Raw genomic sequence first — 115,343 nt, forward strand, 5'->3', positions numbered from 1 at the left:
ATTTATATTATTGCAAAAAAGAATTGGGGAAGTGTGTCTACCTATAAGAAGATGACGCAAAGAAAAACATTAATATTTTTCTTTGCTATTTTAATGATAGGATTTTATGATGGGTTTTTTGGACCAGGGACAGGGTCGTTTTTAATTTTTGCATTTTTATTAATTGGCTTGGATTTTATTCAAGCGGCAGCATCTGGAAAACTTTTGAACTTTGTTAGTAATATTGTATCTTTAATTACTTTTTTATTCTTAGACATAATTCATTTTGAATACGGTATTATCATGGGATTATCAATGATCTTAGGTGCTTATTTTGGATCGAAGTTTGCGGTTCAAAAAGGTGTTGGATATGTAAGGACTTTATTTTTATTAGTTACTATATTATTGATCGGGAAAAATGTTTTGGAATATACTCATATTTTGTAGATTCATACGCATGTATGAATCTCTTTTTTTTATTATATTTTAAAAATTTATTAATTTTTAAAATATAAGTCTAGGAATATTTGAATAAATCTAAATTATCGTGTAGAATAATGTTGTAAAATGTAAACGTTTTTCTAAGGGGAGGCTAAAAAAAATGGTAGTAGCATACAAACATGAGCCATTTACAGATTTTTCAGTGGAGGCTAACAAATTAGCGTTTGAAGAAGGTTTAAAGAAAGTAGAATCTTATCTTGGACAAGACTATCCATTAATTATTGGGGGAGAAAAAATCACTACAGAAGACAAAATTGTTTCTGTAAACCCTGCAAATAAAGAGGAACTTGTTGGTCGTGTTTCAAAAGCAAGCCGTGAGTTAGCTGAAAAAGCAATGCAAGTAGCGGATGAAACATTCCAAACTTGGAGAAAATCAAAGCCAGAAATGCGTGCAGACATTTTATTCCGTGCTGCAGCAATCGTTCGTCGCAGAAAACATGAATTCTCTGCTATTCTTGTAAAAGAAGCAGGTAAGCCATGGAATGAGGCAGATGCTGATACAGCAGAAGCAATCGACTTTATGGAATATTATGGTCGTCAAATGTTAAAATTAAAAGACGGTATTCCAGTAGAAAGCCGTCCAATTGAATATAATCGTTTCTCTTACATTCCATTAGGAGTAGGTGTTATCATTTCTCCTTGGAACTTCCCATTCGCAATTATGGCAGGTATGACAACAGCTGCTTTAGTTTCTGGTAACACAGTATTACTAAAACCAGCTAGTACAACTCCTGTAGTAGCAGCGAAATTTATGGAAGTATTAGAAGAAGCTGGCTTACCAGCTGGCGTAGTAAACTTCGTTCCAGGTAACGGTTCTGAAGTTGGTGACTACTTAGTAGATCATCCTCGTACACGTTTCGTAAGCTTCACGGGATCTCGTGATGTAGGTATCCGCATCTATGAGCGTGCAGCGAAAGTAAACCCAGGACAAATTTGGTTAAAACGCGTTATCGCTGAAATGGGCGGTAAAGACACAATCGTTGTTGATAAAGAAGCAGATCTTGAATTAGCAGCTAAGTCTATCGTTGCATCAGCATTCGGATTCTCAGGACAAAAATGTTCTGCATGTTCTCGTGCAGTAATCCATGAAGATGTATACGATTACGTATTAAATCGTGCTGTTGAATTAACAAAAGAATTAACAGTTGCTAACCCAGCAGTATTAGGTACAAACATGGGTCCTGTTAATGACCAAGCTGCATTTGATAAAGTAATGAGCTATGTTGCAATTGGTAAAGAAGAAGGTAGAATCTTAGCAGGTGGCGAAGGAGACGATTCTAAAGGCTGGTTCATCCAACCAACAATCGTTGCTGACGTTGCAGAAGATGCTCGCTTAATGAAAGAAGAAATCTTCGGACCAGTAGTAGCATTCTGTAAAGCGAAAGACTTCGATCATGCACTTGCAATTGCAAACAATACGGAATACGGTTTAACAGGTGCTGTTATTACTAACAACCGTGACCATATTGAAAAAGCACGCGAAGACTTCCACGTTGGTAACTTATACTTCAACCGTGGATGTACTGGTGCAATCGTAGGTTACCAGCCATTCGGTGGGTTTAACATGTCTGGTACAGACTCTAAAGCTGGTGGACCTGATTATTTAGCGCTTCACATGCAAGCAAAAACTACTTCTGAAACTTTATAAGAAATAGTAGAGGAGCTCTTCACAGAATGTGAAGAGCTCCTTTTAAAATTAAAATCCTATATATTACCATCGTTCGAAGGGAATGAGCTAAAACCTATTAATAGCGGGATAAACATGTGAACAGAAATAAAATGATGAGAAAAGTTGACTTATTAGTCATATTTTTTAGTATTCATTTTGAGAATTTCCTGTATAATACAATTTGAAAGAAAATCTATGGTTCGACAAGGAACACTCCTTTCGGTTTTGCTCACTGAAAGGAGTGTTTTTTTATGTAGCTAAAAATTCTTTTGTGCTTATTACATTTGCATATACACCATTTAAACTAGCTAAAATTGTATTATGAATATAAACAGCTGGTATAGTAGCGTTCTTAAAAGAAAGGTCTTTTGTAGCACAAGCATCATGTATAACGGTACATTGAAAGCCAAAATCGAATGCAGCCCTTACTGTAGCATCAATACACATATGAGTCATCATCCCGCATACAACGACATGTTCAATGTCTAAACGCTGTAATTGCTCTAGAAGATTAGTTTCTCGGAAGCTATTTGGATAATGTTTGACTATAACTGTTTCTTCTCTAAGTGGACGTACGCTTTCGTGAATATGTACACCTTCTGTATTAGGTAGGAAAAAAGTAGCGTCATCTTTTATAGCTACGTGTTGGATATGAAAAATAGGTTCGCTGTTTGTTCTAAAGTATTGTAATAACTGATTAGCATATTCGCTTGCTTCTACTGGATTACGCAATTCCATCTTTCCATTTGGAAAATAATCGTTTTGAATATCGACGAGTAAAAGAGCTGTTTTCATATATTTATCTGCCTCCGAGTTTCATATTCAAATAAATTTATTCAATTCGTGGAGAGGATTCTCCTGTTTAAAAATATGAGGAAGAAGAATTTTAAATAACCTTGAAAGTTACTATTTTCTCATGAATTTTCATCTGAAAATTTTAATAAAGGAATAATTAATATTTTTCTAAAAAATGTATTGACTCTTATTATTCTGAGTTCTATAATGAGAATTAATTAAATGACAATTAAATCGATACATTCTTATCCAGAGAGGTGGAGGGACTGGCCCTACGATACCTCAGCAACGGGTTTTTTAATACCGTGCTAACTCCAGCAAGCCATATAAAGGCTTGGAAGATGAGAAGATGTGAATGAGTACATATAAGTGCTCTCCTTCTTATCTTTATGGTTGATAAGAAGGAGAGCACTTTTTATTTTACCTCGAAAGCTCTACTTCAAGTTTTTACAGCATATAGGAGGGGAAAAAATGATTTCTTTTAACAACGTAAGTAAAGTGTATGAATCAGCTGGGCAATCTGTTCATGCGGTGGAGGATGTAACATTATCAGTTGAGAAAGGCGAAATTTTTGGCATTATCGGTTTTAGTGGCGCTGGAAAGAGTACGTTATTACGCTTAGTAAATATGTTAGAGAGACCGACGGCAGGAACGATTTCAATAGATGATAAAGACATTACATCATTATCGACGAAAGAATTACGTAAACTGAGACAAAGAATTGGAATGATTTTTCAAAGTTTTAATTTATTTAATTCAAGAACAGTATTTGGAAATATTGCTTATCCATTAAAGTTAGCGAAAGTACCAAAGAATGAGATAAAAGAAAGAGTAAATGAACTGCTGAAGTTTGTAGGGTTAGAAGATAAAGCAAACTATTATCCAGAGCAGCTATCAGGTGGGCAAAAGCAGCGTGTGGGCATTGCTAGAGCTCTTGCGACATCGCCAGATATTCTTATATGTGATGAGGCAACATCAGCTTTAGATCCAGAAACGACGACAGAAATTCTAAACTTATTAAAGAAAGTAAATCGAGAATACAATTTAACAATTCTTCTTATTACACATGAAATGCATGTTGTGAAAGAAATTTGTCACCGTGTAGCTGTAATGGAGAAGGGGAAAGTTATTGAAGAAGGAAAACTGTTTGATGTTTTCACGCAACCAAAAACAAAGACGACTCAAAACTTTGTACGTTCTGTCATTAATGATCATTTACCGGAAAGTGTTCTAGCGAAAATTCAAAATGGTGGTCAAATTTATCGTCTAACATTTACTGGTGAGGAGACAGGACAGCCGGTACTATCATATATCGCAAAAAACTATAACGTCGATGTAAATGTACTGTACGGAAATATTATTGAACTTCAAAATGTGCTATTTGGAAATCTTCTTGTAGAGTTGCAAGGTGAGCAGAGGGAAATTCAAAAAGCATTACAACATCTAAGACTGCAAGTGCAGCTGAAGGAGGTAGAAGCTCATGCGAGTTGATTGGAGTATATTTTGGCCGCGCATACTAGATGCGACGGGGGATACCCTCTTAATGGTAATTGTAACCCTTATATTTGCCACAATTCTGGGTATACCTCTAGGTTTACTTTTATATATAACGAGAAAAGGAAACTTTTTAGAAAATAAATGGGTCTTTTCTATTCTTAACATCATAATTAATACAATTCGCCCGGTACCATTCATTATCTTTTTAGTAGCCTTAAGTCCACTAACAAGAAGTGTTATCGGAACGACGATTGGAACAGCAGCGGCAATTTTCCCGATGACGTTAGTCGCATCAATTGGTATTGCTAGAATGGTTGAAACAAACCTTGTTTCCGTTCCGAAAGGAGTAATTGAAGCAGCGCAAGCAATGGGCGCCTCGCCAATTAGAATTGTTTTTGAAATCCTTGTACCAGAAGCGTTAGCACCATTAATCTTAGGTGTCACATTTATGACAGTTGGTTTAATTGAATTTTCTGCAGTTGCTGGGCTTGTCGGTGGTGGCGGTCTTGGTGACTTGGCAATGACATATGGTTATCAACGTTTTGATACATCAGTTATGTTCGTAACGGTCGTGTTACTTATCATTCTCGTACAGATAGCTCAAAATTTAGGAAACTACTTTGCGAAAGTCTTGTTACGCAGATCATAAAAAGGAAGAGAGGAAAAGAAAATGAAGAAAATTTTAGCATTTGCATTATCAGCGATTGTAGGAGTCTCAGCATTAAGCGGCTGCTCAAGTGGAGACACGGGTGCAGGAGCGAAAGAAAAAGTAGTTCGCGTCGGTGTAACTGGAACGGATGGAGACGCTTGGGAAATTTTGAAGAAAAAAGCTGAAAAAGAAGGGATTAAGATTAAACTGGTGGAGTTCTCTGATTACACAACGCCAAATAAAGCGTTAGCTGATGGAGATATTGAATTAAACTCATTCCAGCATATTGCTTTCTTAGAGCAATTTAAAAAAGAGCATAAGTTAGATATTACAGCTGTTGGTACAACGCAAATTGCGCCAATGGGTTTATACTCTGAAAAATATAAGAAAGCAAATGAAATCCCAGATGGTTCAGAAATTGCAATTCCAAACGATCCAACGAACCAAGCACGTGCATTAAAACTTCTTGATGCAGCTGGATTATTAAAGCTTAAAAAAGACTTTGGTCTATTTGGAGATCCAAGTGGTATTGCTGAAAATCCGAAGAAATTAAAAATTACACCGGTTATCGCACAGCAAACACCTCGTGTGTTAAAAGATGTTGCAGCATCAGTTATTAATAACGGTGTTGCTGGTCAAGCTGGATTAGATCCAGCGAAGGATCCTATTTTCTTAGAAGATCCAAACAATGAAAATGCGAAGCCATATATTAATATTTTTGCAGCTCGTACGAAAGATAAAGATGATCCAACATTAAAAAAAGTAATTGAACTATATCATTCAAAAGAAGTAACAGATGCAATTAAGAAAGAAACAAATGATGGTTCCATTTCAGTAAATCTTTCACTTGATGAGCTTGAAAAAATCGTAAAATAATCATTGGGTTTAATGGACTAACAGAAGGAACCCCTCCGCTGTTAGTTCGTTCAACATATAAACTTAACAAACAAACCCTAATTCTGTACCTTCCAATTTTGTATAACGTAGAATCCAATGTTTGTTAAGTAGAGTAATGGACCAGGAGTTTTCCTGGTCTTTTTTTATGAATGAAAATAGCTAGCGAACAGTAAGGTGATCCAAATTATAATGGGATAAGAAAATAAGCTGAAAAGGAGTGTAATTACGAATTGCTTTGGATGAATTAAGTGTTTTTTTGATAAAAAAAAGAAAATAGAAAAGAGAGTAATGAAAAATGCTGATATTACGCCGGGGTTATAAGAGCGATAAATGAAAAACAAAATAATATGTTGAACAGAGTTGAAGAAGATGGCCCCTTGTATAAAAATAATCCAGCATATAGAAGACAAGAAGTTAAGTTGATATAGAAGACGATAAGTAATACAAAGATTGTTAATACGGAAATGGCGATGAAAAATTGTTGGCTAGTTATAAGACGGATTGAAAATTGATTAGCAAGGTATTGTGGCATTTGGAAAGCTTCTTCAAGGTTATGAATGAAAAATAATAAGGGAATGATCCAGAATATAGTAGTGGAATGTTTTTTCATCAATTTACATCACTCCAATAAAGTATAGAAAGCCTAAAAAAGGCCCTCTATACAGAGATGGTTATTCAATTATGATATTTTTTAAATTAACTTCATGATGCTCTCGTTCTTTCAGATAAGCAGCTAGTTCCTCTTGTAAAATATTTAATATTTGCTTAGCTGATTGTTGGATTGGATTAGGTAGCTCTTCTAATATATGCATCCCGACTTTTACTTTTGTACGAATTACCCTTCGTAGTAATTCCTCATGCATGTACTACACCTCCAAACCGAATATTTAGTATATCTTCTTCAAATTTTGCTCCTTGAATAGAAAGGTGTGTTAATGTTTTTGGTAACGTGATGTTCCGTTTAACAGAACCCGCTCGAATAATAAGTTCATCACCTTTTTGATTTAAGGAAAGTTCACTTTTGTTTGAGAAGGGAATGGACAGAACGAAAATATACTCATCGCCATCCTTTTTTACATATTGAGTGCGCCCGTTAAATTTCACTTCTGTAGGGGAATGATCAGTTTTAAATAAAGAATCTCCTACACGTTCTAACATAGACAAACCAACAACTTCTTGTTCAAACATTGGAGCTTCGTAAATAGGAAGGGGTTGAAAACTATCTTGAATTAATGTTGTATATTTCTTCTGTGTATCTTTCCATGCCTGAAAATAAGGATCGGTGACAGTGTTAGGGATGACGCGGTTAATCATAATAGCATCTACGTTATAATCGTATAAATTCAAATAAGTAAAGCTACGCTGGGCTTCTTTAATGACCATTTTTTCAGGATTTACAACGATGCGGATACTTGTTACTTCTCGATTTGATAAAATATCTCTCATTTCTCCGAGCTGTTCAAGTGTACTTGTTAATTCGTCCATAATATCGTCGGTTGGAAGAGGGACACCAAGGAGTGGTTGAGCTACAGGACGAACGACTTTTAAAACTTTTCTTTTAATAGGAAATAATTTTTCCATCCACCAGCCGAGCATGTCTGGAAAGCTTAGCATTGCTAATGTTTCTCCTGTTGGAGCACAATCAATGATAATAACATCATATGTGTTTTGTTTATAATAATCGAGTACGCGAAGTAGGCTAATTAAATCTTCCATACCAGGAAACATCGTTAACTCTTCTGTTGTAATATCATCAGCTGCTTTGGAAGTGAAGAGTAGTGTAATATATTTCTGTAATTTTCCCCAGCCTTTTTCCATTTCATAAATCGTATTAATTTCTTGTTCCCACAAATTTTCACGAATTTCTAGTGGTTCAGAAGATAGCCTTATACCAAATGAATCTCCTAAACTATGAGCAGGATCTGTGCTCATTACTAATGTTTTTAATCCTTGTTTCGCACTTTGAATTGCTGTTGCTGCTGAAATGCTAGTTTTTCCTACGCCGCCTTTACCTGTATACAAGATAATTCTCATCATTCATATCCCCTTTGTTTCGAATGTCGAATATTACGAGTGTCGAAGTAAATAGTTGAATAAAAACCCAGACAGGGTTTTATTCAATCGGAATGTTTTTCATTTTAGGTGTAGAAACTTTTTCTTCTGTTTTCTGCTGTGACGTAGCGATGTGATTCATGATTTTTTGGAAGATTTGTAGTAAGAATGCTTTTTCTTCTTCTGATAATGCTTCTGTTACTAAGCTAAAGTAATGGGCCGCATTTTGTTTTACTTCTTGAACGAGCATTACGCCGTTTTCTGTTAACCGAATTAATACAATACGTCGGTCATTTTCATCACGGTAGCGTTCAATAAATCCCTTTTTTACAAGGCGATTTACAACGCCCGTTGTTGTACTCATCGGTATATCAAGAAGATCAGCAATTTTCGTCATTGTAATATCTGTATTTCGTTCCATCCAAAGTAAACAAAATACTTCTGTTTTAGAAAGTGTTAAATCTAGGCTTACCCATTCTTCAGGATAGAAAAGTTTCTTGGCGTTATCTAGCAGTAAGTCTAAAAAATGTTCATATTGCAACAATTAATTCCACTCCCGTATATTTCGAGGTTCGTAATATTTATTTTTATTTTATGTAGAATAGAAATAATTGTCAATGATTTTAATTGTTTTTTCAGATTAGGCAGAAAACTTTCTTTAAAATAGTATTCTTTTATGATAGATTTATAAATATAAAACTAGAATTTACATAAAAATCCATCATGGTAAATATACTTATCTATAATGGGTATACAGCTAACGAGGGGGAGAACGATGAGAAGACGTAATACGCAAGCGTTCACGTTTTTAGCATGGACTTCATTTGTTTGTGCGCTTTCAGGTATGCTAATTGGGATTTATACGTTAGATGAAACGCTTAGTGTAAAAGGATACTATTTAATTGGAACATTATTTTTAACGATGTCTTGTTTTGTATTACAAAAAACAATTCGTGATAATGAAGAAGATAACGAGAGATTTCCGAAAAATAAACCGTTAGATAAAGAGTAAATTGTAAAGAAAGGCATTTGCCTTTCTTTTTTTATGTAAAAATGGCGTAAGTACTCTGTGTTGACTTGCTTGAAGTACTGAAAATTTGGTATCATCAATAGTATTGTAGATTGAACGATATATTATGGAGGTGGCCTAGCCGTGTCAAGAATTTCCGTTGAGAATGTAAAGCACGTAGCACATTTAGCACGTCTTGCAATTACTGATCAAGAAGCAGAAAAATTTCAAAAACAACTAGATGCAATTGTTACATTTGCAGAACAGTTAAATGAATTAGATACAACAGATGTAAAACCAACAACTCATGTATTAACTATGAAAAATGTTATGCGTGAAGATGTACCAGAAAAAGGTTTACCAGTTGAAGAAGTATTAAAAAATGCACCGGATCACAAAGATAATCAAATCCGTGTTCCAGCAGTATTAGAATAGAGGAGGGGAATTTCGATGTCATTATTTGATCATTCAGTATCAGAGTTACATAAGAAGTTAAACAGCAAAGAAATTTCCGTTACGGATTTAGTAGAAGAATCTTACAAACGTATTGCGGATGTTGAAGATAACGTAAAAGCTTTTCTTACATTAGATGAAGAAAATGCACGCGCAAAAGCGAAAGAATTAGATGCAAAAATTGGTGCTGAAGATAATGGTTTATTATTCGGTATGCCAATTGGTGTAAAAGATAACATTGTAACTAACGGTCTTCGTACAACTTGTGCGAGCAAAATGTTAGCAAACTTCGATCCAATTTATGATGCGACAGTTGTGCAAAAGCTAAAAGCTGCTGACACAATTACAATCGGTAAATTAAACATGGACGAGTTCGCAATGGGTTCTTCAAATGAAAACTCAGGATTCTACGCTACGAAAAACCCATGGAACTTAGATTACGTTCCGGGCGGATCTAGTGGTGGTTCTGCAGCAGCTGTAGCAGCAGGAGAAGTACTATTCTCTCTAGGTTCTGATACGGGTGGTTCTATCCGTCAGCCAGCTGCATATTGCGGTGTTGTAGGTTTAAAACCAACTTATGGACGCGTATCTCGTTACGGATTAGTAGCATTCGCATCTTCACTTGACCAAATCGGACCGATTACACGTACAGTAGAAGACAATGCATACTTATTACAAGCTATTTCAGGTATTGACCGCATGGATGCAACTTCTGCAAACGTTGAAGTTGGAAACTATTTAGCTGGTTTAACAGGCGATGTTAAAGGTTTACGCATTGCTGTACCGAAAGAATACTTAGGCGAAGGTGTTGGCGAAGAAGCTCGTGAGTCAGTACTAGCTGCTTTAAAAGTATTAGAAGGTATGGGCGCAACTTGGGAGGAAGTATCGCTTCCACACTCTAAATACGCTCTAGCAACGTATTACTTACTATCTTCTTCTGAAGCATCTGCGAACCTTTCACGCTTTGATGGCGTGCGTTACGGTGTTCGTTCTGATAATGTAAATAACTTATTAGATCTTTACAAAAACACACGTAGTGAAGGTTTCGGTGATGAAGTTAAACGTCGTATTATGCTTGGTACATTTGCGCTTAGCTCTGGTTACTATGATGCATATTACAAGAAAGCACAACAAGTACGTACATTAATTAAAAACGACTTTGAAAATGTATTTGCTAACTATGATGTTATTATTGGACCAACAACGCCAACTCCGGCATTTAAAGTGGGCGAAAAAGTTGATGATCCAATGACAATGTATGCAAATGACATTTTAACAATCCCAGTAAACTTAGCGGGTGTTCCAGCGATTTCTGTTCCATGTGGATTCGGTGCTAACAACATGCCACTTGGTCTACAAATCATTGGTAAACACTTCGATGAAGCGACAATTTACCGCGTTGCACATGCGTTTGAGCAAGCAACAGACTATCATACAAAAAAAGCAAGTCTGTAAGGAGGCGAGCATAGATGAATTTAGAAACAATTATTGGTTTAGAGGTTCACGTTGAGTTAAAAACAAATTCGAAAATTTTCTCTGCGAGTCCAACAGAATTCGGAGCGGAGCCAAATACACAAACAAGTGTAATTGACTTAGGATACCCAGGGGTACTTCCTACTTTAAATAAAGAAGCAGTTAACTTTGCAATGAAAGCTGCAATGGCATTAAACTGTGAAATCGCAACGGAAACGAAGTTTGACCGTAAAAACTATTTCTATCCAGATAACCCGAAAGCTTACCAAATCTCTCAATTTGATAAGCCAATTGGTGAAAATGGTTGGATTGAAATCGAAGTAGACGGTAAAAAGAAACGTATCGGTATTACACGTCTTCATTTAGAAGAAGATGCTGGTAAATCAACGCATACAGCTGATGGTTCATTAGTAGACTACAACCGTCAAGGTATGCCTTTAATCGAGATCGTATCTGAGCCAGATATGCGTACGCCAGAAGAAGCATATGCATACTTAGAGAAGTTAAAATCAATCATTCAATACACTGGTGTATCTGATTGTAAGATGGAAGAAGGTTCATTACGTTGTGATGCGAACATTTCTCTTCGTCCAGTTGGACAAGAGAAGTTCGGTACAAAAGCGGAACTGAAAAACTTAAACTCATTCACTTACGTACAAAAAGGTCTTGAGCATGAGCAAGTGCGCCAAGAAAAAGAACTGTTATCTGGTGGCATCATCCAACAAGAAACACGTCGTTATGATGAAGCAACAAAGAAAACAATCTTAATGCGTGTGAAAGAAGGATCTGACGATTACCGTTACTTCCCGGAGCCAGACTTAGTTGAACTTTACATCGATGATGAGTGGAAAGAAGCAGTTCGAGCTTCTATTCCAGAACTTCCAGATGCACGTAAAGCTCGCTACGTTGCAGAACTAGGCTTACCAGCTTATGATGCACACGTGTTAACATTAACGAAAGAAATGTCTGATTTCTTTGAAGCAACTGTTGCAGACGGTGCTGATGCGAAATTAACATCGAACTGGTTAATGGGTGAAGTACTTGCATACTTAAACAAACAACAAAAAGAATTAAAAGATGTTGCATTAACGCCTGCTGGTTTATCTAAAATGGTTCAATTAATTGAAAAAGGTACAATTTCTTCTAAAATCGCGAAGAAAGTATTTAACGAATTAATTGAAAAAGGTGGAGACCCAGAAGAAATCGTTAAAGCGAAAGGTCTTGTTCAAATTTCTGATGAGGGTACACTTCGTAAAGTTGTAACAGAAATTCTTGATAATAATGAGCAATCTATCGAAGACTTTAAAAACGGTAAAGACCGTGCAATTGGCTTCTTAGTTGGTCAAATTATGAAAGCTACAAAAGGACAAGCAAATCCACCACTTGTTAACAAAATCTTACTTGAAGAGATTAATAAGCGATAATAGTAGTGACTTTTAAAGATTAAGCAGAAAAACACCCGTACATGGGTGTTTTTCTAGGTTAATCAAACGTTTGTTTAAATGAGACAAAATCGTTTAAACAAACGTTTGATTAACTGTCAAAAGTGGAAAAATGTTTGTATAGCAACTATGGTATGATAGTTGCAAAAAGGTGGGAATAATGATAAATCTAAACATAGAGGTTTTTTTCATCTCATGAAATAATAGATAGTTATTATTCGTTATATGTAAATTTTTATGGAAGAATGGATAGAAATAAAGTGAAACTTTAATCAGTAGGAGGTTCATCCACCATTGATTATTAGCCCTCACCAATCGGGCATTTACTGCCCGCAAATAGCGGGATAAATTTTGGAGTCAAATAAAAAAACCATTGAAATGAATATTTACTTTTGATGGACTACACGAATCGGGTTCTTACTGCCTGTTTGAGCGGGATAAAAGAAGGATAGCAAGATGAGAGGAGGTAGGCATGGGAATACTGAATAGAAGTTCAGTATGTTCTTTTTCGATACATAAAGAAATTTCCTGTGCTAATAAATGATGAAGCGAGCAAGAATTATTTATAATCCTACTTCTGGGCGTGAGCTATTTAAGAAGAGCTTACCAGAAGTATTACAAAAATTAGAACAAGCTGGCTATGAGACATCTTGTCATGCGACAACGGGGCCTGGAGACGCTACTGTGGCGGCGAGGCAAGCTGCGGATCGTAAGTTTGATGTTGTTATTGCGGCTGGTGGCGACGGTACATTAAATGAAGTAGTAAACGGTTTAGTTGGGCATGAATTCCGTCCGAAATTTGGAATTATTCCAGTTGGAACGACAAATGACTTTGCACGTGCAATTGGTGTACCTCGTTCTATTGAAGAGGCAGCAGATATTATTTGCGAAGGAAAAACAGTGCCATTAGACCTCGGTAGAGCGAACGATACATATTTTATTAACATCGCTGGTGGCGGTCGTATTACAGAATTAACATACGAAGTACCGAGTAAGTTAAAGACAGTATTAGGACAACTTGCTTATTACCTAAAAGGTATCGAGATGTTACCATCATTGCATCCGACATATGTTGAAATTGAGTATGATGGAAAGTTACTACAAGAAGAAATTACGATGTTTTTAATTACGAATACTCGTTCAGTAGGTGGATTTGAAAAGGTAGCACCGTATGCATCTATTAACGATGGGTTATTTGACCTATTAGTACTGAAAAAAGGTTCTATCGCTGATTTAATTAAAGCAGCAACACAAGCACAACGTGGTGAGCATATTAATAATCCAAAAGTGTTATATACACAAGCGAACCGAATTAAAGTACATTCACCAGATAAACTAATGATTAATTTAGATGGTGAGTATGGTGGAGATGCACCGATGGAATTCGAAAATATATATCATTGTTTAGAACTATTTGTTCCTGAACATCAAGAGGATGCCCTGTAAAGGCATCCTTTTTACTTTGTTAAAATGAATTGTAAATTGGGAGTTAGTTTGATTTTTATGGTATTTTTACAATTCTTTTATTTTACATCCATACTTTATTGATACACTGGAAGAGATAAGAAATGAGAGGTAGGGTGCTATGGAGAAGGTAAAGGCGATATTATTTGATAAAGATGGGACATTAATGGATTTTCATTCAATATGGATAAAAGTAGCTGAAGAACTTGTAGCTGAATGTATAAGTTTATATCATTTACCAAGTACAATGCGGCAGACCTTATTAGAAGAGATCGGTGTAGAGGGAGCATTTGTTAATCCGAGGAGTGCAATAGCTGCTGGAACAAGCCTTGATGTAGCGAAGGGGCTTTGTAATTATATTGAGTCTGCTAGAGAAGAAGAGATGCATCATTGGGTAAGTGAGAAGTTATTTTCCCTTATGTATGAGCATCGTTCGCATATGAAAATGACAGCAGATTTACCGAAAGTGTTACAGGCATTAAAAGATAAAGGATTTATATTAGGGGTTGTCACGGCGGATGATTTCGCACCAACAGAATTATTTTTAAGACAATATAAGTTGGAGAACTTTTTTGATTATATTATAGCCTCGGATACATTCCCTGCGCAAAAACCAGATAAAAAGATTATAGAAGTGTTTTGTGAGAAATTTAATTTAGCATCATGTGAGGTTGCGGTTGTTGGAGATACGCCAACTGATTTACATTTAGCCAAAAATGGCGATTGCTATGCAATTGGGGTGCTATCTGGTACGGGAGACCGTCCAACATTAGAACCACTTGCTGATTTAGTGTTAGATTCTGTTGGAGAGTTTATTTCTCAATCGGGTGAGTTTTTCTGGGAGAAAGAAAAGTCTAATGTGTAAGGAAAATAAGTCTATAAAGACTCTTAATGAGTCTTTATAGACTTATTTTTTATGCCTGGATACAAAGAATATAGGATAAATGCTAGAAAAGAAAGTTGGCATACATTTTGCAATAAAAAGAGAAAACAATGTAAAGAAAAGGATGGGGTACGCAATGAACACAAAAAAATTTGCTAAAGTAAATGAACAAATTCCAGGACCGAAAGCGGCATCTTTATTAGAACGCCGTCAAAATATAGTACCAAAAGGAGTAAGTAACGGCATCCCAACGTTTGTACAATCTGCAAATGGTGCTCTTGTAACAGATGTTGATGGTAATCAGTACATTGATTTTGCAGGAGCAATCGGGACAATTAACGTAGGGCATTGTCATCCAGCGGTTAAAGAAGCGCTCCATAAACAAGTCGATCAATACATTCATACTGGATTTAATGTCATGATGTATGAGCCATATATTGAATTAGCGGAAAAGCTTGCGGCATTGGCACCAGGAAGTTTCGATAAGCAAGTCCTCTTTTTAAATAGTGGTGCAGAAGCAGTTGAGAACGCGGTGAAGATCGCTCGTAAATATACGAAGAGACCTGGTATTATCGCATTTTCTAAAGGTTTCCACGGGCGTACATTAATGACAATGACGATGACAAGTAAAGTGAAGCCATATAAATTTGGGTTTGGTCCCTTTGCTCCAGAAGTATATAAAGCACCATTTCCATACGAATACCGTCGCCCAGAGGGATTAACGGAAGAGCAGTATGATGATTTTATTATTGAAGAGTTTAAGAACTTCTTCATATCGGAAGTAGCACCAGAAACAATTGCAGCTGTTGTAATGGAACCTGTTCAAGGGGAAGGTGGATTTATCGTCCCAAGTAAGAAATTTGTTCAAGAAGTACGCCGCATTTGTTCAGAGAACGGCATCTTATTTGTAGCGGATGAAATACAAACAGGCTTTAGTCGTACAGGAAAATATTTTGCAATTGATCACTATGATGTCGTTCCAGATTTAATTACAGTGTCTAAATCATTAGGTGCTGGTGTACCGATAAGTGGTGTCATTGGACGTAAAGAAATTATGAATGAGTCTGCACCAGGTGAACTTGGTGGAACGTATGCAGGAAGTCCATTAGGATGTGCGGCTGCATTAGCTGTTCTCGATGTAATAGAAAATGAGAAATTAAATGATAGAGCGATAGAATTAGGAAAAGTCGTAATGAACCGATTCGAAGAGATGAAAAATAAATATCATTGCATCGGTGATGTGCGTGGGTTAGGAGCAATGTGTGCATTTGAGGTCGTTCAAGATCGTAAGACGAAAGCACCTGACAAAGCGTTAACAGCTAATCTATGTACAGAAGCAAATAAGCGTGGGTTACTGTTATTATCAGCAGGAACATATGGAAATGTTATCCGTGTGTTAATGCCTTTAGTTATTACAGATGAGCAACTTGAAGAAGGATTAACAATAATTGAAGAATCGTTGCAAGCTTGTTATGAACAAACAAACATCGCTCGCGTTTAAAAACTGAAGTATAAATAGCAAACATTCTAGCTGACTCTATATTAAATGCAGAAAATTCACTTTATAATAAAGGTAGTGAAGTGGATCGATGGATTTGAAGTTAGGGGTGGCTAGGATGGTTGCAGAAAAGGAACGAGTGTTAATGGATTTAAAAGATGTATTTGAATATGCGTTTGACGAAATTTTTGTTACAGATGAGCAAGGGATCGTTGTGCGTGTAAATAGTACATGTGAAAGGCACTACCAACTAGCTGCCGAAGAGTTAGTTGGTAAGCATGTAAAAGAACTACAAAAGGATGGAATCTTTTATCCATCAGCGACATTAGAAGTGATTGAAAAAAAGAGGCCAATTGAACTCGTTCAAACTACAAAATCAGGAGAGTATTTACACGTTCGTACAAGGCCTGTTTTTGATGATGAGGGAAATTTAAGAAGAGTGATTAGTTATTCTCGGGACCTTACTGAACTCTATCAATTACGTCAAAAGGTAGAGGAAATGGATAATCAGCTAAAAACATATAAAAAAGAATTAAGAGAAACATATGAGCATGAAGGACTTATTTTTAAAAGTCTAGCTATGCAAAAAATAGTCGATACAATCAAAAAAGTATCTGTAGTGGATAGTACTGTTCTCGTTTTAGGCGAGACTGGAGTTGGGAAAAGTCGATTAGTACGCCATTTACATGAAGTGAGTCACCGTAAGAATGAAAGTTTCTATGAAATTAATTGTGCGGCATTGCCAACTAATTTAATTGAATCAGAGCTTTTTGGATATTCAGGTGGATCTTTTACAGGTGCGAATCGTGAAGGGAAAAAGGGACTATTAGAATCCGCGCATAAAGGAACTCTTTTTTTAGATGAAATCGGTGAAATGCCGATTGAAATTCAAGCGAAGCTTTTGCAAGTATTGCAAGAAAAAACATTTCGTCCTATAGGCGGAAGAGAATTAAAAAAAGTGGATGTCCGAATTGTGGCGGCAACAAATAGAGATTTAAGTATGATGGTGAAACAAGGAACATTTCGGAAAGATTTATACTATCGTTTGAATGTCATTCCAATTGCAATTCCCCCGCTTAGGGAAAGAACAGAAGATATTTTGCCGCTTATTTATCATTACTTGCAGCAATTTAATAAAAAGTACGGACGTGATGTGAAACTAGCGCCGAGTACGTTACAAATGTTTGTTGGATATCCGTGGGAAGGAAACAATAGAGAAATAGAGAATGTAATTGAGAGAATTGTTATTACTGTCGATGATGTTGTAACGGTAGAGGATTTGCCACTCTCTATGCAAGAGGCTGCAGTTGAACAATCGGGGCAAAGCCTTTATAAAATGCTGGAAGAGGTAGAGAGAAATATTATTCTTAAAGCGTATAAAACGTATGGATCAAGTTATAAAGTAGCTGAGTTTTTGCAAATTAGTCAATCTGCTGCTACTAGGAAAATTAAGAAGTTCATAGAGGAGGAAGAAAACATTGGATAAAAAGGCGACTTTCGTAAGTATAGATAAAAAGGCGATGTATATAAATGGTGAGTGGATTACACTACAAGAACAAATTGAAGTAAATAATCCTGCGACGAAGGAAATATTTGCAACTGTACCAAAAGGCGGAGTAACAGAGGCAAAGCAAGCTGTTGATGCTGCACATGAAGCTTTTAAAACGTGGTCTAAGTTAACGGCAGCAGATCGTGCCACGAAGTTAAAAAAGTGGTTCATGCTTATTGATAAAAATAAAGAAGAGATCGCAGCGATTATGACGAAGGAACAAGGAAAGCCGTTTGCAGAAGCGCTTGGTGAAGTAAATTATGCAAATAGTTTTGTTGAATGGTATGCAGAAGAGGGGAAACGTGTATATGGTGAAATGATTCCTGCTTCTCATCCGAATAAGCGCATTTTAGTTATGAAGCAACCAGTTGGCGTTATGGCAGCTATTACACCTTGGAACTTCCCGGCAGCGATGATTACGAGAAAGGTAGCCCCAGCGCTTGCAGCAGGCTGTACAGCCGTTGTGAAACCGGCGAGTCAAACGCCATTAACTGCATTGAAATTAGCTGAATTAGCTCATGAAGCAGATATTCCAAAGGGCGTAATCAATATCGTAACAGGTAGTGCAAAAGCAATTGCCGATACGTGGATGGAAGATAGTCGTGTTCGAAAAGTGTCCTTTACAGGGTCAACGGAAATCGGGAAAGAGTTAATGGCTAGTGCTGCGCAAACGATGAAAAAAGTTTCACTTGAGTTAGGTGGTCACGCTCCGTTTATCGTAATGAATGATGCAGATTTAGATAAAGCGGTAGAAGCGGTGATTGGTTCGAAATTCCGTAACGCAGGACAAACGTGTATATGTACAAACCGAGTATTCGTTCAAGAAGAAGTATACGAAGTATTTGTAGAGAAGTTCCAAAAGGCAGTAGGGCAGTTGAAAGTAGGAGACGGTTTCGGTGACGGAACGACTGTCGGACCACTTATTGATGAGAATGCAGTTTCAAAAGTACAAGAACATATTGAAGATGCTATTCAAAAAGGTGGAACAGTTTTATATGGTGGTCAAAAGGTCGCAGAGTTAGAGGGACATTTCATTCAACCGACTGTAATTGGATTGGCAAATGATACGATGCTTTGTATGAATGAAGAAACATTTGGGCCAGTGGCACCAGTTGCGAAATTTAAAACAGTTGATGAAGTAATCGAACGTGCAAATAATACACCATACGGTTTAGCTGCGTATATTTTCACGAAAGACATTAGCCAAGCATTCCAAATTAGTGAAGCGTTAGAGTACGGTATTATCGGTCTAAACGACGGTCTTCCATCAGTTGCACAAGCACCATTTGGTGGATTTAAAGAAAGTGGTATCGGTCGTGAAGGAGGCCATTTCGGCATCGAGGAATATTTAGAAATTAAATATATTTCATTGGGACTATAAGTAGTATACTAGAATCTCTATAAGGTAACAGAGAAGGAGATTTTAGTATGGTATATTGGCTATTATTACTTGTTACAATTATTTTTGAAGTAGCTGGAACAATTGCGATGAAACTATCAAATGGTTTAACAAAGCTCGTTCCGAGTGTACTAATTTTCGTATTCTATGGTATTTGTTTTAGCGTATTTGCTATCGTCGTTAAAAAGATTCATTTAAACATTGCTTATGCTATTTGGTCTGGCGTTGGAACATTACTTATTACAATCATTAGTGTTTACTTTTTTAAAGAGCATATTAGTTTATTTCAAGCATTTTGTATTCTTTTTATTGTTTTGGGTGTCATTGGGCTTAAGGTTTCATCGGCATCATGAAAGCTATCTTTTGTAGAAGATAGCTTTTTTCTATTTGTGCAGTTAGCAATTAATACGACAAAATATGACAAGAAAGCGTAAAGGATTTTGTTATGATACATATGAAATATTGTCTTATGTGGGGGAAATAGTATGTTAAAAAAGGTGAGTCGAATTTTTTTGATTTCTGGCATAGCTTTTAGTTTAAGTGCTTGCACTGAGACTAAAGATAGTAATGAAAGTAAACAAGAAGATGTTCAAGATAAAGTGTATAAAATAGGGGAGACGGTAGACGTAGATGGTTTGCAAGTAACTATCGATTCAGTTAAATTAGGATATCCAAATTATGATGAGGATAAAAAGAAAGAGGAGATTTTGGGGATTATTTTCAAAGTGGAAAATAATAGTGAAAAGGAAATGCCTTTTGCATTTTATGAATTTGAGATTACCGATAAGAAAGGTACAAGATTTAAAGAATATAATAACCCTGATAGCTTTATTAGTAAAAAGTTAGCACCAGAAGAAAAAATTCAAGATATCATGCTATTTGACGTAGCGAAAGAAAATACGTATATCGCTACGTATAGACCAGAGTTTACGCATGAAAATAGAACAATAAAATTTGAATTGAAACCAAATAAATAAAGAAACACATTGGATTATCCAATGTGTTTCTTTATGGTAATAAATTTAAAACGCCCAGTTACCTTTACGGAAGATAGGCTCATGTCTGCCATCAGCAGTAATACCGTCAATATCAAGCTCAGCTGATCCAATCATGAAGTCGTTGTGTGTAATACTAGCGTTTGCGCCGTTTTCAGCAAGTTCTTCTTTAGACATTGTTTTTCCGCCAACTAAGTTAAATGCGTAAGCATTTCCAATCGCAAGGTGGCAAGATGCATTTTCGTCAAATAGTGTATTGTAGAATAAAACATTTGTGTTTGAAATTGGTGAGTCATGAGGTACTAAAGCTACTTCCCCTAAGAAGTGAGAACCTTCATCTGTTTCTACTAAATGTTTTAAAGCTTCTTCACCAGCTTCAGCTTTATAGTCTACGATACGTCCGTTTTCAAATGTTAACGTGAAATTATCGATAATATTACCTGCAAATACTAACGGTTTTGTACTAGAAACTTGGCCGTTTACACCTGTTTTAAGTGGCATTGTAAATACTTCTTCAGTTGGAATATTAGCCATAAATGGTACGTTCTTTTCATTTAAGCTACCAGCACCAGCCCATACATGTTTTTCTGGAAGTTCGATTGTTAAATCTGTTCCAGGACCTGTATAGTGAAGAGCTTTATAATGCTTTTCGTTTAAGTAATCCACTTTTGTATGTAATGTTTCATCATGTTCTTTCCATGCTTCTACAGGATTTTCTAAATCAGCACGAGTAGCTTTGAAAATAGCATCCCATAACTTGGCTTCTTGTTCTTCTGGCGCTACGTCAGGGAATACTTTCGCAGCCCATTCTTTCGTAGGAACAGAAATGACACACCAGCTTACTTTATCTGCTTGTACGTAATCACGGTATACTTTCATTGCTTCTCCAGCTACTTTATGAGCTGTTGCGATACGCGATGGTTCTACACCTTTTAATAAATCAGGGTTTTCTGCATAGATAGACATAAATGCAGCGCCTTCTTTTGCTAATTCTTCACGAGCATGTGCTTTCCAAGATGGAAATTCAGCGAAAGCTTCTTCAGGAGCTAGATCGAATTTTAAGCGTGTTAACGTCTCATCATTCCAATCTACATATACGTGTTTTGCACCAGATTTATATGCTTTTTCTGTAACGAGGCGTACAAATTGTACAGCTTCAAGAGGTGCACTAATTGATAAAGTTTGTCCAGGTTGAATATTAACACCAACATTAACTGCAAGAGCAGCATATTTCTCTAACGTTTGTTCAAATGACATATGTATAATCTCCTTTAATTTGAAAGATTTCTTACTATATATAATACAAGAAAATTCTAAAAATATATATAAATATAAAGTAAAAAGAGAGCTCAAAATGTATTGAGCCCTTATATTTACTTAATTGAAGAAGCAAACTGCTCTACAGTCGTTGTATGGTGTATACGAACGCGCTTCATCTTTAACAATTCATCAGGTTCACCCTTCGTAATGAATTGCCCAGGCTTTGTCGTCGTCGCAAATTGATAATACTTCTTCGTTTCTGCAACAACCTTATCATCTACATGACCGAATGGATAAGCAATCGCGATAACAGGCTTACCTGTTATTTTTTCTAGCTTTTCTTTTGAACCTTTTAACTCTTCCTCATAGTTTGTAATTTTCGGTAAGTCTGCATGTGTTGCAGTATGAGATTGCACCGAGAAAATGCCGGAATCAACCATTTCTTTTATTTCAGAAGTAGACAATGCTCCTTCTACATCAACGTTATCAACAATCATATATTCTGTTGCTGCCGGTTTAAAAGTATCATCTTTTAGCTTTTGTAAAATGCGAAATGCATTCATATTATTTTTCATACCGTCATCAAATGTAACGAAAATCGGTTTATTTACTTTATTTATATCGCCCCAGCGTTCAAACGTTAAAAGCGTATAACCATTGTCCTTTAAATGTTTCATTTGTGCTTCAAAGTTAGCTGGTGATACGAATAAGTCTTTAATGCCTTGACCATGATAATCATCAATTGCGTGATACATAAGAACAGGAACCTTTTGTTCGAAAGTAATAGTAGATTTCGTAAGCGGGATTGTTTTCCCATCTTCTTTCATTCCTGTTGCTTCAATTTGGAACTCACCGCGTTTTCCTTCAAATTCCTTTATATCAAAAGGAAGTGTGAATTGTTTCTCTTTTTCTTTAGAAGAAAAAGATTTAGCACTTTCCTTGCCATCAGCTGTGCGCCAAATTTTATATTGTACTTCATTTAAAGAATCTTTTATGTCTGTAATATGAATACTTGTGTTTGTAGATTCGTGTGTAACTGAATTATATGAGATTTTACCTTGTTCTTGCACAGTCTCTCCTTGTTTCTTAATCCCTTGAGCCGTTTTCTCTTTTTTAGGTTCTGGACTTACATTGTTAGTATTACAGCCTGCTAGAATGGCAGACGTACATAAAGCAATTGCTGCGTATTTTCTCATAAAAATCACCTTCTATTGTGTAGTATGTTGCATATTGACATTAAAATCCCCACCGCTATAAGAGTGGTGGGGATATACCCTTGTTCATCATATCATTTGAAGAAAATGAGGGGAATATGATTTTTAGGAGGCTATTAAGGTAATAGTTTAGTGACTTTGAATAGATGTATTTTTTTGTTTCTTATTAGAATTAATAATAATATAACCGACTACAAAGATAAGAGGAATAATGAAGACATAGATAGGCATTCCCCATACATAATAGCTTTTCAGCGTTAAGACTAGTAAATGTAAGAAATCGAAAATTGCGTGAGCTTTCATAATATCCTCCAATGGTTTTTACAAATTATAACATTTAATACTTGTTATTTGTATAATTTGGAAAGTTATTTAAGCTAATTTTAAAGTAAGAAGAATACATATTAATATGCAATTTTGCATAAGGATATTTATTTTATTAAAATATAAAGATTTTATACTATAATGAAAACCGCTATAAAACTAAGTAAGAATAATGTATGGAGTGGAGAATAGAAATGAAATATAAAAAAATAATATATATCTTTTTCATATCGCTATTTATAGTTGGTTGTCAAAGTGAAGTGAGTAAAGCGAATAGCGTGGAAGAGTATATTCCATCGCATCTTATGAATGCGGAAGTGACGGCGGATATTATGACACTTGAATTTCCTTATGAGATAAAAGAGAAATTAGAGAAAATCGGAAATAAAATGAGCGATAGTATTACAAATAATTTAGATTGGTATTTGAAGTATGCCGAAGAAGAAATTATACCGAAAAAAACGTTTCCTTATCATCAAAACTTAGGTATTACAAAAGAAGAATATGATTTTATGATAGATAAAATAGATAATGCAGAATATATAAATACCAAAGATGGAAAACTCTTTTTTAAAAAGAAAGATCATGAAATTCAAATTCTCTCTGATGAAAATTTGAATCTAATTAAAAATATTCGAATTGATACAGAGAAGAATACAATTAAAACTCCTTTGGGAGAATGCGAATATGAAGGTGAAATCAAGGCGTCTGATGAACAAAAAGCTACTGGTCCATGGAGTGGAAAGATGTGGACTTTAAAAAGCAATGGATTGCTTTATCATTTTTCATTAGGAAAGTTAAAAAACATAAACAAATCTATCATTTACATTTCAATAAAAGGTATATATAAAGATAGGATTATCAATACAGAAGAAGCAGTTGAATTTCACTCGGTTTCATAAATAATCAAAAAAATCACCTTACTCGTTAAAGTAAGGTGATTTTTTATTAAATAAACAATCCAGCGATTGTCGCAGATAAAATAGAAGCAAGTGTTGATGCAAATAGCATTTTCCAACCAAATTTAGAAACAACGCTTCCTTGTTTTTCAGAAAGGGCACGGATTGTACCAACGATTGCACCAATTTGGCTAATACTTGCGAAGCTAATTAAGAATACTGTAACGATTCCAACTGTACGTGGAGCTAATGTTGTAGCTGTGTCTTTTAAATCAAGGATTGCTACAAACTCATTTAAAACAATCTTCGTACCCATAATACCACCAGCTGGGATAATATCTTGAGTTGGAATACCCATTAAGAATGCGAATGGAGAAAGTACGTAACCGAAGATTTGTTGTAAAGTAATGGCATGTCCCATTGCGCCTGAAGCTGCACTAATTACGTAGTTTACAACTTCCATCACACCGATAAAGGCGATCATTAATGCGGCAACGATACCAGCTACTTTTAAACCATCAAGCGCACCGTTAATCATTGCACCGATAAAGCTGTCCCCGAATAGCGTTCTATCAAATTTTTGAATCACTTCATCTTCTTTCTTCGTATCAACTGGTGTTAATAACGAACAAACGATTAAGCTTGAGAATAAATTTAGCGGAAGAGCTGCTAGTACGTATTTTGCATCTAACATCATTACGTATGATGCTGTAACAGAAGCAGAAACGGAGCTCATCGCAGAACAACAAATGATAAACATACGGTTTTTATTGAAATGCTGTAAATCGTTTTTAATAACGATTAACGCTTCACTTGAACCGAAGAATACAGAGTTTACTGCGTGGAATGACTCAACGCGTGGCAAACCAGTAATTTTTGAAATTGCACCGCCGACAACACGAACGATGAATGGTAAAACACCTAAATAACTAAAGATTGAAAGTAGTGCTGAGAAAAATACGATAATTAATAATACGTTTAAGAAAAAGACAAAATCTCTGTGAATTCCATTAAAGAGAAAATCGACACCTGTCGTACCAAGTTTAATTAGTTTGTTGAAAACTTTACTAATGAAAATAATGATTTGTTGACCAACCTTTGTAGCAAACATAAACCAACCGATTAAAATTTGGAAACCAATCATAATTGCAATTGCACGGAAGTTGATTTTACTTTTGTTGTTTGACAAAGCAAAACATAAACCTAACACGGCAAGAATACCGATAATGCTCATTACATATTGCATGTAGTTGCCCCTTTCAGAAGTTCGTATAAAGTTTGTACATAAAACGCTCGTTATATTACTAAAAATAAAAGAACGAGGTTTTATGTCATACGTAAGATGTCTGACCTTTTAGAAAAATAAAAATAAAAAAAGACCCATATGGATTCACTTTCATCTATGAGAGAAAGCTAATCAATATGAGTCCTTTTTTGCGCATAGGCTAATATTCATTAGTTTTCCCCATAGTCCAGCAATTTAAGGTTGCCGGGTAGAAACTCTCGATCCATATTATCAAGTATATATGAGGTAACATCGTCCGTATTAAATTAGTAGTAGCGTAACATTAACAGAGAAGTATCGTCAATAGCTTTTTTTCTTCCAATAGAAAAAGACCATATAAGTATGATAAAATGTAACGCAGTGTTATGAAAAAGAGAGGTCGGAAAATGAGTACTAAAATGACGCCACCAGTTGAGAAAAACGAGTTTATAGATGTAGTATTTGAAGATTTAACACATGATGGTGCCGGTGTTGCGAAAGTAAAGGGCTATCCTATTTTCGTTAAAAACGGATTACCAGGTGAAGAAGCGCAAATTAAAATTATTAAAGTGAAGAAAAACTTCGCATTTGGTCGTTTAATGAAGCTTTATACAGAAAGTCCATATCGTAAAGATGCTGAATGTCCAGTATATAATCAGTGCGGCGGTTGTCAGCTTCAGCACTTAACTTATGAAGGACAATTACAAGCGAAAGAAAAACAAGTACGTGACGTTATGCAACGTATCGGAGGACTAGGTGATGTTCCTGTTCATCCTGTACTTGGCATGGAAAATCCGTGGGTATATCGCAATAAAGCACAAGTACCAATCGGAGAACGTGAAGGCGGACTTGTAGCTGGTTTCTATCGCCAAGGAACGCATGATATCATTAATATGGAATCATGCTTAATTCAGGCAGAAGAAAACGATACATTAATTCAAGAAGTAAAACGTATTTGTGAAAAGCACGGTATCACTGCGTACAACGAAGAGCGTAACAAAGGAACACTTCGTCACGTAATGGCTCGTTACGGACAAGTAACAGGGGAAATTATGCTTGTCTTCATTACACGTACAGCAGAATTGCCGAACAAAAACGCAATCATTGAAGAAATTGCAGCGAAATTCCCAGAAGTAAAATCCATTGTTCAAAACGTAAATACGAAGCGTACGAATGTAATCTTCGGAGATAAAACGACAGTACTGTACGGATCAGAATATATTTATGACTTTATCGGTGACATTAAATTTGCGATTTCAGCACGTTCATTCTATCAAGTAAACCCAGAACAAACGAAAGTGCTATACGATAAAACGTTAGAATACGCAAAATTAAACGGTAACGAAACAGTAATTGATGCCTATTGCGGAATCGGATCAATCTCGTTATTCCTAGCGCAAAAAGCGAAAAAAGTGTACGGCGTTGAAATCGTCCCAGAAGCAATTGAAGACGCAAACCGAAATGCAGCACTAAACAACATGACAAACGCTGAATTTGGCGTAGGAGAGGCAGAAGTAGTCATTCCAAAATGGTACAAAGAAGGCGTAATTGCTGACACAATGGTCGTAGACCCACCGCGTAAAGGCTGTGACGAAGCATTACTAAATACAATCATCGACATGAAGCCAAAACGCGTCGTATACGTATCGTGTAACCCAGCAACATTAGCACGTGACTTAAAAGTACTAGAAGAAGGTGGATATAAAACACAGGAAGTACAACCTGTTGATATGTTCCCGCATACGACTCATGTGGAGTGTGTGGCTTGGCTTAAGTTGGTATAATAGGAAAGCAGTTGATATAGGGGAAATCTATACCACCTGCTTTTTGGTTTACAAAAATACCATTCATAAGCGATTTTAGTTAAAATAAATATTGCTGATTTTCACAAATTATAAATTAAGATTTTGAAATTGTATTCATAGTGAGAGGATTTGAATTTGAAATGATAGATAATTTTTGGCGTGAATTACCACGACCATTTTTTGTACTTGCACCAATGGAAGATGTGACAGACGTTGTTTTCCGTCACGTAGTAAGTGAAGCAGGTCGTCCGGACGTATTCTTCACAGAGTTTACAAACTCGGATAGCTATTGCCATCCAGAAGGTATGAAAAGTGTACGTGGCCGTTTAATTTTTACAGAAGATGAACAACCGATGGTAGCACATATTTGGGGAGACAATCCTGAATACTTCCGTCAAATGAGTATCGGTATGGCAGAGCTAGGATTTAAAGGTATCGATATTAACATGGGTTGCCCAGTTCCGAACGTTGCATCAAGAGGAAAAGGTAGTGGCCTTATTCTACGTCCAGACGTTGCAGCAGAACTTATCCAAGCAGCAAAAGCGGGCGGACTACCTGTCAGCGTAAAAACACGACTTGGCTTTAAAGAGTTAAGCGAGTGGGAAGATTGGTTAACGCACATTTTCAAACAAGATATTGCAAACCTTTCTATTCATTTACGCACAAGAGAAGAAATGAGCCAAGTAGATGCGCACTGGGAACTAATTCCGGAAATCAAAAAATTACGTGACCGCATTGCACCCAATACGTTAATAACAATCAATGGAGACATCCTTGATCGTAAAATGGGACTGGAACTTGCTGAAAAATACGGCATTGATGGCGTAATGATCGGACGAGGCATCTTCAAAAATCCATTTGCGTTTGAAAAAGAGCCAAGAGAGCATAGCAGTAAAGAACATCTAGATCTTTTAAGACTACAACTTGATCTTCAAGATCAATATGCAGAAGTACTGCCACGCTCAATCACAGGACTTCACCGCTTCTTCAAAATTTATGTAAAAGGCTTCCCTGGAGCTGCTGAATTGAGAAATCAATTGATGAGCACGAAGTCGACGGATGAGGTGCGTGCTTTGTTGGATAAGTTTGAGGATAGTGTTGGTGAGGCTCAGGATAGTGAGACGGTTTAACTTTTAAGCACTTAAATCATTTCATATGTAGTGCATGACATGAGTGAGTTGAAAATAAGTGCAGAGCTGGAAAAGAACAGTGTATTTGAGAAATCAAAACACTGTTTTTTTCTTTTAGTTAATGTTAAGAGAGAAATCTTTTTATAGGCATATAAAAAACATGTAAGAGCTCTGTAGATACAATGATAGAGAAAAGTTCGGGTAAGACTATAAAACATATCTTTAAAATGTTAAAGTATTAATTTAGCGGACAATAACTAAAAGGTTAGATTAAACATGATAATTTAAAGCAGGTTATAGCATAAACTTTAACCGCTGAATAAATAATCAACATTTCAGGAGGAAACCCAATGGCAATGAGCAACAACGATATATTAAAAAGAGTACGATACGCTTTAGATATAAAAGATATAGATATGGTAGAAATCTTTAAACTTGGCGGGATGGAAGTAACGAAAGAAGACGTAGTTGATATGCTTACAAAAATAAAGAGAGCTCCTCAGCACGAAGCTGAAAATGATGAGGTAGCTGAAGATGAGTACGTAAAAACATGCGATATGATGATGTTAGAGGCATTTTTAAATGGATTTATTACTTTAAAAAGAGGAAAGCAAGATCCGAAACCAGGACAACCAGCACCTGTACAGAGCAAGGAGAGTGCCAATAACCTTCTTCTAAAGAAAATGAAAATCGCACTATCTTTAACGAGTGAGGATGTACTTGATATATTAGATAGCGTAGGCGTTACGGTAACAAAAGGAGAGTTAGGCGCTCTATTAAGAAAAAAAGGTCATAAAAATTACAAAGAGTGCGGCGATAGATACGCAAGGAATTTCATTAAGGGATTAGGTGTAAAGTATAGAGGATAATGAGGTCGTTAAAGCAGTAAATGATATAATAGGTAGAGTAGGACGTTCGTATCCTACTCTTTTTTATTTGTAAAAATACTATGCTAGGTGATGAAATGGTACATACATATTTAGGTGAGACAATTAATTTTCATATAACTTATAAGAAGAAAAAGTCCGTGCGTCTTTTTGTGGATTCGTATGGAAATGTGGAAGTGCAGGCTCCGAAAGGGACACCTGTTGAATACTTAGTCCAGTTGCTAGAGGAAAAGTGGGATTGGATTCAGACAACACGTAAGGAAATGGCGGAGCGAGCGCGTGGACCACAGGAAAAAGATTACGATCAAGGAGAAGGCTTTTTGTATTTAGGGAATACGTATCCGATACAGATTTCCCAAGATGTAAGCATTGAGCAAGACAATGCGATTTTTGAAGGGGATAAGTTACATATTTATGTAAAAGAGCTAAAGGATGAGAAAATACAGCAAGCTTTAAAACGATTTTATTATAAGCAGTGTAAAACTTTAGTAGAGAAGAGCATTAAAGTGCATCAAAGTAACTTTAAGACAAAACCACGTTCTATTCGTATTACAGATAGTAGTCGTACTTGGGGTACTTGCGATTCGAATTTACAACTAACATTCAATTGGAAGCTAGCAATGGCACCACAGCGAGTAATTGACTATGTAGTTGTTCATGAAATGTGTCATATGGTTCATTTAAATCATGATCGATCGTTTTGGCGTCTTGTCGGGAAGATAATGCCTGATTATAAGGAAATGGAGAACTGGTTAGCTTTATCTAGTTGGAAGATGACGGTTTAATGTTGCGCTTTGTATAGGTTGCAATTATTGTCAATCTTTGTCGGTAAGTCGATATATTTCGAAAATCGCTGATATATTTGGAGTTGCGCCGATATATTTCGAAAACCGCTGATATATTTGGAGTTGCAATCGATATGTTCAATGAAGAGAAAGTAAAAGGAGAGGTCACAGCAGACATCTCCTCTTTTCGAGTATATAGATTATCGTCCAAACTTCACAACAAAATCCCCATCCACTTTCGCCATCTCATACCCACGATACCCCTCCAAAAGCAAAGCCTGCTGTCCACTAGCATCACTCATTAGAATACTTTGAACATCCGTCAAATCGCTTTCTTTATCTCCGCGCAATTTCTTCACAAAAACATACCGCAGACTACCACCATACTTTTCCTTCAGCGCAGCAATCTCCATTCCTTGCGCAAATTTATCCTTCAAGCTCGGAATGTTAAAAGGAGCAACGGTGCAGCATACGTAATCATATTTGCTGTCTTCTTTTTGCAATTCTTCCATAATGACTTTCGCTAATATTTTTTGCATCCCATTTCCTCGGCAGTTCGGATGAACGTTTGAGATTTCTTGATAGATGACGCGGTGCAGTTCACTTTCTGATAGACCAATATCAAGCCCTAAATGTTCATCGTCGATAGGAGGGACGAGTAGAGCGCGAAATGCGATGAGTTTGTTTTCGATAAAAGCACCGATCATCATGCCGTTTCCTTCTAGAATGTATTGAAATTCTTCTTGTGAGAGTGGTTGTAAACGACTTTTATCTTCTAGTGCTTCAATTACGATGTTTTGTAGTGATAAAATTTGTTCGATGTGCTCTAGTGATAGTAATGTAACGTGAAATGATTCGTTATTTTGTTTTAATGTTCCTTTGTATAGAACCGTCATATGATAGTCCTCCTTTAGCGTACAACGTCTTGAAAGACGGTTAGTTCTTGTAGCGTATCTTCGTTTATTTCAATGCCGAGTCCGGGCTTTTCGTTTAAGCGAATGAATGGTACATCGTAATGTAAGTTTCCAATGTCTTTCGTGAATTTTAATGGTCCTGTTAGCTCTACGCTCGTAATGATTTTCTTTGAGAAAGCGACATGGAATCCTGCGGAAGAGGCAACAGATGATTCGACCATTGATCCCACTTGGCATTCAATGCCGGCCATTTCAGCTTGATGAGCGAGCTTTACAGCTGGATGTATGCCACCGCATTTCATTAGTTTTATATTCACTTTATCAGCAGCTTCTAATTTAATAATTTGGCGCATTTCACGAGAACTTTTTAGTCCTTCATCAATCATAAGCGGGAGGTCTGTCTTAGAACGAATATGAGCCATGGCATCAATATCGTCCGCGATAACAGGTTGTTCAATCCAGTCAATGTTTAAATGTCCTAATGAACGCAGTGCTGTTAATGTGTTTGCGCTATTTTTCCAGCCTTGGTTTACATCAACGCGAATAGCGATGTCATTTCCTACACGTTCTCGTACAGCTTCAATACGTTTCATATCTTCTTTTACATTCGTACCAACTTTCATTTTGAAAGATTGGTAACCTTTTTGAATCATAGAAGCAGCTTCTTCAGCCATATCTTCAGGATCGGCAATACTTAAAACGTGAGTGACAGGGAATTCTTCATGATAGCGCCCGCCAATTAATTGATATACAGGTTGATTTAGTTTTTTGCCCATTATATCAAAACAAGCAATATCAATTGCAGCTTTCGCTGTTGGAACACCGTAAATTGTATTGTCCATCATGTCGTGTATTTTTTCGATATTCATTGGATTTTTCCCGATTAGAGCAGGGGTTAGCGTATGTTTTAAAGTATGGAAAGTACTTTCCCATGATTCACCTGTGACGTGATCATCAGCAACGCCTTCACCGTAACCGATAATACCTTCATCTGTTTCCATTTTGACGATAATAGAGGGCATATCAGAATAAGAGCCATAACTAATAACAAACGGATTGCGAAGCGGTAAACGAATTGCGTAAAGATGAATAGCTGTAATTTTCATTGAATAGAAACCCCTTCCTGTTTACAATAGTTTTGTACATTTGATATAGTTGACGTTAAATAGTCGTTAATTAATGATAAGGAGTTAGAGAAAATGATGATAAAAATTGCAGTTGTCGGTTCAAAGGAGTTTATGGAGAACCTTTTTCCTATTGCTCAAAAATTAGAAGGAATAGAAATTGATCCATATATTTACCTTCATCCGACGGAATCTTCTGAACTATTAAAGTGTCTAAAGCCTTGTGATGTCATCTTTTTCTCAGGTGCTTTACCTTATTATATGGCAAAAGAAATAAGAGAACAATTACGAATTCCAAGTACATACTTACAGCAAGACGAGACAACTGTCGCATCTTCAATTCTTTCTATCATGTATCATCAAAGTATTCAACCACATAACATTTCCATCGATTTAGTAGACCGCTCGTTTATTACAAATGTGTTCCATGATATTGGTATAAAAGAAAGCCCGCAAGTGTTGGATTATGAAAATATGCTGTGGAGTAAAGATGAGATAAATAGAGTTATCGATTTTCATGTAGCTAAATATCAATCTGGAGAAGCTCATTTAGCTTTAACTAGTATTCACGCTGTTTACGACGAGCTTCAAAAAATAGGTGTTCCTTCAGAGCGCATGATTGATCCAACACAATCCATTATACATGGTCTAAAAGATGCAAAAATAAAAGCTGAGTTAGCAAAAAGCTATTCAGCTACTGTTGGTGCTTGTATTATTTCTTCCTTAGAATTACGAGCGAGTTTGCTTGAAAAACTAGATGTCATTTCAAAAGAACTACGTGGTTCATTTAAACAAGTGGATGAAATGACATGCATTTTGTATACAACTCGTGGTGATATCGAATCAATTATTAAAACAAATGCGATAGATAACTTGTTTGCGAGCGTAGAAGGAACGATAGCTATTGGATTTGGTTATGGGAAAACCGTGAAAGAGGCGGAGCAAAATGCAAAAATTGCTCAAAGTTTTGCAAAGAATAATCCAATAGATCGTTGTTTTTATATACTAACAAGTGATAAAGATTTGTTTGGTCCGTTCCCGAAAGAACAGAGAGTACAAAGTTTGAAAAATGATAATCCGGAACTAATGAAAATAGCGAAGGAAACGAAGCTTAGTCCGGCCAACTTGTCAAAAATCATTCAATTTAGTCAATCGCATCCGTCATTGAAGTTTACAGCAGCTGACCTTTCTGAGTACTTACAAGTGACTCGAAGATCGACAGAAAGGTTGTTAAAGAAATTAGTTGATTACGGGTATGCTCATATTTGTGGCGAGGAAATGCCCTATCAACAAGGGCGACCTCGCGCACTATATGAACTGAATTTACCGCTATTTTTAAGCTTCTAGTTGAGCTTTTTGTTTCTTTAGTAATTCTGCTTTTTCAATGTCTGATAGTTTTACAATTGTGAAGCCTGTTATGCCATAAATGATTGAGATAATAGGTACGATGAAATTCAAAATAGCATAAGGGGCATATTCAAATGCACCTACGCCAAGTGTAGCGAGAATAAATACACCGCACGTATTCCAAGGAACGAAGACAGAAGTTAATGTTCCGCCATCTTCTAATGCTCTGGATAAGTTTTTTGAATGTAGTCCTTTTTCTGTGTATGCATTTGCGTACATTCTTGAAGGGACAACAATTGAAATATATTGTTCAGAGCAAGTAAGGTTTGTTGCAAAACAAGATGCGATAGTAGAAGCGATAAGCCCTTTTGCTGATTTCGCTAACTTTAAAATTTGATTTACAATTGAGCGAAGAATACCTGTATGTTCTAATACTCCTCCGAAAGTCATAGCGACAATTGTCATAGAGACTGTATTCATCATCGAATCTAAGCCACCGCGGTTAAATAGTTCGTCTACTAGCTTGTTTCCAGTGTCTATAACAAATCCAGCTTGGAGTGCACCGACAGATGCTGAGACAGAACCACCTTGAATAAAGACTTGTGATAAAAATCCTAAAATAATACCGACGAGAATCGCTGGTATAGCAGGAACTTTTTTTGCGACCAATACCATAACGACTACGGGTATAATGAGTAGGAAAGGTGAGATAACAAAGTTTTGTTGCAATACTTGTAACGTTTGATCGATGCTCTTCGCATCAATATTGTTAGCGCCGAAGCTTCTTCCTAAGAGCGCGTAAACGATAAGAGTAATAATTAAACCTGGAACTGTAGTAAATAACATATGACGAATGTGTGCGAATAAATCTGTATTTGTTAATCCTGCGGCTAGGTTAGTTGTATCTGAAAGCGGTGACATTTTATCGCCAAAATAAGAGCCTGAAATAATGGCACCAGCAACCATTGGAGCTGGGATTCCCATACTTAGGCCAATTCCCATTCCAGCAACACCAATTGTCCCCATTGTAGACCAAGAGCTACCAATTGCTAATGCAACGATAGAACAAATGACGGTAATGGAAACTAAAAATAGTGATGGAGTTAAAAGTTTTAAACCGTAATAAATCATCGTTGCGACGATTCCACCGCCAATCCAAGCACCAATTGTTAAGCCAACAAGAATAATAATGACGATAGCAGGTAATGCAAGACGAATCCCTTTATACATTGCTTCTTCAAGATCATTCCATTTGTAACCATAACGCCAAGCGACAATAGAAGCAACGGTTGTACCAATAATAAGTGGAACGTGAGGGGTTTGTTTTAATACAACAATTGTAACCATCATAACTGCAACGGTAATGATAATAGGGATAATCGCTATTCCAAAAGGTATTTCTTTTTTCATAAAGTTCCTCCTTGTTACGTATGTTTGTTTGTATTTTTAGAATTGTCGTAAAATAGACGTTTATTAGGTTATGATAACTAAAAGTTTATGTAAGCGTCAACATAAAAAACAGAAAATAAGGAATGTTCTAGTTTTTTTGTTTAGTTTGTAATATAAGTGCAGAGTAAGGTTTTTAAGTATTTAAAAATAAACAATTGACTTTTTTCTTAAAATTCAATATGTTCATAAAAACATCTGTTTTTCATAAGTATAATTAACCCGAATCGTTTGTAATGTGGGAAGGAGACTGGAACGTTGAAAACATTAGAACTACAAGAGCGCTTAACGGAGATTTTTCAGCATTTACACGAAAACCCTGAAGTAAGTTGGAAAGAATATGAAACGACAGCGTATATTACTGACTTTTTAAAAGAAGAAGGAATTTCATATAGAACATTTGATGATTGTCCAGGTGTAATTGCTGAGATTGGAGGCGGGAATCCAGTTATTGCGATTCGTGCTGATATGGATGCACTTTGGCAAGAAGTAAATGGAGAATTTAAAGCGAACCATTCATGTGGCCATGATGCTCATATGACCATTGTAATGGGACTTATTTTACAATTGAAAAATATGAGATGGAAAAGTGGTATGGTTAGATTTATTTTTCAGCCGGCAGAAGAGAAGGGGAATGGTGCTTTGAAGATGGTGGAGAAAGGTGCTGTAGATGATGCTGATTTCTTATTTGGCGTCCATCTAAGACCAATTGAAGAACTATCTTTGAAACAAGCAGCCCCATCTATTCGCCATGGAGCAGCAGGATTTTTAGAGGGTATGATTCATGGGGAGGATGCACACGGGGCAAGACCACACCAAGGTGTGAATGCAATTGATGTCATTTCCATGATTAATATCGGTTTGAAAAATATTTGGCTGCCACCGCAAAGTTCCTATTCAGTAAAAATGACGAGATGCCAAGCAGGTGGTAATAATTTAAATATCATTCCAGGAAATGGTCATTTCAGTTTAGATGTAAGAGCTGAGAGTAATATACTATTAGAAGAATTAAAGAAAAAGATTGAGCATGTAATAGAATCAGCTGCATCGATGGGGTCGAAAACTTCATACGAATGGATGGATCTTGCACCAGGAGCAGAGGTTTCCGAAGAAGCAGAGCGCTTTATGCGTAAAGGTATTCTCGAAGTGTATGGGGAAGAGAGATGCACAGGGCCTCTCTATACGACAGGAAGCGATGATTTCCATTACTATACAGTGAAAAGACCACATTTAAAAGCTGTCATGCTTGGACTAGGAGCAGACCTACAACCTGGATTACACCATCCGTATATGAGATTTGATCATAGTTGTATTATGGATGGGGTAGAAATATTGAAACAAACTGTATTGAAAGTGTTAGAAGACAGGGGCTAAAGAGCTCCTGTTTTTTTGTCGTGAATTGTCGGTAAATCGATATATTGAGAAAATCGTTAATATATTTGAAGTTATGATAGATATATTGAGAAAATCGTTAATATAATTTCACGTACCTATTAATTTGATAAAAAATGAGCCTCCAGTACATGGTGTATAATAATAAGTACCATTTTTTAATAGGAGAAAACGAATGAACGAACAATATTACGATGCAGTTTTACATATAAAAACAGTCGGTGAGCAAAAAGGGTTTAACAAATCTATGCATTATCACCGTTATGAACCGACGCCGTATAGCGGATTAGATGAGTTACTGAATCAATATGAAATAAAAAGTAGTGACCGAATTGTAGACTTTGGGTGCGGAAAAGGGCGATTAAACTTTTATATGCATCATAAATGTGGGGCTTCAGCAGTTGGAATTGAAATGAATGAAGAGTTTTATAAAGAAGCGATGGATAATCGAGATCGTTATGCTCGAAAAGCACGAAACAGTAAGGGGAAAATTCAATTCCAATGTTGTTTAGCGCAGGAATATGAGATTGATCCACATGATAATAGGTTTTATTTCTTTAATCCGTTTTCTGTGCAAGTGTTTATGAATGTAGTAAATAACATTTTGCTTTCAGTAGAAAACACGGGGAGAGAAGTGGATATTATTTTATATTATCCTTCTGAGGACTATATTTTCTTCTTAGAAAATCAGACTGCGTTTGAGCTGAAGAAAGAAGTAAGGTTGCCTGGGGCTTATGAGAAGAATGGGAATGAGAGGTTTTTAGTTTATACATTAGGGTAATAAAAAAACAGGTGCCAAGGCACCTGTTTTTTTATTAGTTACGGATTAAGTAATCAAATGCACCTAAAGCTGCGTTTGCACCTGAACCCATAGAGATGATGATTTGTTTGTACGGATTATTTGTACAGTCACCTGCAGCAAACACTCCTGGTACGTTTGTAGCGCCGTGCTTGTCTGTTACGATTTCACCGCGAACGCGTTCAACTGTTTCGCCTAACCAGTCTGTGTTTGGCACAAGACCGATTTGTACGAATACACCTTGTAATTCAACGTGATGAACTTCTTCAGTTTCACGATCGATGTAAGAAATACCGTTTACTTTATCAGTACCAGTGATTTCTTTCGTTTGAACGTTTTTCAGAACAGTTACGTTTGGTAAGCTGTTAAGACGCTCTTGTAATACAGCATCAGCTTTTAATTCTGGCATGAATTCAAGAACAGTTACGTGCTTAACAATACCTGCTAAGTCGATAGCTGCTTCAATACCAGAGTTACCTCCGCCGATAACTGCTACGTCTTTTCCAGTGAATAATGGACCGTCACAGTGTGGGCAATATGCTACACCTTTATTTTTGAACTCAGCTTCACCTGGTACGCCAACATTACGCCAGCGAGCACCTGTAGAAACGATTACGCTCTTACTTTTCAGAATAGCGCCGTTTTCAAGTTCCACTTCAATAAGTTCTTTTTTCTCTAAACGTTTCGCACGTTGTAGATTCATTACATCGATGTCGTATTCTTTTACGTGCTCTTCAAGGCTTGCTACTAGCTTAGGACCTTCAGTCTTTTTTACGCTGATGAAGTTCTCAATGCCCATAGTATCCATTACTTGACCACCGAAGCGCTCAGCAACGATACCAGTGCGGATGCCTTTACGTGCTGCGTAAATTGCTGCACTTGCACCAGCAGGGCCGCCACCAACAACAAGAACATCGTATGGATCTTTATCAGAAAGCTCTGATGCATCTGGACCGTTACCCATTTTAGCTAAAATTTCTTCAAGTGTCATACGACCGCTTCCGAAAGATTCGCCGTTTAGGTAAACAGTTGGTACTGCCATGATGTCTTTGCTTTCTACTTCCTCTTTGAATGCAGCGCCATCAATCATAGTATGTGTAATACCAGGGTTAAGAACGCTCATTACGTTAAGAGCTTGTACAACATCAGGACAGTTATGACAACTTAGGCTGATATAAGATTCAAAATGATATTCGCCTTGAATGTTTTTAATTTGATCGATTAATTTTTGTTCAACTTTTGGAGCGCGTCCACTTACTTGTAGTAAAGCTAACACTAATGATGTAAATTCGTGTCCTAATGGAATACCAGCGAATACGACACCAGTGTCTTCACCAGGGCGGTTTACGCTAAAGCTTGGTGTTCTCTCTAATTCAACTTTTTCTACTGTAATCTTAGATGACATAGTAGCTAATTCGTCTACTAGAGCTAACATATCTTTAGATACGTTATCGTCTCCTGCGCTTACCTTAAGTAAAATATCGTTCTCCATTAATTGAAGGTATTGGGATAGTTGTGTTTTTATATCTGCATCTAGTATCATTTTGATCGAACTCCTTAGATTTTGCCTACAAGGTCAAGGCTTGGTTTAAGTGTTGCAGAACCCTCTTGCCATTTAGCTGGGCAAACTTCACCTGGGTTGTTACGTACGTATTGAGCAGCTTTAATTTTGTTAACAAGAATGCTTGCGTCACGGCCGATACCGTCAGCATTGATTTCCATAGATTGGATAACGCCGTCTGGATCGATGATGAATGTACCACGAGCAGCAAGACCTTCTTCTTCCATTAAAACGTTGAAGTTTGTAGTGATTGTGCGAGTTGGGTCACCAATCATGATGTACTCGATTTTGCCGATAGTTTCTGAGCTATCATGCCATGCTTTGTGAGTGAAGTGAGTGTCTGTAGATACAGAGTATACTTCAACGCCTAAGTCTTTTAGAGTTGCGTATTGGTTTTGTAAGTCTTCAAGTTCAGTTGGGCAAACGAATGTGAAGTCAGCTGGGTAGAAACAAACTACACTCCATTTTCCTTTTAAACTTTCGTCAGTAACTTGGATAAATTCTCCATTATGGTAAGCATTAGCTTTAAACGGTTTTACTTCTGTGCCGATTAATAACATATTAAAATTCCTCCTAAATGTTGGTTTTGAGCATCAAAAAATAGTGTGCTCATAAAATATATTTTTTAATTAACTATAATAATTCTAATTCGATATTAATTATCATATAGAAGTGGTTATTTTGTCAAGAGAATAAACCAACTTTATACCGATTTAATTAATATTTATTCTCAATTAAGGCTAACAGGGAATGGAAAGGTAACTTTAAGTTTATAAATTTTCAATGATTGTTTGAAAGAGTAGTGTGTATGTTAGAGATATGGTGTAAGTGTAAATTCTTAGGAAGGAAATATTTCTTAGAAGTTATGTATTTGAAAAGGAACTGCTTATTTCTATTTTACAAAGAATTGTGCGATAAATAAAATAAAATGAATCGAAATCTTTTTGAACAATTTTTGTCATCTCAAATATATAATTAGGAAGTATATTACGCTGATAGTTAGAAATATTGACTCAAAGTGCTAACGAGATATAATAAAACCTAGATATACCTTTCAAAAAGAAGAATACATATTTATAGGATGAAAAAATTCAACCTATTATTTTTTATAGCTTTTAGAAAACGCTTACAATTGGTGTGGAGGGGAAACCATGTCTAAGTTCACAAAGTATTTTTTAATGGAAGCTAAAGATGTGATTGCATATGTGAAAGAGAAATTATCTAAGTTTGAACATGCAAAGGGGCTAAAGTGTAAAGAAATAGGTGATGGCAATTTAAATTATGTGTTCCGCGTTTGGGATGAAAAAGAGAACATCTCTGTCATCGTAAAGCAAGCTGGGGATACAGCTCGCATTTCAGATGAGTTTAAGTTGTCGACGAATCGTATTCGCATAGAATCAGATGTTTTGCAGTTAGAGGATGAGTTAGCACCTGGACTTGTTCCTAAGGTGTATTTATTTGATAGTGTGATGAACTGTTGCGTAATGGAAGATTTATCGGATCACACAATATTACGTACAGCACTTATAAATCATCAAATATTTCCGCAGCTTGCTGACGACTTAACTACTTTTATGGTAAATACACTTTTATTAACATCTGATGTTGTAATGAATCATAAAGAGAAGAAGGAACTTGTGAAGAATTATATAAATCCTGAATTATGTGAGATTACAGAGGACCTCGTATATTCAGAACCATTTACAAATCATAATAAGCGTAATGAGTTATTTCCTTTAAATGAGGGATGGATTAGGGAGCATATTTATAGTGATAAAGAGCTTCGTATGGAAGTAGCGAAACGTAAATTTTCTTTTATGACGAATGCACAGGCATTGCTTCATGGTGATTTACATACTGGTTCTGTTTTTGTAAGAGATGATTCTACAAAGGTTATTGATCCTGAGTTTGCTTTTTATGGACCTATGGGATATGACGTTGGGAATGTAATGGCGAATTTAATGTTTGCTTGGGTGAATGCAGATGCAACGATGCCACCTGGAGCTGAGAAAGATACGTATATGGATTGGTTACAAACTACGATGGTAGAGGTAATTGATTTATTTAAGAAGAAGTTTTTAGATGGTTGGGATATTCATGTGACCGAGATTATGGCGAAGGAAGAAGGCTTTAACGAAGTATATTTACAATCTGTATTAGAGGATACAGCTGCAGTGACAGGTCTTGAATTAATCCGCCGTATTGTTGGATTAGCGAAAGTAAAAGATATTACTTGTATTGAGAATGAGGAAGCACGTGCTAGAGCGGAGCGAATTTGTCTTAAAGTAGCGAAGAGTTTTATTTTACGAGCGAATCAATATAGAACAGGTACAAGTTTTGTAGAAACGTTAAAAGAACAGTCAATGCACTACGCGGAGTAAGGGGAGAATATGATGGAAGAGCAATTAATACCAATTCAGTGGAAAGATGATGCTTTAGTTTTGTTAGATCAAACGTTATTACCGAATGAAATTGCCTATGAATCATTTAAAACAGCTGAAAGTGTGTGGGATGCCATTCAAGTAATGAAAGTACGAGGTGCACCAGCGATTGGTGTTTCAGCAGCTTATGGAGTGTATTTAGGGGTAAAGGAATTTGCTGAAAGTACGGAAGAAGGATTTATGGATGAAGTAAGAAAGGTATGTACATACTTGGCGACATCAAGACCGACTGCAGTAAATTTATTTTGGGCACTTGAAAGAATGGAAAGTGTAGCGGCAGATAATATTCATTTATCAATCTCACAGTTGAAAGATAGATTACTAGAAGAGGCAAAAGAAATTCATAGAGAAGATGAAGAAATTAACCGTCAAATTGGAGAACATGCATTAACATTATTCCATGATGGAATGGGAGTATTAACACATTGTAATGCTGGTGCGTTAGCGACGACTAAGTATGGTACTGCGACGGCTCCAATGTACTTAGCAAAAGAAAAAGGATGGGACTTAAAAATCTTTTCGGATGAAACACGTCCAAGATTACAAGGGTCAACGTTAACGGCATTAGAACTACAGCGAGCGGGAATTGATGTTACTGTCATTACGGATAATATGGCAGCTATGGTCATGTCACAAGGGAAGATTGACGCTGTAATTGTTGGATGCGACCGTGTGGCAGCGAACGGTGATATAGCAAATAAAATTGGAACATTAGGCGTATCTATTTTAGCGAAATACTACAACATTCCGTTTTATGTAGCAGCGCCAACGCCGACAATCGACTTGAAAACACCGACAGGAAAAGAAATTCCCATCGAGGAAAGAGATGCTTCTGAAGTGATTAATCGCTTCGGACAATATTCTGCTCCGAAAGAAAGTAAAGTATATAATCCAGCATTTGATGTTACTCCACATGAAAATGTAACAGCGGTTATTACAGAAAAAGGGATTGTAAAGGCACCGTTTACGGAGAATTTAAAAAAGCTATTTCAATAAATAGATAAATATAAAAGTCAGTCATCATAAGCTTCATACTTAGGGGGATGTATATGTTATTACAAAAAGAAAGAGAAGAAATTGTAGCGTATGGAAAGAAAATGATTTCTAGTGGTTTAACAAAGGGAACGGGCGGTAATATTAGTATCTTTAATCGTGAACAAGGTCTTGTTGCGATTAGCCCAAGTGGTTTAGAGTATTATGAAACAAAGCCTGAAGATGTAGTTATATTAAACTTAGATGGTGAAGTAGTAGAAGGAGAGAGAAAACCATCAAGTGAATTAGATATGCACCTTATTTACTATAGGAAGCGTGAAGATATAAATGCGCTTGTGCATACACACTCTCCTTACGCGAAGACGATTGCGTCATTAGGATGGGAGCTTCCGGCTGTGTCGTATTTAATTGCTTTCGCAGGACCGAATGTGCGCTGTGCACCGTATGAAACATTTGGTACGAAGCAATTAGCAGAGGCTGCTTTTGAAGGCATGATTGATCGCCGTGCTGTTTTACTTGCGAACCACGGTTTAATTGCAGGTGCAAATAATATAAAAATGGCATTTACCGTTGCGGAAGAAATTGAGTTTTGTGCACAAATTTATTATCAAACGAAAAGCGTCGGAGAACCGAAGTTATTGCCAGAAGATGAAATGGAGAATTTGGCGAAGAAGTTTGAAGGGTATGGGCAGCAGTAGAATGAAACAAAGACACCCTCAAGAAAAGATCTTGAGGGTGTCTTTTAAGCTTTTTTAAGCAACAAATACATAAAGTAAGGAGCCCCAATTAAAGCAACGACAATACCTGCTGGGATGCCATTAGGATCAACGATATTTCTTCCAATTGTATCTGCTAATAATAATAGCCATCCGCCGATTAAAAGGGCGATAGGCATGAAGATTTGATGTCTTGGACCTACTAAAGATTTCGCGATATGAGGAGCCATTAATCCGATAAAGCTAATTCCTCCTGTTACGGAAACAGCTGCAGCTGCAAGTGCAACGGCTGCAACTAATAAGTATCTGCGTTCTTTTTCAATTTCAATTCCAACGCCGATTGCGACTGGTTCGTTTAATGCTAAAATGTTTAATCGATTTGCTTTATAGAAAATAAATGGAATGAATACGATTAACCATGGGAGCATTGCTAAAACGAATATCCAGTCATCTCCCCAAATATTTCCGGCAATCCATTTTGAAATAAAGTCTACTTTCATACGATCCGCGGATGAAATAAGGACAATCATCGTTCCAGATAGTGCAAATGCAAAACCGATACCGGTTAATGTTAATCGGATTGGTTGAAGTCCAGTTGATTTACTATATGAAAATACGTAAATTAGAACAGCTGTCAGAAATGCTCCGATAAATCCAACTACAGGTAGTAAGTAGAGAAATGAACCTACATCTATTGGAAAGTATAAAAAGAAAATAGCAACAGCAACACCGGCCCCAGAGTTAATACCAAGAATACCAGGTTCAGCTAAATCATTTCGAGTAATTCCTTGAAGAATAGCTCCTGATAAAGCGAGAGCCATACCAGCTAATAATGTAATGACAATTCTAGGTAGCCTTAAAGAGTATAAAACAAACTCCTCTTTAAAAGTCCCTTGCCCCATTAATGTTGGGAGTAGTCGATCATAAGATAAAGATGCTGAACCAAGTCCCATTCCAACTACAATGGTTGTGATGATTACTATAAGTAAAGTGAGTATAATGAGACGCTGTTTTCTTAAAATAGATTGCATCATGAGAATGTTTTTCCTCCTTTACGTACAATGAATAGGAAGAATGGTAACCCTACAATCGCGACAATTGCTGCAACTGGTGTTTCGTATGGAGCGTTAATAGTACGTCCGATTGTATCTGCAAGTAGCATAAAGGAAGCTCCAGCAATTGCTGACATCGGTATAACAAATCGGTAATCTGGACCGACAATTGGGCGTACCATGTGAGGTACCATTAAGCCGATAAATGCCATATTTCCAACAAGCGCTACAGATGCACCTGCAAGTAAGATAATAATGATAAATAAAATAGTTTTAATAACAATAATTTTTTGACCTAGTCCAATAGCCACTTCCTCACTGAAACTAAGAACTGTCAATTTTTTTGCTAGTAAGATAGCGATAAAGATACTAATTGAAATGACTGGAATAATAATTTTTAATTGGTTCCAAGTTGTTCCAATTACGCCACCAGCAGTCCAAAGTGATACATCTTGTGAAATTTTAAAGTAAATGCCGATTCCTTCTGAAATTGCGAGTAGAAATGCTGAAACTGCAGCACCCGCTAATACAATTCGAAGAGGAGAAAGGCCGCCTTTTTTCACCATACCAATTCCAAATACCATAATTGCGCCAATTGCAGCACCGATAAAGCAAGCTAATGTTAAGTAAAGATAGCTGATGGAAGGGTTGAAAGCAAGTGTCAGTGCAAGTGCAGCATTTGCTCCACCAGATAGCCCTAGTAATCCAGGATCTGCAAGTGGATTTCGTGTTAATCCTTGCATAATTGCTCCAGAAACGGCTAATCCAGCTCCTACAAAAATAGCAGCAACTTCACGTGGTAAACGTATTTCTCGAATAATAGATATTTTGTCTCCTTTAGCGGAGGAAGTGAGTGCTGACCATACATCTTTTATCGAAGTATCTGCAGCACCTAATACCATTGCAACCATAAAAATAAGAAAGAATGCAATTAAGCTTAAAATTAGTTTGTATGTAAAAGCTATAGAACGTGGATTGTCATGATCTTTTGTCATTCGTTTCACATCTTTTCTGTTCATAGAATAAAGGAAGAGGAATTCTTAAATTAAGAATTCCTCATGTTTGTATTATTTACCAAGAAAGCTCTTCTTGAAGAAGTCTAGTTGGAAATCTAATGTAAGTGGATCATTAAAATAGAATTCCATCATGTTTGCTTCATATACGCGATTATTTTTTACTGCTGGGATGTTTTTATATGATTCTGTCTCTTGGAATGAGTTATCAGTATCTTTATTTTTACTTACGATTAAGTAATCACCAGCAAATTCAGGTAATACCTCAGTAGATAATGCGTAGTAACCTTCTTTTAATGCTTTTTCTTTTACTTTTTCAGGCATTTTTAATTTCATTTCTTGGTACAGAATTTCTGTTCCGCGGCCCCAGTTCTCGCCGTATACATAAAGCTGTTTGTTGAAGTTTTCTACAACAGAAACTGTAGCATCTTCACCGATTTTTGCTTTAATTTCTTTACCAGCTTCTTGTGCACGTTTCTTGAAGTCATCAACCCAAGTTTTTGCTTCTTTTTCTTTGTTTAATAATTTACCGATTTCTAAATGCTGTGTTAAGTAATCAACTTTTCCGTAAGTGTATGTTACAGTAGGCGCGATTTTCTTTAACTTATCGACATTTTTAATATTTGATAAACCGATGATTAAATCTGGATTTAGTTCAGCGATTTTTTCAACATTTTCATCTGATACTTCAGCAACATCTTTAAGTTTGCTATCAAAACGTGGGTTTTGTTTAGACCATGAATCTACCCCAACAAGATTTACTCCTAATGACATTACGTTACCAGCGAATGATGATAATACAACAACGCGTTTTGGATTTGCAGGAACCTCTACTTTTTTACCATCTTCAGATTGGTATGTAATTGTTTCTGATTTGCTACCTTTTGCATCGTCCTTTTTGTCTGTAGAGCTATTGCTACAAGCACTCATAACAAGAACGAAAAGAACTGTTAGTGAAATAAATAACTTTTTCATCGTCTTTCTCCTTTAACATAGATGATATGTGTATACAATAATTTGTTTAACTGTAATCTTTTTGAAATAGTAGTGGTAATGCAAAATAATTTATTAAAAATCTTGAATATGAGATTTTATAATATAGTAATAACTATATTAATGAAAGAAGATGTAATCTCAAATTTGCTAATTATTAACAAAATGATAATGATTATCACTATTGATTCTTTAAATAATATAATTTTATATAGGTGTATTGTCAATAGTAATTTTGATTGTAAATTTTGCGGAAACAGGTTATATTTTATTGAGAATGATAATCAATGATTAATAGCTGAGGAGTGAGCACGAATGAATCGAGAAGAATTGTTTGATGTAACCGTGATAGGCGGAGGACCTGCAGGGCTTTATTCAGCTTTTTATAGTGGACTCAGAGAAATGAAAACGAAAATAATAGAATTTCAACCACATTTAGGTGGAAAAATACATGTGTATCCGGAAAAGATGATTTGGGATGTAGGAGGACTATTACCAGTTACAGGTGATAAGTTAATTGAACAACTTGTACAGCAAGGGTTAACATTTAAGCCAGAAGTTGTATTAGATACAAAAGTAGAATCGATTATTCGTAATCAAGATGGTACTTTTACATTAAAAACAAGTACTGGCGAAGAACACTTTTCAAAAACAGTTATCGTCGCAACAGGAAGTGGTATATTGAAACCGCAAAAGTTATCTATTGAAGGTGCTGAGCGATTTGAAGTATCGAATTTAAATTATACAGTTAAATCTTTAAAGCGTTTCAAAGGTAAAACAGTTATTATTTCCGGTGGAGGCAATTCTGCTGTTGATTGGGCAAATGAATTGGAACCAATTGCGAAAAAAGTGTATGTAACGTATAGAAAAGAAGAATTATCTGGTCATGAAGCACAAGTAAAACAACTTATGAACAGCTCGGCGGAGTGTTTCTTTAATACATCGATTACAAAATTAATTGCTGGTGATAATCATGAAGCAATCGAATATGTAGAATTAACAAATCATGAAACAGGTGAGGTTTCTCATTTACCTATTGATGAAGTTATTATTAATCATGGATATGAACGCGACATTACATTATTAGAAAATAGTGAGTTAGACGTTGCAATTATAGATAATTATTATATTGCAGGTAATGCAAATAGTGAGTCTTCAGTAGATGGATTATATGCTGCTGGAGATATTTTAAAGCACGAAGGGAAACTACACTTAATTGCAGGTGCATTCCAAGATGCGGGAAATGCTGTGAATAAAGCAAAACAATTTATCCAACCAGATGCAAGTGAGTATGGAATGGTTTCTTCTCATAATGAAGTATTTAAGAAGAGAAATCGCGAACTGATTAAGCAGATGATGAAATAATAAGGAACAAGTATACCCCCACGTATTTCTCTATTCAAATGGATGAGAGATGTACGTGGGGGTTTTCCTGTTTACTATATTTTCTATCATTATAATGACACCGGTTTCATCAGTTCATATGATATGAACATTTTATTGGTAAAGCATCCTAGAAAACAATTTAGCTATGTTTTGCTTACGCAGAACATGGCTAAATTACGCTGTCCCTTTAGCGCGTTCATTAGGAAATGGCATATTTAGTATAGAAGCAATATACTGTTTTCCATGCATTCGAGCTAATGATTCTAATATTTGGCGAACACGTTTTGTAAGATGACCTTGTTTTTTGATGGCTTCACAATATGCGTCATAGAAGGCATATTTAGCCCAAAGGAAATCATCTTGTTGGAATAAGAAGTGATTTTTGTACCATTCACCAATTGTATGATAACAATTGTTTTCATGTATTGCTGTGCTTTGAGAAAGAAAACGATCAGATAAAGATACATTCAAATGAGAAATTGTGTTTTCTGTTTCAACTTGTAGTGTTTTTTCTAACATTGTAATGATGTGACGAGTAGCCATATGTTAACTCTCCTTTGTGTAAATGGGTAATACCATTCTATATTTAAAAAATTCTTACTATATAATACTATACAATATATGGAATGCATCTACCTGCTTTTTGAACTGCATTTACAAAATCTTTTTTATTTGTTTACAAAAATAAAGTAAGATACAGTATAGATGAAAAAATAATAAAGGAATGAACGCATTGTATATAACAGTAGAAGAGACTGCGGAGTATTTGAATTTATCAAAATCGTATATTGAAGAGTTAATTCAGCAAAAGAAAATTCGTGCGCTATTCGATGGAGAGCAATATTTAGTAAATAAAGAACAATTTAATACACATTTAGAACAAATGGAGAAATATAAGCAATTAGTGGAAGAAATATTGAACGAACCAATTCCAGAAGATATGGATGTTAAAGACGAAGATTAAACTATGGAAAATCCCTTATGAAGATATGCAGAAATGTATATTCATAAGGGATTTTTTGTTTGAAGATATCAAAAACATAAGGAGTTCTTAGCCTTTCTTCAAATTTTGATAGGTAGTAGTCTACCATGTTAAAAGCATATTTTTTTCTAGCTAGGACAAACATAGAGAACGTAACCTGTACAGATACATATACTATCAGTGCAAAAGCTTATAAATTAATGGAAGGGGTTTTCTCGTGAGTTTATTTCATTGTGATTTTCTGAAAGACTTAATTGGATCTTTTGTGAGAGTAAACAGGGGTGGTCCAGAATCTCAAAAAGGGACAATAGTCGCTGTATGTTCGGATTACTTTGTATTAAAGAATGAAAAAGGAGAGCTCTATTACTATCAGATTCGTCATCTGAAAAGTATTACAAAAAATGCGAAAGATTGTAAAGCAGATGATTGCAGATGGTTGGAATGTGAATGTGAAGATGACTTTGAAAAGTTACTTCAAAGCTTCAAATATTGCTGGGTGAAAATTAATCGTGGTGGCCCAGAGAAAGTTGAAGGTATTTTACAAGATGTTTCTTGTGAATTTGTGACACTAATTGTAAAAGAAGAAGTTATATTAGTTGCAGTATCTCATATTAAGAGTGTAACAGTACCTTGTAGAGAGAGCGAAGAAAGCGAAAGTGAAAGCGAAAGTGAAAGTAATAATTCAGGTCGAGCTCGCGCACAAAGACAGTCAAGAAGAGGAAGATAATAAGAAAGGAGGATATAAATTTGGAAAGTATATTATGCTGTGAACAAATTAAAGGCTTAGTCGGTGAGACTGTAAAAGTAAATCTTCGTGGACCAGAGAGTCGAGTGGGGGTACTTGTATCGTTAGGAAGAGATTACCTTACATTACAACTTCCTCTTGGTGAATTAGTATATTACCAATTGAAACATGTGAAAAGTCTAGTTAAGAAAGTGAAAGAAAGTAAATGTGGCGATGGCTATGTTTCATGTTTCTGCTCTGATGATGATACTTTTGTCGATGTATTACGTGACTTGAAGTATAAGTGGGTAAAGATTAATCGTGGCGGCCCAGAGTGTGTAGAAGGCTTGTTAAGTGAAGTGCATGAAGAATGTATTACGCTAGTAAACGGTGATGAAGTTATTTATATCATTAATTATCATATTAAGAGTGTGAGTCAAGTAGTGAAATGTAAAAAGAATGAAGATGAATAATGTTTAATAAATAAGAGGGGCATTATGAGGGAAAGAGAAGAACAATTTCTTATTTCGATAGTATGAAAAGGAATTACTTACTATTAAGACAGAACATTGCCCTGATTATTTTTTTGAAACGGAAGATAGGAAAGCTGAAATTCATAGGAAGGAGGATATAGATGAATGAGTTAAACAAAAGTATTGGGGAAAATATATATGTTAAATTAATCGGTGAAAAAAGGTTTAAAGGTATATTAATAGACGTAGGAAATGACATTATTGTTCTTTACAATGGACAAGACTATGTATATATATCTTTATATCATGTACAATACTATAAATTTTTAAGACCACACGACGAAGACATACTAAAACCAGATGTTGATTCTGTAATTAAGAGGGAATCCCCTTCAATTTCTTTGAGAAAAGTATTAAGTACTTCTAAAGGGATTTTTACAGAAGTTTATGTAGCAGGAAATGCTCCAATACATGGTTATGTTACAAGTGTGATGAACGACTATATTGTTTTTTATAGTCCGGTTTATAAAACGGTATATATATCTTTAAAGCATTTAAAATGGTTAATTCCGTATAAAGAAAACCAAGTACCGTATGCCCTCAATAAAAATGAACTCCCCGTAAATCCGTTAAATATTACATTAGCTAGAACATTTGAAGAACAGCTTATTAAAATGACTGGGAAAATTATGGTGTTTGATTTAGGTGAGGAGTCCAATAAAATTGGAAAAATGGCGAAAATTGATGAAGGTCATATTGAAATATCAAAAGCACGTGATGCAAAAATGTATGTGAATATTCAACATGTAAAATCCGTCCATTGTCCGTAGATTAGTTGGAAGGGCTGACTTTTTCTTTTATATGCAGAAGAAAAGGTCGAGCCTATTTGTTTTAGTTTAATTTGAAGATGAGGGGAAAAATGAATTGAATATAAACATAGTATAGTGTGATTTTTTAAAAGGTAACTTTGCACTAACTTATAAAAATTGTGTACGAGCTATCTTTTTATGTATTCAATTTATTTTTTGAGGAGGAGTTGCTCAACTAATTTATTAAAGGGGTTTTGTTCGTGGAGCAGTTTCCGAATTCGGTATCAATTACATTGCTTGGTAGTGCTGGTGGAGCAGCAAAAGCAGTTTTAGCAATTTTAAATCAAGCGATAGCAAATGAAAAAGATCCAATTTATGAAGTATTAAAGAATGCCAAATTTCATTTAGTGGATATAAAACAAAAAGATAGGACTTATTATGATGAGTTGTTTTCGAATTTGAAAGGTCAATTATATTTATATGAGATAAACCTTCAAAATGTAGTGGAATTTAAACAACATTTAAAAGAAAAAAGTACGAGTGTTGTGATTGATGTTTCAGGGGCAGATACAATTAGAGTATTAAGCTGCTGTAATGAATTAGGAATTTGTTATATTAATTCAGCCTTGGAAAATGAAGCAGTAGATCAGGACGACAGCTTAATCGGCTTTCAGCTTACGGAAAGATATACAAGGTTTGAGAAGGAGAAAGAGAAATTTACAAATACAAAAGCGATTATAGGTTCAGGTATGAATCCAGGTGTTGTTCAATGGATGGTTGTTGAGCTTATGAAGGAACGACCAAATGAAAGGCCAAGAGCATGTTATATTGTAGAACATGACACGTCGTTTTTGCATGATACAGCACTTATAAAGCCACATACACTTTATGCTTCATGGGCAGTAGAGCGATTTTTAGATGAAGCAATCTGGAGTTATCCGATGTATATGAGTCATCATCGTCCTCTTTACTTTTATGAAGATGTATATGCTTCAGAGTATAAAGTGAAGTTAGGAGAAAAAGAATTCTATGGTTGTTTAATGCCACATGAGGAAGTATTAATTTTAGGGAAAAACTTCAATATGGAAGTTGGTTTTCTTTACCGAATTAATGAGTATACAACAAATATAATTAGACAGAACTTAGATCAAGTAGAAGATTTATGGAACTGGAATCGTAAAGTGTTTAATCCAGCGGAAGAAGAGGTTGCTGGAGAGGACTTGGTTGGTGTGTTACTCGTTTATGAAAATAGTGAGACATATATGTATAATGTGATGAATAGTAGCCAAGTTTTTCGTAAATATAAAACGAATGCAACGTATTTTCAGGTAGGGTGCGGAATTTATGCGGGCTTGTCTAGTTTACTTTTAGATCAATTTGAACAAGGTGCTTATTACGTCGAGGAGTTGTTATTAAATACAGAAAGTAAGTACGGTGAGTATTTAAATTTATATATGAAGGATTTTGTAATAGGGCATAATAATTTTACTGATGGATTGTTACATGATAGGGTAAGGTGGATGTAAGTTGTTACTAAAAGGAAGGAGAGATCTCCTTCCTTTTAGTATTATAAGGTTAAATATTGCCCTGAAAGCAATTTCATACTTATACTTTAAGGAGATAAAAATGAAAGTTTTTTGTATCGATCAAGGGGAGTTTTTATATGAACAAATACAAGAGCTTGATTTATGAAGAAAGAAGAGCCTTAAAGGTATTTATATTATTATTTTATATTATATTCTTTTTATATGACGCTATATATTATTTTGTATATCCTGCTATGAATATTAGTGGAACAGCGGTAGGGTGGCCAGAAGGTGGTCTTGGGATAGGTGTGCCTATATTTGTAATAGCATTATTTCCTATTTCTATATATCTTCAAAAAAGAGGGTATGTATATTCTGTAAAATATTTATTTTTATTTGGATACATGTTTATCAATCTTGTTAATAATTTAATGATTTATTTGCGAACGGATAGACCTTTTGAACATGGTAGTATGGTAGAAATGCTGTTAATTTTATTTGCCCCAGTTTTCGTGAATAGAAAATACTTTTATTTAGTTTCCTTTAGTGTAATTGGAAAGTACGTATTTTTCACATTGCTATTACAAGATTTAAAAGTGATAATTCCACTTGTTTTATGTGTATTTTATTTCATTATTTCACATTCTTTATTAAAACGATTTCAATCTTATGTAAGAACAGTGGTTGAAATGATGAACAATATGAAAGAGACGGAAAATTTAGCTGTGATTGGGACTATGTCTACAACAATTGCCCATGAAATTCGAAATCCACTAACAGCGTTAAAAGGGTTTACGCAAATGCAAAAAGAAAGAAATCCAACTGATACGATGAGCTACGACATTATGCTACAAGAAATTGAAAGGGTTAATGGATTTGTTAGTGAATTGATGTTGTTAGGGAAACCAAAGCCAACAAATTATGAAAGGTGTAATATACGAGACACCCTTCTATATGTTGTGCATCTAATGGAAAGTTATGCAACGCAATATAGAGTTAAATGTAATTTACAAGTAGATGGAAATCTACCGGCTATAAACGGTGATGATAAGCAATTAAAACAAGTGTTATTAAATATCATTAAAAATGGAATAGAATCAATGCCAGAGGGTGGAGAAATTCATATCCGTGCATATCAAAAAACGCAAGGACATTTGTGTATTTCTGTTGAAGACCAAGGATGTGGTATAGAGAATGAGAAGTTAGAAAAAATCGGCAAGGCGTTTTACACAACAAAGGAGAATGGTACAGGACTTGGATTAATGATTACATATAAAATTATTAAGGAACATCAAGGGAGTATCACGATCCAAAGTAGTCTAGGAGTAGGAACGAAAGTAGAAATTTTTCTGCCGACCGTTTAATGTATTTGAGAAAAGATTTTTCAGAAAAGTGTTCTTGTTGTGTAAATATAAACATTTTATAAAATGTTTCAAGAAGGGTTTTTTTTATAAAATACTTCGTTTATAATGGAGGAAAATATCGACATGAGATTGATTGCTCATGTAACGGTTCAGTAGTGTTATGAAAAGATAAGAAGGGGTGCACGCGCATCCTTTTTTCTATGCAGATATTATGAAAGAGGTGGTATGATGGAATTAACATTAAATTCGACTGTATGTTTACACACGATTCAATTTCGAAAAGAGCAAAAGAATTATACTGTAAAAGACACAATTACAGGAGAAAAGTATGAAATGCCGCCACTTTGGATTGATGCATTGGCAATGATGCGTGACGGTTTTTTATTGGGGGAAATTGAGGAGAAATTAAAAGAAGAGTATCCATCCGAAGAAGTGAATATGTTAGCATTCACGAAGCAACTGTTAGAACTAGAACTTGTTGAAATGGTAGATGGGGAAGAAATAGCTTGTACAAAGAAGAAAGAGAAGGATTATTTAGCTTGGTTACGTCCTCATGTTGAGCAATTCTTTCTTAATTTAAATAAAAAAAATAGAAGCAAAGGTCAATGATGATCTTTGCTTTTTTGTATAGTTTGTTTAAAAAATTACAGCAAATGCTCTTGCAAAAGCACCGTCGCTATCTTTAATTTTTAAAGGTGCTGCTGAGAAGAAGAAACGTTTCGTGTGAATGGCATCTAAGTTTGTTAAGTTTTCGATTAAATAAATATTATTCCCAAGTAGTATGTGATGAATTGGTGATGTTGCTGTCGTTACCTCATCAGGAGAAATAAAATCTAAACCGACAGATTTTACTTTTAATTGTACTAGTTCCTCGGCTAATTCTTCAGAAAGATAAAAAGCTTCTTTCTCATACGCCTCCGTGTTCCATTTAGTAGATAGATTGGAATGGAAAATAACAATATCTCCTTCTTTTATATCAGCATCGTGCAGTACTTCTTTAGGTAGTTTTCGTTCTTGTACATGAGTTACATCAATAAGAACAGCTTCACCTACAAATTGATCCAGCGGTAATTGATCGATGGTCGTTGCGCCTGAAATAAAATGCGCAGGAGCATCACAATGCGTGCCAACATGAACGACAGAATGAAAATCTGTAACTTGATAGCCTGATTCTTCAACACTTGTAACAGCTTCTAGTTGTATTTTAGGTGTTCCAGGAAATTGAGACATATTATTTTCAAATGTTTGCGATAAATCAATTACTTTCATTTTACATACCTCCAATATATGTTTTTCAAATAATAAAAAGCTCATCCTTCAGTATCAAGAAAGATGAGCTTTACATGCTAATTGAGTTTTATCTTCCAAAATGCAATGCATTTTGCAGGAATTAGCACCTATTCAGTTCGTATAAACTGAGGTTGCTGGGCTTCAAAGGGCCAGTCCCTCTGCCTCTCTTGATAAAGAAGTATTCAGTTTCGGAATCTTAATTTTCTGATAGTTAAATTGTAATTCATTTCCTTTTTATGTGCAATACAAAATAGGTATTCACCCAAATAAAGCCGCTCGCATATTGTAGCTTATGTAAATAGAATGCTGCGAAGGAGTGAGTGCAGTGACAGGAAATGTATTAAATTATTATGCTGGTGGTAATACAGCTAGGGGATTTCACAATTTATACGAAGAGAATTTAAAAGGATTAGACAGATTATTTATCTTAAAGGGTGGTCCAGGAACGGGAAAATCTTCTTTAATAAAGGCAATAGGTCGTGAATGGGTTGGAAAAGGATATGATATTGAATTTTTACATTGTTCTTCTGACAATAAATCGGTTGATGGTGTAATTATCCCACAATTAAAAGTAGGAATTGTTGATGGGACATCACCGCATGTTATTGAGCCAAAAATGCCAGGAGTTGTTGAAGAGTATATAAATTTAGGAATTGCTTGGGACTCAGATAAACTAAGAAAGCAGAAGTTAGAAATTGAAAGATTTGTTTCAGAAGCAAGCAAAGCTTTTCAGTCTGCTTACGCACGTTTTAAAGAGGCATTGGTTATACATGATGAGTGGGAGAAGATATATATTGATAATATAAATTTTAATAAAGCAAATGAACTAACCGATCAGCTAATCCAGAAATTATTTGCAGATAAAAGCGGGAGACAATCGCTTGTCAAACATCGTTTTTTAGGAGCTGCAACACCGAAAGGAGCAGTTGACTTTGTTCCTAATTTAACAGAAGGGTTACCACATCGTTATTTTATAAAAGGCCGCCCAGGCTCTGGAAAATCAACGATGCTCAAAAAGTTAGCTAAGGCAGCTGAAGAAAAAGGATTTGAAGTTGAAGTATATCATTGCGGATTTGACCCGCATAGTCTTGATATGGTTATCGTAAGAGAATTAGGCTTTGCAATTTTTGATAGCACCGCACCGCATGAATATTTTCCAAGTCGTGAGGGTGATGAAATTATTGATATGTATGCCCTTATTGTTACGCCAGGGACTGATGAGAAATATGCGAAGGAAATTCGTGATGTTTCCATTCAGTATAAAGCAAAAATGAATGAGGCAATGTCTTTCTTAGCGAAAGCAAAATCGGTTCGTGATAAATTAGAACGAATTTATATTGCTGCTATGGATTTTTCAATAGTAGATGCATATAAAGAGGAGATTCAAAAAGAGTTTGAACGAATTGCTGCTACTGTAATCGAAAAGCAACAATAGAAGTTTTATTAGGCTGTCAGTAATTTCTGACAGTTTTTTTAGTATGTAGTAAAATTAATAGTGTATTGTCGAATTTCCAAGGAAATAATCAAAAAATGGAGATGTTATGAAATGAGAGAGAAAATCGAGTTGGAGTTAGAAAGAATTGAAAAAGAGAATGATGTAAAAATTTTATTTGCGGTGGAATCAGGGAGTCGTGCTTGGGGATTTCCATCGAAAGATAGCGATTATGATGTTAGGTTTGTTTATATACATCCGGTAGAATGGTATTTATCAATTCATGACAAACGTGATGTAATTGAATATCCAATTAGTGATGATTTAGATATAAGTGGTTGGGATATTAAAAAGGCGTTGCAACTATTCGCGAAGTCGAACCCAGCTTTACTTGAGTGGATTCGATCACCAATTTTTTATTCGAAAAACTCTAATTTTCCAGAACTACTTCAACAGATGAGTGAGAAGAATTTTGATCCAAAAGCAACGATATATCATTATTTACATATGGCGTCGAAAAATTATCGTGAATTTTTGCAAGGTGAGAATGTAAAGCTGAAAAAGTACTTTTATGTATTACGTCCTATTTTAGCTTGTAAGTGGCTAGAAGAGAAAGCAACTTTACCACCTGTAGAATTTGATCGATTGATTACAGAATTACCATTAGAACGTAGTGTGTTAGATGAGATTGAAAAGTTGTTAATAAAGAAAAAAGCAGGTACTGAATTAGATGTTGGATTGAAAATTAAGGTGCTAAATCAATTTTTAGAAGAACAAATTCATTACTATGGGCAATATGTAAAAGGAATTGAAAAGGGATCAGGGATCGATATTGAAATTTTAAATACACTATTTCGAGACATGCTGTTTGGAGCATATGAAAAAGAGCACAAGTAAGTTTGTGCTCTTTTTATTTTGTAGGAATGAAGAAAACAGATATAGCTGCGATAAGACCTGCAAAGGAGAATAAGTAAAAATTCCATGCTAAGTCATATTGCATTGTCATAATAATACCGATGAGAATAGGGCCAGCAATTGCACCAACTCGGCCAAGTCCCAGTCCCCAGCCTAAGGAGGTAGCTCGGATATGTGATGGGAAGTATTGTGTTACATATGCATTTAATATTTGAGTAATACCGACCGATCCAATACCAGCAAGGCCAATTAAAAGATAAATGATTGTAACAGATGGCTTAATTGTTAATAGTCCGATACATATGGCTGCCATAAGATAAGAGATGCTAATAACAATTTTTGCGCCTATACGATCAGCAATTGCTCCAGCGAATAACGCACCAACAGCTGCGGTAATATTTAGCATAAGTAGAAAAGACAGACTAGATCCAAGAGGATATCCCGCCTGGCGCATCATCTGTGGTAACCAAGTATTTAAACCGTATATTAAAAACATTCCCATTATATAAGTGATCCAAAAAAGTAGTGTTGCTTTTATGTATTCTTTTGAGAATAAAGTAAAAAATCCATTTTTCTTTCGTATAGTAGATGGAGCTTGATGAGTTTTATTTTTTACATGAAATTCAATTTGAAAACGATTAAGAATTTGGTTCACTTCTTCTTGGCGATTACGTGATAATAAAAATTGAATGGACTCAGGTAAATAGCGAATAATGAAAGGAATGAGGAGTAGTGGAATCATTCCGATACCAAACATAATTCTCCATCCGAAATCTTCTAACATAAACATAGACAAAATAGCACCTAATACGATACCTAAAGGATAGCCAGTAAACATAAGAGCATAAATAAAAGATTGCCTTTTTTTTGGTGAATATTCAACAGTAAGTGCTGAAGCCGTTGGGATAACACCGCCTAATCCGATTCCTCCTATAAATCGAGATAATCCAAATAACTCAGGAGAAGAAGCGATAGCCGCTAAACCCATTGTGATAGAAAAAAGTGCTAAACAGCATATAAGCGTCCATTTACGCCCAATTAGATCTGTAATCGTTCCAACTAGAATAGCCCCAATAAACATCCCAAATAAAGCATAGCTTGCAATTGTACCAGCGTGCGCTGGTGATAGCGCCCAGCTTTTGTCTTCTAGGAGCTTTGGTAGAACGGCACCGTAAATACCTAAATCATATCCATCAGCTAAAATGGCTAGCCAACAAATAAAAACAACAAGTTTTGTAATAGAGCTTGAAAAGATAGTTTCTGTAGATTCTAGATGAGGTGGAGCTGAAGGTTGCATAATATTCACCCCTTTTAATTTGTAGATGAATATATTATTTTATTTAATGTTAATATTTCCCTCCCTGTGTCGAAATTTATCTGAAAAGATTTTATAACAAATAAAGAAGTTCAACCGTAATTCTGTTGAACTTCTTTATTTGTTTACTCATTATCAACTCGTTTTAACGGTTGATCTGCTGGGCCTTCAAGAACGTCTCCCTCAATTGAAAAACGAGAACCATGGCAAGGGCAATCCCAAGTACAATCACCATTATTCCATTCAACTTCACAGCCGAGATGTGTACAAGTTGTATCGACGATATGTAATTTTCCTTCTTTGTCCTTATAAGCACCTGCTCGTTTACCGTTAACATGTACGACAGATCCTTCACCAACTTCGAGATCTTCTGGCTTACGTAATGCGGTTTCAATCTTACCTTCAATTAAATGTTTCGCAACATCAATGTTTTGGGAGAGGAACGTTTTTATATCTGGATTTGCATGGAAGCGTGATGGTGCATACAGTTCTTTATAGGGACTGTGGACTTTTAGGATGGAGTCCTTCAGTAGGTGAGCGGCAGCAGTTCCAGTTGTCATGCCCCATTTGCGATATCCAGTTGCAACAAAGATATTTGGATTTCTTTCGTTAATATGTCCGATATAAGGAAGCTTATCTAGAGTGATTAAATCTTGTGCTGACCATCTATAAGGAACTTCGTCTATTCCAAAAGTTGCTTCAGCAAAAGAATAAAGTGCTTCGTAATGAAGCATCGTATTTATTCCTTGTCCTGTTTTATGACTCTCTCCGCCAATCAAAATTAATTTTTCTCCATTGTTTGTTATATAGCGTAAGGAGCGCTTTGGATCATCAATACTTAAATACATGCCACCTGGATAATCCGTTTTTGCTTTTATTGCAAGAGCGTAGGAGCGTTCTGCGTACATTCGCGTAAAGAAAAAGCTATTTGCATCATAAAAAGGAAAATGTGAACAAGAGACGACATATTCACAAGTGATATGATGGCCCTCTTTTGTAATTATTTGTGGATGATCTCCCTTTTCCACATCCATAGCTGTTGTTTGTTCGTAGAGCTTTCCGCCCATCTCCACAAACTTTTCTAAAAGTGTTTTTAAATAAAGAAGGGGATGGAATTGTGCTTGATTTTTCATTATAAGCGCAGATTGTACTGGAATAGGAATCGATAGAGATTGAACATAGTCACAAGGTATATTTAATTTTTGATAAGCTTCATATTCTTTCGATAAATTTCTTAATCCGTTATCGGTAGTTGTATATAAATATGAATCTTCATTTGAGAAATTACAGTCGATTTTATATGTTTGAACAGTTTCATTTATGAATTGTAGAGCCTGATTATTTGATTCATAGTAAAGCCCGGCCTTTTCTACACCGAAATGGTTTATTAATTCATCATAAATAAGATCATGTTGTGCTGTTACTTTCGCTGTTGTATGCCCAGTCGTTCCGTTTAAAATACGACCAGAATCAATTAAAACAACATCGATGCCTTCTTTTGCAAGTAAATAGGCAGTAGTAATACCTGTAATACCAGCACCGATAATAGCAACTTTTGTCTTTATATTTTCGGATAAACGAGGGAAAGTAGGAAGCTGAGTAGATTCAATCCAATAAGATAGCGGCAGTTGTGGAAATGTATCACTTGTCATTGCGGAAACCTCCTGATTTTAGAACAATTTTCCTTTTAATATTTCCATATTATATGAAATTTATGTGTGTTGTTTTAGAAGTAGTCTATTTTTATTAAAAGAGGTTATAAATTATTTTAATATAATTAATTAGGTGGGGCATTATGAAGTAGTGGGATTTATATAAAACTAAATTCAAGTGATTCTGTTTGTTGATTACATAGGGAGTTATTGAATGAGATAGAGTCTATGGCTTTTAAGAAAATGTCTATATATAGTGGGTAAATCCTTATGGAATCTATACATTTTCTTTAGTGAAATAAAGTATGATTATAAAAATATAACCACCTTTTATTACTAGGTCATAAAAGGTGTTGACAATATAGAAATTCTATTGTTATGATTCATCATGTGGAAAGGTTGATAGAGAGTAAAAAGAGAAATGTTTTTCATTGATAATAAAAGCGAAAAATAAGTGACGATAGAGTGAGTATATTTTCCTTATAATAGATGCTTTTTGGATCATCTAGTAAAATCAATCTGGAAGCAAGAATTGATATATGTAAGTTGCGCAAGGCGCGGCATAAGAAAGGAGCAAAAGGATGAAGGAGCTTCATACGTTTGGGTGGTATGCAGCACGTGTATCACCACATTTGCCGAAAAAAGCATTTAAACCAGTGCCTACTCGTTTATTTGGTGGACTGGCTTATTTGCTTGTGGCATTGGCGGGGTTAATATCGATTGGTGTATTTGAATTGAATGTGTGGGCGAATCTAGGAATTGCGATTGTTCTTGGATTATGTTTTGCTTCACTTGGATTTTTAGGGCATGAAATTTTACATGGAACTGTTGTAAGAAAGGCATGGCTTCGTGACTTCTTAGGCGCGATTGCATTTATGCCATTATCAACAGGGCCAAAGCTTTGGAGAAAGTGGCATAATGCAACGCATCATGTTCATACACAGCATGAAGAGAATGATCCGGATGCATGGCCGACACTTGAGAAACTTAAGAAGAGTAAGTTTTTGAGTTGGGTATATCGTATGCCTTTACATGTACGTTCATTCTTTAGTTTTCTGTCACTAACAATTCAATTTACATTGCATTCGACTCGAATGTTCTTTCATTTTATAAAAGAGTTCAAGTCATCCAATCAAAAATCTGTATGGCTTCAACTTCTTTTGCCTTGGACAGTTTGGATTAGTTTATTGTTTATTATGGGACCTGGAAAATGGTTATTTGCATATGTCATTCCGTTGTTAATTGCTAACTTTATTGTAATGGCATATATCGCAACAAATCACCGCTTAAATCCAATTGTTCCAGTAAATGATCCGTTAGCAAACTGTTTGTCAGTAACAGTGCCGCGCTGGGTAGACGTTTTACATTTCAATTTCTCATATCATACAGAACATCATCTGTTTCCTGCTATGAGTTCTAAATACTATCCGTTAGTAAAAGAGAAGATTAAAGAAATGTGGCCGGAACGCTATCATGAGATGCCGATGACAAAAGCTTTGGCAGCGCTATGGAATACACCACGTGTGTATTATCAAGGAAGTGAATTAGTGGATCCGCATAGAGAGCATTTCTATGGTTCTTTAGGAAATGGACTAGATCCTCATAATATTTCATATCGTGAGGAACATATAGAGGAAGAAAAGAGTATTAAAAAAGTAAATCAGTAAAAATTAATATATTTTTGCAATGAAAAAGCAAGCCATCTCAGGCTTGCTTTTTCTTATAAAGAAACTTCCTTTTTGTTCTTTTTATGGAATTGGACGGAGTTAGTTTCTTTTCGTTGTAGTCGTTTTTCTAAGAGATTAACAAAATAAGTAAATAGAAGAACAAGTACGAGATAGTATACACCAACGATTATGTAAGTATCTAATTGTTGGAAGTTACCTGCTGCAATTGATAAACCTGATCCCCATAACTCGGACAGTCCTACGTAAGCGACAAGTGAAGAGTCTTTTAATCCGATAATAAATTGGTTTCCTAGAGGAGGAAGAGACAGACGAAATGCTTGTGGTAATATAATCCGGCGCATAGCTAAAGGGTAAGGCATACCTAAGGAGCGAGCGGCTTCCAATTGTCCCCGGTCGACGGATTGAATGGATCCTCGGAAAATTTCCGTAATATATGCACCGTTATGAATTGCTAAAGCGATTGCTCCTGCCCAAAAAGGGGAGAAAACAATGACAGATGTAATGCCAAAATAGAGAATTGCGATTTGAACGATTAAAGGTGTACCACGAATAATAGCAATATAGATATGAGCAATGCTATTTAAAACTTTGTTATTCGAGATCCGAAAGAAAGCAAATAATAATCCAATTAATGAACCGAGTACTAGGGAGGTTAATGTTAATTGTAATGTGACAATAGTAGCTTTTAAGAGTGTGGGATAGGTAGAGATAAAAATTTCAAACATGCGTTTCACCTCATATTGTATAGATTTTAGTAGAGAATGAAATGCCCCACATAAAATGAACATTTAATCAGTGGGGCACTGTTTATGAATCTTTTGAATGGCTAACTTACTTCGTTTTTTCCTCTTCACCGAGAATATTACGCCCGAACCATTTTTTACTGATCTTTTCATACGTACCATCTTTAATGATTTCATCTAACGCTTTATTTACTTTCTCAACCATTTCTTTATCATCTTTGCGAATAGCAATTCCCATTTCATCAAGATTTAATGGTTTTCCGGCTTCTTTTATATTTGATTTTCCTTCTTTTATCATACGTAGACCAACCATTTGATCCGTAATTACTGCGTCAACACGCCCAGGCTCTAAATCCATAAGAGCAGTAATATCGCTGTCATATTCAGTGATTTGATCTGTATATTTTGCAACAAGATTTTTAAAGGTACTAGCTTTTACAACACCAATTTTCTTACCTTTTAAATCTTCTGGAGAAGAGATAGCGTTATTCTTTTTAGCTACAAAAATTTGGGCGCCAGAGCGATAGTACGGATTTGAGAAACTAACAGCTTTTAAGCGCTCCTCTGTAATTGCCATACTACCCAGTATTACATCATATTTCTTCGCTTGAAGACCTTGAATCAGCGTTTCCCATGGGTTTGTAACTGGCGTAGCCTTCATGTTCATCTTTTTAGCAAGAGCTTCACCGATTTCTACATCAAAACCGACAAGTTTGCCGTCATTTTCTTTATAGTTAAAAGGTTTGTATAATCCACTCATCGCATAGCGAAATTCTTTTTCACCATTTGTTGAAGTAGTAGAGCTTTCTTTGCTACAAGCTCCTAGTATGAAAGATGTACATAGTGTAATGCTAGCAACAATGGTTAATAGTTTTCTTTTCATAAAACCCCTCCTATATATTGATCATACGGATGGTTTTTTAGTATGTTATTGAAATATTTTATTTGGATGATTAGTTGTGCACCGTATGAATGTATTCTTTTTCGTTCGAAACAAAAGTTACATTATAAAACGTTGCGTAAAAATTGTTTTGCCCGTTCATGTGATGGAGCTGAAAAGAATTGTGCTGGCGGAGCATCTTCTACAATCTTTCCATCATCCATAAAGATGACGCGATCAGCTACATCTCTTGCGAAATTCATTTCATGAGTAACAATAACCATTGTCATCCCTTCTTCAGCAAGTTCTTTCATAACTTGCAATACTTCTCCAACAAGTTCAGGGTCTAAAGCTGAGGTAGGCTCATCAAATAGCATAATCTTAGGGCTCATTGCAAGAGCTCGTGCAATGGCAATGCGCTGTTTTTGACCACCTGAAAGAAGATGAGGAGTTACATCTGCTTTATCTTGAAGGCCGACTTTTTGGAGAAGTTGAGTTCCAATATCCTTTGCATTTGCTTTCTCTAATTTTTTTACGTGAATAGGTGCTTCTATGATGTTTTCTAGTGAGGTCATATGAGGAAAGAGGTTAAAGTGCTGAAAAACCATACCGACATTTTCACGGACTTTATTTAAATTTGAATGCTTTGGATCAATTCGCTCACCTTGTAAGTGAATTTCGCCTTCATCGTACATTTCTAAAAAGTTAAGACAGCGAAGTAATGTACTTTTACCAGAACCACTGGCACCAATTAAAACAACAACTTCTTTTTCTTTTACTTCTAAATCAATTCCTTTTAACACATCAAGTGAACCGAATGATTTTACTAGATTTCGAACTTGAATCATACAAAACCCCCAGTTAAAAATATATTTTACAAATGTTGCCCCTTATTTCTGTTATTAGTCACAAATTGTCAGAATCCTTTATTTTTTTCGTGCAATTTGATATTCAAAGAAATAATTTTTTTAAAATCTCTATATCCTTCTATAATGAAAATATGGATAATAATATATAGGTAGTATTTATATTGCTTATAAAAAGGGGGAAAGGGAAGATGGAAAAAGAAAGGAAAACATTTTCTTTTGGATTACGTACACAACTTATGCTATTCACTACAGTTTTAGCTTTCATTACATATTCAACAAGTATCTTTTTTATTTACGTGATATACGATTATTTTCAAAGTTATATAAGTCAAACTGTATATAATATTATCGTTATGTTATTAGGGGTAGTATGGTCTGGAATTTTAGCATATGGAGCAGCCGTATTTTTAATTAAACCGCTTCGCAAGTTAGAGGAAGCGGCAAGAAAAGCAGCTGAGGGTGATATTCGTGAAGATGTTCCATTACCGAAGACAGATGATGAAATTAAATCTTTAAGTGTTGCATTTAATATGATGTTAGGAAACTTAAGGGGCATGGTAAAAAATATTGATACAACATTTTCGTATACAAATAATCAAGTACAGCAGATTAGAAAACAAACAGGCGAAGCAACGAGACAAGCGCAAGGTGTATCAGAGACACTTGCAGAAATTTCTTCAGGCGCTGAGCAATCAGCGGCATCAATTCAAGCAATTGTTTCTGCTGTTGATACAACGACTTCTATTGCAAGTGAAGTAGAAGAAAAAGCGAAGCAGTCTGATACATTGTCTTCAGAAATGGTTGAAGCTTTAGGGCATAGTACTCGTGTCTTTACGTCTTTAATTCAAGGTATTCAAACATTGGCAAAAGAAAATGAAGATTCAATGCAAAATGTACAGAAGTTAGAAGAACGAATGAAACAAGTAGAACATATTGTGTCTGTTGTGAGTGCGATTGCTAGCCAAACGAATTTATTAGCACTAAATGCTTCTATTGAGGCAGCTCGCGCAGGAGAGCATGGAAGAGGCTTTGCGGTTGTTGCGGAAGAAGTACGTAAACTTGCTGATGAAAGTGATCATTCTGCAAGAAACATATCGCAGTTATTACGGAATATGCAAGATGAAGTACAACAAGTTGCAATGAAAATGACAGAACAAGTGAAAATAGCTAAAGAAGAGGCGAAACGTGGGGAAGCTACGGAATTAATTTTAAAAGAAATGTCATCAAGTGTTATGGAAGTAGCCGATGCAACTCAGCAAATTAGTAGTTATATGAATGAACAAGTAAGCCACATTCATCAAACAGGAGCACAAACAAAAGCTGTAGCAGCAATTGCTGAAGAAACATCAGCTGGTTCGCAAGAAGTGGCGCGTGTGACGCTACAACAGTCTAAAAATATGATAGTAATCGATCAATTATTAAAGGATTTAGAGAAGCAAGCAACTGATTTGAAACAAACAATTGAACGATTTTCAATGTAAAAGGAAGAACAGAATGCTGTTCTTCTCTTTTTTATTTAGCTTGATTTAATATTTACAGTTAAACTATGAACGTTTCCGCAACATTCTTTTCTGCCCCTTTCGGATGAAAATTATAGCGAGCTATAATATTAAAAGGGGTGTCTTTTATGAAAAAAGAAAAAAGACAACGGTTAATTAAACAATTTGTAAACGAGTATGAAATAGATAAGCAAGAAAGATTAGTAGAATTGTTAGCAAAAAAAGATGTATTAGTAACACAAGCTACGATTTCTCGCGATATTCGTGAGTTAAACTTAACGAAGGTACCTTCTCAAGAAGGATTAATGATATATAAAGTTTTCTCAGAAGAGCATTTACAAACTGATATAAAGTTAAAGAAAAAATTACGAGAAGTTGTTGTAAAAATTGATTGTGTAGATCAATTAATGGTTATTAAAACATTACCTGGTAATGCACATGTTATTGGTGTTTTATTTGATGAGTTAGATTGGAAAGAAAAAATAGGATGTATATGCGGAAATGATACATGCCTTATAATTTCACAGTCGAAATCAGATAGGGAGATTATAGAAGAAAGATTAAATTTAATTATTTAGATGCAAAAATCCTGTTTTTAATAAAATTAAAAACAGGATTTTTGTTTAAATACGGAAGTTAAATATTCAACATATATGCGTAATATATGTATTTTTTATTGAGAAAGCGAGATAGTTTGTTATAAAAATACATATTCGTATGATTTTAAAAAAATAACTTGTTTAATATTTCACAATGATAATGTGGATACTTTCACAAAGATGAAAGTGCAGAGCATTTATTATGTACTTGTAAGACATCAAACATATTTAAAAGGAGGTACAACAAATGAAACATCCGATACATGTTACTTCAGAAATTGGGGAATTACAAACGGTTTTATTAAAACGACCGGGTAAAGAAGTGGAAAACTTGACGCCAGATTATTTGCAGCAATTATTATTTGACGATATTCCATACTTACCAATTATTCAAAAAGAGCATGATTATTTTGCACAAACGTTACGCAATCGGGGTGTTGAAGTTCTTTATTTAGAAAAACTAGCCGCTGAGGCGTTAGTAGATAAAAAACTTCGAGAAGAATTTGTTGATCGTATTTTAAAAGAAGGACAGGCCGACGTAAATGTTGCACATCAAACTTTAAAAGAATATTTACTTTCCTTTTCAAATGAAGAATTAATTCAAAAAATTATGGGCGGTGTACGGAAAAACGAAATTGAAACAAGTAAGAAGACACATTTATATGAATTAATGGAAGATCACTATCCGTTTTACTTAGATCCAATGCCTAATTTATATTTTACTCGTGATCCAGCAGCTAGCGTGGGCGATGGCTTAACGATAAATAAGATGAGAGAACCAGCGCGTAGACGTGAATCATTATTCATGGAGTACATCATTAAATATCATCCAAGATTTGCAAAACATAATGTACCAATCTGGTTAGATCGTGATTATAAATTTCCAATTGAAGGTGGCGACGAGCTAATTTTAAATGAAGAAACAATTGCGATTGGAGTATCTGCTCGTACTTCAGCTAAAGCAATTGAACGTTTAGCTAAAAATCTCTTTAGCCGACAAAATAAAATTAAGAAAGTGTTAGCAATAGAAATTCCAAAATGTCGAGCATTTATGCATTTAGATACAGTATTTACAATGGTTGATTATGACAAGTTTACAATTCATCCAGCCATTCAAGGGCCAAAAGGGAATATGAATATTTATATTTTAGAAAAAGGATCAGATGAGGAAACTCTTAAAATTACACATCGTACTTCTTTAATGGAAGCATTAAAAGAGGTATTAGGCTTAAGTGAATTAGTTCTTATTCCATGTGGAGGAGGAGATGTAATTGCTTCTGCTCGTGAACAATGGAATGATGGCTCGAACACATTAGCAATCGCGCCAGGTGTAGTTGTTACATATGATCGCAACTATGTATCTAATACGTTATTACGGGAACACGGTATAGAAGTGATTGAGGTTCTAAGTTCGGAATTATCTCGTGGTCGTGGGGGTCCACGTTGCATGAGTATGCCAATTGTTCGTAAAGATATTTAGTATAAATAACGGAGAAAGTAGGGATGAATTATGTTAATGACTAGACCAAATTTAAAAGGAAGAAGCTTTCTAGCAGAAAAAGATTTTACACAAGAAGAATTATTATATTTTCTAGATTTGGCAGCAGAATTAAAAGAGAAAAAGAAAAATGGTATTCCGCATCATTATTTAGAAGGTAAAAATGTAGCGCTCTTATTTGAAAAAACTTCTACTCGTACACGTTGTGCATTTACAGTAGCATGTACAGATTTAGGAGCAAATCCTGAATATTTAGGGAAAGGTGATATTCAACTTGGGAAAAAAGAATCTGTAGAGGATACAGCAAAAGTGTTAGGGCGTATGTTTGACGGAATTGAGTTTCGTGGATTTAATCATGAAACCGTAGAATCTTTAGCACAAAATTCTGGTGTGCCAGTTTGGAATGGATTAACAGATATGTGGCATCCAACACAAACACTAGCAGATTTATTAACAATTAGAGAACATATAGGGAAATTGAAAAATGTGAAGCTCGTTTACGTTGGCGATGGACGAAATAATGTTGCTAATAGCTTACTAGTTGGTGGAGCAATCGTTGGAATGGATGTACGTATTTGTACACCGGAATCTTTATGGCCTGCACAAGAAGTAATTGATTTAGCAAAAAAATATAATGAACAGGTAATGATAACAAGTAATGTGGAAGAAGCTGTTGCGAATGCAGATGTAATTTATACAGATGTATGGGTGTCTATGGGGGAAGAAGAAAAATTTGCTGAACGTGTCGAGTTATTGAAACCTTATCAAGTAAATATGAAAATGATTAAAGCAACAGGGAATGAAAACGTGATTTTCTTACATTGTTTACCTGCATTTCATGATGTTGAAACGATGTATGGCGAAGAAGTTTATGAGAAATATGGGTTGAAAGAAATGGAGGTAACTGACGAAGTATTCCGCAGTAAACATTCAAAAGTATTTGATCAAGCTGAAAATAGAATGCATACAATTAAAGCGGTTATGGCAGCTACTTTAGGAAATATGGAGTAAAGAAGAAAGGGAGTCTTCCTTTCTTCTTTCTCCTCCTTTAGACACGATCATTCACTATTGCTTTTGTATTGTTATTGCAATTTAAGAGAGGTGAGTGGAATGGGTGAAGATAAGAAATTAGGGTTGTTTACACTAACGGCTCTTGTAGTTGGGTCTATGATTGGCGGTGGAGCCTTTAATTTAGCGAGTGATATGGCAAAAGGTGCTGGTGCTGGAGCCATTATTATTGGCTGGGTTATAACAGGAATTGGGATGATTGCACTTGGATTATCTTTTCAAAATCTAACTGTAAAACGGCCAGATTTAGATGGTGGTATTTTTAGCTATGCAAAAGCAGGGTTTGGTAATTTTATGGGGTTTAATAGTGCGTGGGGATACTGGCTATCTGCTTGGCTTGGAAATGTAGCTTACGGTACATTATTGTTTTCTTCATTAGGATATTTCTTCCCGATCTTTGAAGGCGGTCAAAATGTAGAATCCATTATTGGTGCAAGCGTATTATTATGGTGTGTTCACATGTTAATTTTACGTGGAGTTCAATCAGCAGCCCTTGTGAATTTAGTAACTACAATCGCAAAATTAGTACCTGTATTTGTATTTATTGTCATAGGAATCTTCGCGTTTCATATTGATACGTTCTTAGATGGATTTTGGGGGCAAGCTGGTTCTTTTTCATGGGGAGCAGTTGGCAGCCAAGTTAAAAGTACAATGCTTGTAACTTTATGGGTATTTATTGGGGTAGAAGGGGCTGTTGTTTTATCCAGTCGAGCAAAAAATAGAAGTGATGTAGGGAAAGCAACCGTTATTGGCTTAATTGGTACACTCATCATTTACATTTTAATCACATTATTGTCTCTTGGACTTATGCAGCAAGCAGATATTGCAGGTTTGAAAAATCCGGCTATGGCTTATTTATTTGAAAGTGTTGTTGGAAAATGGGGTGCTATCTTTATTAATTTAGGTTTGGTCATCTCTGTATTAGGTGCTTGGTTAGGTTGGACTTTGCTCGCTTCTGAAATTCCATATTTAGCGGCTAAAGATGGAGTATTTCCAAAATGGTTTGCAAAAGAAAATAAAAATAAGGCTCCAGTAAATTCATTATGGATAACAAATGGTTTAATACAAATGTTCTTGTTAACATTCGTCGTTTCTGATCAGGCGTATAACTTTGCATTCTCTTTAGCATCTTCAGCTATTTTAATCCCATATGCTTTTTCAGCGTTTTATCAACTGAAGCATAGCTTAAAGTCTGAAGAAGCAGATCGAAATAAAAATATAATAATTGGCTTGATAGCCAGTATTTATGGCGTGTGGCTAGTTTATGCAGCTGGTTTAGAGTATTTATTATTAACAATGACTTTATATGCGCCAGGTATTTTTATTTTTTACAATGTTCAAAAGCAAAAGAGTTCGAAGCAAATATTTACTCGAGTGGAATTAGCATCATCCGTAGCAATTGGTGCTTTAGCATTCTTTGCGATTTATGGATTAATTACAGGCAGTATTACTTTATAAAGCGCTGTGAAAGCGAAATCAACTGGAGGGCTGGAATATGGCACGAAGAAAAATTGTAGTTGCACTAGGGGGAAATGCGATACAGTCTGGAGAAGCTACTGCGGGAGCGCAGCAAGAAGCGTTGGAAAAAACGGCAGAACAACTTGTGAAAATAATGGAAAATGATGTAGATATAGTAATTGCGCATGGAAATGGCCCACAAGTGGGGAATATTTTATTACAGCAAAAAGCTGCAGAAACGGAAAAGACACCTGCAATGCCATTAGATACTTGTGGGGCAATGAGTCAAGGGATGATTGGATATTGGATGGAAAATGCGATTGAAAAGGCATTGAAAAAACGGAATATAAAAAAAGACGTAGCAACGGTTATAACACGTGTTGTTGTGGATAAAAAAGATGAGGCATTTAAAAATCCAACTAAACCAATTGGTCCTTTTTATACAGAAGAAGAGGCCAGAAGATTAATGGATGAAACAAAAGCAGTGTTTAAAGAAGATGCTGGTAGAGGGTGGAGACGCGTTGTTCCATCACCGAAGCCTGTAAGTATTCATGAACATAAAGTGATTAATTCTTTGGTCGAAGATGGAAATATAGTGATAGCTGTTGGCGGAGGTGGAATTCCAGTAATTGATTCCGAAGAAGGGCTAAAAGGAACTGAAGCAGTTATCGATAAAGATTTCGCTGCGCAGAAATTAGCAGAATTAGTAGATGCCGATACGCTCGTTATTTTAACTGCAGTTGATCATGTGTATGTAAATTATAATCAACCGAATCAAAAAAAATTAGAGCATGTCACAGTGAATCAATTAGAAGAATATATTGAAGAACAACAATTCGCTGCGGGAAGCATGCTTCCAAAAATTGAAGCTGCTATTAATTTTGTTAATACAAATCCAAAAAGAAAAACAATTATTACGTCTTTAGAAAAAGTATATGAAGCACTAGAAGAAAAAGCTGGTACTATTATTTCAAAACAGAATGTATGCATATATGTTTAAATTCTTATGTACGCTACTTAGTAGTAAAAAAGAATGGAGTTAGTAACTTCATTCTTTTTATTTATTAATATTTTTTGTACTCATTGTTCATAAAGTTTTCATGATGAAATCTGAATATGTAAGTTAATTATGATAAAATTCAAATTGAATACGCTTTCTTGATTTTTCGCTCCAACATACAGCAAGAGAGAGGGAATTTTATGAATAGACGGAACGTAGTTAAGGACTTAAAGCAGTTCGAATTATTTGCTCATTTAACAGAAAAAAAATTGAAAGGCTTAACAGAGTTTGTTTATTGGCGAACTTATAAAAAAGGTCAATTTTTATTTTTAGAAGGAGATTCAAGGGAAAGAATCTACTTCATGTTAGATGGTTTTGTAAAGTTAGAGCGGGTTAATCAAAATGGGAACTTATTATACGATGACTATGTAAAGCGATATTCTATTTTTCCTTATGGTGGCATGTTTACAGACAGAGGATATAACTATACAGCAGAAGCAATGACGGATGTGGAGGTATATTATATTCCAACGGTAATCTTTGAAGATATGGTAAAATCCAGCAGAACGCAATTGATGTACGTTGTTCAGCAATTATCATCTATATTAAAATTGAACGAAAATCGAGTGCAAAATATTACAATTCCTAATGCACAAGATCGTGTTATCCAAACGTTAAATTATTTAATGCAGGATTTAGGAGAACAGAGTGGGGAAAAGATTGTAATTTCATGTCCACTTACAACAATTGAAATATCCAAAATATCTGGAACATCTCGAGAGACAGTTAGCAGCGTATTAAAACAATTAAAAAATGATAGCATTGTTACAATTTTAGATAAAAAAATTACAATACATGATCCAACATATTTTGAAGAAATTTCAATGTGAAAATTGTATATTGATTTTTTAATTCATGGTGTATATTAATAAGATTCTTTATATATTTATAAGGAACTTTTTTACGTTATCCTCTATAAAAAGATTGTATAGTATGGTAATAATAGCTAAAATCGATAATAAAATACAAAGTGAAGGGGAGAAAGAATGATTCGTATTGAGTATGATCGATTAGTAGCTATTTGTTACAGTATAGGGGTTTTGTTATTATTAAAAATTCCAAATGATAATGAATTAATTGGGGAAAAACTATTCAATGTCTATAAGGTTCCGATACATACGTATGTTTATATGGATTATAAAGTCTCAAATATATTGATTGTTTCTTTCATACTACATGTAATTGCATTTATATTATTTTTAAAATGGCTAGGAAAAAAGGAGTCTAGTACATTTAGAAAAACGAATAAGATAAAAGTAGTAGGCATTAGTATTTTGATTGTAATGATGCCGTTTATTTTAAATACAATCCTCCAGACATTGAATAAAACATGGTACTACGCAGGAAAAACAGGGGTAGAAGCAATAGAATATAAAAAAGAAGATAGCCAGTGTAGAATGGAGAAAAATGGAGAGAATATCCAACCGAAGTGCATTGTTACTTTAAAAAATTATCGTAATCATTCACAAGCATTAAAAGTTGTTTTATACGATAATGCAAACGAGAATTCAAAAAGCTATCCAGTACCGAAACCAGTCTATTTACAAAAACATGAGACAAAGCAATTCGAATTTCAAGTTCCTGTTTCTTATAATAGAGGTATTGAAAAAGATAAAGTACCAAATATTAAATTACATTCATTGCATGAAAATGATACGAAATACAATTAATCTGTAAGTAAAAGTTTATGAGTAGGAGCAAGAATTTGAAAAGATATAGAAAATCAACTTGAATCATCCAACATACTGCGAGGTAACGGTATATTGGATGATTTTTTTATGTTATCCCCTTTTTTCACGTATGAAAAGGAGGAATACTTTGTTGGAAATGAAAAACATCACAAGGATCATACATGGTTTTTACTTTACGTAATCTGTGAAAGTTAGAGCCATAATAACTAGTTTGCCAATTTTTAATGTCGATATCGGGCCAGTTCACATAGTCACCTAGTGTATAAGGATCTAAGCTTTCTCGTAAACCTTTAACCCAGCGTATATTTCGATTTTCTTCATCATCGCATTTCCAAGAGGTAATGTATTCTTGAGCAATAATTGCTTTACGATGAAAATAAGCCGTTTTATTCGGCGAAATATTTTCAACAGCACCTATGAGCGATTGATGCCAAATACTAGCATCTTTATTCGGTGCATGAGAAAGAAAGTATTGCATGATTTGAATGCCTTTAAGGGGAATAGGTTTATAGACATAGGAACCAGAGCGCTTGAAATTTTCAGGGATGTTACCGCCATTAAAAAATTCAACAGCCTTTATATAAGGAACTTCTTCTATAAAGAGAGAGGGGCTACCAGTTTCAAGAAGAGGTGAAGAATGAGATTTACCTTTGTGAGAAATAAATAAAGCATAAGAATAAAGAATCTACATAGAGTTCAATGAAAACAGTTGCAAACTGTTCATATTTTGTTATGATAGTGTTACGAAAACGTTTGCATAAAATTCCGATGGGATGCAAAAGGAGAGAATGACTATGAATAAGACATGGTGGAAAGAAGCGGTTGCTTATCAAATTTATCCACGAAGCTTTATGGATTCAAATGGTGATGGTATTGGAGATTTACAAGGTATTATTGCAAAACTGGATTATTTAAAAGATTTAGGTATAGATGTAATTTGGATTTGTCCAATGTATAAATCGCCTAATGATGATAATGGTTATGATATTAGTGATTATCAAGATATTATGGATGAGTTTGGTACAATGGCAGACTTTGATGCTTTACTAGATGAAGTTCATAAGCGTGATATGAAGCTAATTATTGATTTAGTTATTAATCATACGAGTGATGAACATCCATGGTTTATTGAATCACGTTCATCTAAAGATAATCCGAAGCGTGATTGGTATATTTGGCATGATGGTAAAGATGGTGCGGAGCCAAACAACTGGGAAAGTATTTTTAATGGTTCGGCATGGGAATATGATGAAGAAACAGAACAATATTATTTACATCTATTCTCACGTAAACAACCAGATTTGAACTGGGAGAATAAAGAAGTTCGCGAAGTACTATATGATACGGTTAATTGGTGGCTTGATAAAGGTATTGATGGTTTCCGCGTTGATGCGATCAGTCATATTAAAAAAGAAGAAGGCCTCAAGGATATGCCAAATCCAAAAGAGTTAAAATATGTGCCATCTTTTGATAAACATATGAATGTGAAAGGTATTCAACCTTTATTAGAAGAGCTAAAAGAAAATACATTCTCTAAGTACGATATTATGACTGTTGGTGAAGCAAATGGTGTTAAGATTGAAGATGCTGAGCTATGGGTTGGAGAAGAGCAAGGTAAGTTCAATATGGTATTCCAATTTGAACATTTAAGTTTATGGGATGCAGAGAAGAAGAAAGACCTTGATGTTGTAGGATTGAAAAAAGTATTAACGAAATGGCAAAAAGGATTAGAAAATAAAGGATGGAACGCTTTATATATTGAGAATCACGATAAACCACGTATCGTTTCAACATGGGGAGATGATAAACAATATTGGCGTGAAAGTGCAACAGCTCTAGGGGCGATGTATTTCTTTATGCACGGTACACCGTTTATTTATCAAGGCCAAGAAATTGGTATGACAAATGTTCAGTTACCAAATATTGAAGATTACGATGATGTAGCAATTAAAAATTTATATCGCGAGAAAATTGCAGAGGGCGTACCACATCAAGATATGATGGAGATTATATGGGCTTCTTGCCGCGATAATTCACGTACACCTATGCAGTGGAATGATGAGATGAATGCTGGTTTCACAACAAGTACACCTTGGTTTAGCATGAATCCAAATTACAAAGAAATTAATGTTGAAAAGCAAAAAAATGAAGAAAAGTCTATTTTCAATTTCTATAAGAAAATGATTGCCCTGAAAAAAGAGCACGATGTACTGAACTATGGTACGTACGATTTACTTTTAGAAGACGATCCACAAATTTATGCATATACACGTACGTTACAGGATGAAAAAGTCATTGTAATTAGTAATATCTCAAAAGAGGAAGCTGTGTATAATGAGGGTTCATTTGCACTAGAACGCAAACGTTTGCTTTTAAATAACTATGAAGTTGCGGAACATGAAGAAGTAACAACAATTGCTTTAAAACCTTATGAAACAAGGGTTTATCGCATTTCATAATAAAAAAGGATGCTCTTTGAGCATCTTTTTTTATGAAAAAAAATAAATTTCTATTGCAAAGTGAAAACGCTTTTATTAAAATAGATTTATGAAAACGGTTGCGTAAAAAAGAAAAATGATATGAGGAATCGTTTTCATAAAAGGGACAGAAATTATAATTTAAATCATTATGTTGTTATAAATAAAGGGGAGGAAGAACAGATGAAAATTACGTCTTTTGATTTTTGGCAAAAGTTCGGGAAAGCTTTATTAGTTGTTGTAGCCGTAATGCCAGCAGCTGGTTTAATGATTTCCATCGGTAAGTTAATTGGTATGTCTGCTGGGGATGTTAACGCAGTTCATACAATCGCTCGCGTAATGGAAGACATCGGTTGGGCAATCATTACAAATCTACACATCTTATTCGCAGTAGCAATTGGGGGATCTTGGGCGAAAGATCGCGCGGGTGGTGCATTTGCAGCGCTATTAGCATTCGTCTTAACAAACCGAATTACAGGAGCTATATTTGGCGTAAACGCTGAAATGTTAGCGGATTCAAAAGCGAAAGTTTCTTCAGTAATAGCGGGAGATTTAATTGTAAAAGATTACTTTACTTCTGTACTTGGTGCACCTGCATTAAACATGGGAGTGTTCGTAGGGATCATCACAGGTTTCTTAGGAGCTACTTTATATAACAAATATTATAACTATAATAAACTGCCACAGGCATTAGCATTCTTTAATGGAAAACGATTTGTACCATTCGTTGTAATTCTTTGGTCTACAGTTACTGCGATTGTATTATCACTTCTATGGCCATTCATCCAAAGTGGGTTAAATGAATTTGGTCGCTGGATTGCAGCTTCAAAAGATAGCGCACCAGTTGTTGCACCGTTTGTATATGGAACGTTAGAGCGTTTATTATTACCATTTGGTTTACACCATATGTTAACGATTCCGATGAACTATACAGAGCTAGGCGGAACATATACGATGTTAACTGGTTCAAAAGTTGGACAAGTTGTAGCAGGACAAGATCCATTATGGCTTGCATGGATTACAGATTTAAATAATTTACTAGCAAATGGAGATACGAAGGCATATAACGATTTATTAAATAACGTTGTACCAGCTCGTTTCAAAGCTGGACAAGTTATCGGCTCAACAGCAGCGTTAATGGGGATTGCATTTGCGATGTTCCGTAACGTGGATAAAGAAAAGCGTGCAAAATATAAACCAATGTTTTTATCAGCAGCATTAGCAGTATTCTTAACAGGTGTAACAGAACCAATTGAATTCATGTTCATGTTTATTGCTCCAGTATTATATGTTGTATATGCTATTACAACAGGACTTGCATTCGCGCTAGCTGATTTAATTAACTTACGTGTTCATGCATTTGGATTTATTGAGTTAATTACTCGTACACCAATGATGGTTAACGCAGGTTTAACAAGAGACTTAATCAACTTTGTTATTGTTTCATTAGTGTTCTTCGGTCTTAACTTTACACTATTTAATTTCTTAATTAAAAAATTCAATTTACCAACACCAGGGCGTGCAGGTAACTATATTGATAATGAAGATGAGGCATCAGAAGGAACAGGAAATGTACAAGACGGTTCACTAGCAACAAAAGTTATCGATTTATTAGGTGGAAAAGAAAATATTGCTGACGTAGATGCTTGTATGACGCGCTTACGTGTAACAGTAAAAGATTTAGATGTTGTTGCACCAGAAGCACAGTGGAAACAAAATGGTGCTCTAGGGCTTATTGTAAAAGATAAAGGTGTACAAGCGGTATATGGTCCGAAAGCTGACGTATTAAAGTCAGACATTCAAGATATGTTAGGTGCGTAATAATATGAAATTGCTAACTTTAAACTGTCATTCTTGGCAAGAAGAGAATCAAATAGAAAAGATACAATACCTTGCTAAAGTAATTCAAGAAGAAGAGTACGATGTCATCGCATTGCAAGAAGTAAGTCAGTCCATACAAGCTGAAAATGTATGCGGTAACAAGAAAGAAGATAATTTTGGACTTTTACTATTAGAAGAGTTAAAAGCGCTACATGTAAAAGATTACAATATTACTTGGGATTTCTCTCATATTGGTTATGACGTGTATGAAGAAGGATTAGCGATTATAACGAAGCATAATATTATAAAAGAAGATACGTTCTTCATTTCAGAAAACGAGGATACAACGTATTGGAAAACACGTAAAATTGTAAGTACAACAATTGCTTATAATGGTAAGGATATAACGTTTTACTCTTGCCATCTCGGTTGGTGGAATGATGAAGAAGAGTCATTCAAAGGTCAAGTTGATCGTTTGATGGAGCGTGTAGATAGCAATAAGCTCGCCTTCTTAATGGGGGATTTTAATAACAATGCTCGGTTGGAAGGCGAAGGTTATGAGTATATGATGCAAAAAGGGTTGTATGACACATATGAATTAGCAATAGAGAAGGATGAAGGAACGACTGTCCAAGGTGAGATTGCTGGTTGGGATGAAAATAAACATAATTTGCGAATCGATCTAATATTGTGTAACCAAAGTAAAAAAGTTCATTCTTCAAAAGTTATTTTTAATGGTACAAACAGAAATGTAATTTCAGATCATTTCGGTGTAGAGGTTCAATTGGATATATAATAGAAGAAATCCTCACAGAGAATAAAAGCTGTGAGGATTTTTTTTAGGAATACAAGTATTTCCAAGAGAAAATACTTGTATTTTTTATGACATTTCATATATATTTGTTATTATTGAATGTAAAACCGATTTGGTCATTTTGTATTCATGCTTTGACTCACTTCGTTATATAATGAAGTAAGTGAAAGTTAATGGGAAAAAATAGTACGTTTTTGGTTAATACACGATGTAGAAAGTGATATAATTGCAAAATGCATGTATCATTTTCTAAAGAAGGAAAAATATATAATTAGGTGATAACTTCTATGAAACAAATTTGGCGTATTTATAAGACAGATTTACGGAATGTAGCCAAACATTGGGCTGCAATTGTTATTGTTTTAGGATTAATGATTTTACCATCGTTATATGCATGGTTTAACATTAAAGCTTCTTGGGATCCATATGGAAATACAAAAGAGGTTCCCATTGCAGTTTCTAACCAAGATGCAGGTTCTAATTTAAGAGGGAAAGATATTAATATCGGGAAAGAGATTGTAGACTCCCTTAAGAAAAACAAAAATCTTGGCTGGAAATTTGTAGATGAAAAACAAGCAATTTACGGAGTTGAGCGTGGGGATTATTATGCAAGTATTACGATTCCAAAAGACTTCTCTGAAAAAATCGCAACTGTTCTGGATGAAAATCCGAAAAAACCAGAACTGGATTACTATGTAAATGAGAAAGTAAACGCGATTGCACCGAAGATTACAGCAAAAGGTGCATCAGGTATTACAGAAGAAATTAGTAAAAACTTTGTTAAAACAGCAAACGGTGAGATTTTTAAAATTTTCAATGACCTTGGAATCGATTTAGAAACAAACTTACCAAGTATCGAGAAAGTAAAAGATCTTGTCTTTAAGCTAGAAGCGCAGTTCCCAGAAATGAATACACTTATGGATAAGGCGTTAGATGATGCAACTCAAGCAGAAGATGTTGTGAAAGTAGCGCAGAAAGATTTACCTGTTGTAGAGAGTGTAATAAATGATGGGCAGGAAGCATTGGCGAATTTAGATAAGTTCTTTGCAAGACAAGATCAAACATTAAAAAACGCTCCAGGAACGATAAGAAATGATTTAGTAGCAGCAAAAGGCGTTATGGATAGTGCAGCTGTATTTACTAACTTTTTAATGAATCCAGGTGTGGATTTAAATATTCCTGATTTCTCTGGAATGAATGGATTACCTGAATTCCCTGCAAGACCGGACCTTTCTAAGTTGAATAATGACGGATATAAAAGTATAGCGCAAAATATTAATCAAACAGTAAATAATGTTTTAAGCTCATCACGTGCAGGAACAGCTTATGGGAAAAGTGTTTTAAATGGATTGCAAAATGGTCAGTTTGATCCAGAACAAGCAAAGAAAGATTTAAATGCAGTATCAAATCAATTGCAAGCTCGTACAGAAGGTATTTCGTATCTTATTAATGTATTTACTGAACTTCAAAACTCAGCGACGACTGATTTTGGAAAAAGCTTTTTCCAAGGGCGAGTGGATCGCCTAACTAAGCTGAAAAGTGGTATGGAAAATGCAAACAACGGTATTAAAGATATTGTAAATGTTATCGGTACAGGACAAGAAGTAAAGAAAGATGTAACAGATGTAGCAAATCAAAAATTAGATGCAGCAAATGCATTAATTGATCAAGCTGAAAAAGATTATAATGAAACGTTTGTAGCAGATTATAAAAAAGCAGTTAGCACAGTAGATCAAGCGAAAGCTAATGCGAATGAAATATACGATAATGCAAAAGCTGATTATGATAAAGCGAAAAATGGTCTAGAAAGTACTAAATCTAGTGTCCAAAAAGCACTAGAGGATGTACAAAACAAAGGTATTAATGGTTTAGAAGGTTCGAAGGAAGCCTTGAAAAGCTTAAATGGTCAATTCCAATCTGGAATCGGTTTAATTGATGATATGATTCCAGTTCTAGAGAGTACAAATAAGGTTTTAGCGGATGTAAATAGTGATAAAAACCTTAATAATGGAATCGCAAAATTAAACAAAGCGAAAAGCAGCTTACAAAAAGGTGTAGAGGCAACGAATAAGGGAATTACACTTCTTAACAATGGCCAGAAACCTACAAAAGATGTAATTGAAAGTATTAACAACGCTGCGAAGGGCGGATCAGCTCAATTAACAGATGTATTATCGACGTATGATTCAGAAATTGTACCTAATTTCAATACAGCAATTGCTCGTACAAAAGAGATGTCGAAAAATACAACTCAAATTTTAAATGATGCAGACAAAAAGCTTCCAGATGTTAAAAAATTACTAGAAGATTCATCAAAAGGCTTAGTAGACGGTAGAAAGAAATTAGTAGACATTAAAGCTGAAATGCCGGAGACTGAGAAAAAGATTAAAGAATTAGCAGATAAAATTCGTGATTTTGAATCTGAAGAGGATTTAAAAGACATTATACGCTTATTGAAAAATGATGTTGAAAAGCAAAGTGATTACTTTGCGAATCCAGTAAATTTAAAAGAAAATAAATTATTTGCGATGCCGAACTACGGTTCAGCGATGTCACCATTCTATACAGTGCTTGCATTATGGGTAGGCGCATTATTAATGGTTTCATTATTAACGGTAGAAGTACACGAAGAGGGCGCGAATTATAAGAGCCATGAAATTTACTTCGGACGTTTATTAACATTCTTAACGATAGGTCTTTCACAAGCGTTTATCGTATCGATGGGAGATATATTCTTACTCGGTACGTACGTAGTCGATAAGTTCTGGTTTGTGTTATTTAGTTTATTTATTGGTGGAGTCTTCGTTTGTATCGTATACTCACTCGTTTCTATTTTCGGAAACGTTGGGAAATCGATGGCGATCATTTTACTTGTACTACAAGTAGCAGGGTCGGGCGGAACATTCCCAATTCAAATGACACCGAAATTCTTCCAAGCAATTTATCCGTTCTTACCGTTCACATACGCAATTAGTGCAATTCGTGAAACGGTAGGCGGAATGCTTTGGGATATCGTAATAAGAGATTTACTTGTGTTAAGTGTTTTCGTAGTAGTTATGATTGTTGCTGCGTTATTACTGAAAACACCAATTAACAAATCAAGTGAAAAATTTGTTGAGAATGCAAAAGGAAGTAAAATCATTCACTAAAATAAAAGGTTCCTACCGATAGAGGTAGGAACCTTTTTGTTTAATCAAATTTTAATTTTTTTAATGCTTCCGCGAATGGGTTATTTAATGGTTCTTCTTCTTTTTTCTGTTGTTTCATATATTTTTGAACGTCGCGTTTATCGGCTTTGTTTCCAGATTCTTTTTTACGTCGCTCTTGGAATGTTGATAATTTCTCGCGATAGCCACATTTACATGCGAAAATTTGGCCTGCACCCTCACCACGTAATTCTAGTTTCTTTTTACATTGCGGACAGCGAGCATTTGTTGTACGAGATACATTTTTACGATGACCACATTCACGGTCTTGGCATACGAGCATTTTTCCCTTTTTTCCATTTACTTCTAGCATTGGTTTACCGCAATCTGGACAAGACTTCGTTGAAATGTTGTCATGTTTATATTTCTTATCACTCGATTTAATTTCAGAAACAATTTCTTTCGTATAGTTCTTCATTTCCGAAATGAATACTTCTTTCTTTAATTTTCCTTTTGCAATTGCTTCAAGTTTTTGTTCCCACTCACCAGTTAGTGTAGGTGATTTTAATTCTTCTGGTACTAAATCAAGTAATTGACGACCTTTTGATGTAATGTGAATATCTTTACCACGTTTTTCAATTAAGAAAGAATTGAAAAGTTTGTCGATAATATCTGCACGTGTCGCTACAGTACCTAATCCACCAGTTGATTTTAACGTATCAGCAAGTTGTTTATTTTGCGTATCCATATATTTTGTAGGATTCTCCATTGCTGAAAGTAAAGTTGCTTCATTAAAGCGTGCAGGTGCTTTCGTTTGACCTGATGTTTGCATAAGTAACTTTACAGTTAATGTATCGCCCTTTTCAATGTGAGGTAGAATCTGCTCTTTTACGTCATCAGTTACATCATCGTCTTCAAATCGATTTTCGTATACTTCCTTCCAACCAGCATGTAAAATCGTTTTTCCGCGTGCAATGAATGTTTCATTGCCGACCTTTGTGCGTAACGTTAGTTGTTCGTATTCGAATGCTGGGAATAAAACAGCTAAGAAACGTTTTACAACTAAATCATAAATTTTGCGTTCTTTATCTGTGAATGCTGCGAAGTTAACGTATCCTTCTGTTGGAATAATCGCATGATGATCGCTTACTTTACTATCATCAACAAATGATTTGTTAGGTTTGATAGGCTTTTGTAATACTTTATGTGCGAAGGGACGGTATTCTCCAACACCACATGCTTTTAGACGTTCTGGAAGTGTTCCGACGATATCAGATGAAATGTAGCGTGAATCTGTACGAGGGTACGTTAGTACTTTATGCTGTTCATACAATTTTTGCATAATATTTAATGTTTCTTTAGCAGAGTAACCGAACTTTTTATTTGCATCACGTTGCAATTCAGTTAAATCGTAAAGACCAGGAGAGAATGACTTCTTCTGTTTCTTATCAATTTCCACAACAGTAGCATTTTGTTTATCTAAACTTTTTACAATACCATCGATTTTTTCTTTATTAAAACTACGGCTATTGCCATTTGCATCTTGCCAAGTAAGTTTGAGCTTCTCCATTGTTTGAGCTTCGATGCCGTAGTAAGTTTGAGCTTTGAAGTTCTTTATTTCATCTTCACGACTAGCAATCATAGCAACAGTAGGGGTTTGTACACGACCACAATTTAACTGAGCATTAAAGCGAGTCGTTAAAGCACGAGTTGCATTAAGACCGATATACCAGTCAGCTTCTGAACGTGCAACTGCTGAAGCGTATAAATTGTCATAGGCTTTACCTGGTTTTAAATTTGCAAAACCATCTTTAATTGCTTTATCAGTAACGGATGAAATCCATAGACGTTTGATTGGCTTGTTAATTCGAACCTTATCAATAATCCAACGAGCAACCAATTCTCCTTCACGTCCAGCGTCTGTTGCTACAATAATTTCATTTACATCTTTTCTAAGTAGCTGACTTTTTACAGCATTAAATTGTTTACCAGTTTGTTTAATAACCGTTAATTTCAAACGCTCAGGTAGCATCGGTAAATCTTCTAAATTCCACTTTTTATATTTCACATCATAACTTTCTGGATCTGCTAATGTAACGAGATGACCTAAAGCCCAAGTTACAATATATTTACTACCTTCAAGGTAGCCATTTCCTTTTTTATCGCACTTAAGTACACGAGCAATATCTCGTGCAACGGAAGGTTTTTCAGCGATTACAACGCTTTTTGACATATTAAAAACATCCTTTCAAATTTCCATAAGTTAAATATAGCATACATCTTCTTGAGATTCAGTTTCGCTCCATATTTGATCGGTTTTTAGTGGGATGAACAAAACACTCACTGATTAAAGTTTCACTTGATTATGTTTATTGTTATATAGGTTGCTTCTATATTAAATAGAAAAGTAAAGAACTTGTTATTTTAGTAGAATAAGAGTAGACTTTGAAGTAGATGAATAATAAGCACATGGGAGTTTGTGGATGCAAACTGAGAGTATGACTAGTCCGTCATTGACCATTTGAACCTGTTGGATAATGCCAGCGTAGGGAGAGTGTAAAAGCACATGTTCAGGCACTTTGCGTACGCGCAAAGTGTCTTTTTGTGTATCTCCCATCATTATAGTTAGGAGATGAAAAGGATGAATATGAAAGAAATTAGTAAAGTAGTGGATTTGGTGAGAGAATCTAATCCGCTCGTTCATAATATTACAAATGTTGTTGTAACAAATTTTACTGCTAACGGTTTGTTGGCACTTGGAGCATCGCCTGTAATGGCGTATGCAAAAGAAGAAGTAGCAGAAATGGCTAGCATTGCTGGAGCGTTAGTATTAAATATGGGGACACTTCGTCCTGAAGAAGTAGAAGCGATGTTACTCGCGGGTAAATCAGCAAATGCGAACAATGTGCCAGTACTATTTGACCCAGTTGGTGCAGGAGCAACTTCGTATCGAACAGAAGTTGCGAGACATATTCCAGCCGAAATAGATTTAGCAATTATCCGCGGAAATGCGGCTGAAATAGCAAATGTTATTAATGAGAAATGGGAAATTAAAGGGGTAGACGCTGGTACTGGAAATGGCAATGTTGTAAGTATTGCAAGGCAGGCAGCAGATGAACTAAATACAGTTGCGGTCATTACTGGAAAAGAAGATGTTGTTACAGATGGAGAGAGAACTATTGTTATTCGAAATGGTCACCCTATTTTAACGAAAGTTACGGGAACAGGTTGTTTACTAACTTCTGTAATAGGAGCATTTGTAGCAGTGGAAAAAGATTATGTAAAAGCAGCAGTAGCCGCATTAACGTTTTATGGTGTAGCTTCGGAACTGGCAGCTGCTAAGGCGGTAGAAAAAGGGCCTGGTAGTTTCCAAATTGAATTTTTAAATCAATTAGCGAATACAACTTCAGGTGATATTGAGAAGTATGGGAAGATTGTGGAGTTAGAGTAAGAGGGAGTGAAAGAAATGGCACGCATTGAAATAGATAAAATGTCTAAGCTATTGCAAGTGTATTTTATTATGGGAAGTAATAACTGCACGAGGGATCCTTTAGCTGTATTGAAAGAAGCGTTAGATGGTGGAGTGACACTTTTTCAGTTTCGTGAGAAGGGGGAAGGTTCTTTAATCGGAGAAGATAGAGTGCGCTTTGCAAAAGAATTGCAGACGCTTTGTAAGGAATATAGTGTTCCTTTCATTGTAAATGATGATGTAGAATTAGCCATTGAATTAGATGCAGATGGTGTTCATGTTGGACAAGATGATGAAGGAATTACATCTGTTCGTGAAAAAATGGGAGATAAAATTATCGGCGTATCTGCTCATACAATTGAAGAAGCACGTTTTGCAATCGAAAATGGAGCGGATTATTTAGGTGTTGGTCCTATTTTCCCAACGAGTACGAAAAAAGATACGAAAGCGGTTCAAGGAACGAAAGGATTAGCTTATTTTAGAGAACAAGGAATTACAGTGCCAATCGTTGGTATTGGTGGGATTACAATTGAAAATACAGCGGCAGTTATAGAGGCGGGTGCGGACGGTGTTTCAGTTATTTCAGCAATTAGTTTAGCGGAATCTGCGTATGAAAGTACGAAAAAATTAGTTGAAGAAGTAAAGAGAAGTTTGTAGGGAAGGAAGTGTAGTATTTTAAGTGCTACATGAAGAAATAGACTGCCCAAAATTTAAACAAATATTTGATTAAAAAAGCACAAACCTTTTTAAATAAAGGTTTGTGCTTTTTCTTTAAAACATAATTGAAATTAAGAGCATTCCAATTCCGATAGAAGTAAATGTTGCAATTAGGCCCGGAATCATAAAACTATGATTTAATACGTATTTACCGATACCTGTTGTACCAGTACGGTCAAAGTTAATGGCAGCAACGATTGTTCCATAGTTTGGAATGAAGAAATATCCATTTACTGCAGGGAACATCGCAATCAGTAGCGCTGGTGGAATACCAAGAGATAGTCCAAGTGGCATTAAGGCACGAACTGTTGCTGCTTGGCTGTACAGTAAAATAGATAGAATGAATAGTGCGATAGCAAATAGCCAAGGTGCACTTGTTACTAAATGCTGAATCGATCCTTGAATCATATTTAAGTTTCCATTAAAGAAAGTATCTCCCATCCAAGCGATACCGAAAATAGCAACAACTGCTGTTGCTCCTGCTTTAAAGACGTTACCAGATACAATGCTTTCTACATTTGGTTTACAGAAAATAATAATAAGAGCCGCGATAGTTAACATAACCATCTCAATTGTGTTCGGCATGGAAAGACGGGCTAACTTCCCATCAACTATCCATCCTGGACGAAGTGCTTCAAATGAACCAAGAAGTACAACAAGGAAGGTTCCTACAAGGAAAAGGATAACTGATAATTTTGCGCCCTTTACACCTACAAATTCTTTTTTCTCTTCAAGCTTAGGAATTAATCCTTCTTTTAATCGTTTTAAGTATTCAGGGTCTTCATTTAATTCTTTTCCCATCTTACTAGCAACAAATGCAGCTATCATACAAGCGATGAAAGTAGAAGGGATACTTACTTTTAAAATATCTAATAAGGTGATTTTATAGTCAGCTAACATTGCTAAAAGTGCAACTGTTGCAGCTGATATAGGACTAGCTGTAATTGCTTGTTGGGAAGCAATTACGGCAATGGACATTGGTCGTTCTGGTCTAATTCCGGATTCGCGAGAGACTTCAGCGATAACAGGAAGTACAGAATAAGCAACGTGACCAGTTCCTGCACAAAGTGTAAATAAATAAGTAACAATTGGAGCAAAGAATGTAATGCGTTTTGGATTTTTTCGTAATGCCTTTTCAGCTAGATGAACAAGGTAGTCCATTCCTCCAGCGGCTTGCAAAGCACCAGCAGCTGTAATTACTGCCAAAATCATAAGCATTACATCGATAGGAGGCGCCGTTGGTTGTAAGTGGAAGACAAAAACGAGTATTGCCATACCAACTCCACCCATTACTCCTAAACCAACTCCGCCTAGGCGTGCACCAATAAAAATACAGAGTAACAAGGTAAGAAATTGTAGCCAAAACATGATAAACTACCTCCGAAATTCATTAGTTAAGATATATTCGAATAGTTTAATTTGATTGAAAATTAAATAAATACCCGAAAAAATCCTTGTTATTAATACATTTTTTATTATATAACACAAAAAAAGTAACATTCACGTACTTTTTGAAATTATTTTGAAAAAACAATGCGTTAAAAATTTGTATTTATATCTCTAAATAAGTAGACATTTTGATTTATATGTTGTAATCTTTGAAAGAGAATAAATTAATTCTCATAGAACTCCCATATCGTTCAACTCGTTCAGCGAGAAAGGCAAACTGATGGAAACATGAGGACGCAAAACTACAGGAGCTAAGGTCGAAAGGCTATGCTAGCCAGTTACCGGACGGATAGGGTTGGTCTTGGCCAATGCTTTTACATTGGCTTTTTTTTATTCTCGAACATATTGAGAAACATTTTCAAACAAAATATTCATATATTTTGTTTTTTTGTTTATGTTGATTAAGGAAGGTGGATATTAATGAAAAAATATTGGCATAAGTTATCGTTCCTTCAAAAGAACGTCTTATTAACCGTATTAGTTATTTTGACACTTGTTGGAAGTATGGGTGCATTAAGTTTCAACATGTTTCAAAATAGTATGATGTCTTTATTTGAAAGGCAGTCTATTGAAACAGGAGAAATAGTATTGAAAAAACTGGATGTAGAATTAGTTAGAGACATGGCGAAAGATCCTACAGCCGAAAAAGTGAAAAAAGAAAAGTTAACAGAGAAATTAGATGAAGTATCAAAAGAATTGAAAAGCGTTGGACAAACGTATGTTACAGGAGCAAAGCCGAATGAAAAGCGAGAATTACAACTCGTTGGTTTGACTACAGAGTTAACAAATGCGTTTCCTATAAAGCCGGGAGATTATTATGAACAACCCGCTCATTGGATGAAGGCATACGATAAAGTGATTGATACGAAAAAGGCTCAAATGACAGAAGTATATGAAGATGAAATAGGTTCGTGGGTGACAATATTAGAACCAATTACAGATGGAGAAAACAATATTGTTGCAATTATTGCGGCTGACTTAGATGCTTCCATTGTTCCTATTACAAAAGAGAAGTTTATGATACAGGGCTTACTCTTCATCATTATTTCATTAGCAATTGCGACTATTACTCAATTCTTTATCGTGCGTCACTCGCTAGCTCCATTAAAAGATTTACGAGAAGGGTTACGTAAAATTGGTGAAGGTGACTTAAGTATTAAATTAAAAGAAAGACCAGATGATATTGGAATTATTAATGTTTATTTCAATAACACGATTGAAAAATTTAAAGGGATTATAGATAAAGTAAGGCAAACTGCTGAGCAAGTTTCTTCTTCTTCACAAGAATTGTCGGCGAGTACAGAGGAAAACAGCATGGCAGTTCAAGAGATTGCAAGTTCTATTGAAGGTTTAAGAGTAGGGGCACAGTCTCAAAAAACTTCAGTACAACAATGTTTAGGAATTGTACATGGAATGGAAGATAAGGTAGAAGAAATAACTGGGGCTGCAAAACAAGTTGCGGTTGCTTCTGAAGGTATGGAACAACATTCAATTGAAGGTAATGAAGTGATTGGACAAATTATTAATCAAATGAGTTTAATCCAAAATGCAGTACAAGATTTATCTTCCATCATTTATTCGTTAGAAACAAGGTCAAAAGAAATTAGTGATATCGTAACTGTAATTACAGGTATTTCAAATCAAACAAATTTATTAGCTTTAAATGCTTCTATTGAGGCTTCACGTGCTGGAGCAGCTGGAAGAGGGTTTGCAGTTGTTGCTGATGAAGTACGAAAATTAGCAGAACAAACGGAAGCGTCTGCAAAAGATATAGCGAAATTAATTGGTGAAACACAAGCTGAGACAGAAGATGCTGTAGTTTCCATGCAAAAAGGTTCAAAAGAAGTAGAAACTGGAATTTCGCTTGTTCAAAGTAGTGGAGATTTCTTTGAAAAAATCTCAAAATCAGCGCAATCTGTTACAGATCAAGTAAAAGCTGTTTCCGGTAATTCGAGTGACATTTTACAAAATAGTCAGAATATTGTTCAAGTCGTAAATGAATTATCACATATTGCAAATACTTATGCCAACAGCAGTAGTAATGTTGAAGAAAGCATGAAAGAGCAAGAAATATCAGTACAAGATATTGCAGAATTAGCGACTTCTTTAAGTTGGCTTTCTCAGGAATTACAAGAGCTTATTGGTGAGTTTAAAAGCGAATAAGGAGAAAGTTCAATTCTAATCAAGGGGGTATCTCCGCTACTGATTATGAATTGAACGAATCTGCCCTTTAATAAGGGATGAAAAAGGTGTGAATTTTCACACCTTTATTATATTTAAGAGAGGAATTTACATAAATATGAAATTAGCAATTTCTTATAATGAGATGGTAAAAGAATTTTTAGGAAAAGTAGAAGGAAGTATTAAAATACCTAAAGATGTGCAAGGAACAGAACTTAGGATAAAAAGGAAAACGGAACTGTTTTCAAATTTGACTCACATTGTAGATTTAATAGGAGCGACTGCAACGTGGTTATATCATATTTCTAAAGAAAAACATATTGTCGTGCTTTATCATGTAAGAGGAAATTTATTTCCAATTACTATTGAAGTTTCTAATTTTCTCTCCTATGAAAGTTTAAATTTACAAATTGAAGAGCAACTGGAGCAAATTAAAGAAATGAATGAGGAAGAAATAGAAGAGTTTCAAAACGGTAATACATTATATGAAATGTCACCTATTATTATTGGTGAAACATATTATGAGCTAAAAGACACGAATACATTACAATTTGTATTTAGTAAAAATATGCAAAGTGTAGAAATAATATTTAATAGTGTTAATTGGAAAGAGACAACGATTACTCGTTATGCACAACAAATACAAGGTGTTTTAGTTGATATATCACAAAATACTAATAAGTATATAAAACATTTTAGTATTATTACAGAGGCCGAGATGGCACTTTATAGTCAAGTGAATGATACGACAGCAGTATATCCTGAGAAAAGTATCGTCGATATGTTCTATAATACTGTTACTCAATTTCCAAATCGTATAGCTTTATCTTCAAGGGAAGGTACTTTAACTTATGAGGAGCTAAATAAAAAAAGTAATCAAATAGCTCATATGTTAATTAAAAACGGCGTCCAATTAGGAGACTATGTTGGAATATTTATGAAACGTAGCATAGACACAGTAGTAAGTATGGTAGCTATATTAAAAGCTGGTGCAGCGTATGTTCCGATTGATCCAGATTATCCGGAAAGTAGAATACAGTACATTATTCAAGATAGCCAAGCGAAAGTTATATTGATGAAAGAGACGCCTATAACATGTGATGGGGTTCAAACAGTTTCAATGTATGATAGTGAAACTTATGAAGATATAGATGTAAAGTTGTCTATTCATTGTGACGATGTAGCTTATATGATTTATACATCTGGTTCAACAGGGAATCCAAAGGGAACGATGTTAGCACATAGAGGCGTTGTTAATCTGTATACTTGGATGAAAAAGCAATATGAATTGACAGAAGAGGATGTATTTGCCCAATTTCCTTCCTTTAGTTTCGATGCCTCTGTATGGGAGTCATTTGCTTCTTTATTCTGCGGAGGAAACTTGTATGTATTACTAGAGGAAGAGCGATTGTCTGTAGAAGCATTTGCAAATGCAATCTATAAAGTGAAAGCAACTTCAATCTTGGCATTAGCAACAATTTTTGTTCGACAAGTAGCAACTTATTTAGCAGAAGAAGATATATATAAGCTAGCTTCCCTAAAAAGAATTGCGATTGGCGGTGAAATGTTGCCTGTAGAGGTTATTAAATTGTGGAGAGAAAGAATAGGTACAAATGTTGAAATTTATAATGTATACGGACCGACAGAATGTACTGTAGTGACGACAACCTATAAAATACCTAGTCAGTTAAATGAGGATGTTGCGAGTATTCCCATTGGTAAACCATGTGCTAATTATCAAGTTATGATTTTGGATGAGAATATGAATCTTTGTCCAATTGGTGTACCTGGTGAATTATATATAGATTCAGTGGGATTAGCAAAAGGGTATTTTAATAAGCCTAATAAAACAATTGAAGCTTTTATTCCGAACCCTTTTAATCCTATAGTTAATATATATAAAACAGGTGATATCGTTAAGTTGCTAGAGGATGGAAATATAGAGTTTTTACATCGGAAAGATGATCAAGTAAAAATTAGAGGACATCGTATTGAACTAGGAGAAATCCAAAGTAAAATTTCTCAAAATCATAATATAAAAGAAAATGCTGTTTTTGCTAAGAAGAGTAAGGAAGGTAGCCAATATTTAATCGCGTTCTATACAACTTTAAATAAAAAAGAAATACCAGAATTAGTTTATCAGTTACAAGAGCAATTACCAGATTATATGGTGCCATCTAAACTAATTTATATTAATGAATTACCACTTACACCTAATAAAAAGATTGATGTTAAGAAGTTAGCTCAGTTAGAAGAAAAGTATGAACCGGTTCGGCTACAAGAATATGTTGCACCTTCTAATAAAGCAGAAAAACAAATAGCGAACGCCTGGGCGGAAGTATTAGGAATTTCAAAAGTTGGAGTGCATGATGATTTCTTTACAATTGGTGGACATTCATTAAAAGTATTACGAGTCTTAACATTGTTAAAAGAAGATTTCTCACATTTAACAATTCAAGATTTCTTTAAAGAAAGAACGATATATGGATTAGCTCGAATTGAGCGAGAAGTAAAAGTAGAGAAAGAAGAAGTATTTCGTGAATATAAAGTGATTCACGAGCCAGATACTATCACGTATGCAAACGTTTTGGAAGAAACCCAGATTTCAAATGTCTTTTTAACAGGAGCTACTGGTTATTTAGGATCACACATATTATATGAATTGTTGAGAGATACATCTGCTACTATTTATTGTTTAGTAAGACCAACCAAAGATGTGCAGCAAAGAATTATAGATACATTAACAGGCTACTTTAATGATATATGTGAAGAATGGTTACAGCGTATACAGGCCGTAGCTGGTGATCTGGGAGAAGAGTATCTTGGGATGAGCGAAGAAGAATTTATGTTCATCAGTTCTAAGATGGATACGATAATTCATTGCGGTGCAGATGTAAGACATTTTGGAGATGTAAAACAATTTGAAAATATAAATGTCCAAGGAACTAGCCGTATGCTAGCATTAGCGGAGAAAGGTGCTACATTCCATTTTATTTCTACAATTGGTATCCCGTTAGAATTAGCGGTAGATCAATGGGATACATACATGAAAACTGGTGATTTTAATTACAGTGTAGACTTAGAGAATGTATATTCAAATAGTAAACTACAAGCGGAAAACATTGTTCGTGAAGCAATGAAAAATGGTTTGCGCGGAAATATTTATCGTGCAGGTAATTTAGCATGTCATTCAGAAACAGGTTCGTTCCAACAAAATATTGAAGGAAACGCATTTTATCGTCTTATTAAAACAATGCTATTAATTGGGAAAGCACCAAATGTGAAGTGGAAAGTTGATTTCACACCAATTGATTTTGCTAGTAAATCAATTGTATCGTATTTACAAGATGCGCAAATTGTAGGAGAGACGTTACATATTTGTCATCCACATCAAATTGAGTTTGAACAATTTATACAGCTAATTGGAGAGTGTGGATACAATCTTGAAATGGTTCCACTTTCAGAATATGTAAATACCGGACTTGCATTAGCGAAGGGAAATGAAGTAATAGCAGAGTTAATTGCTTCTCAAGTTGCAGGAGATGGAGCACAGCAATCTGAAATTGTAATGGGTACGCGTAGAACGAATGAATGGATTAAGAAAAAAGAATTGATAGTACCAGCAATTAATAAAGAATTTATACAGCAGTTATTAGCTCATGGTGAAAAAGTTGGTTATTTTCCAAAAATAATGAAATGATTATGCATGCTTTTGTTTGTTCAATAAAATAAATCATGCTACAATGAAAACGAATTAAGGACCGGGGAGCCAATTGGCTGAGAGGATGTAAGTAAACATCGACCCTCAACCTGATCTGGATAATGCCAGCGTAGGGAGTTACTTAAAGTGATGTAGCATATGTTATTCTGTAATAACTTGCATACAAGGCTTTCCTACGCAGTAGGAAAGCCTTTTCTTATTTTTGAAATTTAATTTTATAAGGGGGATTTTATTATGTCACAACAAGTTACAATGTCATTTTCAGTAGTACCACAAGCGAAAACGAAAGATGTATATTCTGTTGTCGATAAAGCAATTGAAGTTGTACAACAATCGGGAGTTCGTTATGAAGTAGGGGCAATGGAAACAACTTTGGAAGGAGAATTAGATGTACTTCTTGATGTCGTTAAACGTGCGCAACAAGCTTGCGTCGAAGCTGGAGCAGAAGAAGTGATTACTTCTATTAAAATCCATTATCGTCCAAGCACTGGTGTAACGATAGATGAAAAGGTTTGGAAGTACCGTGATGAATATGCAAAACCAGAAGCAATCTAAACTTATTACAACTATTTGGCTTATCCTTCTCATTGCGATATGGGAAGGATCTGTTTCATTATTTAAAATCGAACCGTGGATTTTACCAAAGCCTTCTGCCATTGTTCAAGAATTAATTGGGATGAAAGATTTACTATTACCAAATACGATGCAAACACTGCAGGAAGTTATAATTGGACTATTCTTTGCAATTTTATTGGGGACGAGCATCGCAATTATTATGGATGTTATACCGTTATTTCGTATTTTAATAAATCCATTGCTCGTTATTTCGCAAACAATTCCAATTGTTGTGCTTGCACCGCTATTTATTATTTGGTTTGGATATGGGATGTTGCCGAAAGTAATGGTCGTAATACTCGTTTGTTTCTTCCCAATTGCGCTTAGTATTTTAGAAGGTTTTCAAACAGTAGATAAAAATATGCTGAAACTGTTACAAACAATGAAGGCGACGAAATGGCAAGTTTACCAGAAGGTAAAATTTCCAGCAGTGCTCCCATACTTTTTCTCAGGTTTAAAAATTGCAGTTACATATAGCGTAATGGGGGCAATTATCGGAGAATGGCTCGGTGCAAGTGAAGGATTAGGCGTTATGCTTACGAGGGCTACAAAATCCTTTTTGACTGCCCGAGTATTTGGTGTTGCAGCAATCATCGTTATGGTGACATTATGCCTGTATTTTATCGTAGAGTTTATGGCAAGAATAACAGCACCATGGATATATAGAAAGGACGGCAGAAAATGAAAAAAGGTTTGAAAGTTATGTTAGCTGCCTTAGTAGCGGTAGGTGTGGCTGGATGTAATCCGGCGAAGAAAGAAGAAAGTGCAAGTAAAGATCAAAAAGTAAAAGTAGTATTAGATTGGTTTCCAAATACGAATCATACTGGCTTGTATGTAGCGAAAACGAAAGATTATTACAAAAAGCAAGGATTAGATGTAGAAATTATTCAACCAGGTGACAATGTAACAGCAGAGCAAATGATAGCATCAGGAAAAGCAGACTTCGCAATAAGTGCACAAGAAAATGTAACGTTAGCTCGTGTAGAAGGAATTCCTGTTGTATCTGTAGGAGCGATTATTCAGCATAACACTTCAGCGTTTGCATCGCTTAAGAAAGACAATATGACGTCACCGAAAGATTTTGAAGGTAAACGTTACGGCGGCTGGGGAGGACCAGCAGAAGAAGCGACATTAAAGACGATTATGGATAAACATCAAGCTGATTTTAATAAAGTTGAAAAAATCATCTTAGGACAAACAGATTTCTTTAAATCAATTGGCCGTGATGCAGATTTCGAATGGATTTATTACGGTTGGGATGGTATTGAAGCGAAGCGTCAAGGAAAAGAGTTAAATACGATTATGGTGAAGGACTTAGATCCAGCGCTTGATTTCTATAGTCCTGTTATTATTACGAGTGAAAAACATACGAAGCAAGATAAAGACTTTGTGAAAAAGTTTATGAGTGCAACGACAGAAGGTTATAATTTTGCAATTAAGGAACCGAAAGAGGCTGCTGATATTTTAATTAAAGCTGTTCCAGATGTGAATAAAGATTTAGTTCAAGAAAGCCAAAAATGGTTAAGTACGAAGTATCAAGATGATGCTAAAGCATGGGGAGTACAGAAGGAAGAAATTTGGACGAATTACATGAATTTCTTATATGACAACAAAGTTATTAAAAAGAAAATCGATGTAAAAGATGCTTTTACAAATGAATTCCTTCCAAGTGAAAAATGAGCGGATTACAAATAAAAAATATAGTGAAATCTTTCGACGGAAAGAATGTATTAGAGAATATTAGTGCCTCTATACAAGAGGGAGAGTTTGTTTCCTTTGTAGGACCGAGTGGTTGCGGGAAAAGCACATTATTAAACATGATTGCAAATGTTGAAAAACCAACAAGCGGGAACGTAACGTATAACGATAAGCAAGTACAAGAGCAAGATGTTGTTAGTTATATGCCACAACAAGATTTATTACTACCGTGGCGATCAGCTTTGCAAAATATCGTTCTTCCGTTAGAAATTGAAGGAAAGCCGAAAAAACAAAGGCTGACAGAAGGAATGGAAGCATTAAAGCAGTTCGAACTAGATGAATATGCAAACCATTATCCAGATGAATTGTCTGGTGGTATGCGTCAAAGAATTAGTTTTCTGCGCACATATTTATGTGAAAAGCCAATTATGCTGCTTGATGAGCCTTTTGGTAAATTAGATGCATTTACAAAAATGGAAGTACATAGCTGGCTTTTAAACTCTTGGCATCAAGAGAAGCAAACAATCGTTATGGTTACACATGACTTAGATGAGGCAATCTTGCTTTCAGATCGCGTATTTATTTTATCTCAAAGACCAGCGTCAATAGTTGGCGAGGTACAAGTGAAATTACCTAGGCCGAGAACGATGGATATGTTAACATCACTCGAATTAAAAAAGGATAAAGAAGAGATTTTAAGTGTGTTAGCTCCTTATATGAAAAAATAGAAAAAGCTGATGTTTTAATTTTAGACGAACGGACTAATCATTTGGATGTAGAAACTAAGATGGCTTTACAGGAAGCGTTACAACAATACAAAGGAACGGTTTTAATTGTCTCACATGAACCTTCTTTCTATGAATCGTAGATAACAAAATTATGAAATATAGAAGAATGGAATACTCAACAATATGAATAAAGAAAAGGCATTAGCTTTTATGAGCTAATGCCTTTTCTTTGTGATTAACATGATTTTCGAGAACTCTTACATGAGAATTGTATGAAGAAGCACTCTTATGGTGCGCTTATAAGCGTGCTTTTTCTTTTGTTATATTTATAATACGAAAGCCTTTCCCTAACAGGTGACTATCTTTCTTTATATATATAGATAGTTCAAAATGGAATAAAAATAATTCCTTTATGTAAAGGATAATATGGATATTATAGGAAGACAATAGAAATTAAAGGGAATTCATGTAAAATTCAAATGAACTTCATATAAACTTCATATTAGAAATTAAATATAATTATAATAGGTTATTGTGATATTTTTGATTTTTCATAAAATTAAAAGTTTGAATTTAGGAGGTATTGCTCAAACCTAAATTCAAACTTTATTGAAGTAATTAATGGATATTACGTCTAGTTTTCGCTAATGACGGCATTTAAAAGTTCGGCAGGATTACCTGTTCCTGCACCGCCAATTGTAATAGATCCACCAGGAGGAATTTCACCATTCCATCCTGCGTTCGTAATTACATAATGATTATTTGTTTTACTACTAATTTTAGAATCCCAAACTTGTGTTAAATTGCCGCTATAATCAAATTCTAATTTCCAATTTTTAATAGGAGTCGTTCCATTATTTTTGATTATAATCGAGAAGTTATAACCGCTGCCCCAATTCGAAGTGACTGAAAATGTAGCAGTACCATTTCCATCAGGAGGTGTCGTATTAGCTTCATCCGTTTTGACAGTAAGAGCGGTAGGTTGTGATTTATTTCCAGCAGCATCTTTGGCAATTACCGAAAATTTGTATTCCGTATTAGGTTTTAAGTTTTTAATTGTAATGCTATTTGTTGTTGTACTCCATTTCTCTTCTCCAGCAGTAATTTCATATTCCGTAACTCCTACGTTATCAGTAGATACAGTCCAGTTTAATTGAACTGAGTTTGAATTTTTATTCGTAACTACAATGTTTTTAACATTCGTTGGTGGCTCAGTATCTTTTTGACTAATAGGTCCACCAAGTAATTCTTTTACTAGCGTATCAAGTAATTTTGGACCACTGCAACTATATTTTGGACTTGTACGGCAATCTCCGCTTAGTTCCCAAAACATTGCTCCATTTAAACCGTTCGTCTTTATATAGTCTGTTTTGTATTTCATAGATTCATTGTCATCGTAGCTAATAAATGTGCCTGTAGTTGCATTATATAAGTAAGGTACTTTAGCTGTGTCATTCCAGTAGCGTACAAAACCATTTTTATTAACGTAATTGGCTGCTAAATCACCGTAATCATACACACCTGTGTCACCGGTAGAGTAATCATCCCAAGTACCTTTAGAAGCAAGTTTCCCATCACTACCTGGTTTGCAAGGTTGATATTGTCCGTTATTTTCTTTGCCACAACTTTTCCAGCCACGTCCGTAAAAGGGTACGCCTAATACTAGTTTATCGACTGGAACACCTTCATTTGTATAAACATTTATAGCACCATCTACGTAAAAATTCGTATTTGCTGCTGGGTCATTTGGATCCTTATATAGAGCTGCATTATGATTAGAAGTAGCTTCCCATCCGCCGTGGAAATCATATGTCATAATATTAATCCAATCGAGTATTTGAGAAATTTTCTTTAGTTCTGTATGATCAGCGTAGCGTTGACTTGCACCTGAAGCGATTGTTAGTAAATATTGTTTGCCATCTTCAGCACCTGCTTTATTCAAAGCATTTCGGACGTCTTGAAGAAGGAGAGTGAAATTTTGTTTATCTTCAGGACGATAACTACCACCAGGAATCGTTTCAACGCCCGGATATTCCCAGTCTAAATCTACGCCATCAAACCCATATGCGCGAAGAAAAGCTACTGTAGATTCAGCAAATACTTTTCTTGTTTTTTCATCAGCGGCCATATCAGAAAAGCGGTTAGACCAAGTCCAGCCACCAACGGAAATAATTGTTTTTAAGTGAGGATATTTAGCTTTTAATCGTTTTAGTTCCCCGAAATTTCCGCAACGGGCATATTTATCGCAATCTTCCCAAGTTGTCCCTGAGCCAGGATACGATTTGGTAACATCAGCCCATGGTTCACCGAGTACGAGAGTACCATTAGGAACCTCTTTATTTTGCAATGGTACACCAGATTCTTTACAGTTCCACGTTTGTTTATTTGGATTATCAGGATGAGTAGAAGGGTTTCCATGTTTTCCGTTCCAACAAATATCCGCGAAAGCATAGTTAAGGTGAGTAAGTTTTGATGCATCAATGTCAGCAACTTGATAATTACGTCCGTAAACGCCCCACGAAGGAAAGTATCCAACAATTTTTTGACTTTGCTTTGGTGAATCTGCTAATGCGAGATTTGGATTAATAAAATTTGTGAGAAAAAGAGGTAAGAAAAGTAGTAGAGATAGTAATAACAGTGTGAATTTTTGAGACCTCATAGCCATTTCTCCTTTCAAAATAAAAGATATATTTAAAGGCATACGCCAATAAATCAAAATGAATCTAGACGTATAAAACGTCTAGATAAAATGATCAGACATCACGAAGTCTATACAAGGGAGCTGGGGGTGATTAAATCGTAACAAATGTAAGATTTAGTGTAAACGCTTTATTAAATTGAAAAAGACTTTCTCAATACAAAAAGGCTTGAATACAAACTGTATATGAAAACGAAAGATCGGTATGGGAGGAAAAAGCTCATTATAAATAAATTTGAGAAAAAATTGTATGGAGCCAATTATTAAAGGCATAGAAAGATAAGGAAATATCATGTAAAATAATAGTAAAAATATGTAAAGGAGGGAATAGTGTGGATGTGTTTTTGAACATTGCTGAAGAAAAAATTCGACAAGCAATAAGGAATGGTGATCTTGATTATCTTCCGGGAAAAGGAAAACCACTACAATTAGAAGATCTTTCAATGGTACCTCCAGAACTTAGAATGAGTTATAAAATTTTAAAAAATGCGGGAATGATTCCACCAGAAATGGAACTACAAAAAGATATATTAAAAATAGAGGATCTAATTGCTTGCTGTTATGATGAAGAAGAGAGAAAGAGATTAGGAGAAGAGTTAACAGCAAAAACGCTTCGTTTTCAGCAGGTAATGGAAAAGAGAAAGATTAAAGATAGTTCAGCTTTTCGTATGTATCAAGACAAAGTATTTCGTAAATTACGCTAAGAGGGATAAGATGACTACATTTAAAACGATAGAAGAATTAGCGACCTATATCGAAGAACAACAATTGGTACTTCTGTTTATTAAAACGGAAAATTGTGGTGTTTGTGATGTTATGCTAAGAAAAGTAAATTGCGTATTAGAGAATTATGATTACGTAGAGAAAATAGAGATATTACTACAAGACATGCAGGAGATTGCGGGGCGATATGGAGTATTTACAGGGCCAACAATTTTATTATTTCATAATGGAAAAGAAATTCTTCGTGAATCACGCTTCATTTCACTTGAAAATCTAGAGAGAACCATTCAATTATTCGAGGAATAAGGGAGGCTTTTAAATGGAATTTATTATTGTCATACTATTATTTGTTGTAGTTGGAACAATCGTAACAGCAGTTCGATCGAACAAAAAGAAGGTAAATCTTACAAAACAAAATAACATTCATAATTCATCTAACAGCTCATCACCATTATTTTTCTTTGCTGGATCTGATAATGATAGCTCGCATGATGGCGGCTCACATGATTGTGGAGGATCTTTTGGGGGAGATAGCGGAGGAAGCTGCGGTGGCGGTGGTGATTGATAAAAATGCGCCTTATATAGGCGTATTTCTTTTTAAACAAACGTTTGATTAGTCGGCTTACATATGCATAAACACAGTTAAACAAACGTTTGTTTAATATTTTTAACATACTAAGGGGAATGGAAATGAAAAGGGAACCGAAAGTGAAAAATAAGGGGAAAGTAGTGTTATTTTTATTAGCTGCGGGAGGCGTATTTCTTGTTAAATTAGCATTTAAATTTGGAACCATACATATGATTCGAAATTGGTTTGAAAGTACGTTTTCTTAAATAAGGAATATAGCCTCTTGCGATAGAGGTTTTTGATTTGTTATTATTAGACTGAACGGTCGGTTTAAAGAGGTGTGAATATGAGAAGAAGCGCAGAAGAGATAAAGAAAGAAATTGCATATAAAGCAGAAAGTCTATTTTCACAGAAGGGCTACGCAGCTACATCTATGGAAGAGATTTGTGAAATTACAGAGCGAAGTAAAGGAAGTATTTATTATCACTTTAAAAGTAAAGAAGAATTATTTTTATTTGTAGTGAAACAGCATACGTATGATTGGATTGAAAAATGGAATGAAAAAGAGAAGTTGTATAGCACTAGTACTGAAAAACTATATGGTCTCGCCGAATATCATGTAGAGGACATACAGCAACCAATTTCAAATGCAATAGAGGAATTCTCTATGAGCCAAGTTGTAAGTAAAGAGATTCTGGATGAACTGTTAGCTTTAACTAGAGAATCATATGTTATGTTTGAGAAATTAATTGAAGTAGGTATAGAGTCTGGAGAGTTCCGTGAAGATAATACTCGTGATCTTATGTATATTGTAAATGGATTATTATCAGGACTTGGAGTGCTTTACTACGAATTAGATTATAAAGAGCTGAAACGTATTTATAAAAAGGCAATAGATGTATTGTTAAAAGGAATGGCAGCTGAATAATAGGTCAGTTGCTTTTCTTACAAAAAAAATTAGACCGAACGGTCGGTTTGTGAAAGGGGAATGAAAATGAACGCTTTATTTAAAAACCGAGCATTTATGCTCGTTATGGCGTCTGATATTTTACAACAATTTGCAATTTGGATCAGAAATATGGCTCTTTTGTATTTTATAATGGAGCGAACGAATAATGATCCAGTTTCTGTTTCGTTGTTATCAGTTATGGAATATGCACCTATTTTTATTTTCTCGTTTATCGGTGGTGCGCTAGCTGATCGCTGGAATCCGAAAAGAACAATGGTCGCTGGAGATGTATTAAGTGTACTGTCTATTATAGGAATTGTCTTGTTGTTAAAGCTGGATTATTGGCAGGCTATATTTTTTGCAACACTCATTTCCGCGATTGTAGGTCAGTTTTCTCAGCCCTCATCTTCGCGTATATTTAAGCGCTATGTAAAAGAAGGAGAGGTAGCAAATGCGATTGCATTTAACCAAACATTACAGTCATTATTTCTGATTTTTGGACCAGTGGTAGGATCGCTTGTGTATACACAACTTGGTTTATTTACATCACTATATAGCTTAATCATTTTATTTTTGTTATCTGCTATCGCCCTTTCATTCTTACCAAAATGGGTTGAAAAAGAGCAGGTGGCGAGAGACTCATTAAAAAATGATATAAAAGAAGGTTGGAAGTATGTTCTTCATACGAAAAATTTACGTATGATTACGATCACTTTTACAATTATGGGTTTAGCTGTTGGATTAACGAATCCATTAGAAGTATTCCTTGTAATTGAACGTTTAGGTATGGAAAAAGAAGCTGTTCAATATTTAGCGGCAGCTGACGGAATAGGTATGTTACTCGGTGGTATTGTTGCTGCAGTTTTCGCTTCAAAAGTGAATCCGAAAAAGATGTTTGTATTCGGTATGGGTATATTAGCCATTTCATTTTTAGTAGAAGGGCTATCTACATCATTTTGGATTACTAGTTTCATGAGATTTGGAACAGGTATTTGTTTAGCTTGTGTTAATATTGTTGTCGGTACGCTTATGATTCAACTTGTACCAGAAAATATGGTTGGAAGAGTAAATGGAACGATTTTACCACTGTTTATGGGGGCAATGCTAATTGGAACTTCATTAGCTGGAGGATTAAAGGAACTAACTTCACTAGTTACTGTGTTTTGTATAGCGATGGCACTTATTTTATTAGCGATAGGGCCAGTTGTACGTATGCAAATAAAGAAAGAAGATATCGCTAACAAAGAGGCACTAACAAATTCATTAGCTTCAAAATAACTATTGTAAGGGAGCAATATTGCTCCTTTTTTCTTTGAGGAACTTTTGACAACTATATGAGCCAATTATATACTGATGTTGTAAAAACGATTTTACAGGTTAGGAGCAATGGTGTGAAAAATCAAATCTATGAATTACGCACTGAAAATAATATTTCACAAGGCGCATTAGCTGATAAATGTAAGGTTTCTAGACAAACGATAAATGCAATTGAGAATAATAAATATGATCCAAGCTTAGCGTTAGCGTTCCGTTTAGCTGAAGTATTAGGAACAACTGTTGATAAATTATTTTTGTACAAGCAGTAGAGTCGTTCATTATAAGGCGCACCTTTAAAAATAAAAAAGATCCTCTTCTTATGAGAAGAGGATCTTTTCTTATAGCGTTTTAGTCTTTGGACTAGGTGGTGTAACGGATGTATTATTTTCTGGAACTCTAGTTAGTAAGAATCCTCCGATAATAAATAGAACAATAATACTAAGAACACCAGCGTTTGTTTTTCCTGTTAATTGCGTTGTAACACCGACTAATACCGGACCCATAATTGCGGCAAACTTCCCAAATATATTATAAAATCCGAAGAATTCATTAGCAGATTCTTTTGGTACTAGTTTTGCAAAGTATGAACGACTTAGTGCTTGAATACCACCTTGAGATGTAGCAACTAACATTGCTAAAATCCAAAAATCAAGTGTCGTTTTTAAAAAATAAGCATATGTGCAAATAATGATATAAATAATGATACCGACATATAGCATTTTTTTGCCAGTAAATGTTTCAGATAATTTTCCGTATAGTAAAGCAAATGGACAAGCGACAATTTGTGTTACAAATAATATGATTAATAGATTCGTTGCACTAATACCGAGATCGGTTCCGTAAGCGGTAGACATAGTAATAATTGTATCGACTCCGTCAATATAGAAAAAGTAAGCGATTAGAAACATAAATACAGTTTTATATTCTTTAATATTTTTAAAAGTATCAGCAAGACGTTTGAAGCTCATTCTAATAGGTCTTGGATGACGCTCAATATAGTGTGTTTGCTCTACGTTTTTTAGCATTGGAATTGTAAATAACCCCCACCAAAGAGCTGTTATTGCAAAGGAAATTTGACTAGCAATGCCGACCGATAAGGGAATAGTTCCTTTTTGAGAAAGAATAATAAGAGCGATACAACCGATAAAAGGAATTGTACTCCCGATATAACCTAATGCAAATCCTCTTGTAGAAATTCGGTCCATTCTATCTTCAGAAGTGACGTCTACTAAAAATGCATCATAGAAAATGTTTGCTCCAGCAAAGCCGATTAAGGCGAGCATATAGCACCCTAGCAATAAGTACCACTGAGAGGTTGGAACGACTGCTAACATACTTGTAAATACGATACCGAGTCCAAAGAAGAATGTGAAAAAACGTTTTTTAAATCCTTTATAATCAGCAACTGTGCCAAGAATAGGAGCAAGTATAGAAATTAAAAGTGTTGCGAATGAGTTTGCATATCCCCAATATGCTGTTGAAGTTGCCCCAGATAGTCCAGCTTCTTTTGCAGCTGCTTTAAAGTAAATTGGAAATAATGCAGTTGTAATGACGAGCGAGTATACAGAGTTCGCCCAATCGTATAATATCCAGCTTTTTTCTTGTCTGGACATTTTTTTCATATAATGTTCCCCCTTAAATTTGTTTTACTAACAGTGTACAAAAATAAAAATTATAAAAAGAGAAACAGTGATGAATTTTACATAACTTTTACATATATACACAGTTCTTTACAATTGGAGTAAATCCTCTACAATTGCTCCGTCTGTTTTACCTAAGTGTAAACCGAGTAGTCTAGAGATAGTTGGACCTTCATCAATAAGTCTCATATACGGGACGGTAAAGCCACTTTTTATTCCTTTCCCAGCAGCGATAAAAATTGTTTCATAGTTAGGTTTTGTTGGAGAGTATCCATGCGTACCAAATGTATATTTTTTACTAGGCGTAACATCTTTTTCAGTAATTTCTTTTATGAAATCTCCTGTATAGTTTTCAGTGAAATAATACCCTTCTCGTGCTTCTAACATGAATAAACAATTACCGTCTGCACCGCAGTCTTTGGCAGCTTCATCATGAAGTATAAATTCAATTCCGTTTTGTTTATTTTGAAGTAGGTCTTCAAGGAGTAGTTGTACCTCGCGAATTGTATCCGTATCATTTTTGTCCTTTACATATACATAGGCAGAGCCGTCGCAACTTTGGCAATAGGCTTTCCAGTCTACTAATTTTCCTTTTTTATTAAGAGATATAAGTCCTCTTTGATGGAATAGCACATTTAATTGGATGGATTTGTTTTCACTTAAAGCGCTATGATCACCAAGGGCAATAATTGTACTTTCTTCGTATAGGTCACTTTCTTTTAGTGCTTGAATAATTTTCCCTAGACGTTCGTCATGTCTCTGGATAGCAGCTATTGTTTCGTTAGATTCAAAGCCGTGATAGTGTCTTTGGGTGTCTAGATCGGTGAAATGTACAAACATGACATTAGGCTTTTTCGTCTGGATTGTATGGACAGCAGAGGCGAGGACGAAATCATCCAGCTCTGGTTGTGATAAACCATTTCTTATATGGCCGAAACGACGATTTAAATCTAATTGGTATAGTGGGCTACCGCTAAATAAGGAAACTAACACTTGATTTTGCCAAGGTCTATTGGGGAAAATTTCTGGTAAATTGTAATCGATGTTCGCTCTTCCAGTAACAGGCCATAGAAGGGCGGCTGTCGTTAAATTTGCTTTGCGCGCTTCATCATACAATGTTGTTCCTTTTATTGATTTTCGGTACCAATGCCAATCAGGTGATTCACGCCCTGGTTGAAGTAACGTATTGCTAACAACACCGTGCTTGTTAGGGTAATTACCAGTTACAATTGTTGAGTGGCTTGGATATGTTACAGAAGGATAAATTGGTTCTACTTTTTCGACAACCGTGCCCTTTTTTATTAGAGATTGGAAATGAGGTAGTTTTTGTAGTATAGGAAAATCTAAAGCTGATAAACAGTCGAATGATAAAATAATGACGTGGTTTGTTAATGCTTTATCCATAAAGTTCCCTCCTGATTATATAAAACCTATTCTTATATATTACTATTAATACCTAGTAATAAAAATATATTTTTAGGTGAAAATTCATTATTTATTTTCAGAAAAATTAAACATATAATTAAGTATAAGGGAATCTATGGAAGGAGGAAACACTATGGATTGGTTAGATGGATTTGGTATCTTTTACATCATTGGTGGAATTACGATTATCCTTGTATTTGCTATTTCATATTTACTAAAGAAACGGTTTCCAGACAAACAGTTCGATATTATATTTGCACTTAGTTTAATACTTCTTTGCTTAGCGTCCTTTCCCGTTACAATGATGGTTATTGGTGGGTGGGAAGGAATGGGATATGGATTTATTGGTTTCTTTGTCCTACTTGGTACACTTATCGGTATGATTGCACATCAACTTGTGAAAATTACGCGGAAAAGCTACGTATAAAACTGTAAAAAACGAAAAGAATATATAATAATAAGAAAATTAGCTATTGTTTTAAAAAAGAATTTGTATTATGATAATCAACAAATTTATTTCGTTATAACGATGAAAAAGGACTAGTACATGTTCAACCTTTTTAGCAGAGAGAGAATCCGCCAGGCTGAAAGATTCTTAAAAAGGCAATATGGAACCTGCCTTTGAGTTCTGCATATGCAGCGGGAATTTCCCGTTATCAAAAAGAGAGCATGCGCAATTTTTGTGCATGAATCAGGGTGGTAACGCCGGCAAAGCTCGGTCCCTATTTAGGGACGCGGGCTTTTTTGTATTTTCTAGAAGGAGGAAGACTGACTATGGCAAAAGAACAAGTGCAAGCCATTACGAAGATGGAAGAGGACTTTGCGCAGTGGTATACCGATATTGTAAAAAAAGCCGAACTTGTTGATTATTCAAGTGTAAAAGGGTGCATGATTTTACGTCCGTATGGTTATGCCTTATGGGAGAATATGCAGAAGGTGATGGATGAGAAGTTAAAAGAAACTGGCCATGAAAATGTATATATGCCAATGTTTATCCCAGAGAGTTTATTGCAAAAAGAGAAGGATCATGTTGAAGGATTTGCTCCTGAAGTAGCATGGGTTACGCATGGTGGAGATGAAAAGTTAGCGGAAAGACTTTGTGTACGTCCTACATCTGAAACTTTATTCTGTGAGCACTTTTCAAAAATTGTGCAATCCTATAATGATTTGCCAAAGTTATATAATCAGTGGTGTTCAGTAGTTCGTTGGGAGAAGACAACTAGGCCGTTCCTTCGTACGACTGAATTTTTATGGCAAGAGGGTCATACAATCCATGAAACGGCAGAAGAATCGCAGGCTGAAACATTAAATATTTTAAACTTATATGCTTCTTTCTGTGAGGATTATTTAGCAATACCAGTTATTAAAGGACAAAAAACAGAAAAAGAGAAGTTTGCTGGAGCAAAGGCAACTTATACAATTGAAAGTTTAATGCATGATGGAAAAGCACTTCAAACAGGAACCTCTCATAACTTTGGGACGAATTTCTCAGAAGCATTTGATATTAAGTTTTTAGATCGTAACGGTAAGTGGCAATATGTGCACCAAACATCTTGGGGTGTATCAACAAGAATGATAGGCGGGCTAATAATGGTTCATAGTGATAATAATGGACTTGTAATGCCACCAAAAGTCGCTCCAGTGCAAGTTGTTATTGTACCAATTGCTCAGCATAAAGAAGGAGTTTTAGCAAAAGCAATAGAGTTACAAGCACATATTCAAAAGGTTGCACGAGTAAAAATAGATGCTAGTAATAAAACACCAGGCTGGAAATTTAATGAGTATGAAATGAAGGGGATTCCAATTCGATTAGAAGTTGGCCCTAAAGATATTGAAAAGAATCAAGTTGTACTTGTAAGAAGAGATACGAAGGAAAAAGAGTTTGTACCAATGGATCAATTAGAAGAACGTATTCCAGCATTACTTGAAGAAATTCATATTGCTTTATTTAATAAAGCAAAAGCATTTCGCGATGAGAATACGTATGTTGCGACAAATTTCGAAGAGATGAAAAAAATAGCTGACGAAAAGCAAGGCTTTATTAAGGCAATGTGGTGCGGGGAATTAGCTTGTGAAGAAAAACTAAAAGAAGAAGTTGGAGTATCTTCACGTTGTATGCCTTTTGAGCAAGAGCATTTAGCTGAAGAATGCATTTGTTGTGGTAAAGAAGCTAAACAAATGGTGTATTGGGGAAAAGCGTATTAATACTTTTTCTGATAGGTGATAAAAAGGACTTTGGGCTGCATAATAAAATATAATCCAAAGTCCTTTTTAGTTTTATACTGTATTTCATGTATTCTTTTGATGGAAGGATGCTGCTCTTATTTTACGTTTTTACGACGAATAAACAGTAACATACCAATTAGGAATGTTGAAAGACCCATTAAAATAGATATAGGGTAATGCGTTGCAGTATTAGGTAATTTATCACCTTGTTTTTTTGTATTATCTTTTACATTATCCCCTTGAGAACCTTTGCCCTCCTCAGAATTGCTATCGCCTTTAACACGATTGCCTTGAGAGCCATTACCACCTTGAGAACTGCTATCACCTTTAACACGATTGCCTTGAGAGCCATTACCACCTTGAGAACTGCTATCACCTTTAACACGATTGCCACCTTGAGAGCCATTACCGCCGTGTGAGCCACTGCCACCAGAACCACTATCGTCCTGAGAACCGTTATTTCCTGGAGGTTTATTATTATCCTTTGAGTTTCCTTCTGCAAAATGATCGCTATTTTGTACAATAGCGTTTGTTAATGGTTGGAAGTTTTCAGTTGCAGCATTACCGATATTTAAACCGCTAAAAAAAGATAGAGAGAGTGTTGATGCTAAAATGAAGATTTTCGTCATGGTTTTCCTCCTAAGAAATGAATGTTCCATCTAAAATACATCCCTTTGTAATATTTCTTAGGAAAAAGAGTTTTATGCAAAAAAAACTATATATAGAAAAAGGTGGTGTATTTGTCAAAGCAGAAAAGAGTTAATGTAGATTTCCTACAAATAATAGAGGTGGAGAATTTACATTCATAACGGTAGAGGAAGTGGCAGTAGATGAAAGAGTATATAGCGTTTGATATTGGCGGTACGCAAATTAAGTATGGTATTGTTTCAGAAATAGGGAGAGTATTAAAGCATAAAACAGTTGCAACAGAAATTCATTTAGGCGGAGAACAAATTATTCAAAAACTTATATATGTATCCAAAGAAATAATGAATGAACATACTATTGCAGGAATTGGTATTAGCACTGCGGGAATTGTTGATATTAATAAAGGAATTGTGATGGGAGGTGCCGATCATATTCCGGGATATAGTACTATTCCTATTATTGATAGATTGCAAGAGATATTAAAAGTTCCAGTATCGATTGACAATGATGTGAATTGTGCAGCGTTTGGAGAAAAGTGGAATGGTAGTGGAAGAGAGAAAAAGAACTTTATTATGCTCACCATTGGAACAGGAGTTGGGGGAGCAATTTTTATAGATGGAGAATTGCACCGAGGACATTCATTTAGTGCTGGTGAATGGGGGAATATGCTAATAGAAGGAAAAACGTTTGAAGAGGTTGCTTCGATTTCAGGATTAATTCGGCTTGTAAGAAAATATAAAGGCAAAGGCGAGTGGAATGGGAAAAGAATTTTCGAGTTGTATGATAAAGGAGATCGGGAAGTTGCTCAAGCAGTTGGGATCTTCTTTAAACATTTGGCAATCGGAATTAGTAATCTTGCTTATATTTTTAATCCAGAAACGATTATTATTGGTGGAGGAATTACCGATAGAGGAAATGAGTTTTTAAAAGAAGTAAAAGAAGAAATCAGTAAATACTTAAATCAAGAGATTTATAATAATTGTGAGATTGAACTTGCACAAAACGGTAATTGTGCAGGAATGATTGGTGCTATTTACCACTTCTTACATCATCATAAGTAAATTATATGAATGTTTTCATATAACTGAGAATTTATCCTTTTTATCGCTAGGTAAATAATGCTACAATATAAGAGAAGAATACAATATTTTCCGATTTGGAAAATGCTTTGTAGAAAGGGAGAAACTTCATGCCTATTATTTTAGAAAAAGGTCAAAAGATCGATTTAACGAAAGGACAACCAAAAGTAGCAAAACTACAGGTTGGCTTAGGCTGGGATCCAATTGGGCAATCAGGTGGATTTCTGTCTTCATTATTTGGAAGTAAACCAAATGTAGATTGTGATGCATCTGTTGTTATGTTAGAAGGAGATCGTTTTTTAAACAAAAATGATTTAGTTTACTTCGGAAATAAACTTTCTACTTGTGGTAGTATTATTCATTCAGGAGATAATTTAACAGGTGAAGGCGCTGGTGATGACGAAACAATTTTCGTAGAATTACATAAAGTTCCGAGCCGTATTAATCGTTTAGTATTCGTTGTAAATATTTATGACTGTGTAAATCGTCGTCAAGATTTCGGGATGATTCGTAATGCATATATTCGTATTCAAAACCCGCAAACTGGTGAAGAATTAGCACGCTATAATTTATCGGATAATTATGCTGGCAAAACGACTCTAATTGCAGGTGAAATGTATCGTCACGGAAGTGAATGGAAGTTTTCAGCAGTTGGAGAAGGCACGCAAGATAAAAACTTAAGTGAGATTGTATCACGTTATCAATAAAATAACCGAGGAGGAATTGTATATGGCATCAATTTCATTGAAAAAGGGACAAAAGGTAGACTTAACAAAAACGAATCCAGGTCTTTCGAAAGTTCTTGTAGGACTTGGTTGGGACACGAATCGTTATGACGGACAAAACGATTTCGACTTAGATGTTAGTATTTTCTTAGTAGGTGCGAATGGTAAAGTTTCAGGAGCTGAAGATTTCGTTTTCTATAATAATCCAAAAGGTGCGAATGGTGCTGTAGAGCATTTAGGAGATAACCGCACTGGTGAAGGTGAAGGCGATGACGAAGCGATTAAAGTAGATTTGAAAAATGTTCCTGCTCACATCGAACGTATTTGTTTCACAATTACAATTTATGATGGAGAAGGCCGTAGCCAAAACTTCGGACAAGTTTCTAATTCTTTCGTACGTATTCTCGACGAAGAAAAGAATGCAGAATTAATTCGTTACGATTTAGGAGAAGATTTCTCTATTGAAACAGCCGTAGTAGTAGGTGAATTATATCGTCATGCAGGTGACTGGAAATTCAATGCAATCGGAAGTGGATTCCAAGGTGGATTAGCGTCTCTATGTAATAACTTTGGTTTAGATGTAGAGTAATAGATTTGATTTGTATATCCATCGGTGAAATGTATGTTTACTGATGGATATATTTTTAAAGATAAAAATATAGAGGTGAATATAGATGGTTATTCAATTACAAAAAGGCCAGAAAATCGATTTAGGTAAGACAAGCCCTGGTTTAACAAAAGCAGTAATTGGTCTTGGATGGGATATTAAATCTTATGACGGCGGAGCCGATTTCGATTTAGATGCATCTGCCTTTTTATTAGATGCAAACGGAAAATGTACGAAGGAAACTGATTTTATCTTCTATAATAATTTACAGTCTCCTTGTGGATCTGTTTTACATACAGGAGATAACCGTACAGGTGAAGGTGAAGGTGACGATGAGCAACTTGTTGTAGATTTGAAGAAAGTTCCAGCAGATGTGCACAGAATTGCTATTACAGTTACGATTTATGATGCGGAAGGCCGTAGTCAAAACTTTGGACAAGTAGGAAATGCGTTTGTTCGTTTAGCGAATGAAGAGACGAATGAAGAAGTTCTTCGTTTTGATTTAGGGGAAGATTTCTCCATCGAAACAGCAGTTGTCTTTTGTGAATTATACCGTCATAATGGACAGTGGAAGTTTAATGCAGTAGGAAGTGGATTCCAAGGTGGTTTAGGTGCGCTTGTAAGAGCGTATGGCTTGGATGCATAGAAAGGAAACGATATTCGTTTCCTTTTTTTGACCTTTCTATAAATCTAGCAAAGAATAGGGGATAAAGGTAAGATGAGTATTTTGCAAGGAATCCTTGATACGTATGCTCAGTTTTTCGACTTGGACATGTGGATTAAAGTGTTGCAAGATCCAGTATCTTGGGGATTAATTGGTACACTTGTTGTACTTGAAGGGTTGTTATCTGCTGATAACGCACTTGTGTTAGCAGTAATGGTAAAACACCTTCCTGAAGAGAAACGTAAAAAAGCATTATTCTATGGACTTATTGGAGCTTATATATTCCGCTTTATTGCAATTGGAATTGGAATGTTCTTAATTAAATTATGGTGGGTAAAACTTCTTGGTGCACTTTACCTTGCTTGGTTATCAGTAAAATACTTTATTGATAAGCGTAAAGGTGCAGGTGAAGAAGAGGAAGCTCATGGTATGAACCAAAACAGTATTTTCTTCAGAATGTTCGGTGTCTTCTGGGGAACAGTTGCAATGGTCGAATTAATGGATATCGCATTCTCTGTAGATAGTGTACTTGCTGCATTTGGTGTATCTAATGAAGTTTGGATTTTATTATTAGGCGGAATGCTAGGTATTTTAATGATGCGTGGTATTGCCGGTGTATTCTTGAAATTGTTAGAGCGTATTCCAGAGCTTGAAACGACAGCATACATTTTAATCTTAATTATTGCATCGAAAATGTTACTGTCTTTAATCGAGATTGAGATTAGTCATACACTATTCTTTATTATTTTAGTTGTAGCATTTGGAGCAACATTTATAATTCACTACATGAAGAATTCTGGACAAGCTAAAGAAGAAGTTGCAGCTACTAAAGAAGACAATAAATAATTGAAATGGGTTTGCTCGTTTTGTGAGCGCCCATTTTTTATAACCAAAAATAGTTTATAATAGAAGAAGGACTTAGAAAAAACGTAAATGTTTTTGGAGGTGAACTGTTGTGTTTTCACGTTTTACACTTCAACCATATGCATTAAAAGATGAATCAGATTTAAAGCAATTTGAAACGCTTTTAGAAAAACGTCCACAATATGAACTGACAGAGAATGAGATGAAATTTAGTTATATAGCATGTCGAATCCTTGGCGTTCCTAATGATGTAGATGAATATTTTAATGAACTGTTTGATTATAGTGAAGCGAAAGGAATCGAAGTTTTACACGAACAAAATTTAAACAAAGTGATTGATTCGGAAAAGCTTCGTCATATTCAAGAAGTGTTCGGATTACATCAAGAAGCACCAAATGGTCTGACAGTAAATAGGTTAGTTGCACACTTATCTGGGAAACAACTTTTACCGAAAGTAGACAATCCTGATTTACAGCATTACATACATACGACGTTTATTTCACTATTGAAATTATATGAGAAACAACATAATCAGTCGTTAAAGACAGAAGGCTTCCGTCGTTTCTTAATCGACATAATTAAACTAAGCGAAAATTACGTAGCGAAGTGGTTCTCTACAATTAACTATAAGAAACAAATGCCGCGTATCGTTTGGTATGGTGATGCACAGGAAAGCCGTATATATTTCTTATACTTTCTTATTATGCTCGGTTGTGATGTGCTTTATTATCATCCAGAAGGAAAAGATGGATTTGAGAATGTCGATGAAGAGGGAAGGACCTTTATTGTGTCTCATCCAGGCCGTATTTCTCTTGAACCATTTCCAGATCGCCGCCGCGAGCGTGTGGCAACAGTAGCGTATCAAGCTTCAAAAGAAATTGAGCAAGTACTTCACCACGATAATTCACTGCTGTACAAGCCGTGGCAATTCCGTTCCTATACGCCTGTAGCTCGTACACTAAAAACAACATATGATGAACTCTTTTTAATTACGAAAGAAAAGGCGTTTGTACGTCCGACATTCTTTGTTGAAAATAAACACATTTATATCCCTTCTTTATTTGCGAAAATATCAGGTGTTTCAAAGAATGATAAAGAGTATTTTCAACGATTAAAGGCTGTTACATCATTTGATAATAGTTTATTAATTAATACATTCCCGTTTACGAAAGAACAAAAAGCAAATTTCCAATATCATTACCGAGATGCATTAGACCGTGGGGGGAAATTACATCCTGATTTAATTATGAATAGCCATTGGTGGCCGCATAAGCGTTTACCGGAAGGTTTACAACATGGGATTGCAGAAGCGATTATCCATACGTGTGAAAGTGAAATGTGCAAACCAATTGCGAAAGAGACGAAACAAGATGTAGCGCTATATGTTTTCGCGCAACTTTCTCAAATACCACCGAATATTTTAGAACAGCTTGAGAAATTTGATTATTCACAAGATGTACCGAAAATTGTTATATTTAATAATGAGAAGAGTGGAGAGTTAACTCGTTCTGATGCTGTTTTATTACTATTTTTAAATCAAATTGGAGTAGATGTATTCCATTTCAATCCAACGGGAAGAAACGATATTGAACCGTATATTGAAGCGGGGGCATTTGATTCCCATTGGCTTGAAGAGGTTAATTTCGATCTTGAGTTTCATGGTTCATCAGCTTATAAAAATTTATCACAAACAATAAAAGGACTATTTCGTCCATTTTTATAAGGAAAGGGAGAATACTATATGAATAACCCAGTCGTACTAGATCCGAAAACAGAATTAAATGAGCAAACAGCACAAGATGTTCGCTTACAACTTAGAAAAGATGCGGATGTACAACGTATTTATAATGCGGTAGATATTAAAGATCAATTAGAATTAATTGAACTTGGAAAAGAACCTTCTATGGAAATTTCACGTTTTGCTGATCAAATTTTACATACAATGTCATTATCAAAGATAGAAGATTCTGGTGAATTATTAAAACAGCTTGGTAAAATTATGGACAGATTTGATAGCAAAGACTTTGCGGAAGAGAAAAGTGGTTTCTTCTCACGTATGTTCAAAAAAGCGGATAAAATGATAGAACAAATTTTTAGCAAGTATCAAACGATGGGCCGTGAAATTGATAAAGTATATGTGGAAATTACGAAGTACCAAGATGAGATGAAAAAATCAATTGGTACGTTAGATGGCTTGTATGAGCAAAACTTAAAATATTATTTAGACTTAGAGAAGTACGTAGTAGCAGGAGAAATGCTATTAGAGCGTTTAAATACAGAATTAGTTCCGATGTATGAAGAGCGTGTGCGTAATAATGATCAATTAGCAGGTATTGAATTAGAGTCGCTTAAAAACTCTGTTGAAATTTTAGAGCAACGTATTGATGATTTAGAAAAAGCACGTATGGTTGCGTTACTTACAGCACCACAAATTCGTATGATTCAACGTGGTAATAATAAATTAATTGGTAAAATTAATACAGCATTTATTACAACGATTCCTATTTTTAAAAATGGTATCATTCAAGCGGTAAATGCGAAGCGTCAAAAGCTTGTTGCAGATTCTATGGCTGAACTGGATCGCCGTACAAATGAATTACTTAAGAAAAATGCACAAAATATCGCAACGCAAAGTGTAGAAGTAGCAAGATTATCAGGTTCTTCTAGTATTAAGATGGAAACGCTTGAGGAAACTTGGAACATTATTTCAAGAGGTATGCAAGAAACACAACAAATTGAAGAGCAAAACAAACGTGAGCGTGAAGAAAGCCGCAAACGTATGGCTACATTAACTGAGAACATTAAAAAAGAATTACAAGGGTAAATGAAAAGGCAATGAGGACTATTCCTCATTGCCTTTTAGTTTCTCTTCACTAATTTAATAATCTCATTCACAACAAGTGGAATGATACTTAATAAGAGAACAAATCCCCAATCTCGCATCGTTAATGCATGTACACCGAATATATTTGCAAGAGGTGGGATAGAGATGATACAAACTTGCATTAAAATACCGATAAGAAGAGAGAAGACTAAATATTTATTTGTAAATACCCAAATTGAAAAAATGGATTTCGTTCTTGAACGCAAGTTAAATGAATGAACGAGCTGAGAAAAACTAAGAACGACAAATGCCATCGTTTGAGCGTGTAATAGAGCATCTTCATCAATTCGCTCTGGGAAAAGAGGGAATAAATTTGTATCTCCAGTATAGAATTTTGCTCCGGCGATAAAAGCTATTAGCGTTAAAAGTCCAATGATAACTCCATTGAAAATCAGGAAAGGAACGCTGCCACTAAATAAGCTTTCTTTCGCATGTCGTGGTTTTTCCTTCATCACATCTGGATCTTCAGGATCAACCCCAAGTGATAATGCAGGCAGTGTATCTGTAATTAAATTCACCCACAAAATATGAATAGGTCGTAGTGGTGTTGCCCAGCCGAGTAAAATCGCTAAAAATAAAGCGATAATTTCTCCGAAGTTACAAGAGAGTAGAAAGAGAATTGATTTTTTTATGTTACGATAAATATTTCTACCTTCTTCAACGGCTTTCACAATAGATGAGAAATTATCATCTGTTAACACGACATCTGCTGCCCCTTTTGCAACGTCTGTTCCTGTAATGCCCATCGCTACGCCAACATCTGCTTGTTTTAAAGATGGAGCGTCATTGACGCCATCACCAGTCATAGAAACGATATTTCCTTTCGCGCGTAATGCCTTTACAATTTTCACTTTATGCTCTGGAGAGACCCTCGCGAATACATTCAAGTGATTAATTTTGCTTGCTAGCTCTGTATCTGAAATGTTATCTAATTCAGTTCCAATCATAATTTCAGATATTTCTTCAGCAATACCAAGTTCTTTGGCAATCGCAAAGGCGGTATCTT

At 35.3% G+C, this 115,343-nt stretch carries 102 protein-coding genes, 5 pseudogenes, 6 riboswitches and 1 other annotated feature (1 of these 114 running past the window's edge); of the genes and pseudogenes, 75 read left to right on the forward strand and 32 right to left on the reverse strand.

Annotated elements, in window-relative coordinates:
- On the forward strand, positions 1 to 426 hold a 426-nt coding region (locus tag GBN78_RS04435), incomplete at its 5' end, for a sulfite exporter TauE/SafE family protein (protein ID WP_152126998.1).
- A gap of 154 nt (positions 427 to 580) precedes the next feature.
- A complete protein-coding gene (pruA, locus tag GBN78_RS04440) occupies positions 581 to 2,128 on the forward strand; it encodes an L-glutamate gamma-semialdehyde dehydrogenase (RefSeq protein WP_098686118.1) in 1,548 nt (515 codons plus the stop codon).
- A 250-nt stretch (positions 2,129 to 2,378) separates the two neighbouring features.
- Here the strand turns inward: pruA and GBN78_RS04445 are convergent.
- Positions 2,379 to 2,944: pseudogene (locus GBN78_RS04445) on the reverse strand (cysteine hydrolase family protein).
- 242 nt (positions 2,945 to 3,186) lie between these two features.
- A riboswitch (SAM riboswitch) is annotated at positions 3,187 to 3,292 on the forward strand.
- A gap of 123 nt (positions 3,293 to 3,415) precedes the next feature.
- On the opposite strand from GBN78_RS04445, the gene GBN78_RS04455 reads away from it, so the two are divergent.
- The 3 genes from GBN78_RS04455 to GBN78_RS04465 are packed head-to-tail and all read left to right on the forward strand — an operon-like array spanning position 3,416 to position 5,966.
- Complete coding sequence (locus GBN78_RS04455; RefSeq protein WP_000622969.1) at positions 3,416 to 4,435, forward strand: methionine ABC transporter ATP-binding protein; 1,020 nt, start codon at positions 3,416 to 3,418, stop codon at positions 4,433 to 4,435.
- Positions 4,425 to 5,090 carry a methionine ABC transporter permease gene (locus GBN78_RS04460; RefSeq protein WP_088019933.1) on the forward strand — a complete coding sequence of 222 codons (666 nt, stop codon included), beginning with the start codon at positions 4,425 to 4,427 and terminating at the stop codon, positions 5,088 to 5,090. The genes GBN78_RS04455 and GBN78_RS04460 overlap by 11 nt, the downstream gene beginning before the upstream one ends.
- 21 nt (positions 5,091 to 5,111) lie before the next feature.
- Positions 5,112 to 5,966 (forward strand): MetQ/NlpA family ABC transporter substrate-binding protein, encoded by an 855-nt coding sequence (locus GBN78_RS04465; RefSeq protein WP_000721597.1) that lies wholly within the window; start codon positions 5,112 to 5,114, stop codon positions 5,964 to 5,966.
- A gap of 164 nt (positions 5,967 to 6,130) precedes the next feature.
- On the opposite strand, the pseudogene GBN78_RS04470 reads toward GBN78_RS04465, so the two are convergent.
- From GBN78_RS04470 to GBN78_RS04485, 4 genes and pseudogenes are all read right to left on the reverse strand, one after another.
- A pseudogene (locus GBN78_RS04470) lies at positions 6,131 to 6,519 on the reverse strand (HXXEE domain-containing protein).
- A 139-nt stretch (positions 6,520 to 6,658) separates the two neighbouring features.
- Positions 6,659 to 6,850, reverse strand: a complete 192-nt coding sequence (locus tag GBN78_RS04475; RefSeq protein ID WP_000544105.1) for a DUF3926 domain-containing protein — start codon at positions 6,848 to 6,850, stop codon at positions 6,659 to 6,661.
- Positions 6,843 to 8,024, reverse strand: a complete 1,182-nt coding sequence (locus GBN78_RS04480) for an ArsA family ATPase (RefSeq protein ID WP_193224725.1) — start codon at positions 8,022 to 8,024, stop codon at positions 6,843 to 6,845. Before GBN78_RS04480 ends, GBN78_RS04475 begins: the two co-directional genes overlap by 8 nt.
- Positions 8,025 to 8,100: 76 nt before the next feature.
- Entirely contained in the window at positions 8,101 to 8,583 is a 483-nt protein-coding gene (locus GBN78_RS04485; RefSeq protein ID WP_000942463.1) for a MarR family winged helix-turn-helix transcriptional regulator, read from the reverse strand.
- A gap of 231 nt (positions 8,584 to 8,814) precedes the next feature.
- On the opposite strand from GBN78_RS04485, the gene GBN78_RS04490 reads away from it, so the two are divergent.
- The 11 genes from GBN78_RS04490 (at position 8,815) to GBN78_RS04540 (ending at position 20,186) form a co-directional block, all read left to right on the forward strand.
- Positions 8,815 to 9,051, forward strand: coding sequence for a YiaA/YiaB family inner membrane protein (locus tag GBN78_RS04490; RefSeq protein ID WP_001254393.1), 237 nt, complete (start codon positions 8,815 to 8,817; stop codon positions 9,049 to 9,051).
- A gap of 141 nt (positions 9,052 to 9,192) precedes the next feature.
- Positions 9,193 to 9,483: an Asp-tRNA(Asn)/Glu-tRNA(Gln) amidotransferase subunit GatC gene (gene gatC / locus GBN78_RS04495; protein ID WP_000086999.1), complete on the forward strand. Its 291-nt coding sequence runs from the start codon at positions 9,193 to 9,195 to the stop codon at positions 9,481 to 9,483.
- A 15-nt stretch (positions 9,484 to 9,498) separates the two neighbouring features.
- Positions 9,499 to 10,956, forward strand: a complete 1,458-nt coding sequence (gene gatA, locus GBN78_RS04500) for an Asp-tRNA(Asn)/Glu-tRNA(Gln) amidotransferase subunit GatA (protein ID WP_000051455.1) — start codon at positions 9,499 to 9,501, stop codon at positions 10,954 to 10,956.
- A 14-nt stretch (positions 10,957 to 10,970) separates the two neighbouring features.
- Complete coding sequence (gene gatB / locus GBN78_RS04505; RefSeq protein WP_001047685.1) at positions 10,971 to 12,398, forward strand: Asp-tRNA(Asn)/Glu-tRNA(Gln) amidotransferase subunit GatB; 1,428 nt, start codon at positions 10,971 to 10,973, stop codon at positions 12,396 to 12,398.
- 558 nt (positions 12,399 to 12,956) lie between these two features.
- Positions 12,957 to 13,862, forward strand: a complete 906-nt coding sequence (locus GBN78_RS04510; RefSeq protein ID WP_000977679.1) for a diacylglycerol kinase — start codon at positions 12,957 to 12,959, stop codon at positions 13,860 to 13,862.
- A 139-nt stretch (positions 13,863 to 14,001) separates the two neighbouring features.
- Complete coding sequence (locus GBN78_RS04515) at positions 14,002 to 14,745, forward strand: HAD family hydrolase (RefSeq protein WP_000416668.1); 744 nt, start codon at positions 14,002 to 14,004, stop codon at positions 14,743 to 14,745.
- 154 nt (positions 14,746 to 14,899) lie between these two features.
- Positions 14,900 to 16,264, forward strand: a complete 1,365-nt coding sequence (gene gabT / locus GBN78_RS04520) for a 4-aminobutyrate--2-oxoglutarate transaminase (RefSeq protein ID WP_001093007.1) — start codon at positions 14,900 to 14,902, stop codon at positions 16,262 to 16,264.
- A gap of 115 nt (positions 16,265 to 16,379) precedes the next feature.
- A complete protein-coding gene (locus tag GBN78_RS04525) occupies positions 16,380 to 17,747 on the forward strand; it encodes a sigma-54 interaction domain-containing protein (protein WP_000225141.1) in 1,368 nt (455 codons plus the stop codon).
- On the forward strand, positions 17,740 to 19,191 hold the full coding sequence (gene gabD / locus GBN78_RS04530; protein WP_000358127.1) for an NADP-dependent succinate-semialdehyde dehydrogenase: 1,452 nt from the start codon (positions 17,740 to 17,742) through the stop codon (positions 19,189 to 19,191). Before GBN78_RS04525 ends, gabD begins: the two co-directional genes overlap by 8 nt.
- Positions 19,192 to 19,238: 47 nt before the next feature.
- The gene (locus GBN78_RS04535) at positions 19,239 to 19,562 is read left to right on the forward strand and encodes a DMT family transporter (RefSeq protein ID WP_152127002.1); all 324 of its coding nucleotides are present in this window, start codon (positions 19,239 to 19,241) and stop codon (positions 19,560 to 19,562) included.
- A 132-nt stretch (positions 19,563 to 19,694) separates the two neighbouring features.
- Positions 19,695 to 20,186 (forward strand): DUF4352 domain-containing protein, encoded by a 492-nt coding sequence (locus tag GBN78_RS04540; protein WP_000915112.1) that lies wholly within the window; start codon positions 19,695 to 19,697, stop codon positions 20,184 to 20,186.
- Positions 20,187 to 20,231: 45 nt separating this feature from the next.
- On the opposite strand, the gene GBN78_RS04545 is transcribed toward GBN78_RS04540, so the two are convergent.
- The 3 genes from GBN78_RS04545 to GBN78_RS30085 form a co-directional block, all read right to left on the reverse strand.
- On the reverse strand, positions 20,232 to 21,461 hold the full coding sequence (locus GBN78_RS04545) for an aminopeptidase (RefSeq protein WP_000007357.1): 1,230 nt from the start codon (positions 21,459 to 21,461) through the stop codon (positions 20,232 to 20,234).
- A gap of 116 nt (positions 21,462 to 21,577) precedes the next feature.
- Positions 21,578 to 22,660 (reverse strand): polysaccharide deacetylase family protein, encoded by a 1,083-nt coding sequence (locus tag GBN78_RS04550; protein WP_001233715.1) that lies wholly within the window; start codon positions 22,658 to 22,660, stop codon positions 21,578 to 21,580.
- A gap of 147 nt (positions 22,661 to 22,807) precedes the next feature.
- Positions 22,808 to 22,981 carry a hypothetical protein gene (locus tag GBN78_RS30085; protein WP_000643592.1) on the reverse strand — a complete coding sequence of 58 codons (174 nt, stop codon included), beginning with the start codon at positions 22,979 to 22,981 and terminating at the stop codon, positions 22,808 to 22,810.
- Between the two features lie 215 nt (positions 22,982 to 23,196).
- Between GBN78_RS30085 and GBN78_RS04555 the strand changes: the two genes are divergently transcribed.
- Positions 23,197 to 23,904 (forward strand): hypothetical protein, encoded by a 708-nt coding sequence (locus GBN78_RS04555; protein WP_000875594.1) that lies wholly within the window; start codon positions 23,197 to 23,199, stop codon positions 23,902 to 23,904.
- A 46-nt stretch (positions 23,905 to 23,950) separates the two neighbouring features.
- Here the strand turns inward: GBN78_RS04555 and GBN78_RS04560 are convergent, their stop codons facing one another.
- Positions 23,951 to 25,147 (reverse strand): NupC/NupG family nucleoside CNT transporter, encoded by a 1,197-nt coding sequence (locus GBN78_RS04560; protein ID WP_001200493.1) that lies wholly within the window; start codon positions 25,145 to 25,147, stop codon positions 23,951 to 23,953.
- A 202-nt stretch (positions 25,148 to 25,349) separates the two neighbouring features.
- Positions 25,350 to 25,451, reverse strand: a riboswitch (purine riboswitch).
- 121 nt (positions 25,452 to 25,572) lie between these two features.
- On the opposite strand from GBN78_RS04560, the gene rlmD reads away from it, so the two are divergent.
- From rlmD to GBN78_RS04580, 4 genes are all read left to right on the forward strand, one after another.
- Positions 25,573 to 26,949 (forward strand): 23S rRNA (uracil(1939)-C(5))-methyltransferase RlmD, encoded by a 1,377-nt coding sequence (gene rlmD / locus GBN78_RS04565; RefSeq protein WP_000105051.1) that lies wholly within the window; start codon positions 25,573 to 25,575, stop codon positions 26,947 to 26,949.
- 161 nt (positions 26,950 to 27,110) lie between these two features.
- Positions 27,111 to 28,100, forward strand: coding sequence for a tRNA dihydrouridine synthase (locus GBN78_RS04570; protein WP_000566706.1), 990 nt, complete (start codon positions 27,111 to 27,113; stop codon positions 28,098 to 28,100).
- A gap of 350 nt (positions 28,101 to 28,450) precedes the next feature.
- Positions 28,451 to 28,969: a YehS family protein gene (locus tag GBN78_RS04575; RefSeq protein ID WP_001251702.1), complete on the forward strand. Its 519-nt coding sequence runs from the start codon at positions 28,451 to 28,453 to the stop codon at positions 28,967 to 28,969.
- Positions 28,970 to 29,064: 95 nt separating this feature from the next.
- Positions 29,065 to 29,772 carry a M48 family metallopeptidase gene (locus tag GBN78_RS04580; RefSeq protein ID WP_000233764.1) on the forward strand — a complete coding sequence of 236 codons (708 nt, stop codon included), beginning with the start codon at positions 29,065 to 29,067 and terminating at the stop codon, positions 29,770 to 29,772.
- 200 nt (positions 29,773 to 29,972) lie between these two features.
- Here the strand turns inward: GBN78_RS04580 and GBN78_RS04590 are convergent, their stop codons facing one another.
- Entirely contained in the window at positions 29,973 to 30,668 is a 696-nt protein-coding gene (locus GBN78_RS04590) for a hypothetical protein (RefSeq protein ID WP_000217576.1), read from the reverse strand.
- A gap of 14 nt (positions 30,669 to 30,682) precedes the next feature.
- Positions 30,683 to 31,792, reverse strand: coding sequence for a mandelate racemase/muconate lactonizing enzyme family protein (locus tag GBN78_RS04595; RefSeq protein ID WP_000704489.1), 1,110 nt, complete (start codon positions 31,790 to 31,792; stop codon positions 30,683 to 30,685).
- A gap of 93 nt (positions 31,793 to 31,885) precedes the next feature.
- Between GBN78_RS04595 and GBN78_RS04600 the strand changes: the two genes are divergently transcribed.
- Complete coding sequence (locus GBN78_RS04600; RefSeq protein ID WP_000972818.1) at positions 31,886 to 33,157, forward strand: hypothetical protein; 1,272 nt, start codon at positions 31,886 to 31,888, stop codon at positions 33,155 to 33,157.
- Here the strand turns inward: GBN78_RS04600 and nhaC are convergent.
- Positions 33,146 to 34,567: a Na+/H+ antiporter NhaC gene (gene nhaC, locus GBN78_RS04605; RefSeq protein ID WP_000711520.1), complete on the reverse strand. Its 1,422-nt coding sequence runs from the start codon at positions 34,565 to 34,567 to the stop codon at positions 33,146 to 33,148. The two genes, GBN78_RS04600 and nhaC, sit on opposite strands and share 12 nt — an antisense overlap.
- A 294-nt stretch (positions 34,568 to 34,861) precedes the next feature.
- Between nhaC and GBN78_RS04610 the strand changes: the two genes are divergently transcribed.
- Complete coding sequence (locus GBN78_RS04610) at positions 34,862 to 35,977, forward strand: M20 peptidase aminoacylase family protein (RefSeq protein WP_000853513.1); 1,116 nt, start codon at positions 34,862 to 34,864, stop codon at positions 35,975 to 35,977.
- A gap of 193 nt (positions 35,978 to 36,170) precedes the next feature.
- Complete coding sequence (locus tag GBN78_RS04615) at positions 36,171 to 36,776, forward strand: SAM-dependent methyltransferase (RefSeq protein WP_001005614.1); 606 nt, start codon at positions 36,171 to 36,173, stop codon at positions 36,774 to 36,776.
- A 34-nt stretch (positions 36,777 to 36,810) separates the two neighbouring features.
- Here the strand turns inward: GBN78_RS04615 and ahpF are convergent, their stop codons facing one another.
- Both ahpF and ahpC read right to left on the reverse strand, forming a co-directional pair.
- The gene (gene ahpF, locus GBN78_RS04620; RefSeq protein ID WP_000599501.1) at positions 36,811 to 38,337 is read right to left on the reverse strand and encodes an alkyl hydroperoxide reductase subunit F; all 1,527 of its coding nucleotides are present in this window, start codon (positions 38,335 to 38,337) and stop codon (positions 36,811 to 36,813) included.
- Positions 38,338 to 38,351: 14 nt separating this feature from the next.
- A complete protein-coding gene (gene ahpC, locus GBN78_RS04625; protein ID WP_000924420.1) occupies positions 38,352 to 38,915 on the reverse strand; it encodes an alkyl hydroperoxide reductase subunit C in 564 nt (187 codons plus the stop codon).
- A gap of 591 nt (positions 38,916 to 39,506) precedes the next feature.
- Between ahpC and mtnK the strand changes: the two genes are divergently transcribed.
- The 3 genes from mtnK to GBN78_RS04640 are packed head-to-tail and all read left to right on the forward strand — an operon-like array spanning position 39,507 to position 42,487.
- The gene (mtnK, locus tag GBN78_RS04630; RefSeq protein ID WP_044584083.1) at positions 39,507 to 40,736 is read left to right on the forward strand and encodes an S-methyl-5-thioribose kinase; all 1,230 of its coding nucleotides are present in this window, start codon (positions 39,507 to 39,509) and stop codon (positions 40,734 to 40,736) included.
- Between the two features lie 9 nt (positions 40,737 to 40,745).
- Positions 40,746 to 41,792 carry an S-methyl-5-thioribose-1-phosphate isomerase gene (gene mtnA, locus GBN78_RS04635; RefSeq protein WP_152127004.1) on the forward strand — a complete coding sequence of 349 codons (1,047 nt, stop codon included), beginning with the start codon at positions 40,746 to 40,748 and terminating at the stop codon, positions 41,790 to 41,792.
- A 53-nt stretch (positions 41,793 to 41,845) separates the two neighbouring features.
- Positions 41,846 to 42,487: an L-fuculose-phosphate aldolase gene (locus tag GBN78_RS04640; RefSeq protein WP_000926558.1), complete on the forward strand. Its 642-nt coding sequence runs from the start codon at positions 41,846 to 41,848 to the stop codon at positions 42,485 to 42,487.
- Between the two features lie 44 nt (positions 42,488 to 42,531).
- Here GBN78_RS04640 and GBN78_RS04645 read toward each other — a convergent pair whose 3' ends face one another.
- The 3 genes from GBN78_RS04645 to GBN78_RS04655 are packed head-to-tail and all read right to left on the reverse strand — an operon-like array spanning position 42,532 to position 45,545.
- The gene (locus tag GBN78_RS04645; protein ID WP_000983758.1) at positions 42,532 to 43,539 is read right to left on the reverse strand and encodes a FecCD family ABC transporter permease; all 1,008 of its coding nucleotides are present in this window, start codon (positions 43,537 to 43,539) and stop codon (positions 42,532 to 42,534) included.
- Positions 43,536 to 44,576 (reverse strand): FecCD family ABC transporter permease, encoded by a 1,041-nt coding sequence (locus tag GBN78_RS04650; protein ID WP_001998969.1) that lies wholly within the window; start codon positions 44,574 to 44,576, stop codon positions 43,536 to 43,538. Before GBN78_RS04650 ends, GBN78_RS04645 begins: the two co-directional genes overlap by 4 nt.
- 48 nt (positions 44,577 to 44,624) lie before the next feature.
- On the reverse strand, positions 44,625 to 45,545 hold the full coding sequence (locus tag GBN78_RS04655) for an iron-hydroxamate ABC transporter substrate-binding protein (protein WP_000732591.1): 921 nt from the start codon (positions 45,543 to 45,545) through the stop codon (positions 44,625 to 44,627).
- A 333-nt stretch (positions 45,546 to 45,878) separates the two neighbouring features.
- On the opposite strand from GBN78_RS04655, the gene GBN78_RS04665 reads away from it, so the two are divergent.
- Positions 45,879 to 46,928: an NAD(P)/FAD-dependent oxidoreductase gene (locus GBN78_RS04665; RefSeq protein WP_001078268.1), complete on the forward strand. Its 1,050-nt coding sequence runs from the start codon at positions 45,879 to 45,881 to the stop codon at positions 46,926 to 46,928.
- 195 nt (positions 46,929 to 47,123) lie between these two features.
- Here the strand turns inward: GBN78_RS04665 and GBN78_RS04675 are convergent, their stop codons facing one another.
- Positions 47,124 to 47,492, reverse strand: coding sequence for a hypothetical protein (locus GBN78_RS04675; protein WP_000235475.1), 369 nt, complete (start codon positions 47,490 to 47,492; stop codon positions 47,124 to 47,126).
- A 181-nt stretch (positions 47,493 to 47,673) separates the two neighbouring features.
- On the opposite strand from GBN78_RS04675, the gene GBN78_RS04680 reads away from it, so the two are divergent.
- The 7 genes from GBN78_RS04680 (at position 47,674) to GBN78_RS04710 (ending at position 53,436) form a co-directional block, all read left to right on the forward strand.
- Positions 47,674 to 47,913: a helix-turn-helix domain-containing protein gene (locus GBN78_RS04680; RefSeq protein ID WP_002004306.1), complete on the forward strand. Its 240-nt coding sequence runs from the start codon at positions 47,674 to 47,676 to the stop codon at positions 47,911 to 47,913.
- A 235-nt stretch (positions 47,914 to 48,148) separates the two neighbouring features.
- Entirely contained in the window at positions 48,149 to 48,658 is a 510-nt protein-coding gene (locus GBN78_RS04685) for a hypothetical protein (RefSeq protein WP_000051534.1), read from the forward strand.
- Positions 48,659 to 48,678: 20 nt separating this feature from the next.
- Entirely contained in the window at positions 48,679 to 49,128 is a 450-nt protein-coding gene (locus GBN78_RS04690) for a hypothetical protein (protein WP_000443836.1), read from the forward strand.
- A 161-nt stretch (positions 49,129 to 49,289) separates the two neighbouring features.
- The gene (locus GBN78_RS04695) at positions 49,290 to 49,958 is read left to right on the forward strand and encodes an LSm family protein (protein ID WP_001004268.1); all 669 of its coding nucleotides are present in this window, start codon (positions 49,290 to 49,292) and stop codon (positions 49,956 to 49,958) included.
- Between the two features lie 239 nt (positions 49,959 to 50,197).
- Positions 50,198 to 51,463, forward strand: a complete 1,266-nt coding sequence (locus GBN78_RS04700) for a hypothetical protein (RefSeq protein WP_000434756.1) — start codon at positions 50,198 to 50,200, stop codon at positions 51,461 to 51,463.
- A gap of 137 nt (positions 51,464 to 51,600) precedes the next feature.
- Complete coding sequence (locus GBN78_RS04705; RefSeq protein WP_001046094.1) at positions 51,601 to 52,827, forward strand: ATP-binding protein; 1,227 nt, start codon at positions 51,601 to 51,603, stop codon at positions 52,825 to 52,827.
- Positions 52,828 to 53,055: 228 nt separating this feature from the next.
- Positions 53,056 to 53,436 carry a hypothetical protein gene (locus tag GBN78_RS04710; protein ID WP_000424119.1) on the forward strand — a complete coding sequence of 127 codons (381 nt, stop codon included), beginning with the start codon at positions 53,056 to 53,058 and terminating at the stop codon, positions 53,434 to 53,436.
- Between the two features lie 27 nt (positions 53,437 to 53,463).
- Here GBN78_RS04710 and GBN78_RS04715 read toward each other — a convergent pair whose 3' ends face one another.
- Positions 53,464 to 54,096, reverse strand: coding sequence for a cyclase family protein (locus tag GBN78_RS04715; protein ID WP_000862982.1), 633 nt, complete (start codon positions 54,094 to 54,096; stop codon positions 53,464 to 53,466).
- A gap of 85 nt (positions 54,097 to 54,181) precedes the next feature.
- Positions 54,182 to 54,294: riboswitch (SAM riboswitch) on the reverse strand.
- Positions 54,295 to 54,442: 148 nt separating this feature from the next.
- Here GBN78_RS04715 and GBN78_RS04720 point away from each other — a divergent pair.
- Positions 54,443 to 55,552 (forward strand): PRK06851 family protein, encoded by a 1,110-nt coding sequence (locus tag GBN78_RS04720; protein ID WP_000147488.1) that lies wholly within the window; start codon positions 54,443 to 54,445, stop codon positions 55,550 to 55,552.
- Positions 55,553 to 55,663: 111 nt separating this feature from the next.
- Entirely contained in the window at positions 55,664 to 56,446 is a 783-nt protein-coding gene (locus GBN78_RS04725) for a nucleotidyltransferase domain-containing protein (RefSeq protein ID WP_001208233.1), read from the forward strand.
- 13 nt (positions 56,447 to 56,459) lie between these two features.
- Here the strand turns inward: GBN78_RS04725 and GBN78_RS04730 are convergent, their stop codons facing one another.
- Both GBN78_RS04730 and GBN78_RS04735 read right to left on the reverse strand, forming a co-directional pair.
- Positions 56,460 to 57,761, reverse strand: coding sequence for an MFS transporter (locus GBN78_RS04730; RefSeq protein ID WP_001183092.1), 1,302 nt, complete (start codon positions 57,759 to 57,761; stop codon positions 56,460 to 56,462).
- Between the two features lie 143 nt (positions 57,762 to 57,904).
- On the reverse strand, positions 57,905 to 59,431 hold the full coding sequence (locus GBN78_RS04735; RefSeq protein WP_000199992.1) for an FAD-dependent oxidoreductase: 1,527 nt from the start codon (positions 59,429 to 59,431) through the stop codon (positions 57,905 to 57,907).
- 581 nt (positions 59,432 to 60,012) lie between these two features.
- On the opposite strand from GBN78_RS04735, the gene desB reads away from it, so the two are divergent.
- Positions 60,013 to 61,098, forward strand: coding sequence for a Delta(10) desaturase DesB (desB, locus tag GBN78_RS04740; protein WP_000661226.1), 1,086 nt, complete (start codon positions 60,013 to 60,015; stop codon positions 61,096 to 61,098).
- A 53-nt stretch (positions 61,099 to 61,151) separates the two neighbouring features.
- Here desB and GBN78_RS04745 read toward each other — a convergent pair whose 3' ends face one another.
- The 3 genes from GBN78_RS04745 to GBN78_RS04755 form a co-directional block, all read right to left on the reverse strand.
- Positions 61,152 to 61,907 carry an amino acid ABC transporter permease gene (locus GBN78_RS04745; RefSeq protein WP_002004337.1) on the reverse strand — a complete coding sequence of 252 codons (756 nt, stop codon included), beginning with the start codon at positions 61,905 to 61,907 and terminating at the stop codon, positions 61,152 to 61,154.
- A 43-nt stretch (positions 61,908 to 61,950) separates the two neighbouring features.
- Entirely contained in the window at positions 61,951 to 62,745 is a 795-nt protein-coding gene (locus GBN78_RS04750; RefSeq protein WP_000823768.1) for an ABC transporter substrate-binding protein, read from the reverse strand.
- A 122-nt stretch (positions 62,746 to 62,867) separates the two neighbouring features.
- Positions 62,868 to 63,590 (reverse strand): amino acid ABC transporter ATP-binding protein, encoded by a 723-nt coding sequence (locus GBN78_RS04755; protein WP_000616925.1) that lies wholly within the window; start codon positions 63,588 to 63,590, stop codon positions 62,868 to 62,870.
- Between the two features lie 374 nt (positions 63,591 to 63,964).
- Between GBN78_RS04755 and GBN78_RS31110 the strand changes: the two are divergent.
- The 9 genes and pseudogenes from GBN78_RS31110 to GBN78_RS04795 all read left to right on the forward strand — a co-directional run.
- Positions 63,965 to 64,150, forward strand: a pseudogene (locus GBN78_RS31110) (HAMP domain-containing protein); the annotation flags it as partial.
- A gap of 369 nt (positions 64,151 to 64,519) precedes the next feature.
- Positions 64,520 to 65,092: pseudogene (locus GBN78_RS31115) on the forward strand (methyl-accepting chemotaxis protein); the annotation flags it as partial.
- A 146-nt stretch (positions 65,093 to 65,238) separates the two neighbouring features.
- A complete protein-coding gene (gene argR / locus GBN78_RS04765; protein ID WP_152127006.1) occupies positions 65,239 to 65,688 on the forward strand; it encodes an arginine repressor in 450 nt (149 codons plus the stop codon).
- 268 nt (positions 65,689 to 65,956) lie between these two features.
- Complete coding sequence (gene arcA / locus GBN78_RS04770) at positions 65,957 to 67,189, forward strand: arginine deiminase (RefSeq protein ID WP_000682331.1); 1,233 nt, start codon at positions 65,957 to 65,959, stop codon at positions 67,187 to 67,189.
- A gap of 30 nt (positions 67,190 to 67,219) precedes the next feature.
- Positions 67,220 to 68,218 carry an ornithine carbamoyltransferase gene (gene argF, locus GBN78_RS04775; RefSeq protein ID WP_000930289.1) on the forward strand — a complete coding sequence of 333 codons (999 nt, stop codon included), beginning with the start codon at positions 67,220 to 67,222 and terminating at the stop codon, positions 68,216 to 68,218.
- Between the two features lie 99 nt (positions 68,219 to 68,317).
- Positions 68,318 to 69,733, forward strand: coding sequence for an arginine-ornithine antiporter (arcD, locus tag GBN78_RS04780; RefSeq protein WP_000503410.1), 1,416 nt, complete (start codon positions 68,318 to 68,320; stop codon positions 69,731 to 69,733).
- A gap of 37 nt (positions 69,734 to 69,770) precedes the next feature.
- Positions 69,771 to 70,733, forward strand: a complete 963-nt coding sequence (gene arcC / locus GBN78_RS04785) for a carbamate kinase (RefSeq protein ID WP_000113947.1) — start codon at positions 69,771 to 69,773, stop codon at positions 70,731 to 70,733.
- 200 nt (positions 70,734 to 70,933) lie between these two features.
- Entirely contained in the window at positions 70,934 to 71,623 is a 690-nt protein-coding gene (locus tag GBN78_RS04790) for a Crp/Fnr family transcriptional regulator (protein WP_001081905.1), read from the forward strand.
- Between the two features lie 156 nt (positions 71,624 to 71,779).
- Positions 71,780 to 72,463 carry a hypothetical protein gene (locus GBN78_RS04795; protein WP_000619194.1) on the forward strand — a complete coding sequence of 228 codons (684 nt, stop codon included), beginning with the start codon at positions 71,780 to 71,782 and terminating at the stop codon, positions 72,461 to 72,463.
- A gap of 124 nt (positions 72,464 to 72,587) precedes the next feature.
- Here GBN78_RS04795 and GBN78_RS04800 read toward each other — a convergent pair.
- Positions 72,588 to 73,124: pseudogene (locus tag GBN78_RS04800) on the reverse strand (BBE domain-containing protein); the annotation flags it as partial.
- Positions 73,125 to 73,278: 154 nt separating this feature from the next.
- Here GBN78_RS04800 and GBN78_RS04805 point away from each other — a divergent pair.
- The 4 genes from GBN78_RS04805 to GBN78_RS04820 all read left to right on the forward strand — a co-directional run bounded on the left by GBN78_RS04805 (position 73,279) and on the right by GBN78_RS04820 (position 80,745).
- Positions 73,279 to 74,943 (forward strand): glycoside hydrolase family 13 protein, encoded by a 1,665-nt coding sequence (locus GBN78_RS04805; protein WP_001044703.1) that lies wholly within the window; start codon positions 73,279 to 73,281, stop codon positions 74,941 to 74,943.
- Positions 74,944 to 75,144: 201 nt separating this feature from the next.
- Positions 75,145 to 76,782: a PTS transporter subunit IIBC gene (locus tag GBN78_RS04810; protein WP_000705560.1), complete on the forward strand. Its 1,638-nt coding sequence runs from the start codon at positions 75,145 to 75,147 to the stop codon at positions 76,780 to 76,782.
- A 4-nt stretch (positions 76,783 to 76,786) separates the two neighbouring features.
- On the forward strand, positions 76,787 to 77,578 hold the full coding sequence (locus tag GBN78_RS04815) for an endonuclease/exonuclease/phosphatase family protein (RefSeq protein WP_000771987.1): 792 nt from the start codon (positions 76,787 to 76,789) through the stop codon (positions 77,576 to 77,578).
- A 305-nt stretch (positions 77,579 to 77,883) separates the two neighbouring features.
- Entirely contained in the window at positions 77,884 to 80,745 is a 2,862-nt protein-coding gene (locus GBN78_RS04820; protein ID WP_152127009.1) for a YhgE/Pip domain-containing protein, read from the forward strand.
- A gap of 40 nt (positions 80,746 to 80,785) precedes the next feature.
- Here the strand turns inward: GBN78_RS04820 and topB are convergent, their stop codons facing one another.
- Positions 80,786 to 82,975, reverse strand: coding sequence for a DNA topoisomerase III (gene topB / locus GBN78_RS04825; protein WP_088045611.1), 2,190 nt, complete (start codon positions 82,973 to 82,975; stop codon positions 80,786 to 80,788).
- A 226-nt stretch (positions 82,976 to 83,201) separates the two neighbouring features.
- A riboswitch (TPP riboswitch) is annotated at positions 83,202 to 83,311 on the forward strand.
- 72 nt (positions 83,312 to 83,383) lie between these two features.
- On the opposite strand from topB, the gene thiM reads away from it, so the two are divergent.
- Both thiM and thiE read left to right on the forward strand, forming a co-directional pair.
- A complete protein-coding gene (gene thiM / locus GBN78_RS04830; protein ID WP_001056095.1) occupies positions 83,384 to 84,193 on the forward strand; it encodes a hydroxyethylthiazole kinase in 810 nt (269 codons plus the stop codon).
- A gap of 15 nt (positions 84,194 to 84,208) precedes the next feature.
- Positions 84,209 to 84,868 carry a thiamine phosphate synthase gene (gene thiE, locus GBN78_RS04835; RefSeq protein ID WP_000090965.1) on the forward strand — a complete coding sequence of 220 codons (660 nt, stop codon included), beginning with the start codon at positions 84,209 to 84,211 and terminating at the stop codon, positions 84,866 to 84,868.
- A gap of 114 nt (positions 84,869 to 84,982) precedes the next feature.
- Here thiE and GBN78_RS04840 read toward each other — a convergent pair whose 3' ends face one another.
- Positions 84,983 to 86,296 carry an anaerobic C4-dicarboxylate transporter family protein gene (locus GBN78_RS04840; protein WP_000498691.1) on the reverse strand — a complete coding sequence of 438 codons (1,314 nt, stop codon included), beginning with the start codon at positions 86,294 to 86,296 and terminating at the stop codon, positions 84,983 to 84,985.
- A 282-nt stretch (positions 86,297 to 86,578) separates the two neighbouring features.
- Positions 86,579 to 86,663: riboswitch (cyclic di-GMP riboswitch) on the forward strand.
- A 134-nt stretch (positions 86,664 to 86,797) separates the two neighbouring features.
- On the opposite strand from GBN78_RS04840, the gene GBN78_RS04845 reads away from it, so the two are divergent.
- The 6 genes from GBN78_RS04845 to GBN78_RS04870 all read left to right on the forward strand — a co-directional run bounded on the left by GBN78_RS04845 (position 86,798) and on the right by GBN78_RS04870 (position 95,320).
- Complete coding sequence (locus tag GBN78_RS04845; RefSeq protein WP_000761081.1) at positions 86,798 to 88,540, forward strand: methyl-accepting chemotaxis protein; 1,743 nt, start codon at positions 86,798 to 86,800, stop codon at positions 88,538 to 88,540.
- Between the two features lie 136 nt (positions 88,541 to 88,676).
- Positions 88,677 to 92,258 (forward strand): non-ribosomal peptide synthetase family protein, encoded by a 3,582-nt coding sequence (locus GBN78_RS04850; RefSeq protein WP_152127010.1) that lies wholly within the window; start codon positions 88,677 to 88,679, stop codon positions 92,256 to 92,258.
- 52 nt (positions 92,259 to 92,310) lie between these two features.
- Positions 92,311 to 92,412, forward strand: a riboswitch (TPP riboswitch).
- Positions 92,413 to 92,513: 101 nt separating this feature from the next.
- Positions 92,514 to 92,834 carry an MTH1187 family thiamine-binding protein gene (locus tag GBN78_RS04855; RefSeq protein ID WP_000082907.1) on the forward strand — a complete coding sequence of 107 codons (321 nt, stop codon included), beginning with the start codon at positions 92,514 to 92,516 and terminating at the stop codon, positions 92,832 to 92,834.
- Positions 92,806 to 93,579: an ABC transporter permease gene (locus GBN78_RS04860; protein ID WP_001057166.1), complete on the forward strand. Its 774-nt coding sequence runs from the start codon at positions 92,806 to 92,808 to the stop codon at positions 93,577 to 93,579. The genes GBN78_RS04855 and GBN78_RS04860 overlap by 29 nt, the downstream gene beginning before the upstream one ends.
- Positions 93,576 to 94,574: an ABC transporter substrate-binding protein gene (locus GBN78_RS04865; protein ID WP_000715568.1), complete on the forward strand. Its 999-nt coding sequence runs from the start codon at positions 93,576 to 93,578 to the stop codon at positions 94,572 to 94,574. Before GBN78_RS04860 ends, GBN78_RS04865 begins: the two co-directional genes overlap by 4 nt.
- Positions 94,571 to 95,320 carry an ABC transporter ATP-binding protein gene (locus GBN78_RS04870; protein WP_000016085.1) on the forward strand — a complete coding sequence of 250 codons (750 nt, stop codon included), beginning with the start codon at positions 94,571 to 94,573 and terminating at the stop codon, positions 95,318 to 95,320. Before GBN78_RS04865 ends, GBN78_RS04870 begins: the two co-directional genes overlap by 4 nt.
- 634 nt (positions 95,321 to 95,954) lie before the next feature.
- Here the strand turns inward: GBN78_RS04870 and GBN78_RS04875 are convergent.
- Positions 95,955 to 97,979, reverse strand: a complete 2,025-nt coding sequence (locus tag GBN78_RS04875; protein WP_152127012.1) for a glycosyl hydrolase family 18 protein — start codon at positions 97,977 to 97,979, stop codon at positions 95,955 to 95,957.
- A gap of 371 nt (positions 97,980 to 98,350) precedes the next feature.
- Between GBN78_RS04875 and GBN78_RS04885 the strand changes: the two genes are divergently transcribed.
- The 7 genes from GBN78_RS04885 (at position 98,351) to GBN78_RS04915 (ending at position 101,844) form a co-directional block, all read left to right on the forward strand.
- A complete protein-coding gene (locus tag GBN78_RS04885) occupies positions 98,351 to 98,722 on the forward strand; it encodes a DnaJ family domain-containing protein (protein WP_050821541.1) in 372 nt (123 codons plus the stop codon).
- Positions 98,723 to 98,732: 10 nt separating this feature from the next.
- Positions 98,733 to 99,047 carry a thioredoxin family protein gene (locus tag GBN78_RS04890; protein ID WP_000206517.1) on the forward strand — a complete coding sequence of 105 codons (315 nt, stop codon included), beginning with the start codon at positions 98,733 to 98,735 and terminating at the stop codon, positions 99,045 to 99,047.
- Positions 99,048 to 99,060: 13 nt separating this feature from the next.
- Entirely contained in the window at positions 99,061 to 99,306 is a 246-nt protein-coding gene (locus GBN78_RS04895) for a hypothetical protein (protein ID WP_000394369.1), read from the forward strand.
- A 125-nt stretch (positions 99,307 to 99,431) separates the two neighbouring features.
- Entirely contained in the window at positions 99,432 to 99,575 is a 144-nt protein-coding gene (locus GBN78_RS04900; protein WP_016111322.1) for a hypothetical protein, read from the forward strand.
- A gap of 80 nt (positions 99,576 to 99,655) precedes the next feature.
- Positions 99,656 to 100,237: a TetR/AcrR family transcriptional regulator gene (locus GBN78_RS04905; RefSeq protein WP_001254433.1), complete on the forward strand. Its 582-nt coding sequence runs from the start codon at positions 99,656 to 99,658 to the stop codon at positions 100,235 to 100,237.
- A gap of 66 nt (positions 100,238 to 100,303) precedes the next feature.
- Entirely contained in the window at positions 100,304 to 101,536 is a 1,233-nt protein-coding gene (locus GBN78_RS04910) for an MFS transporter (RefSeq protein WP_000992567.1), read from the forward strand.
- Positions 101,537 to 101,592: 56 nt separating this feature from the next.
- Positions 101,593 to 101,844, forward strand: a complete 252-nt coding sequence (locus tag GBN78_RS04915) for a helix-turn-helix transcriptional regulator (protein WP_002023181.1) — start codon at positions 101,593 to 101,595, stop codon at positions 101,842 to 101,844.
- Positions 101,845 to 101,913: 69 nt separating this feature from the next.
- Here the strand turns inward: GBN78_RS04915 and GBN78_RS04920 are convergent, their stop codons facing one another.
- Both GBN78_RS04920 and GBN78_RS04925 read right to left on the reverse strand, forming a co-directional pair.
- Positions 101,914 to 103,197, reverse strand: coding sequence for an MFS transporter (locus tag GBN78_RS04920; RefSeq protein WP_000738812.1), 1,284 nt, complete (start codon positions 103,195 to 103,197; stop codon positions 101,914 to 101,916).
- A 108-nt stretch (positions 103,198 to 103,305) separates the two neighbouring features.
- Positions 103,306 to 104,619, reverse strand: a complete 1,314-nt coding sequence (locus GBN78_RS04925; RefSeq protein WP_152127014.1) for an alkaline phosphatase family protein — start codon at positions 104,617 to 104,619, stop codon at positions 103,306 to 103,308.
- A 154-nt stretch (positions 104,620 to 104,773) separates the two neighbouring features.
- Between GBN78_RS04925 and GBN78_RS04930 the strand changes: the two genes are divergently transcribed.
- On the forward strand, positions 104,774 to 105,067 hold the full coding sequence (locus tag GBN78_RS04930) for a YesK-like family protein (RefSeq protein ID WP_000383853.1): 294 nt from the start codon (positions 104,774 to 104,776) through the stop codon (positions 105,065 to 105,067).
- A gap of 93 nt (positions 105,068 to 105,160) precedes the next feature.
- Positions 105,161 to 105,367 (forward strand) — a binding site (T-box leader).
- Between the two features lie 47 nt (positions 105,368 to 105,414).
- Complete coding sequence (gene proS / locus GBN78_RS04935; protein WP_001040974.1) at positions 105,415 to 106,845, forward strand: proline--tRNA ligase; 1,431 nt, start codon at positions 105,415 to 105,417, stop codon at positions 106,843 to 106,845.
- A 116-nt stretch (positions 106,846 to 106,961) separates the two neighbouring features.
- Here the strand turns inward: proS and GBN78_RS04940 are convergent, their stop codons facing one another.
- Complete coding sequence (locus tag GBN78_RS04940; RefSeq protein WP_152127016.1) at positions 106,962 to 107,495, reverse strand: LPXTG cell wall anchor domain-containing protein; 534 nt, start codon at positions 107,493 to 107,495, stop codon at positions 106,962 to 106,964.
- 201 nt (positions 107,496 to 107,696) lie between these two features.
- On the opposite strand from GBN78_RS04940, the gene GBN78_RS04945 reads away from it, so the two are divergent.
- From GBN78_RS04945 to GBN78_RS04975, 7 genes are all read left to right on the forward strand, one after another.
- Positions 107,697 to 108,575, forward strand: coding sequence for an ROK family protein (locus GBN78_RS04945; protein ID WP_152127018.1), 879 nt, complete (start codon positions 107,697 to 107,699; stop codon positions 108,573 to 108,575).
- Positions 108,576 to 108,703: 128 nt separating this feature from the next.
- Positions 108,704 to 109,300, forward strand: coding sequence for a TerD family protein (locus GBN78_RS04950; protein WP_001121586.1), 597 nt, complete (start codon positions 108,704 to 108,706; stop codon positions 109,298 to 109,300).
- Between the two features lie 22 nt (positions 109,301 to 109,322).
- The gene (locus tag GBN78_RS04955) at positions 109,323 to 109,907 is read left to right on the forward strand and encodes a TerD family protein (protein ID WP_000146726.1); all 585 of its coding nucleotides are present in this window, start codon (positions 109,323 to 109,325) and stop codon (positions 109,905 to 109,907) included.
- 85 nt (positions 109,908 to 109,992) lie between these two features.
- A complete protein-coding gene (locus tag GBN78_RS04960; RefSeq protein WP_000236642.1) occupies positions 109,993 to 110,571 on the forward strand; it encodes a TerD family protein in 579 nt (192 codons plus the stop codon).
- A 72-nt stretch (positions 110,572 to 110,643) separates the two neighbouring features.
- A complete protein-coding gene (locus GBN78_RS04965; protein WP_000025688.1) occupies positions 110,644 to 111,435 on the forward strand; it encodes a TerC family protein in 792 nt (263 codons plus the stop codon).
- A gap of 109 nt (positions 111,436 to 111,544) precedes the next feature.
- Positions 111,545 to 113,176, forward strand: coding sequence for a YceG family protein (locus GBN78_RS04970; protein ID WP_000492867.1), 1,632 nt, complete (start codon positions 111,545 to 111,547; stop codon positions 113,174 to 113,176).
- Between the two features lie 18 nt (positions 113,177 to 113,194).
- The gene (locus GBN78_RS04975) at positions 113,195 to 114,277 is read left to right on the forward strand and encodes a toxic anion resistance protein (protein ID WP_001064405.1); all 1,083 of its coding nucleotides are present in this window, start codon (positions 113,195 to 113,197) and stop codon (positions 114,275 to 114,277) included.
- A 35-nt stretch (positions 114,278 to 114,312) separates the two neighbouring features.
- On the opposite strand, the gene GBN78_RS04980 is transcribed toward GBN78_RS04975, so the two are convergent.
- Positions 114,313 to 115,343, reverse strand: partial view of a cation-translocating P-type ATPase gene (locus GBN78_RS04980; RefSeq protein WP_152127020.1) — the 3' portion only. It continues 1,636 nt past the right edge of the window; 1,031 of the gene's 2,667 nt are visible here — the last part of the coding sequence; its start codon lies off the right edge, out of view — the gene reads right to left on this strand; it ends in the stop codon at positions 114,313 to 114,315.

The organism is Bacillus sp. B2-WWTP-C-10-Post-4, from assembly GCF_009183805.1.
GTDB classification, from domain to species: domain Bacteria; phylum Bacillota; class Bacilli; order Bacillales; family Bacillaceae_G; genus Bacillus_A; species Bacillus_A cereus.

Coding starts and splice junctions, on each gene's coding strand:
- GBN78_RS04655 (WP_000732591.1), bottom strand. CDS start 45,545: ATGAAAAAGTTATTTATTTCACTAACAGTTCTTTTCGTTCTTGTTATG.
- GBN78_RS04955 (WP_000146726.1), top strand. CDS start 109,323: ATGGCATCAATTTCATTGAAAAAGGGACAAAAGGTAGACTTAACAAAA.
- ahpC (WP_000924420.1), bottom strand. CDS start 38,915: ATGTTATTAATCGGCACAGAAGTAAAACCGTTTAAAGCTAATGCTTAC.
- GBN78_RS04615 (WP_001005614.1), top strand. CDS start 36,171: ATGAACGAACAATATTACGATGCAGTTTTACATATAAAAACAGTCGGT.
- GBN78_RS04725 (WP_001208233.1), top strand. CDS start 55,664: ATGAGAGAGAAAATCGAGTTGGAGTTAGAAAGAATTGAAAAAGAGAAT.
- GBN78_RS04540 (WP_000915112.1), top strand. CDS start 19,695: ATGTTAAAAAAGGTGAGTCGAATTTTTTTGATTTCTGGCATAGCTTTT.
- GBN78_RS04755 (WP_000616925.1), bottom strand. CDS start 63,590: ATGATTCAAGTTCGAAATCTAGTAAAATCATTCGGTTCACTTGATGTG.
- topB (WP_088045611.1), bottom strand. CDS start 82,975: ATGTCAAAAAGCGTTGTAATCGCTGAAAAACCTTCCGTTGCACGAGAT.
- GBN78_RS04865 (WP_000715568.1), top strand. CDS start 93,576: ATGAAAAAAGGTTTGAAAGTTATGTTAGCTGCCTTAGTAGCGGTAGGT.
- GBN78_RS04465 (WP_000721597.1), top strand. CDS start 5,112: ATGAAGAAAATTTTAGCATTTGCATTATCAGCGATTGTAGGAGTCTCA.
- GBN78_RS04925 (WP_152127014.1), bottom strand. CDS start 104,619: ATGGATAAAGCATTAACAAACCACGTCATTATTTTATCATTCGACTGT.
- GBN78_RS04790 (WP_001081905.1), top strand. CDS start 70,934: ATGAATAGACGGAACGTAGTTAAGGACTTAAAGCAGTTCGAATTATTT.
- GBN78_RS04815 (WP_000771987.1), top strand. CDS start 76,787: ATGAAATTGCTAACTTTAAACTGTCATTCTTGGCAAGAAGAGAATCAA.
- ahpF (WP_000599501.1), bottom strand. CDS start 38,337: ATGATACTAGATGCAGATATAAAAACACAACTATCCCAATACCTTCAA.
- GBN78_RS04715 (WP_000862982.1), bottom strand. CDS start 54,096: ATGAAAGTAATTGATTTATCGCAAACATTTGAAAATAATATGTCTCAA.
- GBN78_RS04710 (WP_000424119.1), top strand. CDS start 53,056: ATGGAATTAACATTAAATTCGACTGTATGTTTACACACGATTCAATTT.
- GBN78_RS04535 (WP_152127002.1), top strand. CDS start 19,239: ATGGTATATTGGCTATTATTACTTGTTACAATTATTTTTGAAGTAGCT.
- GBN78_RS04600 (WP_000972818.1), top strand. CDS start 31,886: ATGATGATAAAAATTGCAGTTGTCGGTTCAAAGGAGTTTATGGAGAAC.
- GBN78_RS04855 (WP_000082907.1), top strand. CDS start 92,514: ATGTCACAACAAGTTACAATGTCATTTTCAGTAGTACCACAAGCGAAA.
- GBN78_RS04675 (WP_000235475.1), bottom strand. CDS start 47,492: ATGGCTACTCGTCACATCATTACAATGTTAGAAAAAACACTACAAGTT.
- GBN78_RS04915 (WP_002023181.1), top strand. CDS start 101,593: ATGAGCCAATTATATACTGATGTTGTAAAAACGATTTTACAGGTTAGG.
- GBN78_RS04845 (WP_000761081.1), top strand. CDS start 86,798: ATGAAAAAATATTGGCATAAGTTATCGTTCCTTCAAAAGAACGTCTTA.
- gatB (WP_001047685.1), top strand. CDS start 10,971: ATGAATTTAGAAACAATTATTGGTTTAGAGGTTCACGTTGAGTTAAAA.
- GBN78_RS04795 (WP_000619194.1), top strand. CDS start 71,780: ATGATTCGTATTGAGTATGATCGATTAGTAGCTATTTGTTACAGTATA.
- GBN78_RS04560 (WP_001200493.1), bottom strand. CDS start 25,147: ATGCAATATGTAATGAGCATTATCGGTATTCTTGCCGTGTTAGGTTTA.
- desB (WP_000661226.1), top strand. CDS start 60,013: ATGAAGGAGCTTCATACGTTTGGGTGGTATGCAGCACGTGTATCACCA.
- GBN78_RS04810 (WP_000705560.1), top strand. CDS start 75,145: ATGAAAATTACGTCTTTTGATTTTTGGCAAAAGTTCGGGAAAGCTTTA.
- GBN78_RS04965 (WP_000025688.1), top strand. CDS start 110,644: ATGAGTATTTTGCAAGGAATCCTTGATACGTATGCTCAGTTTTTCGAC.
- GBN78_RS04545 (WP_000007357.1), bottom strand. CDS start 21,461: ATGTCATTTGAACAAACGTTAGAGAAATATGCTGCTCTTGCAGTTAAT.
- GBN78_RS04730 (WP_001183092.1), bottom strand. CDS start 57,761: ATGCAACCTTCAGCTCCACCTCATCTAGAATCTACAGAAACTATCTTT.
- GBN78_RS04735 (WP_000199992.1), bottom strand. CDS start 59,431: ATGACAAGTGATACATTTCCACAACTGCCGCTATCTTATTGGATTGAA.
- GBN78_RS30085 (WP_000643592.1), bottom strand. CDS start 22,981: ATGAAAGCTCACGCAATTTTCGATTTCTTACATTTACTAGTCTTAACG.
- GBN78_RS04930 (WP_000383853.1), top strand. CDS start 104,774: ATGGATTGGTTAGATGGATTTGGTATCTTTTACATCATTGGTGGAATT.
- GBN78_RS04890 (WP_000206517.1), top strand. CDS start 98,733: ATGACTACATTTAAAACGATAGAAGAATTAGCGACCTATATCGAAGAA.
- GBN78_RS04510 (WP_000977679.1), top strand. CDS start 12,957: ATGATGAAGCGAGCAAGAATTATTTATAATCCTACTTCTGGGCGTGAG.
- GBN78_RS04455 (WP_000622969.1), top strand. CDS start 3,416: ATGATTTCTTTTAACAACGTAAGTAAAGTGTATGAATCAGCTGGGCAA.
- GBN78_RS04590 (WP_000217576.1), bottom strand. CDS start 30,668: ATGACGGTTCTATACAAAGGAACATTAAAACAAAATAACGAATCATTT.
- GBN78_RS04490 (WP_001254393.1), top strand. CDS start 8,815: ATGAGAAGACGTAATACGCAAGCGTTCACGTTTTTAGCATGGACTTCA.
- GBN78_RS04525 (WP_000225141.1), top strand. CDS start 16,380: ATGGTTGCAGAAAAGGAACGAGTGTTAATGGATTTAAAAGATGTATTT.
- GBN78_RS04945 (WP_152127018.1), top strand. CDS start 107,697: ATGAAAGAGTATATAGCGTTTGATATTGGCGGTACGCAAATTAAGTAT.
- GBN78_RS04910 (WP_000992567.1), top strand. CDS start 100,304: ATGAACGCTTTATTTAAAAACCGAGCATTTATGCTCGTTATGGCGTCT.
- argF (WP_000930289.1), top strand. CDS start 67,220: ATGTTAATGACTAGACCAAATTTAAAAGGAAGAAGCTTTCTAGCAGAA.
- GBN78_RS04820 (WP_152127009.1), top strand. CDS start 77,884: ATGAAACAAATTTGGCGTATTTATAAGACAGATTTACGGAATGTAGCC.
- GBN78_RS04805 (WP_001044703.1), top strand. CDS start 73,279: ATGAATAAGACATGGTGGAAAGAAGCGGTTGCTTATCAAATTTATCCA.
- GBN78_RS04555 (WP_000875594.1), top strand. CDS start 23,197: ATGAAATATAAAAAAATAATATATATCTTTTTCATATCGCTATTTATA.
- GBN78_RS04875 (WP_152127012.1), bottom strand. CDS start 97,979: ATGAGGTCTCAAAAATTCACACTGTTATTACTATCTCTACTACTTTTC.
- GBN78_RS04840 (WP_000498691.1), bottom strand. CDS start 86,296: ATGTTTTGGCTACAATTTCTTACCTTGTTACTCTGTATTTTTATTGGT.
- rlmD (WP_000105051.1), top strand. CDS start 25,573: ATGAGTACTAAAATGACGCCACCAGTTGAGAAAAACGAGTTTATAGAT.
- GBN78_RS04870 (WP_000016085.1), top strand. CDS start 94,571: ATGAGCGGATTACAAATAAAAAATATAGTGAAATCTTTCGACGGAAAG.
- GBN78_RS04920 (WP_000738812.1), bottom strand. CDS start 103,197: ATGAAAAAAATGTCCAGACAAGAAAAAAGCTGGATATTATACGATTGG.
- mtnA (WP_152127004.1), top strand. CDS start 40,746: ATGATGGAAGAGCAATTAATACCAATTCAGTGGAAAGATGATGCTTTA.
- GBN78_RS04705 (WP_001046094.1), top strand. CDS start 51,601: ATGAACAAATACAAGAGCTTGATTTATGAAGAAAGAAGAGCCTTAAAG.
- gabT (WP_001093007.1), top strand. CDS start 14,900: ATGAACACAAAAAAATTTGCTAAAGTAAATGAACAAATTCCAGGACCG.
- proS (WP_001040974.1), top strand. CDS start 105,415: ATGGCAAAAGAACAAGTGCAAGCCATTACGAAGATGGAAGAGGACTTT.
- GBN78_RS04900 (WP_016111322.1), top strand. CDS start 99,432: ATGAAAAGGGAACCGAAAGTGAAAAATAAGGGGAAAGTAGTGTTATTT.
- GBN78_RS04960 (WP_000236642.1), top strand. CDS start 109,993: ATGGTTATTCAATTACAAAAAGGCCAGAAAATCGATTTAGGTAAGACA.
- GBN78_RS04645 (WP_000983758.1), bottom strand. CDS start 43,539: ATGATGCAATCTATTTTAAGAAAACAGCGTCTCATTATACTCACTTTA.
- thiE (WP_000090965.1), top strand. CDS start 84,209: ATGGCACGCATTGAAATAGATAAAATGTCTAAGCTATTGCAAGTGTAT.
- GBN78_RS04940 (WP_152127016.1), bottom strand. CDS start 107,495: ATGACGAAAATCTTCATTTTAGCATCAACACTCTCTCTATCTTTTTTT.
- GBN78_RS04750 (WP_000823768.1), bottom strand. CDS start 62,745: ATGAAAAGAAAACTATTAACCATTGTTGCTAGCATTACACTATGTACA.
- GBN78_RS04860 (WP_001057166.1), top strand. CDS start 92,806: ATGAATATGCAAAACCAGAAGCAATCTAAACTTATTACAACTATTTGG.
- mtnK (WP_044584083.1), top strand. CDS start 39,507: ATGTCTAAGTTCACAAAGTATTTTTTAATGGAAGCTAAAGATGTGATT.
- argR (WP_152127006.1), top strand. CDS start 65,239: ATGAAAAAAGAAAAAAGACAACGGTTAATTAAACAATTTGTAAACGAG.
- GBN78_RS04975 (WP_001064405.1), top strand. CDS start 113,195: ATGAATAACCCAGTCGTACTAGATCCGAAAACAGAATTAAATGAGCAA.
- nhaC (WP_000711520.1), bottom strand. CDS start 34,567: ATGAAAAAAGAAATACCTTTTGGAATAGCGATTATCCCTATTATCATT.
- GBN78_RS04695 (WP_001004268.1), top strand. CDS start 49,290: ATGAATGAGTTAAACAAAAGTATTGGGGAAAATATATATGTTAAATTA.
- arcC (WP_000113947.1), top strand. CDS start 69,771: ATGGCACGAAGAAAAATTGTAGTTGCACTAGGGGGAAATGCGATACAG.
- pruA (WP_098686118.1), top strand. CDS start 581: ATGGTAGTAGCATACAAACATGAGCCATTTACAGATTTTTCAGTGGAG.
- arcA (WP_000682331.1), top strand. CDS start 65,957: ATGAAACATCCGATACATGTTACTTCAGAAATTGGGGAATTACAAACG.
- arcD (WP_000503410.1), top strand. CDS start 68,318: ATGGGTGAAGATAAGAAATTAGGGTTGTTTACACTAACGGCTCTTGTA.
- GBN78_RS04570 (WP_000566706.1), top strand. CDS start 27,111: ATGATAGATAATTTTTGGCGTGAATTACCACGACCATTTTTTGTACTT.
- GBN78_RS04850 (WP_152127010.1), top strand. CDS start 88,677: ATGAAATTAGCAATTTCTTATAATGAGATGGTAAAAGAATTTTTAGGA.
- GBN78_RS04905 (WP_001254433.1), top strand. CDS start 99,656: ATGAGAAGAAGCGCAGAAGAGATAAAGAAAGAAATTGCATATAAAGCA.
- GBN78_RS04515 (WP_000416668.1), top strand. CDS start 14,002: ATGGAGAAGGTAAAGGCGATATTATTTGATAAAGATGGGACATTAATG.
- GBN78_RS04640 (WP_000926558.1), top strand. CDS start 41,846: ATGTTATTACAAAAAGAAAGAGAAGAAATTGTAGCGTATGGAAAGAAA.
- GBN78_RS04575 (WP_001251702.1), top strand. CDS start 28,451: ATGGCAATGAGCAACAACGATATATTAAAAAGAGTACGATACGCTTTA.
- GBN78_RS04580 (WP_000233764.1), top strand. CDS start 29,065: ATGGTACATACATATTTAGGTGAGACAATTAATTTTCATATAACTTAT.
- GBN78_RS04895 (WP_000394369.1), top strand. CDS start 99,061: ATGGAATTTATTATTGTCATACTATTATTTGTTGTAGTTGGAACAATC.
- GBN78_RS04665 (WP_001078268.1), top strand. CDS start 45,879: ATGAATCGAGAAGAATTGTTTGATGTAACCGTGATAGGCGGAGGACCT.
- GBN78_RS04745 (WP_002004337.1), bottom strand. CDS start 61,907: ATGTTCATTTTATGTGGGGCATTTCATTCTCTACTAAAATCTATACAA.
- GBN78_RS04480 (WP_193224725.1), bottom strand. CDS start 8,024: ATGATGAGAATTATCTTGTATACAGGTAAAGGCGGCGTAGGAAAAACT.
- GBN78_RS04950 (WP_001121586.1), top strand. CDS start 108,704: ATGCCTATTATTTTAGAAAAAGGTCAAAAGATCGATTTAACGAAAGGA.
- thiM (WP_001056095.1), top strand. CDS start 83,384: ATGAATATGAAAGAAATTAGTAAAGTAGTGGATTTGGTGAGAGAATCT.
- GBN78_RS04475 (WP_000544105.1), bottom strand. CDS start 6,850: ATGCATGAGGAATTACTACGAAGGGTAATTCGTACAAAAGTAAAAGTC.
- gatA (WP_000051455.1), top strand. CDS start 9,499: ATGTCATTATTTGATCATTCAGTATCAGAGTTACATAAGAAGTTAAAC.
- GBN78_RS04680 (WP_002004306.1), top strand. CDS start 47,674: ATGAACGCATTGTATATAACAGTAGAAGAGACTGCGGAGTATTTGAAT.
- GBN78_RS04650 (WP_001998969.1), bottom strand. CDS start 44,576: ATGAACAGAAAAGATGTGAAACGAATGACAAAAGATCATGACAATCCA.
- GBN78_RS04550 (WP_001233715.1), bottom strand. CDS start 22,660: ATGAGAAAATACGCAGCAATTGCTTTATGTACGTCTGCCATTCTAGCA.
- GBN78_RS04460 (WP_088019933.1), top strand. CDS start 4,425: ATGCGAGTTGATTGGAGTATATTTTGGCCGCGCATACTAGATGCGACG.
- GBN78_RS04595 (WP_000704489.1), bottom strand. CDS start 31,792: ATGAAAATTACAGCTATTCATCTTTACGCAATTCGTTTACCGCTTCGC.